Raw genomic sequence first — 102441 nt, forward strand, 5'->3', positions numbered from 1 at the left:
CATCAGCCATCAGCCATCAGCCATCAGCCATCAGCCATCAGCCATCAGCCATCAGCCATCAGCCATCAGCCATCAGCCATCAGCCATCAGCCATCAGCCATCAGACATCAGCCATCAGCCATCAGCCATCAGACATCAGCCATCAGCCATCAGCCATCAGCCATCAGACATCAGACATCAGCCATCAGCCATCAGACATCAGACATCAGACATCAGCCATCAGACATCAGACATCAGCCATCAGACATCAGACATCAGCCATCAGACATCAGCCATCAGCCATCAGACATCAGACATCAGCCATCAGCCATCAGACATCAGCCATCAGCCATCAGACATCTATATACAAACAAACACCTACCGGCCAAAAGCGCTATCCAATACATGAAACGCATCCCTGGTAACATCGGGAGGAAAATCGTGTCCGGCATCCGGGAAGCGGGTATATAAGGCATTGGACGCGTGGTACAGGTTGTATACTTCAAGTATATTTTTTAAGCCGGCCCTTACCCCGGCGATACTGAAGTTGGCGTCTTTTAAAGGGGAATTGGTAAAGAAGATCCGGGGCGCAATAGTGGCAATAACGCCATCAAAGTCAAAAGGGATCCGTTCTGCATTGAGCTGAAATTTTTCCCTTAGCAGCGGCATATAGCGCTTTTGTGCCCAGGGCCCCAGTTTTCCTCCATACTGTTTTTCCATTGCAGGGCCCAAATCATAATAGGGAAATAACGTCCACCCACAACTTGCAATCACCACTTTTATCCTTTGATCAAAGGCGCCCAGGAAAATGGCATTATGACCGCCCAGCGAATGCCCGATAACGGCAATTTTTTCCGGGTCAACAAGGGGAAGCGACTGCAAATAATCCACACACCGGATATGATCGAAAATCCCTTTCATAGTACCCGACCGGTACCGGTCGCCATCAAAATCATAGTTTGACAGTCCTCCAAAATCCGGGTAATCCGGGGCCAGTACCACATAGCCCCGTTCTGCCAGTTTTTTTGCATAGTCGCGGTTAGCCAGCGCGCTTTGTCCGGCCACTGATAGTTTTCCCAGCATATCCGTTCCATGTAATGCAATAATGGCGGGGATCTTTTTACCATTCGCCTGTCTGTTGGGTACATATAACAAAGCCGGCAGCTCCTCTCCTTTTTCAACCGTAAACTTTATCGTATACCGGGTATAAGCGGCATTGGCGCTGCTGTCTAAAAAACGAACATCGAACGGCGGATGTTTTTTAAACGGGGCAAGGGGCCCATGGCCTCCTGCATCTGTTTCAGGATGCTATTTCTTTTTTTATTCCACTGGTTTACGGTTGTTACCGGCTTTCCGCGGTACACTAAAAGCGCTTCGCGACCGCTGTTTTTTTTGCTAACGAAACAGGCGCCGGTTAAGAGCAGTACAAGGATTGCCGGAATAAGCCTGCGATAAAAAAAGATTTGCATTTTATTCATTTTAAAAATTACATTTTTCAGCCTACTTTCGTTTGCGTTTAAGAAAACGATTCAGATGAAAAAAATATCCCTGTTCATGCTCCTGGCTTTTACAATAACAACCGGCAGGGCCCAGGAGCATCGCCCCATCACCATTGTTACTTTTGGAAATTCAACCACCGCTCCAAGGAAGGGTGTGGAAAAAGTATATGCGGTACGGCTTCATGAAAAGCTGGACAGTATGGGCATTGCCAACAAGATCATCAACTCGGGTGTACCCAGCAGCCACAGCGGATCTATTAAGGACAACAGCTTTGCAAAAGTCATTCATGCCATGGACCGCTTTGATACGGCGGTTTTAAAACATCATCCCGATTGGGTTACCATCAACTTTGGTCTTAATGATGCTTACCAGGATAAAGGCCGTGGTACCCCCTCCCGTATCCCGCTCAAACAATACAAGAAAAATATCACCTATTTTATACGCCGGATTAAACAACAAGGCGGGCAGGTGATATTACTAACCCCTAACCCCCTGGGCAGCCGGTATGAACAATACCGCTATGATCGTGTCAAAGAATACGCCAATGCCATTCGAAAAATCGCCAAACGAAAACATCTCCGTCTGGTAGACTCCTGGCAATTGTTTTACAATTATACCAATACCCTTCAGCAGCCGCTTGATGTTTTATTTACGGACGGTATTCATCCCAATGACGAAGGCCACCGCTTAATTGCAGCAGCACTGGCTCAGATCATTGAAGCGGCTGTACCACGAAAGGAATAAAGGATCGCTCATTTTTAAAGATACCCTGGAACTGGTTAGCGCCATTCGTTTCTTTGTTTTTTTATCGCTTCGCAATCTCCGCTGCGTGTTTCTGTATTTTACGCATTGCGTCTGCAATCTGCTCCATATCGTTTTTTGTTCCGAGCAGCATATTCTGAAACAGCCATACCGATTGCTGAGCCGTTAACAGGTCATTTTGAGGGCACTGGTTCCGCTCCAGCCAATGCTGCATCGTCTTTTCGCCATAGATCTTCAGGTAGTGTTTGTTGGTTGCTAAAGCGGTTACATAATCGCTTTTATTCATCTGCCCGTATCCGGCCGAGTTGGGCACACCTTCGGCGCTCAGCGCCTTCAGAAACTGCTCGCGGCTTAAACCGGCAAAATGATTTTTATCATACCGGAACATATATAAATGATAGGCGCTCCGGGTGGTGCCGGGATACAATTTTGCAGGGGTAATGCCGGGGATTTTTTTCAACAGCCCGGAGAGGTACTGCGCATTTTCCCAGCGGCGATTGCTTTGTTCCACTACCCGTGTCATTTGCGACAACAATAAACTTCCCTGAAACTCTGTTAACCGGAGATTGGTACCCCTGGTACCCACACCTGTAGAAAAAGAAGTGGATCGCCCGCCCTGTCCCTGGTTGTGGAAGGTGTAGCAGTTTTTGATAAAAGCTTCATCATTGGTTGTAACGGCGCCGCCTTCGGCGCAATTCAGGTTTTTGGACGACTGAAAACTGAAGGCGCCGGCCAAACCGTAATTGCCTACTTTAACCCCCTTCCATTCTGCCAGATGCGCCTGACAGGCATCTTCAACAAGCGGTATATGATGTTGTTTTGCCAGGGTTGTAAAGGCATCAAGATCTACCGGCGACCCGCCGATATGCACCGGCATAATGACCTTTGTTTGCGGTGTAATTGCAGCCTTTGTTTTTGCTGCGTCCATCTGAAACGATTCAATGTCTGTATCTACCAGTATGGGCAGCGCATAGTTTAATACCACCACGTTATAAGTAGCCACAAAAGTGTATACGGGTATTGCCACCTCATCGCCCGGGCCTATATCAAGCGCGCCCAGAATGGTAGTAAGGGCGCTGGTACCGCTGGAAACGCCAAGGCTGTGTTTTACTCCAAACAGTTTGCTGTATTCTGTTTCAAATGCAGCCACCGTATTCCCATCAAGCCGCCCCCACTTTTTAGTTTGCAGTACCTCCGTCAGCCCTTTTTCTTCAATAGTGTTTTCAACCGGCCAGGACGGAAAGCTACCGGTATGTGCTTTAGGTCCGCCAAGGATGGCGGGCTTGGCATCGGCCCTGCGGGCGGATGCAATATGCGGGGCTCCTATGGCCAGGCCTGTGCCAACGATTGTTACATTGCTGATAAACTTCCTGCGGTTGAAAGTGCTGCTCATAAATAACTTTTTTTAGGTTCGATAAAAAATAGCGGATCCGGCATGCAAATATATATCCCGGGCTTTTTAAGTTACAATGTATAACTAAATAAATGAGAGCCGCTGATAAAATAAATCTGGTTTTTTAGAAAACAGCCGCCGGCGCGGATTGCCTGGGGCGTTTTGGACAACAAACGGATCTCTGAGGTTTGGGGATCTACTTTGGTAATTGCATTTTCAAAAAGGATGTAAAGATCATCTCCTTCACCGTTGATAAACACACGGGGCGACTGTTCGCCAACCGTGTTTCCATACAGCTTGCGGACATCTTTTTGAAAAATAACTTTTTTTGTTTGCGGGTCAAACAGGAAAAAGATGCTCCTGTCTGCAATCCCGTACACTTTTCCATCCTTGCGGGTGGTCAGATCCGTATAGGACTTTGCACCGGCGATAACCGGCTCCTTCCACATTAGTTTCTTTGAAACCGGGTCAATGATATACAACAGGGCCAGCCGGGCCTTTTGCTCGCCGCCGGTTCCCGGGGATACTGTGGTGCCGCCCAGCACCTTGCCGCCGGCTATATTGGTAAGGCTCATGGTAGATTGATCCTTTTCAATATCGTTATCCGTTAACAATACGTGCTTGTTTGTAGTAATATCATAGAATAAAAGACCGCCGCCGGTATAGCCGTATTCGGGCGTACCGCCTAAAATAACCGTTTTGCCATCCGGATGCACCAATACGCGGTGCGGGCGATGTATAACGGGAGTGCATTTAAACAACACCCGGGGGTTATTGTCTTTTGCCATTGCGCTTCCTTCTTTAAAAGGCTTTTTGGTATCCCACATAACCAACACCCCTCCGGGGTAAGATCCAAAGAAAACGTAGGAACCGCTTGTTGTTAAGGCGTTGTATTGCCCAAACGCGGGCCTGGTGCTCCATTTATCGGCTGCGGCTGTATAATTAAACTGCCGCATGGGAAAGGAGCTTCCCCCTATCAAAGACTGTTGGTCGGGCGATGTGCCAACGCCCATTACCCAGGACCCTTCGGAAGGATAGTCAAAATTTACTGTATTTTTTTTGCCGTGAGCGTCCTCCGTAATCAATACTTTATCAATCAGGTTTAAACTGGTTACTTTACTTCCATCCGGGAATGACAAATGCCGTAAAGCCTGTGACCCTGTAATAATTGGCTTTTCATTGGGCCGGTGGCCGGTGCCAATTGGCTTTATGCGGCCCTCATACATTTCATACCAGGCGCCGTTTGTATCCGCCAGCGCCTGGCCATATACTTTTCCATTCTTATCCGGGTACAAATAAGCTGTTCCCCGTTTCCGTTCTGCGGGCTGTAAGAGTTTATTTACCTGCCGGGATTCCGGGTTAAAGGCAATCAGCTGACTGTTGGTATTACCGAGAGCAAAATAAACCCAGCCCTGGTCATCGGTAGCCATGTATCGCTGATATTGCTGCCAGTTTTCCTTATTAAGATAGCCATAATCTGTAAAAGCGCCCGTTGCGGGATCAAAGCATACCACTCCGCTGTTGGGATAGGTTACCGCCCATATTTTTCCCTTATCGTCTTCTGTCATTCCCATGGCCATCTGCGGGGCCGTTTTATGATGAAAGGTAAATGCCCGCTTTCCAAGATCAAACTCTACAAAATTGCTGTTGAAAAGCGTATAAAATTTCCCCCGTGAGGAAAAAACAGAAGCATAAGGACAATCGCCCCCGGGGTTAAACGGCATGGGAAATACTTCGCTCTTACCCGTTGCGGCATCCACCAATGATAAAGCATATCCGCCCCTTACATCAAAAAGCCAGGACAGCACTACATTGCGGCCCTTTTCATCAACGACAGCCACTGTTCCGCGGGTGGTGCTATAGGCAGAAGCCGGGCCATGGTCTGCAAACGCGGTATTTGCATATACCTGCTCCTTTTTTTGCTGCTGCGGCTGCGCCTTCAAAAAAACAGGCATCAAAAAAGCCATGCTTATCAGAAAAACTCCAGTTTTAATCATTCGTGTTTCCGGTTAAAAATTGTAAAATTAAAGACCGCAAATATTGCCGTATATCATTCAATTTAAAAAAAATCAGTTTACAATCCAGTACTTGCCGGCGGCATCAAAATTGTTATATACATACAGATCGCCGTTTGACTCCAGGCCATATAACCTTGTGCCGGCGCACATAATTTTTGTAAAGCGGTTCCAGCCCAAACCCATCCGTATTTTGGAGCCAAGGACTGCCGATGCAGCTACCGGGAACGTCCACAGGTTTCCTGCAGCATCAATACCTATCAGGGTTTGAAAATTAAACAAGGCATAGGAGTTGTAGGCAAAGCCGGAGCCTGCTGTTGCCGACTGAGGCGTAAGCCATGTTCCGGCAGGCAATGCAAACCAGGCTTTTACATCCCCGGCATCTGTAATAGCATAAAAGAAGCCCCGCGCGCCAATATGTTTGGAAGTAGTAAACCCTGTACCAAGCGTGGAAGCGAGTACATTTTTTAAAACACCGTCTGCAATGGTATACATATACAGACTATTATTGTTTTGAACACCAATAAACCGGTCGCCCTCATAAAAGAAAAAATCGCGAAGAGTGGTTCGGGATGCCAGCGCGGGATAGCGCATTTTTTCTGTCAGCTCTCCGTTGGCCGAAGCTTCATATACCACCAGGTCGCCGGCAGCGTTCCACTCGCACAGGTCATCATTCATCGGGAAATACTTACTGGTAGCGTTTCCCTTCAATGCAATCTTCATGCCCCGGTCGGTTACCACATCAGGTGCTTTAAAGGTCTGGTATTCGTTGCGCACCGTGTCAATACCCTGGGGGGGGAAGAATACCGTGCGAAACTGAAATGATCCCCCGGCAGGAAAATCGGTTAACTGTACCGCCGTATCATTTACACTCCTGTTGGTATTTATCACTCTTGTTTCGTTATTTTTTGTGATATAGCTGATCTGAGAATAAGCCACACTGTCGCCCGGCGTTGTTTTTGACAAAGTAAGATTGTAGCTTGACTGCAGGTAATCATAATCGAATGAGGTCACATTGCGCGCCCGCAACCGGTCTGCAAAACTCTCACCCCATACCGTTACCGTTGCAGAAGAAAACAACGAGGTTTCTCCCTTATCATTGGTGTTCCGAAACTCTATGAGCATCGTTCCTTCGGGCAGATCTTCCAATACCACAGAGTCCAGCTGTGTGCCAAGCCCGGTGCGGTTAAACGACCGTACAATCGAATCCCGGCGCAGGTTCCAATATACGATCGTCTTTGATATTTTGGGATCGGCATTCATTAGCCATACAAGCTTCACCTTTCCAAAACCGGGGTACGATTTAACAGAATCCACCCTTCCCAGGTAAACCGCTTCTTCCTTATTGGCAAAATTGCTTTGAATGTCATTCATTTTATCGCATGATGACAGCAGCGCCACCAAAAAGAGCGGCAGGCAGAGTGCTGTGTAAAATAAGATACTGATCTTTTTCATTCTTAATATTTTTATACTACGTTTTCGGCGGCGCCTAATTTTGCGGCACGGTATTGTCTCCGTAAAAAGTAATTTCACCCATTGAAAAATAGTTATTGGACGGCGGTGGCATCAAATTGGACACCTGGCGAACAAACAAACGAACATACCGCACCGGTTTGGCATCAATCGGCATTTCATATTCTGTTCCGTTTGCAGAAATATTTGAGATAGCCTGCGCATCGGGCGGCACCATCAGGTCATACCGGGGTATGGCATGCCAACCCAGGTATTGCCAGTCGTCTTTAAAGGTCCTTGCCGGAAGCACCGTAGTAGGATCAACAAACCAGGGTGTTGTGCTGAGGGCCGCCCAGCGCACACTGGATGAATCCAGCCAATATGGCCGGTCTGATAAACGGGCAAAATCAATCTTATCGGTACCCCAGGCCTCAAACTGCTGAATATTTACCTGGCCATAGGGACTGTTAATATGATATCCATGAATAATGATCCGGCTCAGTTTTACCACCTGTTTCAGATCAATGGTAATAGACAGGCCGCTGCTGCCGTTGGCGGTTAGCCAGCCATGACCCGATGTATTCACAATATTATCCCACAATGTGTTGGTGGTACGTCCAGACAGGTTGGTAATATTATCATAGGGAATATTTGCCCTGTAATCGGCATAAGGCTTCGGCACCATCGTTTCAAAAAACGGCGTTGTTGAATAAAAAACCGTGTCGGAAACATTCCCCCATTTATCTTCAAAAGTAACGGCAACATTGGTGGGTTCGGACTCAAACCCCCTGAAAGAACGCTTATCATCAGGGGCGGTGGTAAAATACATTTCCTTTGTAGTGAACACTTTTTTGATCTCATCCGGCACCATCATGCGAACTCCGAGCTGTGTGCTGGCCTGGTTTTTCCAATTGGCAACAATGCCTCCAAACCCCGGTTGCAAATGCAGCGATTCTTCTGCAAGCGACACCAGGCCCTCCAGGGGTTCAAATTCGATCTCCACCGGGGCCGACCGCTGCTCTTCCTTATTTACCTTGTAAATCGTTGCTTTTACTTTTGTTTTTTCAGGCAGGTTGAACCCCTCAATGGTGAGGGTGTTTTTATATACCGATGATTTTTCCACAAACGTTTTTCCATTGCGTTCATACTCGGCCATCACGTACAGGAGGTTTCCGTCATCAGGTACTTTATATGAAATAACGGCCCCTCCGTTGATGGGGGTTATGGTTTCCACTTCTACAGGACCGGAGTTCCAGGTCCCCGTAACTTTCTCTTCTTCTTTTTTGCAGGAAAAGAGAAAAACAGAAAGTATCATTACAATTATGAAACTATATTTTTTCATTAGAAAGTTATTACGATTCATTAATGAGCCATTTTCTTATTGCCATCCATAGGTTTGCACCAGGTTGATATTGGCACGTATATCCGATTGCGCAATGGGATACAGGTAGTCCCTGAAGCTAACGGTACGGGGCGCCCCATACACCCAGGGCACATAATACTGATCGGGAGTGGTTCCTGTGGTTGTCCATAAAGTGGGCGGCAGGCTCCAATACTGCAATGCTGTCTTCCAGCGGCGGATATCCCAGAACCGCTGTCCCTCAAATGCCAGTTCAATCAACCGTTCTCTTTGGATGATCTTCCGCATTTCGTTCTTATTTGTGGGTGCAGCAGGATTATACGCTGCAGCCTGCCAGGATTCCACAACTCCTTTTAAGCCGGCATTGGCCCTTACTTTATCAATCCAGTTGTACACTTCCCCATCCGGGGCGCCTTTTACTTCATTCAGCGCTTCGCTGTACAACAGGTACAGATCAGACAGGCGGAGCAGCGGAAACTGGTAAGGATAGGGCGAATAAGGGTTACCGGAAACGCCCTTGCTGCTGGAACTTTCAAATGCGATGATCTTTTTGGGCACATAGCCATTGAGGCCTGTTTCTCCGGACCGTTGCCGGAGGTATACTCCAAATGAAGCGCCTCCATTATCCGTGGTGGTTTCGTTTTCAAAATATCCCCTGTCAAAACCAAGGTCGGCATAAAAGCGGGGTTCTCTGAAGAAATGCATGGAAGCCGTAATTTCTCCCGTGGGGATATAGGTGGTATGATGATCGCTGGCCGTTGCGCGCCGCGGTTTATACCGGTTGGCATAATCAAAAAACTTATCATCTTCGATCGGCACCCCATTGTTCGAATAAAACAATTCTGCCATGTGCCAGGAGGCCGCGTAGTATTGCGCCTGGTAAGACTGATCCTGTGAATACATTTGCGGATACAACAGTTTCAGCATATTTCCAAGAGAGTTTAAACCAAGTCTTGCTGCATTGCCTTTTAAATCGGCAAACTGCTCCTGGGTAGACCAGATCACGCCCGGGTTACGCTCCAGGCTTTCGGTGATTGCTTTCCGGATCGTCATCAATTGCACCATGCTGTCATTCATAGCATAGGTTTTGGCTCCGCCGGCAAGTTTGTTAAACTCATAGAGACGGTAACCGTTGTTTTCAGCGGCATCAATGGCTTCCTTAATTGCAGTAGCCGCTCTTTCCCATTTTTTAGGATCGTAGGTAGCAGCAATCAGTTGCTTGCCCCTGTTATCCTGCCAGCCGGCATAATCAGAATTTCCGTTAAACAGGGGGCTGGCGGCGGTTGCCAGTAGTTTCGCTTTTATGCCCAGGGCAATTACCTGGGAGATCCTTCCCTGCTCCGTAGCCGGATCCGGCAATACCGGTGGCAGCCCGGGCAGGGCTTCATCAATGAGCCCGGCAATATAATCCACACACTCATCCACCGGCTCGCGGTACACGCGGGTTTGTTCCGGTGTGGCAGAAATAGGAAGATTTTCTTTCACCAGTACAATCGGACCATAAAGCTCCAGCAAAAAGAAATGATAATAGGCTTTCAGAAACTTTACTTCCGATATCCACCGGGTGCGCTCTTCCTCGGTAATATCCCTTGGTGTATGCGCATTTTCCAGAAAAATATTACAATCGCGCAGGGCTTTATACATGCTTTTAACGGCGCTTTTTCTGCTATCCTCGTAGCCCGACCAGTAATCCTGGTAAGGTGTATTTGTGTTTTGCAGACCCTGTGAAATCCGGCCGGCCAGCGAATTCCCTGCGCGGGTTTCTCCTTTGTAGTCAAATTCATCTCTACTGGTAAAGTAAGCAGGATAATATAGCGGATCGGTAGGATCGGGCAGCCAGGAATAACAGGTTCTCAAAAATTTTTCCATTACCGACCGGTTCGAAAACGCATGCTCCAGGGTGGGCGTATCATTGGGTACCACATCCAGGAATTTACGGCACCCCGCGGTTCCCAGCAGCGTTAAAGATAACACCAGGATGAGGGACCAGCTTTTTGCCCGAAAATAAACCCTTTTACAAGCGTTCACTTGTTCTTTTTCGACTTTAGCCGTACCGCCAACCGCAATAAATAATTTATATATAACAGATATCATTTTGTATGATTTTAATTAGCAGTAATTAAAAAGTAACGTTCAGACCAAAATTGACCACCCGCTGTACCGGGTATTTTAAGCCATCGCCCGCCATCTCCGGGTCCCACATTTTGAATTTAGACCATACCCAAAGGTTGGTACCGCTGACATACAAACGGAGGCGCTCAATATGGGCCCGTTGCGTTAGCCGTTCCGGCAGGGAGTAACCAAACTCACCCGACTTCAGCCGTAAAAACGATCCGTCGCGAAGCCAGTACGTGTTAAGATTACTCTTACTTGGCTGACCATTGTTTTCGATGAGGTATTCAGACAGCCGCGGCCAAAACGCATGCAGGTCCCGGTTGTTCTCCGACCAGTGATCATCGGCAATGTACTGCAGCAAGGCCCTTTGCCCGTTATTAACAAATGGGGTGATCTTTTCCGGATCAATGAAAAAGGAAGAGCGCCCCGACCCCTGGAAGAAGAGGGAGAAATCGAATGAATGATACACTGCGGTGAATCCGCCGCCATAAATGATTTCAGGAACTGTTGGGTAACCAATGGGCACCCTGTCATTGTCATCTATCTGGCCGTTTCCATCAATATCCTTGTACTTAATATCACCGGCACCATACTTACCAAACAACTGGGTTGGCGAATTTGCCACGTCTGCATCATCGATAAACAGCCGTTCTGCTATTAACCCTACCGGCTGCGAAAGCTTCAGGCCCACATGGGATCTCCAGGGAACATCGCTATAGTCGGGCTCTTCATATTTTTTATACTTGCTGGAGGCATAGGTAAAGGTTCCGTTTACCTGCAATGAAAAATCTTTTCTAAAAGTTTTATCATATTTTATCTCTGTTTCAAATCCTTTTCCCTGGGCTACCCCCACATTGGTCCAGGGAATGGTGCGTAAGCCCATGGTAGAGGGTATATCCGCCCGTTTTTGCAGAATGTTTTCCCGTGTTTCGGCAAAGAAATCGGTGATCATCGTAAAGTTTCTAAACAGGCCCAGCTCCAGTCTTATATTGGACTTCTTGGCAATTTCCCAGGTAATCAGGTCATTTCCGTACCGTTTAATTTCGATACCCGACCGGTAATCCCGGTTGTATCCAAACCAGTAACCCGAGCCGCTCATATCTACCTGCGGCAGGTAAAAAAAGCGGTCTATTACATTGCTGATCAGATCATCGCCGCTGGTGTTGGTACCACCTATCTGGTCATTACCCACTTTACCATAGGTACCGCTGATCTTTAATGTACTGATCACATTTTTCAGCGGCTCCATAAATTTTTCGTTACTCACCATCCACCCCGCTCCTACCGATGGAAAGAAGCCCATGCGATTCCTGAGAGCAAACCGTTCGCTTCCGTTATAGCCAAAATTAAATTCGGCAAAATAACGCGAATCGTATCCGTAGGCCAGTCTGCCTGCCGAGGAAATATTCCGCTGGGGCAGTGAGGCCTGCAACTGCTGCAAATCATCCAGCTGGGTGCCATTGCTAAGAACCCGGGGGGCTACCTGGCTGGCGGACCGGATCGTTTCCACGAGGGTTACATTGAGGTCATGCACGTCATTAAAAGTGCGGTTGTAACCCAAACGAACTTCTCCATATTGGATGGCGCCCACCGTCCGGTTACCCGGCGAATAGCCCAGGTACTCCGTTCCCCTGTCGGGGTTCAGCGCCACTAACTGGTAAGATCCGTCTAATGTTGTAGCCGGCAGGTAATAAAAAGGCGCATAACTCCTGGATTGCTGGTAAAGTGCCTTCCGTGTTACATTATAAATACCCCGTGCTGTTAATCCTTTTAAGCTACCGCTGAATTTATGCTCCATTTCCAATTGCAGCAGCATCATGGAGGATTTTTGTTCCGTAAAACTGCTGGCAAGATCCGCCACGGGATTCATCAGGTTCATTTCCATATTATTTCCGAAAAGAACGTGTTTGGAAAATTCATTGGCGGAATCGGGGGGATAGTAGGGTAAAAAACTTACCGGCGAAGCATTACGGGCGGCCTGAAACACTGCTGAACCACCAGTTGCAGGGCCGCTCAGATCATCAAACGAACCGTAAGCTCTTATTACAGCTGTAGTAGCGGGGGTAAACTTGATAGTTACGTTGGAACGCAATTGAAAACGGTCGATATTGATATTGTTTTTTACCATGTTTTCGGGGCTTTCTTTTATGATCCCCTGATCGTTCTGGTAATTAGCTGCCAGGTAATAGAGCACTGTTTGTCCGCCTCCTGTTATATTCAGGTTGGCGCGCCGGTTTACGGCTCTGTTTTTTATCAGGTAGTCGTACCAGTTTACCGAGGGATACAAAACAGGATTGGATCCCAGCTCTGTTTCCCGGATTTTTGACAAAGTATACGGCAATTCCACCAACGCATCCCGGGTCCTCACCGCTTCATTGTGCAGCTTCATATAGGTAATGGGGTCGGCCAGTTTCACCAGTTCCGAATTATAGGAATTTGATTGCTCCACTCTTACGTTGAACCCCAGCTTATCTACCTTACCTTCTTTGGTGGTTACCAGGATGACCCCGTTGGCCCCCCGGGCGCCATAGAGCGCGGCAGCATTGGCATCTTTCATAATAGAGAACGAAGCAATATCATCCACGTTGATCCGCGCCAGATCGTTCGGCTCCATTTCAATACCATCAATAAGGATAAGGGGATTTTTTTTGCCCGAAGAGCTGAAAGAAGTAATACCACGAATAAAGAACTCTGCATTGTCGAGCCCCGGTTCACCCGATCGCTGATAGGCGATTACCCCTGCCAGTCTTCCCGCAAAGGCTGTTGTAAGATTGCTGGAAGGTACTCTTAAGGTGGATGGGGTAACCGTGGTAATGGCGCTTACCACACTTTCCTTTTTTTGTTTACCGTAAGCCACCACTACAACGTCATCTTCACTTTTTGAAGAAGCGGCCAACGGAATTTCCATTTCTTTTGTTTTTGAAAAAGAAACCGGTACTTCCTTTTCCGCATACCCCACGGAGGTAATGATGAGCACTACATTGTTCGTAGGAAGGTTCAGCGAAAACTTACCCGCCATATCGGTATTGGTACCCGTTGTGGTTCCTTTAATCATCACACTGGCACCAATAATGCCCACGCCTATTTCATCTACCACCCTCCCCTTAAACGCTCTATCCTCCTGGGCAAACCCGGTTCCCGGCTTCAGCACCAGTAAAAAAAGCAAGGCATACAATAATATCCTTCCGTAATTTTTATATTCTTTCATTTTACTTTTAATTATTTTGTCCTCTAATCCCCCGGGGACACCCAACAACCCGTGGCCCGGTTTTACAGAAAAAAATTGCGCAAAAGAACATTCACGTCTTATGCACCTGACCTTCGTAAAAGCCGGCCATCAATAAAATAAAAAAAATGACCTCAAGGGAGCACGTTACAACTCCTGAGTATTTCAGCAAGCAATTGGCAATCGTCATTTTTGCAGTTTTTTAGCGGTTTTACAACCGATATTATGCGCAAGATAATCGCAAACACGAATAAAAACAATTTTTTTTGCGGATTTTTTGCGGATTTGAAAAATATTTTTACGCAAACACCCGAAGTTCCGGCCTTTTAGCGACCGCAAATACGCACAATAAACCGCTATTTAATTGGATTTAACCGCAAGACGTTTAAATACCTCAACTTTATCAAGGCGTTACATTCATAATCACTTTTTTTACCACGGAAGCATTATCCTCAATGGTGTTATTGGCCGCAACAAAAACCGCTTCATACCTGCCGGGATTTTTATAAGTATAGCTATAGGTAGCGGGCATAGCACTATAAACAGATGTTCGAACGGGAACAGACCAATCTTTTCCCAATTCAACAACACCTAAGCTGATGGGCGCCGAAACGGCCCAGTTTTCGCTGTAAGGGTCATTGTAAGGACTGTTGGGGTCGTAAGGCACATATACCGGCAAAACCGCACCCGGGTTATATTGCGGGCTTTTGGGATCATAGATCGGGTTCCTGGGATCAAATACCGGATTGGCCGGATCATAGATCGGATCTGCCGGGTTTTTATATACCGGACCATACAAAGTTACCCGCGTATTGGTAATGGTAGACCGGGCTTTTGCATTGACGGGGTTTTCATCCACGATCCTGAACCCGGCCAATGCCTGGTTGGCGATGGTAACGGCCGTAGTATCTATTTTAGCATCGATACTCTTCAACAGGAAATTTTCGACCAGCCACTGCCGGGCATAACCATTGGCTACCTGTGGCCGGTTGATATAGCGCAAAGCAAAGTAAACGGGCTTGCCGGCAACTACATATTTTGAAAGATCAACGGTACGTGTAGCCACCATTGTTGCCGAAGCGGCCAGAATAAAGCTATCCGTTATATTTACCCAGGTAGCTGCTTTTACAGCCGCAAAGTCGTTGTAGTTCCCGTTAAAGTCTGTAGAAAGCAGAATGGAAAACTGGCGGACCTGCGTGCCCGCCGGGCTGCCAGCCGCCACTCCGTTGGAGAAGGCAAGCGTAAGGCCTTTGCCGGCCACATCAATACTTCTGCCATCTTTATAATTATAATCCTTATAAACCTCTCCGGGATAAAAAGCCAGCGTGGCCGCTTTTCCCGTAAATTTAAAAACAGCGGGCGTACCGGCTTTCACCGTAAGCTCAGTGGTAGTCACGTCAAAGTCGGGAGCTACCACTTCTGCCGGTTTTTTTTGACAGGACAGCAGGAATATTCCTGCGGCGGGTATCAGGGTTCTGATTTTCATAATTATTTCTTTTGTGAACCAGGAATCAATTACCATCCGGGATTCTGCGTCATTTTTAAATTATTGATCATTTCTTTATCCGGTATCGGCATCAGCACATCGCGGGCCGATGCCCGCGTAAATGAAAGTACAAACCCGGCGCCCGGCGAATCCTGCTGTGCCTGGTTTCCCATATCCTGGTTTACTTTCAGAAAAATTCCCCAACGAAGCAGGTCGGCCTTCCGGCAACCTTCCATATTAAATTCACGCATGCGCTCATCCTGGATAAATGACAGGAAAGCCTCTTTAGAAGCCCGTGCCGCAGGCGGAACATCACCATCGGTTGGCTTGTAAACCAATGCTGTGGCGGAAGCTCCGGAGCCGCCGCCACCGGAAACGGTTATGGAAGGAACATTGGAATAACTGCCTTCACGGAAGAAACGTACACCCGAAGAATCGCGGTTCAGGTTAATAGCCACCACAGCTCCTCCCTGGATAACAGCCGTTGCCGCGGCACTGCTTCCATCACCAGCCGAAATGGATACTGCCGGCGCGCTGGTATAGCCGCTGCCTCCATTGGTAACGGCGATGGATTTAACACCGGCAGACCAGGCCCGGCGTCTGACCAGGTTTACGGCCGCAATAGCATCGGCCGTAGGCGCCCCGTTTATGGCATTGTCTGCCTCGGCAAACATCAGCAGGATATCCGAATAACGTATCAATGGCATATTGGTGGCCGATACTACCGATGTTCCCCTTGGTATGGCTTCATACTCGCGCCGCCATTTGGCAGGGTACAGGTACCATTTGTCCCGCTCGGTAGCCGGTAAACCATTCAGCAGCTTTAGTCCGTTTACCGGAGAGTTTACATAGCTAAAATGGGCAATGCTCCACCATTTTCGAAGATCGCCGTCTTCAAACGAATTGTAAAACTTTGCCGTAATTGTCATATAAGCGGCGGCATTGCCCGTAGCGGAGCCCAGGGTTGAGGGAGGCCCGTTAATATAGCCGATATTTGTCCACTCGGCAAAGGCCAGTGTAGCAGGGTCTGCATTATTGCCATAAAACTCTGCTTCCCACAGATTTTCTTTGATATCATATTTATCCTGCGCCTGTGTAATAAAAATATTGGAATAGCTGGGGTTGAGGCTATGCCCGGCGCCCGCATCGTCCATCACTTTTTTTGCCCACATCTTTGCATCCTGGTACTTTGCCAGGTCTTTCAGCGGTTCACCAGCCATGGTAAGGCAAACCCGGGCCAGCATGCCGCGTACCGCAGATTTATTGACGGCGCCCGGATATCCAAGTTCTTTAATACTGCGCACCAGCGGCTCGGCGGCCGTCATATCCGCCAGTATCTGCGCATATACATCCTTTGCCGATGCCCTGGCTATCGATACTTCCGATGGAGATTTGATAGCCGTTAATTTAAGCGGCACCCCACCCCAGTACTGCACCAGGGTAAAATAATAATATCCTCTCAGGAACAACACTTCTCCCCTTATCCGATCTCTGGTGGCCTGGGGTATGGCTGTGCTCCTGTCCAGGTTCTCCATAAGCACATTGGCCCGGTTAATACCATCCCACAAGGTGCTCCACAGCCCTGTCATAAACGGATCTGATGCGGAGTAATTAAAGTTAAAAGGCCCGTTTAAGGTAAGCCGGTTCATATAGGCAATGTCCGCATCCCAGTCCAGTAAATAGTTGGCATAGCTGCCCCAAAACCCGCCGTTGCCCACGGTATTGTATACCCCGGATAATGCAAAATTCAACTGTTGCTCCGTTTGATAATAGTTAGCGGTGTTAAGGAAGTCGGTTGGAGCCGGCTTCAGAAATTTTTTACAGGAACCCAGGTTCACTGCAGCAAGCAATAATACCGGCAGATAAAATAGTTGTTTCATCGTATTAAAATAAGGTGGTTAAAAAGTGGCTTTCAAACCAAATACAATCGTGCGCACATTGGGGTATGCCGAAAAATCGTAGCCGGGCATGAGTACATTATCTGCTACGGATACTTCGGGATCCAACCCGGAATATTGGGTCCAGGTAAACAGGTTCTGAGCAGAAAGATCCACCGAAAGATTTCTCAGCCAGGCCTTCCTGATCAGCCTGGAAGGAACCGCATAGGAAAGGGACAATGTTTTCAGCCTCAGATACGACCCATCCTCAATGTTCTTTGACGAAAAATAGCCTATAAACCCCTGCCCCCGCGTACGGTAATTTTCATCGGTGGGGTTCTCCGGCGACCAGCGGTTGGCATAGGTGGCGTATTGGTTAATATTGGCAAACCCGTTGCTATTGCCTTCCAGCAAGAGCCGGTTAGCATTGTAAATATTGTTGCCCTGCGACCATTGAAAAAATACGTTCAGCGAAAAGCCTTTATAATTAAAATTGTTGTTGAATCCGCCAATATGAACGGGCTGCCCCCGGCCAATAATAGTCATATCGGCTGCATTAACGGTTCCATCGCCATTCAGATCGCGGAGCTTTATATCGCCCGGCTGCACGGCGTTGCGTGCCGTACCATTGGCGGCAACATCCGGTTTAAGAATATATACACCCGGGGCCGGGTTATTAAAATCCTGATATTGGTAATTGCCATCCCAGATATAACCGATCATCATCCCTACCGGCTTGCCCAGCTCGGAAAGATACAGCGGTTGTCCAAACTGGGAAAGATAGACAGGTACCCTGCTCAACGCCGACTGGCCATAGGCCAGCGATAAAATTTTGTTCTTATTAAAACTGATATTGAAACTACTGGTCCAGTTAAAATCCGTTGTTTTTATATTGGTTGTATTCAGCGTAAACTCCCAGCCGGTATTGCGCAGGCTGCCGATATTTACCTGGGCCGATCCAAAGCCCGAGCTCTGGGGCAGGTCCGTGCTCACCAGCAGGTTGGAGGCCGTACGCCGGTACCAGTCCACCTCCAGTCCCACCCGGTTATCCAGCAGCCCGATTTCGTAACCAATATCCATTTGTTCCGTTTTTTCCCAACGGAGCAGTGGATTACCAAGCGTAGACAAATAGGCCGCGGGTATGGGCGCCTGGTTGTTAAAAGAATATCCCTGCCCCGTATTGTTGAGCGAAAGCTTGGCATAGGCATCAAAATCGCCTACGCGATTATTTCCGTTTTGGCCATAGCTTGCCCTCAGTTTAGCGTTTGTAATAAACGGGAAGGCCTGGCTAAAGAACTTCTCCCGGCTCATATTCCACGCAATAGCGCCCCCTGGAAAATAGCCCCAGGGCTGCAAAAATTTGGAAGATCCATCGGCCCTGAAGTTTACCGTAAGCAGGTATTTTGACCGGAAGTTATAATCGATCCTTGCGGCATAGGATATCATGGTGTTGCGGGTATTATAAATGACAGGGGCTGTAAAACTGCCTCCCGAAGATTCATCAAGCCCATCCATGCGTTTTACTTCATTGGGGAGCTGCGTGCCGGTAAAGGAGGAGTACATGGTTTTATATTGGTTTACTCCAAACAGCAGCATGCCGTTTATAAAGTGATCCTTCCCTATTGTGGTTTTATAATTCAACGTGTTCTCATTAAAAAAACTATTGGAATTATTGTAGCTCATGCTTCCCCATACGCCATTTTTGTTAGACGGATTGAGCGGGCTTCCCTGCGATGTTTTGGAGTTATAGAACTGCTCATTACGTACATTGGACTGCATAAATCCGGCGGCAGCTTTCAAAATAAGATCGGGGGTAATGGCAAAGCTTATAAAGGCATCCGACTGCAGCTGGTTACGTATTGTATGCTGGTATTGATTTTGCAGATCCGTAACCGGGTTGATCCGGAAATCGCTGGTATTAACGGCTTGCTGATCCGCATCTTCATTCAGCAGATCCTCCCCTTCAATAGCCGATACAGGGCGGTACATCCATGCCCGGATCAATGCAGAAGACGTGGCGTTACCTCCCCCATAAATAGAACGTATCTGCTGTCCGTAAACATCGGTTTGCGTAACAGCCATATTAGCACCCGCCTTAAATTTTGCTGAAATGGTCTGGTCTAAAGAGAGCCGTCCGGTATAGCGATCCATCCCCGTGTTAACAATGACTCCTTTTTGATTAAATACGGAACCGGACACTGCGTATTTTGTTTGCTCTGAACCTCCGCGAATGCCCAGGTTATAGTTTTGATACGCCCCGGTGTTTAATACCTCATTTTGCCAGTTGATTCCCTGTACATTCTTGTAATCGTCCAGCGTTTTTCCCAGTGCCGTATAAGCCGGTGTATTAAAGGAGTTGGGGTTCAGTTCCATCTGGTATTTTACGAATTCATAGGGGCTCATTACCGGGATCAGCGGCGGTTTTAACTGGTAGCCCATAGTACCGCCAAGGGTCACTTCCGGCTTTCCCTGTTTGCCCCTCCGCGTTTGGATGAGCACTACACCGTTTGCCCCCCGTGAGCCATAAATGGAGGTAGATGAGGCATCTTTAAGAATAGAAACGGAAGCGATATCATCCATATTCAGCGTATTGGGATCCAGGTCCTCTATTGGAAAACCGTCTACCACATACAGGGGCGTTGTGCTTTGGGTAAGCGAGCCGGCTCCCCGGATCATTATATTCATTCCTCCGCCGGGTTGCCCGTCCGTACTGTTTACCTGCACGCCCGCTACCCTTCCGGCCAGGGCCTGGGCAAAAGAGGGCACGGGCGCCTTTTTCATGTCTTCTACATTGACCGTTCCTACCGAGCCCGTAAGATCCAGCTTACGTACCGATCCATAACCGATTACCACAACCTCGTTCAGGGAAGCATTAACAGATGTAAGCTGCACATCAATTTTTGACCGGCCGGCTATGGCAACAACAACCGGCTCAAAACCCACATGCGAAAAACGCAGGGAGTCTGCAGCACCGCTGCCACTCAATTGATAGAGGCCCTCCGTATTTGTAACGGTTGTCATTGCCTGTTGGCCGGTTGTCTGAACGGTAACCCCCTGCAATGGCCGGTTGTCTGTTTTAGCGCGCACTACACCACTAACCTGCACTTGTGCGGTGCATACACCCGGTATCCAGATACCGGTACAGAAAAGCAGTTTAAAAAGGGAAATACGCATAAATAGATGTTTTTAAAATTTGAAAGCGCACTTTGTGTTTCCTGATGTTATCCGGGGAGCTGCAATGAAAAAATCCGCATGATGCCGTTTTGCATGGTTTTAGCGGTTTAGAGTATATATTACACGCAATATAACGGCAAAAAACGGGTAAAACAATTTTTATTTGCGTTTTATTTGCGGTATTTTTAATTTTTATACGCAAAAAAACCTAAAGTTTTTATTTTTGATGCGGAATCAATTCATTATATATAAATGATATTTATATGAACAGGAAATCAACCAGGAGGACTTTTATTAAAACAACCGGCCTTGCGGGATTGTACGCAACATGGGGCTCCGGCTTTGCACCGCTTTTTAATTCCCAAAAAAACGGGCGCAGGGTGGGCATTATTGGCCTGGATACCTCCCACTCCTCTGAATTTATCAAATCATTAAATAAAGCCCGGCAAACCACCATGTATAACGGGTATTATGTATCGGTTGCCTATCCCTATGGCAGTAAAAAAATTGAAAGCAGTTACAGCCGCATCGGTCAGTATACCAAAGATGCAAAAGAAAACGGGGTTGCCATTGCCGGCTCTATTGACGAGCTGCTGAAAAATTGCGATGTGGTGATGCTGGAAACCAATGATGGCGCCCTGCACCTGGAGCAGGCGGTAAAAGTTTTTAAAAGCGGTAAAAAAGTATTTATCGATAAACCCGTTGCCGCTAACATGAAGGATGTAATCAGCATCTATCAGCAGGCCCAAAAATACCATACGCCTATGTTTTCAGCTTCTTCGCTGCGCTATGTGGAAAAAGCCCAGCAGGTACGGAGCAATGCCTTTGGAAAAGTGCTTGGGGCCAGTACTTTTAGCCCGGCTAAAACCGAACCTACGCATACCGACCTGTTTTGGTATGGTATACATGGTGTAGAACTGCTGTACACCGTAATGGGCACCGGCTGTATCCGTGTAAGTCAGACCTCCACGGCAGATACCGATGTTGTGGTAGGTACCTGGGATGATGGAAGGATCGGCGTTTTTCGTGGTACCCGCAACGGCAAGCACGATTACGGGGGCATTGTGCATGCAGAAAAAGCAACGGTATTTATGGATCAGTATGATGGCTATAACCCGATGTTAAAAGAAATCATCCGGTTCTTTGAAACCGGCACGCCGCCGGTGAGCGCTGCAGAAACACTTGAGATTTACGCGTTTATGGACGCCGCGGCAAAAAGCAGAAAAAACAACGGGCAACCGGTGGCATTGCAAAAGCCTGCATGGTAGCATGCATTATGGGAGTACCCCCAGGGGGATGAGCGCAACGATCTTTTATCTGCTACCGGTCAGGATGTATTTTTCCAATATATAATATATATTTACAATCAAATCAAACCCTTTCCAGAGTAAATTGTTAACATGAAACACGGCTTTCACTAAATCATCACTATGCGTAAAGACGAACGGCAAAAATTTATTTTAAAGGAAATCAATCTGCACAACAAAGTCCTGTGCGCAGACCTGAGTTTGCAGCTAAAAGTATCAGACGACACCATCCGGCGGGATATTACTGAACTGGCCGAAACAGGGAAGGTGGTAAAAGTGCATGGGGGCGCCGTTGGTCCTTCATTTATATCCCCTTTCAGCGGACAAAATGAAGTTTACGCCCTGGAATCCAAAAAAATCATCGCGGAAAAAGCATTAAGGCTTATAAAAAACAACTCGACCGTACTTACCGAAGGGGGTACCACCATACTGGAACTGGCCAAAATGATTCCCAAAAGCATGAAGGCCACGTTCTTTACCATCAGCCCCCAGATAGCTATTACACTTTCTGAGTTTGATAATATCGAAGTGATCACCATCGGCGGAAGGTTGCTGAAAAATGCCAACCTTCATGTTGGATCCGGTATGATCAACCAGCTTTCAGAAATAAAGGCAGACCTGTGTTTGCTGGGAGCCAATGCCTTTTCTGTTGAAGAAGGCTTAACCGATCTTGACTGGGAAGTGGTGCAGGCCAAAAAAGCCCTGATACGCTCTGCTAAAAAAGTGGTGGTGGTTACTATTTCTGAAAAATTAAATACCGTTCAAACCATAAAAATCTGCGACGTAAACCAGGTCAATTACCTGATTACCGAATTAGAGCCCGGCGACCCCAGCCTGATCAAATACCAGGATACCAACCTGCGGTTATTATGATCAATCAAATCTTAACTCGTGCAAACCTCCGGGCCCGTGCTGCGTGGCGGTTTAATCGCTAAGCACGCAAGGAAAAATCATTAAATAGGGTCTGCTGTTTAAGTAAGATCAGGACCATAATTTTCTTGCTTGCAGCTTTTGCTCCCGCCTTGCGCATGCGTGTCAGGTTAAGAACAGGTCTGTTACCATGAAATACAGTACGGGTAAGCCTTTCAGACCCAAAAGATCGCATCTTTTAATGCCAAACAGGCGCAGCGCGCCGTTGACCCTTATAACTATGAGCATCTAAAACTTCCCTTAGCCGCAGCGCGGCGGTAATTTCCTGTGCACCGCTTGTACAAACCGCAATGATTACCGGTGCGCTGCACCTTTATTACCCGTATTGTCGTTTACTAACAGGATCAGCGCTGCGCTGCAGCTTTCAGTGACAAAAGTTAACTTGCCACCCACGCACTTTGCGGAATAAAAGTCTGTGTTCCGATGCATTCTATCGTATGTTACAGGCTCCCCATCGTAGTCTTTATTCGTGATAACCGTTCAATCTAAAGAAATGTGTCCACACGATAGGAGCGATCGGGATTGTTTCGGCATCTAAAGATGATGGTTCGTCAATAGATGCTGAAATATGGAATAGATCCCGGGTCAAGCCCGGGATGACATCTTTGGACCCGGGAGAACGACATCCTGCTGTAAAGCGACTTTTGAGACAGCCCCAAGTTAATGGCGATATGATTATACAAAGTATCTATGTAACGGGAACGGATCAGACAATAAAATCTTAGCGAACATAGCGGAACCCTTGCGACCCCTGCGGTAAAAGCCATTTATGCCCCTATGTTTGCCACTGAAGCCCTGAAACACTGATGGTTTTTGGGAACAGTTTCGTCCGGCAAAAAAACCTCTACAAAGCGGCATATCAAAAATCGGTGCTTTCCTGTATTTGTGGCAAATAGTGAAATAAACACTTATACTGTACCCTTCTTAATAGCTGCGGCGTTCTTTTGAATTTTTTGAATGGCCGAAACAATCATATCCATCGCCTCTTTGTTGGCAAGCAGTACATTTTGCGGCAGCCAAACAGCCTCATGGCAAAGCGTTTCATTTTTAGGGCATTGGTTGTTTTCCTTAAACCGCTCGTAACTCAGCTCGGATGCCGCATACATCTTTTTGTAATTTTTTGTTTCAAAGGTATTGCCCAGGTTCTTGATATCATTTAACGGCATATACCCGCCGGAGCAGGGAATGCCTTCGGCCTGCAAGGCTTTTAGAAATTGGGCCCTGGGGAGGTTGGCAAAGAAGCGTTGATCATACTTAAAGGGGAATAAGTGGTACGCCGCCTGGGTAACGCCGGGGGTTAAAGTGTGCGGCGTAATGCCTTTTATGGTTTTCATTTGTTGCACCAAATAGCGGGCATTCTCGTTTCTGGTGGCTGTTTGCGGCAAAAGCCGCTCCATCTGTACCATTCCAATAGCAGCCTGGTACTCCGTTAACCGCAACTTGCTGCCCGGGCGTGCAGAAGCCGTGCCATAGGGCAATCCCAGGTTATGATAAGAAACACAGCGATCCATAAAAGCCTCGTCATCGCTTACAATGGCCCCGCCCTCACCAATGGGCAGGTTTTTGGAGTTCTGAAAACTAAAACATCCGGCATGGCCAAAAGTACCTACTTTTTTATGATCGATCTCCGCCAGCCAGGCCTGGCAGGCATCTTCAATAACCACCAGGTTATGCTCTTTTGAAATCTGCATAATGGCGCCCATATCTGCGGGCAATCCACAGATATGCACCGGTAAAATAGCCCGGGTGCGGCTGGTGATTTTTTTCTTTATCGCTTCCGGATCAATGAGGAAGGTATCAGGATTTACATCGGCAAATACCGGCATGGCGCCGGCATTGAGTATGGCGGTAAGGGTAGCAATAAAGGTATAGGGCGGCAAAATGACTTCATCCCCGCCACCAATATCGGATTGAGCTACCGCCGTAATTAATGCGTTGGTGCCGTTAACGGTTGCCAGCGCCCGTTTTGCACCAATCAGCGCGGCCCATTTCTTTTCAAACAGCGTTACTTTTTCAGCGCGCGACCATACCCCGCTGCGTAATGCCTCGAGCACCAACGGCTCGTCCGTTTCCCGGTTCCAGATGGGCCATTTAGGCCAGGGAGCGCCAACCAGGGGCCTTCCGCCCAACACTGCGGGTTTTCCGGTTGCATTTAAAACAACAGGCAGTACGGCATCAAAGCTCAGTGTGGCACCCAGCCCAATCACTGCCGATTTCTTAATAAAATTCCTGCGCCCTTTATTATTGTTCATAATCATTTCGGTATTAAAATATTATTTCTTCCTAAACATACTTTCATAGTGTTGCGTACCCATAAATATGCCCCCGCTCCGGCGATAAAAATCATCATCCAGCTCAAACACGCCTTGCTTTACCTGTTGCCAGGGGGCGTGCTGCACCGCATTGTACGTTTTCATTAGTTCCCAGTTCTTATAATTCATGTCGCCATTGGTTTCCATCATCGGCATCCCGATTCCCGGAAACGGATGCAGGCGGGCGGCCAGGTTCTTATGCCAGTCGAGCAACAGGGGGTTTACTGTCAGATCCGCGCAAATACAGGCTGCATGATGCTCATAAGCCACTTTTGCAATTTTAAAGCTTATGCTTAAGGTTTTAGCAATTCCTTTTAGCACGATGGCCTTATATCCCTGCTGAATTCTTTTAACCGCATCGGCTTCCGTATGTACGCTTTCATCGGCGCCTATAATCACGCCCAAATCACTCACATCGTCATTGCTGGATTCCCAAAACGGCTCTTCTATGAGCTTTATCTGCTCAAATGCGCCTATTTTTTTTGCGTGATCCAGGTACTTTAACAGGCTTTCCTTTTTCTGGTAACGGCCATTTGAGTCCAGTGTATAAATCAACCGTCCGTCTTTTGTCTGGGGCGTTCTTAAATCTTTAAGCGTCCGGTGCACCAGGGTAAGCCGGTCGATATCCGACTGCAGCATTTGTTCCTGGTTGCCAGGCATCCCGGTCTTTATTTTGAAAACAAAATAGCCTTCCTCCGCTGCCTTTAAAAGATCCGTTACCGGCATACCATAAGGCACCTGGTACATAACGGCGATCCTGGAGTTATGCGTACTTAGCGGCTTCCGGTAAACCGGGGGAATCATTGTATCAAAATCAGCGCATTTGTTTTCGGATGCATATACCAGCCATGCGGCATTATCAACGCTTACCAATGCATTATAAATAAAGTTAAGGTTCACGTTATTGCTTCCGGTAACAGAAATGGCATACCGGGCCACCTCGGGTAAAATAGTTGTTAAAAGATCAACGGGCGTATCAAAAGGCGTTTGTTTTGCCAGCTGTAAGGCCTTCTCCGACAAGGCATACATCAATGCATTGCCGGCGCTTTCCGAGTGGCCGGCAAAAACATCCGGATCGCCATAGAGTACGCTCTGCGTGGCAAGTCCTACCTGGGGTTTGCCGGTTGCTGTTTGCATCAATGATACGGCCTGCCACAGCTCCGTCAAATAACCGCCCTTAAATCCAAAGGGCCGCACCAGGGGCTGCCTTTCAAAATCAGAAGCAATATGGTCTATTTTTATTTTCATATTTTTCGATGGAGCAGCCAGTCCCGCCAGGGGGGCTATCATTGGCAATAATGACATTGAAACCGTATTTTTTATAAACGATCTTCTTTTCATTGTTCCCCTTTATTAAAAGCTATCCCCTATCATTCTGCAAAAATGCTTTTACAAAATCATCGTCAATCAATTCCGGGTAAGCCCGGGTAACCCGGGTTATTTCATCAGCCTGCCCCGCCGATAAAACTTCATCGGGATTTAAACACCAGATGCCCTTTAGCAGGCCCTGCCTGCGCAGCACTTCATGTATACCGGGAATGCAGCCGTGAAAATGATTGGCGGGGTCAAAAATGGCAGCGTTCATATCCGTAACCGATATATTCTTTGAAAGCCATTCGCCCGCGGTTTCATTGTTTCCGGCCTTATATGCTTTAACAGCGTTCAGTAATGCAGCAGCAGCATGCGTCCATACCGCCCAATGGCCCAATAAGCCCCCGCGGAAATCCTTCTGCACCTGCTTCCCGTTTATTTCAAAATGATAGGTCGTCAGCAGGTCGGCAATAATATTATCATCATTCCCGGTATACAGGGCTATTTCCGCTGCCCGTTCGGAGTGACAAACACCCCTTACGGCATCCAGCGTCTGGTAACGGTTAAAAGCCGCAATTTTGATAGCGTGTACATTGGGTATATCGGCAAACTTTTTCCAAAACGCAAAGCTCAGTACCCGCCCGCCCACCGCAGGTTGCAAATAAAAACCAAATACAGGGATCACATCGGCAACCGCCTTTGTACGTTCGATCAGCTCCTCTTCGGTCAGGTCATTTAAACCGCCCATACTCAACAATCCCAGATGATACCCGTATTTTTTAGCCAGCAGGGCTTCTTTAACCGCCTGGTCTGCGGGTCCGCAGATGCCGGCAATTCTCACAAAATCCTTGTTGCCGCTTTTATCAATTTCATCAGCGGTAGTTTGCAATACGGTTTCTAACAAATTGATATGGGGATCTCTTATTTCAAATTGAGTGGAGTGCACCGCTATCGCTATTCCGCCGGCGCCGCTGGCCAGGTAATAACGGGTTAACCGGCGTTGGGTAGCCTCGTCAAACCTTCTTTCGGCAGTAAGCGCCAAGGGATGCGCAGGAATGGCGATTCCTTCCTGCAAAATTTGTTTTATAGTTACTGGTAAGCTCATAACGGGTATGCATTAAAATTGACCTTGTCGTTCCTGAAAATGCGTGGGCTTGTTTATTTGCTGCCCATCCAGGCGCACCCAGTCGGCCACTAAACGGATCATTTTTTTTAAGCCAACGCGCGGGTATCCAAAAAGCCGGTGCGCCTCGGATGCGTTGCTCAGCAGGGCCGTATTCTGCACCTGCCCGGTAAAAACAGGCGCTTTATCAAACAAGGTTCCAAACTGCGTTGCCAGCCAGGTTAAACTGATGGTTTCCGGGCCGGTAACATTTAAAATTTTTGCCGGTGCGCTGCAATGCAAAAAGCTCCTTAAGGCAATTTCATTGGCATCGCCCTGCCAGATCACATTAACAGCACCTGTGGATATATCAATCGGCTTTTCTTTATACACCGATTTTGCTACTTCCAGTAAAACCCCGTAGCGCAGATCAATGGCATAATTGAGCCGGTAAATCAGTACCGGGGTTCCATGCAGGTTAGAAAAATACTGGAAGATGCGCTCACGTCCTAAACAGGACTGACCATACTCCCCTACCGGATCCGGTTTTGTTTCTTCTGAAAAGCCGCCCTGATCCAGGGTTGAAAAAGGATAAACATTGCCGGTTGAAAAAGCAACGATCCTTGAATTTCTATATTTTTCCGCAACACGCCCGGGCAAATAGGCATTCATGGCCCAGGTAAATGGCTCATTTCCTTTTGTGCCAAATTTCGTTCCTGCCAGGTACATTACATTTTTAACGTCCGGAAGCGCCTGCAGCTGTTCTTCATCCAGCAGGTCGGCCGCAATCACTTCCACGCCCAGGTCCTCCAGTTCCTTGCGGGCAGCCTCATCACTAAACCGTGAAACGGCGATGAGCCGCTTTGATATCCCGGCCTGCTGCAGCGCCCTGCTGGCCAGCTTTATCATACCCGGGCCCATTTTTCCGCCGGCGCCCAAAAAAATAATATCGCCGGTCAGCGCCCGCAGGTCATCCAGTAAAGCGGCCGATGGCTGATACAATTCCTCTTCAATCAATTGCAATTCATTCATATACTTATTTAAAAAATAATTCTTTAATATTAACAACTGCCAGCGTCAGCAGCAGCAGCAGCCCAATGCCGGCAATAATTTTTGTGAGCGGTGTATTTACGTAGCCTCCCATTATTTTTCGATCATTGGAAATGCTGTACATTGCAATACCGATAAAGGGTACCACCAATATGGTAACACTTTGTGCCAGCACAATCAGCTCCAACGGTGCTTTATCAAACTGCAATGCCACAAAGGCGCCAATAATCATTACCAGCGCAATCAATACCCGCACAACATTGGAGCTCAGCTGCCCTTTATAACCCAGTGCATCACCCAACAGTGTGCCTCCCACAGATGCATTACCGATCAGTGAAGAAAAGGACGCGCCAAACAAACCTACCAGAAAAAGATGCGCGGCGTAATCGCCAAACAATGGCGCCAGTGTCTTAGACATATCGGTAGCATTGGTAACCACTACTCCTGCGGGATGTAAAACGGAAGCCGCACAGATCAGCACAATACTGGCCATAATACCCAGGATCAAAATACCCGGCAGACTATCGGAGGGTTTTTGCCGCAAATGGGGCGACAATCGCCGCCGCTCCTGAACCATGTAGGACTGGTACAGCGCACCAACGATGGAAAAGGCCGATGCAAACAAAGCGATCACCAACCCTAAAGAGCCTTCGGGCAAAGCCGGCGCCAATCCCTTCATCATACTGCCGGCCGATGGTTTTGCTAAAAAAAAGGTCACAATAAAAGAACCGAGCATGATCACAATTAAAAGGATCATAATTTTTTCCAGGATTTTATAAAACCCTTTAAAAAATAACAAGGTAATGCCCAGTGCATTCGCCAACAAGACCCATACTTTGGAGCTGATACCCGTTGTTTCTGCCAATGAGATGCCCACCCCGGTTGAATTGCCCGCCTGAAAAGAGGCCGTTACAAAAAAAACCCCGATACCCACCAGTACGGCAACGGGCTTACCCCAGCGTTCTTTTATGAGGGACAAAAAAGACTGATCCGTGGCCAATGCAATCCGGGAGGCCATTCTTGTAAATACCGCCATAAAAAATATAGCCGTTACAACAGCCCAAAGCAGGTCGTAACCATAGCTGGCCCCCAATTTTGAGGTAATGGTCATTTTACTGGGCCCAAAAACCAATGCAGCTGTAATGATTCCCGGTCCCAGCACCTGCAGCAACCGGGCAAATTTTCCACTCTTATCTTTATCAATCGCTCCCATGATGAATAGCTTTGCAATCCTTTTAAATATTGAACGGGCTTAAGCTTACCCCGGGTTCTCCAAATGAGCACCCGTTCTTACAGAAAACCGACCTGGGAGTACTAAACGGACCACCAGCATCCAAAAAAATTTAAGTAAGCACGTTCTTTGAGCAACGAATATAAAAACAATTTGACATTATGAGTATTTTTTGCGTATTTTTATTTTAAAAAACCGCAAGCAAAACGCAAATTGACAATAAATGGCTTTTTGCCGGTCCGTGAAGACTTTTGGCCGGTTCGTGAAGACACGAACCGGGGCGGGCATATAAACAAAAAATATTTAATCCAGAACGGGTATGAACAAATTATTTCCGGTTATCTTTTTAGCTTTCCTTACAGCAAATGCGCAATCACAAACGAGCCGGTTTACGGATGTGATCCCCTATCCCGCTTCTGTAACAGCCCGGCAGGGCAGCTTTTCTGTAAAAAGCAATACCGTTCTTATTTATGATTCCGAAGAAACAAAACGCATTGCGGGGCTTTATGCGGAATTTCTGAAACAGACAAAAGGACTTCATCTGCCGCTCAAAAAAGGCAGTCCGTCTCATAACCGCAATGCCGTTATATTTAATAGCCAATCAGCGCCGTCAGAAGGTTATGAAATGAAGATCGACCCCGAAAATATTGTGCTGAAGGGGAATGGCGCGGGAATGTTTTATGCCCTGCAAAGCCTGATACAGCTATCAAAATTTACCGATGCGGGTACGCCCGGTATTCCCGCAGGAACCATCAGCGATAAACCACGGTTCGGCTACAGGGGCATGCATATAGACGTGGCCCTGCACATGTTCCCCTTTGAGTTTTTAAAGAAGTTTATTGACCTGATGGCGCAATACAAGCTCAATACCTTTCACTGGCATTTAACGGAAGACCAGGGCTGGCGCCTTGAAATAAAAAAATACCCCGGGCTTACCCAGGCCGGTGCCTGGCGCGCTCAAACCCTGCTGGGCAGTGCGCAGGATGAGCCGATGGGCTACGACAGCATTCCCCATGGCGGATTTTACAGCCAGCAACAGGTAAAAGAACTGATCCGGTACGCAGCCGACCGGTACATTACCATTATTCCCGAAATTGAGATGCCGGGGCATTGCATATCGGCGCTGGCAGCCTACCCCGAGCTGGCCTGCGGCGATCATCCCGGCCCGTTTAAAACCATCGAAAGCTGGGGTATTTATGAAGATGTATTCTGCGCCGGCAAGGAATCAACCTTTACCTTTCTGGAAAATGTACTAACCGAAGTAATGGAGCTGTTTCCCTCCAAATACATCCACATTGGCGGCGATGAAGTGCCTAAAACCCGCTGGAAGACCTGTAAATACTGCCAGCAACGTATTAAAGATAATCACCTTAAAGATGAGCATGAGCTGCAAAGCTATTTTATACAGCGCATTGAGAAATTTGTAAACGCGAAGGGCCGCACCATTATTGGCTGGGATGAGATCCTGGAAGGCGGCCTGGCCCCCAATGCCATCGTAATGAGCTGGCGGGGTGAAAAAGGCGGCATTGCAGCAGCACAACAAAATCACCAGGTAATCATGGCGCCCAATGATTATATCTATTTTGACCACTACCAGGCTAAGCCGGAACAGGAGCCGCTGGGGTTTCCGGGTCTTAACCCGCTTAGCAAAGTATACAATTATAACCCTGCCTCTGATGCACTAACAGCCCAACAAAAAAACTACGTGATGGGCGCCGAAGCCTGCGTATGGACGGAGTATATGCCTACTCCGGCAAAAGTGGAATACATGATCCTGCCCAGGATGCTGGCATTTGCAGAAGCCTGCTGGACCCCCATCGCTCAAAAGCAATACAAACCATTTCTGGAAGACCGGCTCCCGCTGCATTTATGGGCGATCGATAAAAAAAACGATACCCACTTCTTTGTGCCCATGGCCATTGGAGCAGAAGACGACCGGGTATTTCAGGGAAAAAGCTTTTCGGTAAGTTTAAAACCCACCGTAAAAGGAGCCCGGATATTTTATACACTGGATAATATGCCCCCCAGGGAAACGGACTACCTGTATGAAAAACCCATTGTTATTAAAGTTCCGGATGGCGAAAAAAGGATACTAAAAACGATTGTGATCACCCCATCCGGCAGGCGCAGTGCCATCAGTAAAACCACGTACATCAATACCCGTCCTTCACCGCTGACAACATATTAAGTTTTATTTGATGAAAAAATCAAAAAATAAACCGAAACATAATATTTGCGTATATTCGCAATTAAAGAACGCACAAAAACCGCACAATTAACCTTACAAAACGATTTTTCATGCAGAATAGAATCACGGAACAACCATCCAGCCACAGGGATCTCGAAAAGAAATCAATTGGGGAACTAACGGAATTAATCAATACAGAGGACAAGACTGTGGCCCCCGCTATTGAAAAAGAGCTTCCCCGCATAAACGCATTAATAGAAATTATTGTGGAAAAAATAAAAGATGGGGGAAGACTATTTTATGTAGGCGCCGGCAGCAGCGGCCGCTTATCGGTTTTAGATGTTATTGAGCTGCCTACAACCTATGGTGTGAGCCCGGACCTCTTCCAGGTGATCCTGGCAGGGGGAGTAGACCGGCTTGTAGAAGCCCGCGAAGAAATGGAAGACGACAAAAATGAAGCCTGGGAAAGGCTTCAGGAAAAGCATATTAATCAAAAAGACATTGTTGTGGGCATATCCGCCAGCGGTACAACCCCCTTTGTTTTGGCAGCGCTTACAAAATGCCGGGCAGAAGGTATTGATACCGGGTGTATTGTAAGTAACCCCGACAGCCCTATTGCCGCCCAGGCCCTTTATCCCATTGAAGTGATCACCGGGCCTGAATTTATAACCGGCAGTACCCGTATGAAATGTGCCACCGCGCACAAAATGATTTTTGACATGATCAGCACTACTACCATGGTGCGGCTGGACCGTATTGTTGACAACCAGATGGTAAACGTAAAACTGATCAACCATAAGATTACCGACAGGGCGGTAAAGATGCTGATGCGGCTGGGTGCCATCAACGATTATGAAGAAGCAAGGGAAATATTGTTCCGGAACGGAAACGTGCAGAATGCACTGAAATCATTAAATTCAAAAAATTATCGCGCATAAAACTTTAACGATGGCATTGGGTGAGCAACAATCGATCAAAAAATCATTGATTATTATCGGCCTTTTATTTTCGGTATTTGGTTTTGTAACCTGGCTGAGCTCCGTATTGATCCCCTATTTAAAACTGGCCTGTGAGCTGAATAATTCACAGGCATACCTTGTAGCTTTTGCACTGTATATTTCCTATTTTGTAATGGCGCTTCCCGGGGGATGGATCCTGAAAAAAACCGGGTTTAAAAAAGGAATATCATTGGGGTTAATGGTTATGGCATTGGGTTCCCTGCTTTTTATCCCTGCGGCATTATCCCGCACCTACCCCCTGTTTTTAACCGGCTTATTTGTTCAGGGCGCGGGGCTTTCTGTTTTACAAACGGCGTCTAACCCCTATGTAACCATACTGGGTCCCCGAAACACAGCAGCCAAACGGATCAGCATCATGGGTATATGCAATGGCGTTGCCGGTATTATTGCACCGATTATTTTGGGCTCGGTTATCTTAAATGACACCGATGCTATCAGTCAGAATATCGGAAAACTGGATCCCGTTGCAAAGGCAGTAGCGCTGAACGAATTGGCGCACCGCGTGGTATTACCTTATATTATAATGGCTATAGTACTGGTTATACTGGCGCTACTGGTTCAATATTCCGGTCTCCCGGAGGTTGAGGAAGAGGAGGAAGCAGCGGAAGACACGGCCCCCGCAGCCAATAAAAATTCTATTTTTCAATTTCCGCATCTCATTATCGGAGCATTTACACTATTTCTTTACGTAGGTGTTGAAGTAATTTCCGGCAATACCATTATCGATTACGGTTCTTACCAGGGCATTCCTATGGTAACCGCAAAATTTTTTACCAGCATGACCTTAACGGCCATGCTCATCGGGTACCTGATTGGCATCATCGCAATGCCCAAATTCCTGTCGCAGGAGAAAGCGCTGCAATATTCGGCACTGACAGGCATCGTTTTTTTGCTCTGCGCCTTGTTTACCACAGGTTACCTCTCGGTATTATTTATTGCATTGCTGGGGCTTGCCAATGCACTTATGTGGCCCGCAATCTGGCCGCTGGCTATTTCAAACCTGGGCCGGTTTACCAAACTCGGTTCCTCTATACTTATTATGAGCATCTGCGGTGGCGCCCTGCTACCACTGGCTTATGGCCATTTTGCAGATGTATCTAACCCGCAAAAGGCTTACTGGATTGTAGCGCCCTGTTATTTAATGATTCTTTATTATTCCCTCCGGGGTTATAAAATACGAACACAATAATTTTGAAAACAACTTGCCATGAATAAAAAGAAATACTCCCGCAGAAAATTTATTTCTGTATTGTCTGCCAGTTCAGCAGCACTTACCCTGCCAACGGTTGTACCGGCGGGTCCGTATATCAAAAGCAGCACCGCAAAGCTGGCTGTCGGCGGCGGAGCGCCCGTAAGAACAAAGCCCTGGCCGCAGTGGCCGGCCATGATTGTTGATGAGCAGATGCTCAACAATATTACCGCTACCACCAAAAGCGGCAACTGGAGCCGGATCAATAACCCGGTTAACGGCACCGTGGCTACTTTTGAAAAAAAATATGCGGCCCTTACAGGGGCAAAATATTGCGTAGGCACGGGCTCCGGAACGCAGGCTCTGGGCGTTTGCGTAGATGCATTAAATATACAGCCTGGGGATGAGGTGATTACCTCCTCTTACACTGATTTTGGCACCATTTCCTCCATACTGGCTGCCAGGGCGCTCCCGATATTTGCCGACCTGGACTATCCCAGCTACCAGATTGATGCGGCGGCCATTGCCCAAAAAATCACCCCCAACACAAAAGCGATCATGCCGGTACATATCATGGGTTCTGCCTGTAATATGGATGCAATCATGGCCGTGGCCAACAAGCACCATATCCCCGTGATTGAAGATGCCTGCCAGGCAAATTTTGCTAAATACAAAGGCCGCCAATTGGGAACTATTGGCCAGCTGGGCTGTTTTAGCTTCCAGGGCAGCAAACAAATAGCCGCCGGCGAAGGCGGCGCTGTTATAGGTAATGATGATGCCTTGATGGATAAAGTATATACCATCCAAAACCACGGCACCAACAGGAAGGGGCAGAACACTACCATTGGCCAAAAATTGCGGATGAATGAATTTGAAGGCAGCATCATCCTGTCGCAGCTGGACAAGGCCGTTGAACGTTTTGAAAAACGGAATGAAAATGCCAACTACCTAAGCAGCAAAATAAAAAATATTCCCGGCCTCACCCCGCAGCTCCAGTATGAAGGCACCAACAGCTCTGGTTACTATCTGTACGCTTTTACATACGATAAAAAGCATTTCAATAATGTGGAGCGCCAGGTGTTCCTGAAGGCATTGAATGCAGAAGGGGTGCCCGCCGGAGGTTATATAAAAGGCATGCAGCACGATTTATGGGCAACCAATATTTTAGAGCTGAGCGGCTATAAAAAAAGTTATACCAACCAGCAGATAAAACTTTTTAAAGACAGCCTTGAATTGCCTTCCTGCGACCGGGTGACAGAAACGGTTGTAGTGATCAGCGCAGGCGCTATTTTGCTGGGCACCAAAGCAGACATGGACGATATTATTCATGCACTGGAAAAAGTATACGCCAACAGGAACAGTCTGGCCTGATCCGTTTAACCCCTACAATTATTATGGCAAAGGAAAAATCATCCAGGAGAAATTTTATAAAACAATCATCTGTATTAAGCGCCGGCCTTTTCACGATGGCTTCTGTAAAAGGTGCGGCATGGCAGCACGCCTTTAAGGCGGAAACGGCAGAAAGGATTATCGACATACATCAGCATACGAACTATGCAGACCGGAGTGATGCGGCACTTCTGGCCCACCAGAAGACCATGGGCGTTAGCTATACCGTACTGCTTCCCTCCGGCCATCCGATGAGCATGGGCTCTACACATTATGGCGTTTCAAACGGCCTGCAGGCAAAAGCAACACCCAATGAAGCCTGTTACCAGCTGGCCCAAAAGTATAAGGGATCCTATTTCTTCGGCGCTAATGAAGTACCCGATGCACCTGGAGCCATCAAAGAGATTGAAAAATATCTGAAACTGGGCGCCTGCGTGATAGGCGAGCTGAAATTCAATATTGATTGCGATTCAAAAGAAATGCAGGCCATTTACAAATTAGCGCAGGACTACAATGTGCCGGTGCTGATTCACTTCCAGTATAAAATGTACAACTGGGGATTTGAACGCCTGCACAACATGCTCCGCAAATACAAAAAAGTAAACTTTATCGGTCATGCACAAACCTGGTGGGCCCATATTGATAAAAACTACAGCAATCAGAATACCCTTTACCCTACCGGAAAAGTTACCCCCGGCGGGTTAACGGATCTGCTCCTTACCCGGTACGACAATGTTTATGGCGATCTTTCCGCCGGATCGGGCCTGGCAGCGCTTAAACGCGATGAAGATTTTACAAGATCTTTTTTAAAACGCCACCAGGATAAACTGATCTACGGCAGCGACTGCTCCGACAGTGAAGGAACGGGAGGCGCCTGCACCGGCTGGCAAGACATAGAAGTTATCAAAAAATTTTCACCTGATAAAACCGCAACGCAAAAGATGTTTTTTGACAATGCCAACCGGGTATTCCGGTTAAAATTATAAACGGACCGGACTTGAATATAAATGACGCTCTATCAAAAAATATTATACGGTTGCATCGTTATACTTTCTGCAGTTCTTTCTTCTTACACCCCAATAAATGATCCCCGCAAAAGTATAGACAAAGGCATTCACCCCGGGGATGATACCGGATGGATGGCCGGAACTGCACGATGCATCATTACCCCTGTTACGGATGTATGGCTTGCCGGTTTTGGCGTAAAGCGTCCTGCCGAAGGCAAATTGCACGATATATGGGTGAAAGTACTGGCACTGAAAACAAAGGCGGGCAAACGCGCCGTTATGGTGACCACTGACCACCAGGGTATGTCGCGGGTCATATATGAAAGCCTGTACAAAAAAATACAACAGCAGTTTCAGCTCAGCCGCTCGGAGTTCATGCTCACCTTTTCACACAATCATTCGGGGCCGCGTCTCCGCTGCGACCTGGAGGATTATTACCCGGCAGATGATCAGCAACAAAAACTGGTGGATGAATATTCAGACCGGATGGAAGAACAGATCATCGGCGCAGTAGATGAAGCGTTAAAAAATCTGCAGCCTGTCCGGATCTATAAGGGAGAAGGGCAATGCACATTTGCCGTTAACCGGCGCGACAATGCTGAAGCAACCGTTCCGGCCATGCTGGCCGAGGGAAAACAGCTTAAAGGTGCAACAGATCATTATGTGCCTGTTTTATCTGTAAAGGATACCAGCGGCAAACTCATGGCGATCCTGTTTGGTTATGCCTGCCACCCCACTACCCTGTATGGCAATCTGTGGTCGGGCGATTACCCGGGCTTTGCACAGATCAATATTGAGCAACATTATCCCGGTGTTACCGCACTGTTTTTTAATACCTGTGGCGGCGACCAGAACCCCCTGCCCCGCGGCACCGTTGCATTGTGCGAAAAATATGGAAAAATGCTGTCGGATGCCGTAACAACTGTGATCGGCGGGCCGATGCAGCCGGTTTCATCCAAACTGCAAACAGCATTTCAATTTGTGACCCTCGATTATGAAACTAGGGTAACAGAAGAAAAACTGCGCCCTATCACCACCGGAACCAATGCTATTCATGCCCGGTGGGGCCGGCGTATGCTGCAACTGATCGACAAAGGGATCCGGTTTCCCGCGGCTTATCCTTATTACCCGGTACAGGCCTGGCAGCTGGGCAAGGAATTATTATTTATTGCAACAGGAGGTGAAACCGTAGTTGATTACTCGCTCCGTTTTAAACGGACATTTGGAGCAGGTGCCACCTGGGTTTTCGGGTATACCAATACCATGGTTGCCTATATTCCTTCGAGGCGGGTTTGGGAAGAAGGCGGATATGAAGGAGGCCCCCATCTGGATGAATATGGCCACCCTGCCTGGAGGTGGGCAGGAAACGTGGAAGACCGCATTAGCAAAGGAGTGCACCAGGTCGTAAAACAGGTACGCAAATGAAAAAAGACGTTGGATACGACCCGGCAAAACGATTAATTCCCGGCGCAGTCCCGCGGACACAGGACCATAGCTGGCTACCCTTCTGAAAGATCAGAACAGAAAAATGTGATACAACGAAACCCGTTAAAAATTGAAATTACTGACTAAAAAAGCTTTTATACAATGATGCCCAATTTATTCAACAACATCCACATGAGGTCTGCATTTATCATTTCATTAACCCCTAAACGCGCTCCGGTACTCTGTATCGCGCTTGCATGGGCAGGCATGTTGATGCCGGGAGCGGCTGCTTTTTCCCAGTTGAAAACCAGCGGCCAGGTAAACATCGAAGCAGGTGCTGCCAGTGCCGACATCACGCCCCGGTTTCCCATTCGTATGGCCGGGTATGCGGCACGGCTCAGCACAGATGCAGACAGTGTGCTTCAACCAATCGCCGCCAAGGCGCTTGCACTGGGTAGTGATGAGCAGCACCCCACCGTAATGATCACCGTAGACCTGGTAGGTATTCCCTGGCGCATTACAAAAAATGTTACCGACTTTTTATCTAAAGAAAAGGGAATTGATCCCGCACAAGTTGCCATTTACGCCTCCCACACACACGGTGGGCCGGAAGTAGGCAACCTGATCAATATCCTGCAATACAGGAACGGGCATTTTACCGACTCCCTCCTGGCACTGAAGCAGCTCATCGAAATTACACGGTACACCGAACAGCTTACACAGAAACTGAAAGATCTGGCGGTAGCCGCATTGAACAACCGCAAACCCTCCCTTGTATCATGGGGACAGGGGCAGGCGCAGTTTGCAAACAACCGGCGCACAAAAGACGGACCTGTAGACCTGGCATTGCCCATCCTGAAAATAACAGATCTCAATGGTGCATTAAAAACCGTTTTCCTGAACTATGCCTGCCACGGCACCACGATGGGTGGTGAGGAGCACAAAATTCATGGCGACTGGATTGCCGAGGCGCACCGCCTAATAGAAGCAAGACATCCCGGAACAACCGCACTGATCGCTTTGGGCTGCGCCGGCGATGCCAACCCAGCGCCGCGCGGAAGCTGGGAAAATGTTCAGCAGCACGGTAAAGAAATTGCTGATAATGTAGACAAGCTGTTGACCGCGCAACTGCAGCCGATCAATACACCGCCCTCCGGCAGCATGAAATGGATCAAATTGCCTTTTTCCAAGGTACCCACAGCAACAGAGTTGATGGAATGGACAAAAGATGAAACAGTGAAAGGATATTATGCCCGCCTTGCTCTTGAAAGGTTGGAACGGGGCGAAGCCATTCCATCTGCAGTTGACTACCCTTTTCAGGTGTGGGACTTTGATCATAAAATGGCAATGGTAAACCTTGCAGGCGAAGTAGTGGTTGATTATTCGCTGAGGCTTAAAGATCTTTATGGTGCAGAGCGGCTTTGGGTAAATGCATACTCCAACGATGTGCCCTCCTATATTGCTTCACGCCGTGTTATTGGTGAAGGCGGTTATGAACCGGAAAGCAGTATGTACTGGTACAATAAGCCGTCCCCTTTTGTACCCGAGGTGGAAGATATCATCGTAAATGCCGTGGGCGGATTAATGCCTGCTTCATTCAAAGACAAGCGCCCCTCTGGTAACCACCAGGAGCTGGTTCAAAAAGAAGCAGACGGGTCCTATCGCTTATCATCATGGCTGGCCGGCACCGAAGGCAACCGCATTAAATATATGCCGGAGTGGAAAGCTTTTGGCTGGTTTGATGCAAAAGACAAAGCCATCTGGAACGTGGACATAGCAAAAGCAGGAAGATACGACGTTTATCTTGACTGGTCCGTTTCCGACGCCAATGCAGGAAAATCATTTGAAGTAGCAGCAGGTAATAAAAAAATAAAAAGCAAGGCCGACAAAACAGGATCATGGTTTACCTATCGCACAAAAAAAGCAGGATCGATACAGCTTCCGCAGGGTAAAACAACCATCGAATTGAAATCGGGTAATGCAACAGAGCAAGGATCCATGTTTGACCTGAGGGAACTAAGACTGGTGCCCGCAAAATAAACAGCACTTATGGCATGAAGAAAATATGCTTCCATATAATGTTCCTCCTGGTTACCGGCAGCCCGGTTCTTTTTGCACAGCATGAAGAGCCGGGCTGGGTGCTGGAACAGCCACATGCCGGCTGGAAACCAAGAGATTCACAAGGGGAGCTGGTATTTAAAAATAAACTTTGGATTCTGGGTGGCTGGTTCAATTCAAATGAAGCCCCACCACGCGACGTATGGAGCAGCACAGATGGCAGGAACTGGCAGCTGGTCACAAAACAGGCACCATGGATACACAGCGATCTTGCCATGTCCGTGGTCTTTAAAAATAAAATGTGGCTGATGGGTGGCTGGTACAATGGCCGTTTGCCCGGTCATTCAGCTGGCAACCAGGTATGGTCGTCAAAAGATGGTGCACAATGGACGCTCGAAACCAAGGATGCCGAATGGTCTCCAAGAGTAGCAGCAGCAATAGTCGTTTTCAAAGGGAAGCTCTGGCTGATGGGAGGAATAGAAAACTATTATTTTGGAGATGATAAGAGTTTAAAAAACGATGTATGGTGCAGCACCGATGGGAAAAACTGGAAACAGGCAACGGCAGCGGCTGGATGGCCGCAACGGGCCTATCACCAGGCAGCGGTATTAAACGGAAAAATATATCTTTTTGGCGGGGGCAACTATGTTCCCGGGTATTTTGCGCTCAATGACGTATGGAGCTCTGAAGACGGCGTGCACTGGACAAAAGTTTGCGCCGCCGCCCCCTGGCATGAGCGTATCTGGTTTTCAAGCGTAGTGTACCGCAACCGGATCTGGGTCCTGGGAGGCTGGTCCGGCAACCCGTATAAGAACTGGCAGGATGCATGGTATTCTGAAGACGGAAAAGAATGGAAACAATATGCGGCACAACCGGTGTGGAAGGAACGTCATGAGCCTTCTGCCTTTGTGTTTAAGGATAAAATATGGATCGCAGGTGGAATGACGCCGCCATTGATCAATGATGTATGGTCGTTGCAATTGCCGGCGGGCTGGTAGCGTTTTTGTTGCTTATTCCCCTTTCAAAACCGGAGAAAAGCTACGCTGGGCTGGTGTCGGTCTATATGAAGAAAAATGTAAAAATGAATAAATTAATAACTCCCATTGTTGCGTTCATGCTTTCATTTGCATTTGCTCTGCCGGCTTTATCGCAGCAGGAAACCGTCTTTTCAAAAAACGGGGCCATTCATAACCAGGTTATACAGGCCTGGAACAGCCATTTTCGCAATTATTATGCAAATGAAATTCAGAAGCGGCTGTTTGGGGAGGGCGATGTTTATGTTTTGTACGATGTACAGATTGGGGGGCTGCAGGCTTTTGTTGAGATGACGCGAAGGTGTAAAGACCTCCGGCAGACGGCAGAAATCGCAGACCTTCTGACTCCCGTTTTCTCGGCATTAAAACCGGTACCCGGAAGTAATAATAGCAGCGGCTGGATCTGTTCCGGCGGGAATATTTGTACCGCCTATGGTTTTTTAGGCACGGAGGTTCCGCTTTGCAGTGTACAGTTCCTGGGCCTTACAGGGGCATTGGCTACCAGCATCACCGAAAACATTCCCGCTCGCCAACAAACAACGGCATTGAAAACCTTTGTAACAACCACTTTCAACACCATGGCCATCCAGCTCGATCGCTGGTTAACCGATGGTTATTTTGCATCGGTCAATAAACGGCTCCTGGTAACAGCAGCCCCCGTAAAAGATAAAAATTCCGGCTACTATTTTACCGACAAGGATCTTTGGCACCTGACCGTGCTTTCGGATCTGGCGGAGCTGCATCAATCGGGACTGCAACCGGCAAGCCCAGATGGGAAAAAGGCCTTTGAATCATTGCGGCATAAAAAAGACAACATAAAAAAGATATTTGATTTGTTTGTAGCCCGCAGTTTTCTTACCCCATCGGCAAATGGTGCAAGAGCGGAAATAGACAAAGGGTTTTGGAAATATCATTTTGACAATCGCTATGCCGGGTATGCGGACACCCTGAGCCCTGTGGGCTGGGAAAAAGATACAAGCGGGACATGGACAATGAAAACCCTGGTGCCATGGCAGGAGGCATATCTTGCAACGGATGCGGGGTGGGACATCAGTCATGCCCGAAGGCTCGTTCCCGCTTTTGAAACCTTTACCCGGAACCGGGAAAACATAAAGAAGGTATGGGGCGCATCTTTTGATCCGGCAACGCTTTGTGCCGCCTATGCCAACCAGATTGTTGAAAAACTATGGAACGGAAATATCCATTACCCTTTATTCTCTAATTTATGGAGCGGGGACAACGGCTGGTACCGTGTAGCCTATGCCAGCCAAACCGGAAGGCAATTTGCGGGCTACCCTCCTTATGGCCTGACCTCATCAATACCTGATGGCGGCTATGTGGTTTGGGGCGGCCTTCATCCAACGCTAAATAATATTTTTAGAACTATTTTCAACTTATCGCAAACGGATGAGGCCCGGGCGGCATCGTTCATAAAACAATACTATCCGGGCCTGGCCGGCAGCCGCTCTGATCCTACTTTAAAAAAATCCATTACCCGTTTTTGCTTCTTATCGGATCTTGTGGGACTGCCTTTGGCAAATACAGGCAAACGGGATATGCAAATTAAAAGGAAATGAATCGTAGAAAATTTGTAACAGGAACGGCCACTTCAGGCGCAGGCCTGCTGTTAGGGGGCCTGCTAACGGGGTTCAGCCATAAGGATGCACCCGTTTCCGGCACAGGTAACCTTCCCGCAAAACGAAACTTTATGCAGGAAGTGCTGAAATACCGGAAGATCGATGCTCACGCGCACGCAGATGACAACCAGTACAAACCGGCCGTGAACCTCGATTTTGCAGACCGGCTCGGTATCGACAAGCTGATGATCTCAAATTTCATCCGCCCCTTCACCGCAGGAACGCCCGATGATTTCCGGTCAAAAAATGATTTTATTATTAAATGTATGAAGGAGCATCCGGGCCGGTTTATTGGCACGGTAGCGTTAAACCCCGCATTTCAGAAAGAAGCCCTCCGGGAAATTGACCGTTGCCGGGATGCCGGCATGACGGGACTGGGAGAGCTTTACAACCAGGTAAAGATTGATGATCCGCTCTATTACCCGATCATTGAAAAATGCATTGATCTCAACTGGAACATTATGATGCATTCGCCGGTGGGGCACTCACGGGTAAAATTATACCAGAGTGAACCAAAGAATATTTCATTGCCGGAAGACTTTGCCAGCATTGCAAAAAGATACCCGGAAGCCCTGTTCCAGTTTGCGCATATCGGGGGCGGTATCGACTGGGAATATGCCTGCAAGGTGTTGAAGGATGCGCCCAATGTATTTATTGAAGTATCCGGCAGCAACAATGCCGCCGGCATGATCGATTTTGCACTGCACTATGTGGGAGAAGACCGGCTGGTATTTGGTTGCGACTATAGTTTTTACCAGGGTGTGGGGCAGCTGTTTTCTGCAAACCTTACAGACACACAACGGAAAAAGATCTTTTTTGAAAATATTGCAAAACGGTTGAAAAAAGCAGGTCTCCATGTTAATTGACAGCAACGCATATATTGGCCACTGGCCCTTCCTGAAATTAGAAAATAATACACCGGAAACGCTCCTTCGAAGGATGAAGGAATTTGGTACCGATGTTTCTGTGATCAGCAATCTTAACGGCATTTTTTATAAGAACACGCAGCATGCCAACGAGGAATTGTTTGATGCCCTCCGGGGCAAAAGCAGCTACCGCAGCCGGTTGATCCCCTTTGCCGTCATTAACCCTTTATACGGCGGCTGGCGCGATGATTTTAAGATCTGCACTACCCGGATGGGGATGAAAGGCCTGCGGCTCTATCCCCAATATCACGGATATGATATAGCGGCGGAGCCCTGCGTGGAACTGGTAAAAATGTGTCGCGACAACGGTTTGCCCGTTGCCTTTTGCCTGAGGATGGTAGACAGCCGCACCAGCTCATGGATGGATCTTGACAAAGAGTGGACGTTGAAAAATATAGTGCCCATTGTAAAAGCCGTTCCGGATGCAAGATACCTGATCGTAAATGCAGCCAACAGCCTTGCCCTGAATGAGGAGGAAATGCAGCTTTTCAGAAAGGCCGATCTGCTGATCGACTCATCCGGAAGAAGCATGACCTACTGGAGCGAATTGTTTCAACTATTTGGAACCAACAAATTTTGCTTTGGTACCCACGCCCCCCTGCTCGATTATTTTTCCGGTTTACTACGCATTGAATCACTGAGGGAAAATGAAGCTGATGAAAAAACAAAAGAGCTGTTGCGGTCAGGCAATATAAAAAAGTGGTTCGGATTGTAAAAACCATTAAGGCGTTAAGAATAGTTTAGTGGTAGCGATTCTTAATGAATCTTAACTTCTTAATGGTTTTAAGCGCATTTATAGCTGATACGCATATTTTCACTATTGAAATTTAAACAATAATCATCCTGATAACAACTCAAGAATATGAACCGAAGAAAATTTGTAGCCGGGGGATCAGCAGGTATGGCAGCCTTGCTGATGGGACGCGCCTTAACCGGAAGATCAGCCACGGGGAGGCAGCAGGCAGCGGAGGCCGCCGTTGACACCGCAGTTCAGCGATACGATCTGATGAAGGACGTAATGCGATACCGGAAAATAGATACCCACGCACATATTTACTGGACAAGCGACAGCCCCGAAACGCAGCTCGATTACGGGCGGCGGCTTGGCATTGAAAAGCAGGTAATCTCCAGGTACCTGGATGTAATGCCCGGAACGCCCGATCAGTTCCGGGAGTTTAATGACCTTACGATAAAGGCCATTAAAAAATACCCGGGTCAGCTGCTGGGCGGCTTCGTGCTCAACCCCATCTACAAACAGGAATCGTTAGACGAAATAAAAAGATGTACCGATGCGGGGATGATCGGACCGGGAGAACTTTATTACCAGGTAAAGATCAATGACCCTAAATATTTTCCTATCATCGAAAAACTGATCGACCTGAAGATGATCATTCATTCGCATGCAGAATGCCAGCTGGGTGTAGGCGGGTATCGGATGAAATACAATGGCTATAAACAGCCCAACACTTCCATACCGGAAGACTTTGTGGATATCGCCCGGCGTTATCCGGAGGGGATGTTTCAGTATGCCCATATTGGCATGGGGGGCGATTGGGAATATGAGTGCAAACTGTTCAGAGACTATCCCAACATCTATGTAGATACATCCGGAAGCAATAATGCCGAAAACATGATCGACTTTGCGGTGGAGCATCTTGGCGAAGACCGGTTATTTTTTGCATCGGACAACTCCTACTACCAGGGTGTGGGAAAAATACTGGCGGCAGACCTGACCGACCGCCAGAAACAGAAAATATTTTTTGATAATTACAATAATCTTTTAAAAAAGGGAGGTAGAGGTGTTGATTGATATAAATGCATACGTGGGGCATTGGCCTTTCATGCAACTGAAGTATAACAATTGTGCAGCGCTTGTTGAACGGATGAACAAATTTGGGGTAGATACCTCCGTAATCAGCAACCTGAATGGTATTTTTTATAAGAACACCCAATCTGCCAACCAGGAACTGCATGCTGAATTGAAGGCGCTGGGGCCGCGCGGGAAGCGGTTTATTCCCTTTGCGGTTATCAATCCAACCTATGCAGGGTGGCAGCACGACCTGGAAGCATGCGTAAAAAAATTCGGGATGAAGGGAATACGGGTGTATCCCAAATACCACGACTACGCCATTAGCGACCCGGCACTTATTGAGCTGGTAAAAAGAGCAAGGGACCTGGATTTGCCCGTGGCGTTTAATTATAAAATGGTCGACAGCCGCCAGCGCTCCTGGATGGATATCGACTATGTAGCCTATACCCCAAAACCGGAGTGGACTTTAAAAAATATTTTCCCCATTATCAAAGAAGTTCCGGATGCCAAATACATGATCCTGAATGTAACCAACAGTATGCAGCTGGATGCAGCCGATGCCGCCCTGTTTAGAAAAGCACAGGTATTGATGGATACTTCCGGAAGATCGATCAACGAACTGGGAACGCTTTTGAAAACGGAGGGCACCAGCCGTTTTGCTTTTGGTACGCATGCGCCTATATTGGATTACCTCACCGGTATGCTGCGGATCGAATCTTTAAGGCCAACCGAGGCTGATGCCACCGTAAAGGAACGGTTGCGATCGGGAAATGCAAAAAAATTCCTGGGATTGTAGGAATGCGGTTCGTGATGATACAAACCGCATTCTATCCGCCTCCGGTTCGTGTCCTCACGAACCAGCCAAAAAAGACCAGCCAAAAAACCGGCCAACAGATTGCGCATCGACAAAACTAAAAAAATTACAATGGTAAAAAAAGGACCCCTGCTCGTCATTGCGGTATTGCTCCTCTCCCAAACATTTACTGCCCATGCCACGCGCATTTTTGGAGGGCAGTATTCGGAAGCACGCATCAACAACCTCCGGAACAATTGTCGTAAATACGACTGGGCAAGGCAGCAGTTGACGGACGCCGTTGAAAAAGCCGGGCCCTGGCTGGCCAAAACCGATGCAGCGTTGTGGGCCATGGTTCCGGGCCAGGATCTGCCAAGGACGATTGATGTGGGGTACGATAAATTTGCCAGCGGTCCAAAGTTTACCGGCTGTATCGTTTGTGGCGACAAAATTCTTCCCTACGGCAACTATCCTTACAATCCTGATTTTGAGAAAAAGCCCTGGAAACTGACCTGCCCTGCCTGTGGGTCCGTTTTTCCTACCAATGATTTTGGTAAATATTACCAAAGCGCACTGGACGAGCACGGGCTGTTTGATCCTGCCAGGGGAGATACCAGTTTATTGTTTAACACGGATCATTCGGACCCCAAAGACCCGCTGCACAAATTTGGGGTCGACAACGGTTTCGGCTATGTTCATAACGGCCGGGCATATAAGTATATTGGATATTACAGCTGGAAATACTGGCGCTATATTAATAGCGGGTTAACGGCGCTTGCAGATGCCTTTCTTTTCACCGGAGATCAGCGTTATGCGCATAAAGCCGCTATTTTATTAGACCGGATCGCAGATGTGTACCCATCGATGGACTGGCAGGCTTATGCCCGCCGGGGATGGTACCATTCTGATGGATCAACCGGCAAGGGCAAAATAGAAGGATCTATATGGGAAACCGGGGTGGTACAAGGCTATGCGGATGCCTATGATAAAATCCTGAGCGGCACGCAAAATGATCCTGCATTGTATACATTTCTAAAACATCAATATGAGCAATACCGGCTAAAGCCCAAGGGCACCCGGGATCTGTTTGTAGCTCATGTAGATGAAGGCATTCTGAAAACTGCGGTAGAGGCGGTGTTTAACCAACGGATCCGCGGCAACCAGGGCATGTATCAGCATACCGTAGCCCTGTGTGCCCTTGCACTGGATACGGAGCCTTTTACCACAAAATGGCTCGACTGGCTGTTTGCCCCCGATGGCGGAGCCATTCCCGAATTAATGATCAACCGTTTTGACAGGGATGGCAGTTCAGACGAAGGGGCGCCGGGATATGCAACGATCTGGGGCGGGCATATTTCACCGCTGGCCGCGCTGTTGCTGTCCTACCCTGCCTATACGAATCATAATATTTTCAGGGATTTTCCTCAATTTAGGAACGTGTATACCGTAGCCTACCGCATGGCCGTGTTGGGTAAAGCCATCCCAAATATCGGGGACGCCGGATCAACAGGCCTGGTAGGTACGCCCAATGTCAATCCACAGTTTATGGCCGAAGGTTATCAATATACCCGGGATCCGGAAATTGCTGTAGCTGCCTACCGGGCCAATGGCTATTCTGCAAAAGGACTGGGGCTCGATATTTTTTCTGAAAACCCGGAGGCTATCAATAAGGAGATCCAAAAACTGGGAGCGGCCGCGGGGCCAAGGCCCACGGGCGGATACCAGATGAGCGGATTTGGACTGGCCGTACTGGAATCGGGCAAGGGATCATCAGCCATCGCCCTGGCAAACAACTATGGCCGCACCATTCACCATGCACATGCCGATATGCTTAATTTTGATCTGTTTGCATTTGGGCATTGGCTTACACCGGACCTTGGCTATCCTGAATTTGCCACTAATATACCCAGCGTTACGGAATGGACCCGCAGCACCATCTCGCATAACCTCGTATTGGTAAACGAACAGCCGCAAAAAGGAGTTTGGGGTGGTCATACCCGCCTGTTTAAGCAGCTCAACGGGTTTGGAGCATTTGAATTGGATGGAAGGGCCGCCTATCCCGGCCTGAAGGCATACAGCCGTACCATGTTCCTGGTGGGCGGTTCGGGCAATGGAACTATCGATAGTAACGCCTATGTGGTAGACATCTTCAGGGTAAAAGGGGGCCACGATCATGTTTTCAGTTTTCACGGTCCCCCCGGCACTGCCAGCTCCGATGGGCTTGAGCTGCTGCGCCAGGAAAAGGGCAGTTATGCGGGTGAAGCTATTTCCAGGGGCACAAAGGCCGCCGGCTTTCCCTATGGTTATTCCTTTCTTTATAATGTAAAAAAAGACCTGAATCCGCCCGCCCGCTTCATGGTAGACTGGGCGGCGGAAGAGGGCTACCGGGGAATAACCGGCAGCAACAATATTCATATACGCATGCATGCGCTGAGCCCCTCGGATGATGTGGCAGTAGCCGATGGCGATCCCCCTCAAAACAAGCCGGGCAATCCTAAAAAGCTAAGCTACCTGCTGATGCACCGGAAGGGAACAGACCTTAACAGCAACTTCGTTTCTGTTCTGGAACCATATCGCAATCAGCCTTTTATAAAATCCGTAGAACGCCTGGATAACAGCAATGATGAAACCATTGTCCTCCGGGTTGAAAAAGTTAACGGCACTATCGATTACATCCTTTACAATCCTTCATCAAAAAATGAGGTTACACTTCCCAATGGCATTACAATGAAGGGCTCTATCGGCTATATAGAAGAAAAGAATCACAAGGCAACCCGGGCAGTACTGATAAACGGCACTTCGCTCCGGTATAAAACGCTCAATCTCCGGTCCGCAGGTGTTATTGAAGGAAGGGTTGTAAAAATGTACAGGGGCTCCGGCGCCGAGGCATGGATACTGGTCGACTCAAAAGCGCCATTGGATCAAAGCATTGTTGGAGAACAAATCATTATAGAAACAAAGGGCGCCCGGGATGCCAGTTACCCGGTACGGGCCGTTAAAAAAGAGGGAACATTAACCCGGGTATACGTTGGCCCCGGAACGTTTGTAAGCAATGTGAAAAATAAAGGCAGCGCGCAACAGCTGAGTTACGACTTTGAAGAGGGGGCATCCTTCCAGATTACAACACATAATGCCTGGCCGGCACGCAACTAAACATCGCCTCCATAAATCGCATGCACGTCAAACTAAGAAATATGTTCCCGGCGCTATAGGCGCATCGTGTTTATGGTACCATGTAAAATGAAAAAGGAGTATTCGTTTTGGAAATGGAGTTTGTGAGTTTTGACGGGTGCGTTCCAAATTGTCGCGCTCCCATAAACGTAATGTCACCCAAGATGTCATCCCGGGCTTGACCCGGGATCTACTCTCGTTTCAGGGTCTATTGAACGACAATATACATAGATGCTGAAATAAATTGCCAATGACAGATCTTAATGTATTGACAATGAATCATACTTTAGTCATGCCAAACAATGTCTTGCTGAACTTGTTTCAGCTCCTATCCGGCATCTATGCAAGATTAAAGCAGAGCCTGAAACAAGTTCAGGATGACCATAAGCATGCTATGTCATGACTATATTGATTTTGCAACGCAAAAAAAATCAGCATGACAGGTTGTTTTGGAAACTGGATCTTCAAACCTTATCTTGTGCATCTAATTTTGCAACGATGTTCTTACTGGTTTTTAATATTATTTTCTGCATCGCTTTTATCGGTTTTGCCTGGGTAAACTTAAACGACAGCGATGCCTGGCTTTGGGTAAGCATCTATGGCATTCCGGCGGTGCTTTGCGGCCTTGCCGTGTTTGGCTATTATTTTCCGGTGGCCTGCCTGGTAGTTGCCGCACTTTGTTTTGGTTACTCCATCAGCATTTTCTTTGCAAAAGACGGCGTAAAGGACTGGATACAAAAATATAATGCTCCGAGCCTGGTTGAATCGATGAAGGCCAACAAACCTTATATTGAAAAAGCAAGAGAGTTTTTTGGCTTGTTAATTGTTGTGGCAGTAGTGCTCGTAAACTATTTTGTAACACGTTAACCACACTGTAATGTTTGCTTATAATATTGCCTTGCTGCGCACCACCTTATCGGAGTTTTTACAAAAACAAAGCAGCGCCGAAAGCTTTACCTGGCTGATTGGCCAACAGGTAACACCGCAAAACATCAACCGGGACTTTTCCCTGGCAGGCCGAAAATTTTCCCGGCAAAAACCGGTGGGCGACCCGGAGCAATTCATTTACCTCACCGGCAACTTTCCCCAAACCAATTGGCATAGCTGGAACATAACCGATATGGCCCGTTTATACCAATTGCTGCAGCTGGAGGTACCCGACCAGCAAGCTTATATTGATATAGTAGAAAAATTGTTTCTTCAGGCCGATCTTGGAGAGCTCACTGTTTTGTACAAAGCGCTCCCCTTTTATGCTTATGCAGAAGCCTTCATTACGCGTTGCACGGAAGGTATCCGGAGCAATATCGGCCCGGTGCTGGAAGCGATCATGCTGGAAAACAATTACCCCGCTGAATACTTACCGGAAGCAGCGTGGAACCAGATGATCCTGAAGGCCATTTTTACCGGCAAAGACCTGTTGTTCATATACGGCCTGCAACGAAGAAAGAATACCGCATTAGCCACTTCCATCCTTGGCTATGCAGAAGAAAGGCTGGCAGCCCGGCGGGATATAGACCCCGAAATATGGAGCTTAACAACTCCGTTCTTTCCGGAAGAAACGGAAATTCTAACATCAAAATTCTTACAACAAAACAGCTGATATGTGCTGCGGAAATAATGAAATTGAAAAACGGGCAGCGCTCCCGGACACTGTTGATACAGCGTTGATAAAGGATATGTGCTTTTTTGATCCCCATGTGCATATGACTTCGCGCACCACAGACGATTATCAGGCAATGGCCGATAACGGCATTGTGGCGCTGATTGAGCCCTCTTTCTGGCTGGGACAACCCCGTACAGCTGTAGGCACTTTTAAGGATTATTACAGTGCGCTGCTGGGCTGGGAGCGTTTCCGGTCGGGCCAATTTGGCATTAAGCATTATTGTACCATCGGGCTTAACTCCCGGGAGGCCAATAATGAAGCACTGGCAGAAGCCGTAATGGAACTATTACCTCATTTCATTTACAAAGAAGGCGTTGTTGGTATTGGAGAAATCGGCTTCGATGACCAAACGGCACTGGAGGAAAAATATTACCGGCTGCAACTGGAGCTGGCAAAAGAAGCGGCCCTGCCGGTACAGGTACATACCCCTCACCGCGATAAAAAAAAGGGCACACAGCGGAGCATGGATATTGCACTGGAACACCAGCTGGATCCGTCAATGGTTATTATTGACCATAATAATGAAGAAACGGTAGAAGAGGTATTGAACCGCGGTTTTTGGGCCGCCTTCACGATTTACCCGTTTACCAAAATGGGGAATGAACGGATGGTTGAAATTGTAGAACGATATGGTTCCGAACGCATCATGATCAATTCGGCCGCAGATTGGGGCATCAGCGACCCCCTGGCCGTTCCAAAAACGGCGATGCTGATGAAGAAAAAAGGCATTGATGATGCCCTGATAAAAGCCGTTACTTATAGCAATGCCATTGTTGCATTTGGTCAAAGCGGGCAAATAGACGTAACCGATTTTACAAACGGCATCACCGTTAACCAATCCGAAAAATTTGAAAACAATTCTGTTTTGAGGGGTGGGCAGCAGCCGCGTATCGATAAAAGCTCCATCATTATTAAATAAGGTGCGCAAACTATTCTATTATATCACGCTTTGCAGACCCGCCAATGTGATCACCGCTATGGCCGATGTGCTGGCGGGTGCCAGCATCGCCTTATTTTACAGCAACGGGGATGCACCCGCCGAATTTTATACCAATGGTATCTTCCTGCTGGTAGCAACTGCAGCGCTCTATGCGGGAGGAATTGTGTTCAATGATATTTTTGACCTGGAAACCGATCGTATTGAACGGCCCGAACGTGTAATTCCAAGTGGCACTATCTCCAAACAGGCAGCGCTCATTTTCGGAACGGTCTTATTGATGATCGCCTTAGCCAGCAGCGCGATGGCTGGCGGCACCAGTTTTTTTATTGCCTGCGGCATTGCATGCGCTGCACTGTTATACAACTACAAAAGTAAGCATCACGCTATTGCAGGGCCCCTCAATATGGGTGTTTGCCGGGGCCTAAACCTGTTATTGGGCCTTTCGCTGGTGCCCGGCCTTCTAAAACCAAACGCCTGGTTAGCCATTGTACCCCTGGTTTATATTTTTGCAGTAACCACCATTAGCCGGGATGAAGTACATGGCGGCAAAAAGAAAAACCTGGCCGTTGCATTTATTTTATACCTGATCGTTTTTATAACACTATGCATTATAACCGGCTATACAAAAGTATATATGGGGCTGGGGCTTTTGTTGCCTTTTTTTATAAGCATTATGCGTCCCTTATATAAAGCCTGGCAAAACCCCCTCCCAAAAAACATTATCAAAGCAGTAAAAGCCGGCGTACTAAGTATTCTTTTCCTGGATGCTACCTGGGCAGCCATCCACAATCAGTTTCTTATTTGTGCCCTCATTATTTGCCTGCTGCCGCTCTCAATCTTATTAGGAAAATACTTTGCTGTTACATAACTTTATGTATGATTATTGAACAACGATTTACTATCAGCTACCAGTACAATATCCATTTCATTACCGAGGTTTTTGATGCACACAATACAACATTCCGGGATGTTTTACTCAATAATTCCAGCCCGGAGTTTTCTCCCTCCCTGCTATTTGTAATCGATAGCAATGCGGGTATCCGGCATCCGCAGCTGCAGCCGGATATCAAAAATTACCTGGAGAAAAACACCTCCGGGAATCTTCCAGTACATTTTCTGGTAATACCGGGTGGTGAAAAAGCCAAAGAAAATAATAGCGCTTACCAGGCCATACTCAATGCCATCAACCGTTTCAATATTGACCGCCACTCTTTTGTTATTGCCATCGGAGGCGGCGCCGTTTGCGATGTAGCGGGGTTTGCCGCAACGGTAGCGCACCGGGGCATCAGGCTGATCCGCATTCCTACCACTACCCTGGCCCAAAATGACGCCGCCATCGGAGTAAAAAACGGTATTAATGCTTTTGGCAAAAAAAACTTTTTAGGCACATTCTCCACACCTGTAGCCGTTATCAATGACGGGGCATTTTTGAAAACACTTTCATCAAGAATCTGGATCTCGGGCCTTTCCGAAGCCATCAAAGTAGCGCTCATCAAAGATGCGCGGTTCTTTGAACGGATAGAACAGTTGGCGCCTGCTTTAGCTGAACGAAGCGAAGCTGCCATGCAGGAAACCATTATCGACTGCGCACAACTGCATTTGCAGCATATAGCCAATGGCGACCCGTTTGAAAGCGGTTCCTCAAGGCCCCTGGACTTTGGACATTGGAGCGCCCATAAATTAGAGCGCATGTCCGATTATAAATTATTACACGGAGAGGCTGTGGCCATAGGCATTGCGCTGGATTGTACTTACGCGCATCTGATGGGTTACCTGGACGCAGCCGCGCTTAACAGGATCCTCGACCTTTTATCCGGTTTGGGCCTCCCCATAGCCCATCCCCTGCTGAATGATACGGAAACCTTGTTATGCGGGCTCGACGAATTCAAAGCCCACCTGGGAGGTATATTAACCATTCCCTTATTAAGGGCCATTGGCAGCGCCTTCAATGTTACGGCTATCGATGCGCCTGCCATGCGTTGCGCTGCAAAGAAACTGGCAACCGTTTCACAACCTACCTCTTTAGCATAAATAGCATGATAACCCATTACGGCCACCTTACTTATTGCAGCAATATTCATTCCGGGGAGGAATGGGCTGCCCATTTTAGCCAACTGCAGCAATATTTTCCCGAGGTTAAAAAAAAATGCAGCCCCCACGCTGCAATGGGCCTGGGCCTGCGGCTTTCAGCAACTGCCGCCCAAACACTTGCAAAAAAAAAAGAACTCGACCAATTTAAAAACTGGTTGAACGGGCAGAACGCCTACGTTTTTACAATCAATGGATTCCCGTATGGGGGCTTTCATAAAACCATAGTAAAAGATCAGGTACACGCACCGGACTGGACCACGGCAAAACGTGTGGGGTATACCAAACGGCTGGCCAATATACTGGCAGCATTGTTGCCGGCAGCCATGGAGGGGAGCATCTCCACATCTCCGCTCAGCTACCGCTACTGGCACAAAACGGAGGACGCAACCAACCGCGCCATTCATAAAGCCACCTCCAATCTTGTTTCCGTTGTGGAGTATTTAATAACGCTGGATAAAAAATACGGGAAAACCATTTTTATCGCTATTGAGCCTGAGCCAGACGGAATCTTAACCGATACCGGTTCTTTTATCAATTGGTATACCCGGGTATTAATGCAAAGGGGAGCGGCGCAATTAAGCAAGAAGCTGGATATTCCGGTATCAAAAGCGCGTAAGCTGCTTAAAAAATACATCCGGCTGTGCTACGATGTATGCCATGCCGCGGTCAATTATGAAGATCATACCGCCAATTGCGCTTTACTGCAAAAATCCGGAATCGGTATCGGAAAAATACAGATCAGCGCCGCATTGAAGGCAGGCTTTACTTCAAAGAAAGATCATAATAAATTGGTGGTAGCAGCCGTTAAAAACTTCCTGGAGCCTACCTATCTGCACCAGGTTATCAGCCGTAATAAACAAGATGAAAAGGCATTGTACCCCGATCTGCCGGAAGCGCTGAAACACAGCAAGGACCCGCATACCAGGGAATGGCGCATACATTACCATGTGCCTGTTTTTACAAAAAAAATAATCCCGCTGTCCACTACCCAGGAAGACATTGTTGCCCTTTTGAATATTCATAAACAATCGCCGCTTACCCGGCACCTCGAAATTGAAACCTATACCTGGGAGGTGCTTCCCAAAGCCCTAAAAAAAGACATGGCAGCATCCATTACCCGGGAAATGAAATGGGTGCTCCAGCAACTGAACAAATAATTATGCAAAAGACCGTTGTCATCAATATTGTAGGTTTATCAAAATCCATCCTTCACCTGCTGCCGTTTGTAAACAGCTATGCCGCGCAGCACCAGCTAAACCTGATAGCGCCCATGGCGCCGGCGGTAACTACGGCAGTACAATCTACCTACCTTACCGGCAAGTGGCCGTCCGAAACCGGCATTGTAGGCAACGGCTGGTACGACCATACTGACGCCGAAATAAAATTCTGGAAACAATCCAACCACCTGGTGCAGTCAAAAAAGATTTGGGAAGCGGCAAAAGAAGCCGATGCCTCCTTTACCGCCAGTAATATGTTTTGGTGGTACAATATGTATGCGGCTGTTGATTACAGCGCCACACCGCGCCCCAATTATCTTGCAGACGGAAGAAAAATACCGGATTGCTATACGCACCCGGCATCATTGAGGGACATCCTGCAACAGGAGCTGGGTCAGTTTCCGCTCTTCCAGTTTTGGGGGCCAGGCGCTAATATCAGATCATCACAATGGATTGCAGATGCTTCTATAAAAACCGACCAGCTCTATAACCCCACATTAACGCTGATTTACCTGCCACACCTGGACTATTGCTTACAAAAATTTGGCAACGATGAAACTCTCATAAAAAAAGACTGCCTCGAAATTGATAAAGTAGTAACGCAATTAATACAATACTACGAAAAACAGAATGCTCAACTCATTCTGCTTTCAGAATATGGCATTGTACCCGTACATAACCCGATCCATGTAAACAGAGCCCTTCGCAAAAAAGGATATATCGCCATAAGAGAAGAGCGGGGGCTGGAGCTGCTGGATGCCGGCGCGTCTGAAGCCTTTGCCGTGGCAGATCACCAGGTTGCTCATATTTATATCAAAGACAAAGACCGGGTTGCCGAAATAAAGGCCTTGTTTGAAAACAACAAAGGGATTGCCGCAGTGTTGGATAAAGCGGCCCAGGCCCAGTACCATCTGCATCACGAGCGCTCCGGCGACCTGGTTTTAATAGCGGACAATAACAGCTGGTTTACTTATTATTTTTGGGAGGATGACCAGCGGGCACCGGATTATGCGCGCTGTGTGGATATACATAAAAAACCCGGTTACGACCCGGTAGAAATGTTTATGACCTCGAAATTACGAGCCGCCCGTAAACTGCTCCAAAAGAAACTCGGCATGCGTTATGTTATGGATGTAATTCCTTTGGATGCATCGTTGGTCAAAGGTTCGCACGGGAGCCCCTTTGTTGCCGATGATTACAAACCGCTATTGATTACAAAAAACGCTACCGGGTTGCGGGAAACAGCGCCTACAGATATCTATAATATTATCTGGCAGCATTTGTTTTCTTAGAAGCTACTAAAAAACAGAGCCTGAAAAACCTTTAAGGAGTTAAGAGCTATTAAGCCGTCATCATTCTTAATGAACCTTCACTTCTCAATGATTTACGATATATGCCATAAAACCCGGATCCGGAAAAGTTGTGAACGCCGGGCATTTTAAAACCTATCTTACGGCATCAGGCCTGCTTGGCCGCCCAGTAAGGACAATATCCATCCGGGGAGATGGGGCCGCGTAACAGCTGGCAGCCGCCGTATTTTTTATCGCCTTCCGGTTTCAGATACAGTGCACAATTCTCGCAGCGGTTATCTTCCATGGGCGATTTTTCCACATAACCCAGGCTTTTTCTTTTATCAAAATCTTCCTGGGTCATTTGTGAACTGTCGATAATAGCCGTGCCCGGGGCCTCGGGGGCCGCCGCAGGCTTATCTGCCTTTGCCGGCGTTGCAGGCTCCTTAGCGGCAGGTTCATTACCTCCGCAGGACTGCAACAACGCAGCGCCAAAAACGGTTGTCGTTGCAGAAAGAAATATCCCCTTCAAAAATCTACGTCTGTCTTGCATAAAACTCTTATTTTAATTGATAGCTGCACAAATGGGAGTCGCTTATAAAATATATCTTATTATCGTGCCAGGCTCCGCCGGCTTCAATAGCCACGGGCGACATAGCCGCTGTTTCCAGTTTAAAAGATGCTTTGTTTACTTTTAAAATACCCTTCCGGCAAATCAGATAGCAGTTGCCCGTAGCAGGATCTTCTACAAACACCCGCGGCGATTGCACCGTTACTACAGGCCCAAAGGCGTCCGGTATGGCTTCTTTATAAATGATACGGCGTTTGGAGGGATCAAAAACAAAAAACAGTTTGCTATCCGCAATGCCATAAACAAGCGAACCCGCCCTATACAGGTCGCTATAGGTTTGCGTGCCTGGCAACACATTTTGGCGCCAGATGGGTTTCAGGTTTTTTGCATCAAAGAGATAGAGTGTGGCTTCCGTTGCTTTCTTTAACCCGCCCGTTCCGGGGGCCGTAGTAGTGCCGCAAAGCACCTGGTTTTTATCCAGGGCCGCCATGCTCATGGTAGACTGATCGGGAATCAGCATGCTGTCGCTCAAATTTTGTATACGCCCCCCTTTATAATTATAAATCAACATGCCGCCGCCGGTGTACCCATACTCCGGGGTACCGGTTAATAATACTTTCCCTAATTGGTCCAGTACCAGTACCCGGTGCGGCCGGTGTACGTGCTGCTTATCCTGGCCCAATACAACGGGGTTAGCCGTTTTGGGATCCTCGCTCACTTTTTGGTCCGCATTATACCGCACCAGGGCGCCATAGGGGTATGCCGCAAAATAAACATCATTTTTAAATACTGCTGAAGCATTATACTGCCCATGCGCGTTGTAATTTTTAAACGTATTGGCAGCCGGATCAAATTCAAAGAACCGCATGGGGAATGTGGTACCCCCAATTAATTTTCCTTTTGATGTTACGTCTACCGCCATTACCAGGCTCCCCTCACTGGTATAGGTAAATTTCACTTTCTTTTCCCCCGCCGGGCGCTTAATTACCAACTCCCGCAGGCGAAAGTCAATACTTTGTATAACCGATCCATCCGGAAATTTTTTATAAAACAGGGTTTGCGCGCCGGTAATGGATGGCTTTTCATCAATCACTTTAAATGCATCACCGGTAAATGTTGCCGCACCATTATACAATACGATCATCTTTCCGGCTTCGTCTTTTGAGGCGGTGCCATATACCCTACCGTCTAAAGCCCGGTACAATACCGGCCATCCCTTCAGCCGTTTGTCTCCGCTTAGCAACCTGCGGGTTTCCCGGGTTTTGGCGTTAACGGCAATGATCTGTGTTTCGGTAGACCCAATACCCACATATACCCAGCCCTGCGCATCTGTTGCAATAGCCCGCGGGTATTGCATCCAGGCTTCTTTATTTATAAATCCATAGTCGGCCAGTTGCCGGGTTTCAGGATCATAGGAAACCAACCCGCAATTGGGATAGGTGGCCGCCCATATTACCCCTTTATCATCTTCGGTAAAAGCCATTGCTGTAAGATCGGGCCCTTTTTTCGAAAAGGTAAATTCATTTCTTACCGGATCAAATTCCGCAAAATTGCGGTTGAAGTAACCATAAAATTTATTGCCGGAAGACAAAATGGAGGCATAGGGCGCATCACCCGGGGAAAACGGAAGATCAACCTGACGGGTGGTACCCGAAGCTGCATCTATAGACAACAACCCATAGCCGCCCCTGTGGTCAAACAGCCAGGCCAAAACAACATTCTTTCCCCCCGGGCCGGTAGTAGCCACCACCCCCCTGTCGCTGCTTTCGGGGCAGGCAACACCGTAGTCATAAAAGCCCTTCCCCAAATCCTGAGCACAGGAGCAATAACTGCCCGCAAGGCTTACAATAAAAAAACAAACAAACCGGATACCTCCGTACATTTTTAATCTATTTTTTCTCATCTTTTATCTTCACATATTTGGCAACGGTATCCGCAATATCTTTTGCCGGACTGGCTTTTAGTTTTTCAATTTGAGCCAGTGTTGCGGGGCTGATCTTTATTTTGCCGGTGCTGTACACTTTACCCAGCCCTTTTATGATGGCATATTTCCATGCCGGATTACCGGTCAGGGCCGCTGCATCCATCTGCTTCAGCAATGTAGCTACTTCTGCAGGATTATTACGGGCAGCAATAATGCTTGCATAGTCCTCTACCAGGGCTCCCTTATTGGCAACAAATTCATTGAAAAATGTTTTGCGGTCAATCAGCGATTTAAAAAATCCTGTTGAACTGCCTTCGGTACTGCTCAATATGGCTGTTTTATACCATGCATTACTTCCTCCGTATTTTTCAGCAACCTGTAATAAAACATCTTTGGCCAACGGTTTATTTTTTGCGTTCCCAATACTTAACACAGCCTGCAGGGACACTCTTGTAGCAGGATCGTTAACTGCGATCTTCCCGATTTCAGCAGCCAGTTCGGGATAACGCTCGGCCAATACCAGCCCGTGTTCCCGTACCCCGGGAGTTGCATCAGCCAGGGCAATTTTTACGGCAGCTGCGTCCAATGCCTGTAATCCATCCAGGGTATAAATAGCGTGCAATCTTTCTAAAGGATTAGTGGTCGTTTTTACAATTTGCTTCAGCGTGTCAGTAACGGTTTTATCCTGTTTTGCAATAATTAGCCGCTGCGCCTGCAAACGGTACCATTGATTACCGTTGCCCAGATAAGGTAACAGCTGGGCAGCGGTCATCACCGATAATTTGGCATAGTCTGTAATTGCTTTTTTCCCTTTTGGAACAATGCGGTAAATCCTTCCCATATCGCTTCCACGCATAAAATCCATGTCCGTCTTCAGACTGTCGGGGATTGATACCGGCGTTTCGATATGCTGCCGGTAATAATCAATAACGTACAAATACCCATCGGGGCCAACAGTAAAGCCAACCGGCCGGAACCAGGCATCAGTAGTAGCCAGAAATTCCCGGTCATTTTCACTTGCCGCGCGTTTTGCTGTGTATACTGCGCTTTGCAGATCAAGGTTAAGTATATCACGGTGCACCAGGCTGCCGGCCACATCACCGGTGAACACATTTCCGTAAAACTCTTTGGGAAAAGCGTCTGCATCATACACCGTTCCACCCGAGGAACCGGTAAAATGATCCCTTGCATATTCAATTTGCTTGGAGCCCTGTTTTTTAAAGTTTACGTTGCGCGCATCGGTCCGTGCCTGGCGCCAATAGGGCGTTTCGGTCCTTTGATACATAATAGGATCGTGATCAGAGATATTAACAATAGCCCTTGGATTTTTTAAATACTCAATGCGGTGGGTGTATCTCCAGGGAATAACGGACTCCTGGATATGTATCGAATTTTCTGTGAAGAACCGGTGCCCCCAATCATTAATAGCCTGGCCAAACTGGCCGGGGCCCGTTTCCTGTTCAAACTTTTTTTGATCAGGCCGGAACCGGAAATCGGCGCCCTGCATATTTAAGGGTGATACATTGGGCTCATCAGGAGCGCTCACTTCTCCCGCCTGTCCGCGGTTATTGGCATAGATCCAGTTATCTACCGAATACCGCAGGCTGGTGATCTGTGCTTCCGAATTGGCTTTGTAAAAACCGGTATATAATACTTCTTTTATATCGGCCTTATAATCATTATTTGTATCCTTCAGAAACAGGATTTGCGGGGCGGCTGTTACAATCAGTCCGCCGTTCCAGGGCAGTATACTGGTTGCTTCAGAAAGTTTATCGGCAAAGACAATCGATGAATCGATGCGACCGTCTTTATTCAAATCCAGTAGCGCCCTGATATTTCCTTTTTCCTCACCAGGTTTGGGCGCATAGGGATAATCCGGCATGCCCACGGCGTAAGCCACCCCATTTTCGTCAAAAGCCAGGTCTACCGGGTCGGTAATATAGGGTTCCGCCGCAAATACCTGTATTTCAAAATTGGGATCCAGTTCAAACTTTTTCAAGGCCTCCTCTGTAGTAAGCGGTTCGGCGTACCGCGATTTGGCGCCCTGTTTGCCATCATTGTTTTTACAGGAAAAAAACACCAGCAAACAAAGCGAGCAGGCTACTGGCAACAGACTAAACTTTCTTTTCATAAAACACTAAATTGAATATGATTTTTTTTGAACAATTGGAAGGAGCTGTGGCAGCTTCTGTTTAAGTATTAAATAAGATTTTTGTGGTGATATTTGCAATCATTTTATTTTAGTTTTCTTACAACTAAAAACGATACGCAATATAGATTCAAAACATAGAAAAAACAATTATTTTGCGGATTTTTTGCGGATTTTTATTTTATTTTACGCAAACAAACCGATTTAATGCCGGCCTGAAGCCTGTAAAATATTGAAGTAAAATTTTAAATTCCAATTATTTAGAAAGGAAACCTGGAATATCTTTAAAAAACAAGATTTTGCGGTTTTCAATCAATTCCGCTCTTAAAAACAAATAACAACGATGATCCTTATTGCAGATGGCGGCGCCACCCGGACTTCCTGGAGTTTTATCAATGACGAGTCGGTATTTAATTTTGAAACCGAGGGATACCACCCTTTTTTTGTAGACGCCCGGTATATTGAGCAGTCTCTACAAAAAGCGTTACCAGACATACTGGCTTCCTGCTGCGATCAAATAAGGGAGGTTTGTTTTTACAGCGCGGGGGCGGGTTATTCAGCGGAGGCGGATATGGTTTTAAAAAATGGAATCGCTTCGGTGTTTCCGCATGCCGGCGTTTCTCTTGCAACGGATCTCCTGGCTGCATCCCGGGCCCTACTGCAAAAAGATGCGGGCTTTGCCGCCATCCTGGGTACCGGCAGCAACAGCGGGCTGTATAATGGAAAGGAGATCACCCATAATATTGAATCCGGCGGTTTTTTATTGGGTGATGAAGGAAGCGGAGCCTATCTCGGCAAAATGATTATTGCGGGCTATATCCGGGGGGAAATGTCTGGTGAACTAAAGCAGGCTTTTGAAGACCGGTACCAGCTAACGCCGGAGCAGCTCATTAATGAAGTATATACCACTAAAACACCCAACCGGTACTGTGCCCGGTTTGCTGCATTTGCCGGTGCGCATATTCAGAACACTTATTGCCGGGAACTGGTCATAGTCAACTTTGATGACTTTTTCAAAAAGATCATTGTCCATTACCCCAATTACCAGCACTATTCCATTAATGCTGTGGGATCTGTTGCCTATTACCTGAAGGATATTTTTGAGGAGGTGGCGGCCCGCCATGGGATGACGGTGGGCAATCTGTTCCCCTCCGCTATTGACGGGCTTACCCGTTATCACCAGGCCCGGCATTAATCCAGGTCCCATTTTCCCAAACGCATGGCCCCGGACCAGGCATAACAAACTTACCTTTTCAGTTCCGGCAGGAGCAAAAAGACCTTAAATACTGGCGTGGTTACTACTTTCTCAACGCAGTTAAAGTAAGCTGCTCTCCGGCCTTTGTACTCAAATAGTACGTATACCCTGCGGACGGGGCAAAAGTCCCTCCTTTCTGCCGGGAGTGATCCAGGAAGCCGGTAGTCCGGATGGGCTCCATCATCGGATTTTTTGCAGCATCCTTTAAAAGCCTGCCGCCTTTTATCCGGAGCGCTACCGGGCTTTTGATGGGCAGGATACCGCCTTTCTTTGCAATGATCCGGGCGCTCGTTAGCCGATGCCCGGCCCAATTAATATCCACTTCAAAATCCCCCCGCGCTTTTATCCCCTTTATGGCGCCCTGCGCCCATTTATCAGGCAATGCAGGCAACAGGTGCAGGTAGCTGTCGTGCGACTGTAATAGCATTTCGGTGATCCCTGCCGTAGCACCAAAGTTCCCGTCTATCTGAAAAGGCGGGCAGGCATCAAACAGGTTAGCATAACACCCGGACCCCCCAAAAGCCGGGTCATCTTCTTTAACCAGGTGAATGAGTTTTGATAAGATACTCAATGCCCGGTTGCCATCGTATAAGCGGGCCCAAAGATTTACCTTCCACCCCATAGACCAGCCGGTAGCCTGATCGCCACGGCGTTCCAGCACCCGCTTTACCGCGCCGGTCAGTACCGGGCTGCTGTTGGGAGTGATCTGGTTGCCGGGGTGAAAGGGATATAAATGCGACAGGTGACGGTGATGTACATCCTGCTCTTTAAAATCCCATTGCCACTCCTGTAGTTGCCCCAAAGAGCCCAACTGGTAGGGCAGCAGTTTTTCCAGTTTTGCTTCAATCTCCGTTTTTAAATCATCGTCAACGCCCAGTGCTTTTTGAGCTTCCAGAAAACGCGAAAAACTTTCCCTGATAATGGCCATATCCATGGTGGGACCCGGACTAAGGGTGGAGTTTTGCCCATTGCCATACACAAATGCATTTTCCGGCGAATGCCCTACCGGTGTTACCAGGTAACCGTCTTTATTAAGAATGAGCCAATCTTTATAAAACTGTACCGCCCCCCTTAGCAGCGGATAGATCTCTGTTTTTAAGAATGTTTTATCGCCGGTAAACAGGTAGTGCTCCCATAAATGACTGGTAAGCCAGCCTGCTTCCATGGGCCAGAAAGAACAAGCACAGATATCAATGGGATCGCCCTTTCGCCAGATGCTCATGTTATGGTTTCCCATCCATCCCTGGTTGCCATAGATCCGAAGGGCTGCTTCTTTACCATTTACGGCTAATTCCTTTACGGCGTTAAAAAGCGGCTCATGACATTCGGAAAGGTTGGTGACCTCCGCCGGCCAATAGTTCATCTCCAGGTTGATATTGGTGGTATAGGCGCTGGCCCAGGGCGGTATTACCTTATCATTCCAGATGCCCTGCAGGTTTAAGGGTTGTCCGCCGTTCCGGGATCCGGCAATCATCAGGTATCTTCCATACTGAAAAAAAAGGGTTACCAGGTCTTCATCACCGCCTTTTGCATAATTCATGATCCGCTGATCCGTTGGCAGCAGGGCCTGTCCGGTCTTTGTATTTAAAGTAAAATGCACCCTGTCAAACAATTTCCGGTAATCTGCTATATGCCGTCCCAATAATGCGTTGTAACTCAACTTACGGAGTTTTGTCATCTGCGCACGGGTGCGTTCTGCAGCCAGCTGCGGGAATAAAGCAGGGCTGGTTTGAAAATCCTTAAAGCTGGTAGCCGCGGTTATATACAATACCAGGTCCTGCACCCCTTTTACAACAATCCGTCCTTCCTTAATCACCACTTCACCCCCGGTATGGGTAAAGCGGATCCTGTTTTGAAAATACATTCCCAGGCCATCCGCCTCATCGGCATAGAGCACTGTTTTGGCAAACGGCTTCCTTGAGCCATCCATATTAAAGAGTTCGGGGTATTTTCGCTGATCGCCTGCAGCTTCTACCTGCGCCAGGCTCCTTCTTAATACAAAGCCCGGGGCACGGCCATTCAAAAGGTATTCATTCCCTTCCGTGGACAGTTGCATTACGGGTATGTGCGGAGTAGTGAGCCGGATACTGCCATTGATCTTTCCCGGTCCCTGCGCACTCATTCTGAACACCAGCACCCGGTCCGGATTGGATGCAAACACCTGGCGCTTATATCTTGTTTTACCTGCCGCATACTCCACGCCGGCAACCGCATTGCCGATATCGAGATAGCGTCTGAAGTCTTTAATAGCACCGTTGTAATCAAAATCCAGGAGCAGATCGCTCATTGGCTGGTAACACTCCAATGCCCGGCCCAGCCATTGTTTCGTAATAAGCCCCTGCGCCTCCGAATACCGGCCGGCATTCATCAGCTCCATTACTTCATTGTAATGTTCACGTATGGAGGGCACTTTATAGTTGGTTGCAGGGTCGCCGGAGTACAGCGTATTTTCATTAAGCTGGATCCTTTCCCTGACGGGATCTCCAAAGATCATGGCCCCCATAAACCCATTACCCACCGGCAGGGCCTCCGTCCAGGTTTGGGCGGGCTTGCTGTAGTAAAGTTGCTGCCTGTTGTTTTGGGAGAACGTTGGGTTTCCACAAAGAAGCAGCAGAGCTATCGCCAAAAATCTCATTGTTAATTTCTGTTTTCTATTTGTGTTCATTTTACAGCGCATTCGGGATAAAGATAACGACCCCTCCGGCAACCGCGGTGCGCTGTATTTCTTCTGTTCGTTGCCTTAAGCTCCTTCAAAATTGAATCCGCGGCTGATCCTTAAAAGTTGAAGGCTACCTGTACCCTGCTATCTCAATACCAGCTCCACCACATAGTCCGTTTCATCCGGTTGCTTCTCCAGCAATAACAAAACGCCCTCCTTCTGCTGAACAAATTTTACGGGTTTTTTATCGATGAATACTTTTGCAGACCGGATCTTCTTTCCCGTTAGGGGAAGCAGTAATTCCTTACCCTGCAGATCAAGAATATGCACAAACAGGCGGTCTTTTTTTTGTGTGGTAACTCCCCATTTTTGCGCAGCTACCAGCCCTCCTCTTGTACCATAAATCGTTTCTCCATATTGCTGTAACCATTTACCCATGGCTCCAAAGCGCTGTACGGCAATCTCCGGCAATGTTCCGTCCGGGCGTGGGCCTACATTCATTAAGAGGTTGGCATTGTTTCCCGCTGCTTTTACCAGGTATTGGATCAGCGTTTTTTCTGATTTATAATTATTATCGGTAATCTTATACCCCCAGGAGGTATTCATCGTTTCACAGGTTTCCAGCGGCAGCGCTGAAACTTCCACGCCATGGGAAAAACCCGCTTTGTTCTGTCCCGGCAGATCCCGCTCAAAGGCTTGTGCATCCTCACCCTCCAGCGCTGCCCAGTGATGGTTGTTGATCACAAGACAACCGGGCTGCAATGAATGGATCAGTGTATAGATCTCATCAAATTTCCAGTTAAACGCCTTTCCTTTATCCCAGGCGCCATCGAACCAGATAGCACCGATCTCCCCATAATTGGTCAGCAACTCTCTCAGTTGCTTTAACATAAACTGGTGATAGGTGTTGTAATCCGGCTGTCCCTCCCCCGTCCATTTTGCAGCAAGCCCTCCTCCCTTGGGATTGTAATCAGGACGCCCCCAGTCCAGCAGGGAGTAATAGAAATGCAGCTTCATACCCTGCTTATGACAGGCATCCGCCAGCTCTTTTAATACATCGCGCTTAAACGGTGTGGCATCCACAATATTATAGTTCGAACTTTTGGTACCAAACATGGAGAACCCATCGTGGTGACGTGATGTAATACAGATATATTTTGCACCGCCCGCCTTTAGTGCAGCCACCCATGCTTCCGCATCAAACTTTGATGGGTTAAAGCCTGCAGCCAGTTTGCTGTATTCTTCATAGGGGATCTTTTTTTGCAACATGGCCCATTCGCCGTCGGCCAGCATACTGTAAATACCCCAGTGAATAAACACCCCCAGTTTATTATCCTGGAACTGTTGCCGGTAGGCCAGGTTTTCTTTTGAGGGAACATAGTTGCGTTGTGCATCTGTGATCAACGCCGTTGTTAAAAACATTAAAATCAAAATACTCCGGTTCATAAATACTTATTATAATTAGCAAATACTGTTCAACAAATACGCAGCGCTCTTTTATCAGATCTCCGGGATCTCATAGGCTGCTGCTTCCGATAGTAAGGGACTGGCCATCGCCTCCAAACGAAGTCTTATTTTACCGGTGCTGCAGGGTGCAAAACGCACTATTTTTTTATAGCCGATCGTTGAACCACGAGCAGCCTGTTTCCATTGCCCATCCGCCAAATACTCGACCGTAAAACCAGAAATGCGTTGTCCCAGTGCGATATACTCCTGCAAAACCAGGCAATTGATCGTTTTTGTGCCGTTCAGTTCAAACTCAACAATGGCGCCCTGCGTTCCGTCCTTAGCAGCCCAGTAGGTTTCGGGATTATTATCGGTCAGCCTTCCCGGCTTGTAGGCCCGCCCCCTGGTATCACTTGCCCATGCCTTGCAACCCCGCAACAGGTTTTTTGAAAAGGCCCGATCCAGATAATTTCTAAACTCCATCAGGCGCAGGGAATCCGTTGTATGGATCTTCCCGGTACGATCGGGCGGTATATTCAGGTTTAATGAAGTTCCATTACCCACGGAATGAAAATAAATATCCATGAGTTGAGACAGTGATTTTACCTTACTGTCTTCTGCCGGGTGAAAGAACCATCCCGGGCGGATGGAAACATCGGTTTCTGCCGGCATCCAGTATTGACCATTGCGGGTACCGGTTTCACCCAGCCAATACTGGCAGGTTCCGGCATAGGCCTTTGTAAATCCTTTAGCCGGCAATGGCGTATAGGTTGCCCAGCAGGAATCTTTGGCATGCCCATGCTCATTGCCTACCCAACGGATATCCGGTCCTGCATCGCTGAACATAATGGCATTGGGCTGCAGCCGGCGTACCAGTTTAAAAGTTTCTTCCCAATCGTAGTAATGGGAACGGTCGATGAATCTTTTTTCCTTTGCACCGCCGTAATACCCATCGCCCCCATTGGCGCCATCGAGCCATACCTCAAAAATAGCTCCATATTGGGTCAGCAATTCCTTAAGCTGGTTGCGGTAATAGGTAATGTATTGCGTGGTGCCATAATCTGCATGATTGCGGTCCCAGGGCGAAAGGTAAACACCAAACTTTATCCCATACTTTTTGCAGGCTCTGGACAGCTCCCGCACTACATCTCCTTTGCCATTTTTCCAGGATGAGTTCTTCACCGAATGGTTTGTATAGGCTGAAGGCCACAGGCAAAAACCATCATGGTGTTTGGCGGTAATGATCGCTCCTTTAAAACCGGCTTTGGCTAATGTGCCGATGATCTGATCTGCATCAAAATCTGTCGGATTGAACACATCTTCCTTTTCATCCCCATATCCCCACTCTTTGCCGGTGAAGGTATTTACCGTAAAATGCAGGAAGGCGTAGGTTTCCATTTTGTGCCATTCCAGCTGGCGCTTACCTGGCAGCGCTCCATAAGGCGCCGGGGGCATCACCTTCGGGGAGCAACCGATTGCCAGTATTGAAATTATCAGCACCGGTACAACAGGATCAATCCATTTTTTCATATCGCATACGTTTTATAAATATGCAGCCTCCGGGAATCATTTTTTGCCACTGAGGCAAAGCAATTTTATTTTACCACCGGAGTGCCGTATTGATTCCCTACTTTATTTTTTTTATTTTTACCACCCCGCAAGCTACTTTGTTTTAGCCAGGCTTCCCCAATGGCAAGGAAGTATTTATCATCCTATTTTACCCATTTATCACACTTTTTCATGCACACCAACACTATACGGTTCCCTGCTCCATCAACGAAAGACTCTTTGAGGATATCCTTTTATTTTAAAGAACAAAATTTATAGGAAACAACCCGAAATCAATAATTAAACCTGTTTCATGGTATTGTCTGTTGTCATCATCCCGGCCCATTAAAGTGCCGGAAATCATTTGCATAAAAAAACGCGGAGATAGCAAACACCCCGCGTTTCATATAGTATCTGATATAAAATTCTTAGTTCCGCTGCACTTCTTCCTCTCCTGTTTAAGGCAATACGTAAGACTGAGCAACGGCAGTTAACGTATCGATAGATCCTGCCGGTAAAAAAGCAGTTGCCACTTGTATGCTGGTTCCTGATTGAAGCCCCTGCAGTGTAGTTTGGGTAGTTGCATTTTCCACGCGAACGGTTTGTTCCGCTCCATCTAACTGGTATTTTATCGTTGTATAAACAATGGCAGCGCTTGCCACTGCATTCCAGTTTACCAGCATATTTCCACTGGTCTGTTTGGCAATGGACGCTATCGTCCGGTTTCTCAGATTTCCAACGTAAGTATCTCCATATACCGACACGGAAACCTGCCGGGGCAATGAGCGAAGCCCGGTAGCGTCCTTTGTCAGGAATTCGAATATATAATCGCCTTCGCTTAAATTTTCCAGGGTGTATTCCATCGCCATGCGTTCGTTTTGCGGGCGCGTAATATTTATGATGGCAGAATCTTCCCTTTTGTTCCAGTAAATGAGCGTTTGCGTAATGCGGGGATCTGCTTTTACCTCCCAGGTAAATTTGGCCTTGTTATATCCCGGCGCTACTTTAAGGGAGTCAACCACTCCCAGGTAAACGCCCTCCGGCCGGTCGTAGAACGGATCGCTTACATCGTACATACTTTTATGACAGGAGGTACCAACGCATGCAATGATCAGCATCGCCATCAAACTCCCCCACAGCTTGCCTGATGACCGTTCCTTTGAAAATAAATTCCTATATAGCTTCATGATCGTATTATATTTTTTATTTGTTTGCAGAATCATCTCCAAATATGGAAAGCTCTGCAAAGTGAATTGCCGCTGTCTTTTGCCAGGTTTCCTTAACCACAAACCGGAGGTAACGCATTTTGCCAGCGCCCGGTTTAAACAGAAACTCGAAACCCGCCGCTTCCGCAGCCTTGTCTTCATTGGTAATGCCGGGCCCGCCGGAAGGCTTCACTTCCTCAAAATCGCCCAACTGTGTCCATTCATTTTTCCAGGCATCTGTTTTCCAGTAGTCATCCGTGCGGCTATGGCTGAGTGTATTGCTGCCCCACACTTCAAAAAACCGGGGATTGTGCTGAGCGTAGGAGTAATCCAGACGGTTCCAAAGCACCATCCGGCTTAGTAATGCACTTACACCCAAATCGATGGTAAAGGTTTCGGGCATCACAAATCCCGCCGTTGGTTGGGTATGCCAGATTACGCTGGTGCTGCCGTCCCATACATTAGAAAGCGGCCGGTTATTGTGGCTGGTGTTGTTATCACCGGCGAGGTAGCCATCGGTAAATTTTTTCTTATCCAGCTGTTTTTCAAACAGGGGCGATGCTGCCTCCACCAGGGTATCGGTTGTATGCCCAAAGCGGTCCAGGATGCGCACGCCAAACTGGCGGCGGGTGGTATCAAACCCTCTCATAGCACGCACATCTTCATCCTTGCTGGAAAAAGAAAGTCCCTCTTCCTCCCATTCTCCCTGGTTGTTAACGGCATAGAGAAAGAAACCCAGAAGCTCTTTGGTTTCATTGCTCCAGTTCACGAGCACGCCGCTAAAGTCGGGTGTTATCTTAATGGTTTTAAACACTGTTTTCAGTGCCGGTTCCAGGGGCACAAAGGTTCCGGAATAGGCCGGCGATTTATTTTCGCTGTGGTCTACCAGGTAAAGCGAATAATCAACCGGAGCTACTGTTCCAAGCCCTTCTACGTTAACCGAATTTTGATATACGGAAGACCGGGTTACTTTTTTTACACCGTTGTCGCCGGTATACTCGCAAAGCACGTAGGAAATATCCGTTTCATTGGGGAGCTGGTAGCTGATAATGGCCCCGCCGGGTGTGGCCGTTGCTTCGGCACTTGTTATAGCCGGCGGAGGATTGCTATCGGTGCGTGGCTGGCCAATCTCCTCGCGTTTACATGCCGTTACCAAAACAGCAAGGAGGGCAAATGCTGTAATGCGCGTCAGGATGCCCCTGTTCCAAAAATGTATATTGTACATAATCACTTGTTTCATGTTTATAATCATTTTACCATCCGGGGTTCTGTACCAGGTTGGAGTTCCGGATAACGGATACCTGGTATAAGGGCCACAGATAATCCTTGTAAGTATAGTTGCGACTGTTAAAATAGGTGGTTACCTCATAATAGTCCTGGTCATTTAATCCCTGGAAGTTCCATCCCTGCACGGGCTGGTTGAGGTATTTCTGTGCGTCTTTCCAGCGCCTCAGGTCAAAGGCCCGCTGCCCTTCAAAGGCCAGTTCAATCATGCGTTCCCGCTTAATGATCTCCCGCATTCCTTCTTTGGTGGTGGGCTTGGTAGGCAGTGATGAATAGCGTCTCCAGGACTCTTCCACCCCTTTGAGGCCGGCACGGGTACGGATGCTATCTACCCACTGATACACTTCCTGATCCGGTGCATCCTTTACTTCATTGAGCGCTTCCGCGTACAGCAGGTAAAGATCTGCCAGCCGGATCACCGGTATGGTATAATTATACGGGCTTAAGCCGGTACCGGTAATCGAAGACCGGAAGCTCACCAGTTTTTTTATAAAGTAGCCCGTAGGAATATGGTTTGCGCTATAGACAACGCCCTGCGGTTCCCCGCTCCGGTTTTTAATAGTGGCCGTGGTTACTCCCAATAACGCCTGCACATCATAAAGCCCGCGGTCAAATGCCAGGTTGGCGTAAAATCTTGGTTCCCTGAAATAGTTCAGTTTTGCCGTGGTTTCATTGCTGGCAATAAAATACTTATGGGTTTTGTCCGTGTTCTTTTGCCTACTATACCGGTCTGCATAGTTCCAGGAAGGGTCTTCATCGATGGGCACCCCATTATTGGTATAGAATTGCTCAGCAACTTTCAGGGTCGCGCACAATTCCTGACTTCCCGCTACCTGGCTGGGGTAAAAATTGGGTGTGCAATAGTTTTGAAAACTGTTGGCAGATGTGGTGGGCGCAAAAATAATTTCGGGGTTCAGGGTAGCCCGCTCCGTTGCCGCCCCTCTTATGGTGAAATTTAATTGCAGGGTGTCCGCGATGTTGATTAACCCGTTTTTATAACGATAGAGTGCATTACCCAACAAATGCGCCATGTCCATTGCTTCCTTTATAGCGGTCGCTGCGCGCACCCATTTGTTACGATCTGCTGTTGCCGGAAAAAGCTTTGTGCCGCGGTTGTCGGTAACCTGCGTATAGTCGGGGTTCCCGTTCAGCAGCGGGCTGGCCGTCCATACCAATACCTTTGCTTTAAGCGCGGCCGCGGCCACTTTGGTAGGCCGGCCCATTTCATTGATGGGGTCTTCAATCATCTCCGGCAAACCTTCTTTGGCCTCATCCAAAAGGTTTACAATATAATCGGTCACCTTATCCACCGGCTCACGGTACACCCTCGCTTCAGCGGGGTCTACTTCCATCGACAAGTTCTTATCTACGATGGGAATGGGCCCATAAAGCTGAAACAGGTAATAATGCAGGTAGGCTTTTACAAATTTTACTTCTGCAATCCAGCGCGACCGTTCATAATCGGTAATGTCCAGTACCTTGCCGATATTTTCTAAAAAGATATTGCAATCCCGGATGCCGACCCAGATGTTCTTACCATCGCGGCGCCCATCCCAGTAATTCCAAAGCGGGTCGGTCATGTTCTGGCCACCTCTGGCAATCTGGGATCCGCTTCTTCCATGAATACCGCTGTTATCCATATCCCACCAGATTTCATCAGAGCCCACATTGCCCGGATAGGTAAAGGGGTCATTCTGATTGGGCATCATATTAAAACAGGAAAAAAGAAATTTTTCCGCATTGGCCCGGTTGCTGAACGCATTGTCCAGTGTGGCCACGCCGTCCGGAACCACATCCAGATATTTTTTGCAGCCAAAACTGCCAAGGCTCAGCAATACCAATAGTATTATCCTGTATTTATTCATTATTATTTGCATCATGTCAGATTTCATCGTTAAAGTTCAAGATTGATTCCCAGGTTCACTACACGCTGAACGGGGTAGTTAAAGGCATTACCGGCCTGCTCGGGATCCCATAGCTTAAAGTTCCGGATCTGGAATAAGTTATTCCCCGAAGCATAGATGCGGGCGCCTCTAAAACCGATCCTTTTTAAGAGCGATTGGGACATGGTATACCCGATCTCGGCCGTTTTCATACGCAGGAAGGCGCCGTTACGCATCCACCAGGTGCTGGAAACCGTGTTATTGTCGATATTGGTAGTGGACAGCCGGGGCCAGAAGGCAAATATATCCCGGGTATCTTCGGACCAATAGCTGTCTGCAATAGCCTGCAGCACGGCCCGGTTTTGTACACCGGCAATATCCTGATCGGATCCAAAAGGCGCCACAGCGGAAGGATCGATCCAGAAGGACGATAGCGCAGAGCCCTGGAAGAAACAGTTGAAATCAAATTTTTTGTAGCCGATGGAAAGACCAAACCCATAGATGATCTCCGGCGTGGTAGGATACCCAATAGGCACCTGGTCATTTTCATCAACCCGCCCGTCATTATTGATATCCTTGTATTTGATATCGCCGGCTTTATACTCGCCAAAGGTTTGCAGGGGGGAGTTGGCCACTTCTTCATCATCTAAAAAGTAGCGTTCGGCGATATAGCCCCAGCGCTGTGAAATTTTTTGTCCCTTATGAAACCGCCAGGGTGTGGCGGCGTAATCGGGCTCTTCATACAGTTCAAACTTGCTGGAAGCATAGGTAAAGTTTCCGCGCACAACGGCCCAAAAATCCTGCGAAAAATTCTGAGTATAGTCTAAAGAGATATCAACGCCCCTTCCGTTTGCCTTGCCAATATTGGCTTTGGGGCTAGCCTGCAGACCCATGGTAGTGGGAATATCGGCGCGCAGCTGCAGGATCTTGCTTCTTTTTTCTACAAAATAATCGGCCTGGATATTGATATTGCGGAGCAGGCTCAGTTCCACGCCATAGTTGCTTTTCTGACTTACCTCCCAGGTAATTAAGGGATCCGAATAACGGGAGATGGAGATCCCCGGCCTGTTATACCCAAAGTTTTCCCCAAATGAAAAACCCCTGCCGCTATTGTTCATATTGACATTGGAAAGATAGTAGAAGCGGTCTTTAATATCACCGATGGCATCGTTACCCACCAGGCCATAAGTGGCTTTGAGCTTTAATTTGGAAACGATATCTTTCATCGATTCCCAGAATTCCTCATTGGATATCACCCAGCCCGCACCAACGGAGGGGAAGAAACCCCAGCGCTCTTCCTTAGAAAACCGTTCAGAACCATTGTACCCGAAATTGGCCTCTACAAAATACCGGTTGTCATAGCCATAAGTAAGCCTTCCGGCCAGGCCTGCGTTTCGCTGCGGCAGCGAGCTTTGCAGATCATCATAGGAACCGTTTTTATTTTCGCGCACATTGAACAACAACATACCGGAAACCGAATGGTCGCCAAAGCGGTTGTCATAATTCAGCGCAGTTTCAAAATACACCGAATTATTCATGGTCCTGGGTGAAGGCACATAATCCAGGTAATCGGTACCCGTATTCGGATTGAGCGGCATCAGCCGGTAATCATTTCTCCCCGCACCTATTTCTGCTACCGGAGCCAATGCATAGGTGAACGGTATGTACTGGCGTCTTACTTCCAGGTCTGCAAACCGGTTAATATTGTACATGGCCCTTGCCGACAGCCCCTTGGTAATAAAATTGAGGTTCTGGTTCAATCCAAACTGGATGTACATCGATGAGCGGTCATCCGTCCGGTATCCCTTTACCATGTCCGCATAGGGGTTCAGGTAGTTTCCGGCCGCTGTATTTCCAAAGAGGATATGTTTGGTATAAATATTTGCAGAGTCGGGCTCATAAAAGGGCAGAAAGTATACCGGGTTGGCCAGTACGGCCTTATTGTACAAACCGGTACCACCATCCAGCGGCCCCTGGTAATTATCAAAGGTACCACTTAGCCTTACGATGGCTTCGGTTGTCTTTGTAAGGTTTACATTTACGTTGGACCTTAAAGAATACCGGTTGATCTGGATATTATTATTAAAGTTCTGCCGTTTATCCATCTTAATGATCCCGTTATCCCGTGTGTAGGCTGCGGCAATATAGTAACGGGCCACTTTTCCACCCCCACTTACGTTGAGGTTATAGCGCTGGTTATAGGTAACCTTATCCAGCAGCATCTTCTGCCAGTCAATAGCAGGGTATCTTACAGGATTCGCTCCCTGTTCGGTAAAATAGATCTTACTTTCATCATAGGGAAGACGGGTACCCGTTGTCCGGGTGCGTAGGGCCTCGTTCTGCATTTTCATAAAGGTAACAGGATCTGCAAAACGCACGTTCTCCGTGGGAGAAGAGGAAGAAGTTTCTGCTCTGAATTTTACCTGGGCCTGGCCCTGCTTTCCTTCCTTGGTGGTAACCAGGATAACGCCATTGGCGCCTCTTGCACCATACAGCGCCGTTGCATTGGCGTCTTTCATCACCGAAAAGCTGGCAATATCATCCACCGTTAACCGGGAAAGATCGCCGGTTTCCATCTCTACCCCATCAATCAGGATAAGCGGGTTAGCCTTACCTGTACCAAAGGTAGTTACACCGCGCACAAAAAACTGGGCGTCATCGGCTCCGGGTTCCCCGCTGCGCTGATAGGCGATTACCCCGGCAATACGACCCGCCAGGGCCGTGGTCAGGTTGCTCGAAGGTACCCGTAAGGTTGAGGGATCAACCGTTGTTACGGATCCCACCACGGCTTCTTTACGCTGCTTTTGTCCGAAGGCTGTGATCACTACCTCATCCATTTTTTGCTTTTCCAGGTCTTCCTCCAGTACGATCACAGTATTCCGGTCGGTACCCGCTGCCAGTGTTTTGCTTTTGTATCCAACAGCCGTAACCACCAATGAGTCCTGTTCGGAATCTACTTCGATCATGAATTTTCCATCATTATCCGTAGAAGCACCCCGCTGTGTACCCTTAATGGAAACGGAAGCGCCCACAACCGGAACGCTCTGCACATTAATCACCTTTCCGTTCAGTACCCATGAGAGAGCCTGCTGCTGTCTTGCGGGCCGGAAGATGGTGATCATCCGGTTCCCGGTTTTCCTGTAACTAAGATCTGTGCCCTGCAATAGTTCCGCCAATGCCTGGTCTACCGTTACATCTTTTACAGTTGTACGAACGCGGAGACCCGTCAATAGCTCGTTCTTATAAAAAAAGCTATAGCTGGTCTGCCGTTCAATATTTTTAAGGGCCTGCTCAACCGGTATATTCCGTAAGTTCAGACTTACTTTTTCCTGTCCGCTGCTTGTAGCTGCAATACACTGAAATCCCGTTACCAGGATCATTAGAATGGAAAGCTTCATCAAAAGGAATAACTTAATAAAGGTTCGATGCCTCGGTTTTACCAAAGCATGAATGATTAATTTCATATTTTTGCAATGATTTAATGTGATAATGTCGCTTGGGGAAGCGGTTTTTATTGCTGCAAATTTTGCGGGGAATGCTACGAACATTTCCCGCTTTTTTTAACTCTTCATGTACATACTTTTTTGTTTTTTATTTTATGGCGAAATCGTTACAATTTTGTTGCGGATGGTATAATGAAATGCCCCGGTTAATTTGAGAGACTCCAGCACCTGCTCCAGGCTGGCCCCCTCCCCAACGGCCCCACTATACTCCACTAATTTCAGTTGTTCACCGGTGATCTGAACATCTACGTTGAACCACCGCGACAATTCCCTGGCCACTTCATCCAATCGCTGTTTATCAAAAACCAACCGGTTATTAACCCACTGCGTTTCTGCCGGGCCAGAGCTGTCTTCAACCGGCTTTATCTTTTTTACAGCGTACAGGATCGTTGTTTCCTTTCCAGCCACTCCTTTATCCAGTACGGTTCCTGAATTGTTTATGGAGATCTTTTCAAATGGCTCCAACAAAAACTTTCGGGCGGGATCCTTCCGCATGCTAACCTCCACCGATCCCCGGATAAGGGTTGTTTCAGTGCTCCGGTCATTCCCATACGCTTTTACATTAAAGATGGTACCCAGTACTTTTACATCAATAGTAGCCGTATGAATAATAAACGGCCGGTTCTTGTCCTTCACCACATCAAAGTATGCTTCACCCGTCAGCACAATCTCCCTGTCTGCCTTTCCAAAATCTTCGTCATACGACACTTTGCTGTCTGCATTCAACCATACCTGTGTACCATCCGGAAGCAGGATATAGGATTTTGACCCCTTCCTGGTAGCCACCACATTTTGTTTTGGCAGCTCTTTTCCCTGTGTGTACAAAAGATATCCGCCTAATCCCACCAGGAGCAACAGGCTGGCCGCTACAGCTATCAGCCGGTACAGGTTTATCCTTTTTCCTGCCGGCACATCCTGTTTCTCTAACTCCCTGTGCAAGCGCTGCAGCAAAGCTTCGATTTCAGGTTCGGAATACGAATCCCCGTATTCAAGTGGTTCCCGGAATACATCATCTACCAATAATACCAGAACCTCATCTCCGGGACTTTGCGCCAACAGCGCTCTCAGTTCCTTTAGCTCGGGCAACGATAGCGCTCCTGACTTTTTCTTTGTCAATAATTCGATCAATCTGCTCCCAGCCATTCACATAGATGTTATTCTACTATAGAAGACAGTTTTTTCGCCTGATCCCCCCAAAGCGCTCCCAATTATTTTTGCATTTTTTTTTGCGCGTAGTACCTGTTGTATTCGGGCAGCGATTCTTCCAGCAACTCCACGATCCGTTTCATGGCGATTGTCATCTGGTTTTCAACCGTTTTTACCGAAAGATCCAGTAAGGTTGCCACATCCTGGTATTTCAGCCCCTCTTCTTTGATCAGCCGGAATATGAGGCGGCAACGGGGCGGCAGCTCATTAATAACCCTGGCTATCTTTTGAAGGTTCTCCCGGGCAATCATACTGCATTCGGGTGTTTTAAACGACAGGGCGGCCGTCTCCCCCAGGTCCTCAAAACCTGAGACCTTCCGGCTCTTGATATGGTTCAACGCCTGATGCCTGGTGGCAATATAAATGTAATGGGAAAAATTCCGTATTGCCGTAAGGGTTTTCCGGTTTTCCCAGATCTTCACAAAAACATCACCCACAACTTCCTCCGACTGCTGCCGGTCGTTGATCACCGAATTGGCAAACGATACCAGGCCCGGCAGGTAATGCCGGAAAAGCCGATCGAAAGCGGAAAGATCATTTTGTTCCGAAATTGCAATCGTAAGGGTCTTAATTTTCTCTACAGTCATCACTACACGCTATTGGCTTGCTTTTAACTTTGATCCTCTATATCGTTATAATATCCCTTTTATCCAAAGATCCGGAAACGGTTTACTGCTCTGAACACCACGGGAATCCTGACGAAGATCAATGATTTTTCAATATGCTCCGCAACAATCAACGATAACGATTTCTTTCATTTTTCAGACTCAACTGCATTGCAAAAAAACCTGCAAAAAATTGACCATTACTGATGTTATTTTTGCCACTGAGCCGCAGAAACACTGAATCATTGTACTTCCCTGCTTCAGTTACATTTGTAGAGGAACCAAATGATGGTATTTAGCCAGAGTCCCGCCGATTGCAAACCTTGCGAAAACCCTTGCGCGCTTTGCGGTTAAACGGCCACAGGCACTAAGATGTCAAGAAACGTAGAAAATCTGTGCTTTTGTGGCGGCCGGTGATCTATTTCACGCAAAGACGCAACGGAGCAACGACGCGGAAGGCAATTGCCACGAAGGCTCAAAGACACGAAGATGCACGAAGAACGAATGGTGCCTCTTTGTGTTTCTTTGAGCCTTTGGGTCTTAGTGGCGCTATTGCACCAACACGGTTGTTTGCCCGGTTGTTAATCCATCCGCCGCTGCTTTTATTTTCAATATTCCCTTCGCTCCTTTTTTTGCCTTTACAATAACCAGGGCCATCCCGTTATAAGCACTTTTCTCCGGGCTCTGGAAAGATTCAAAGCTGGTAGCATCGCCGTTGTCAGTGGCCACGATCTCGCCCGGGCCTTCCACCGTAAACCGGATCTTCGGATGTGTACGCGGTACCATCCGGCCTTTTTTATCTTCCACCTTAACGGTGATAAAGGCGAGCTCATCGCCGTTGTTTTTAATTTTCTTTGTATTGCTGCTTAAATCCAGTTTTGCCGCTTCCCCGGTTGTGGTAACCACATCTGTAGCCCACTGTTTTCCCTGCCTGTATGCAATAACCTTTAGCTCACCGGGTGTATATACCACCTGATCCCAAACCAGCCGGAAGTCTTTACCCGCCTGTTTCTTTTTGCGGCCCAGGCTCTTCCCGTTCAAAAACAATTCAGCTTCATCGCCCGAGGTATATACGTGTACCGGTACAATAGAATCGATCCGTTCTGACCAGTTCCAGTGCGGCAGGATATGCGCCATGGGCAGGTTGGGCCTCCAGTGCGATTGATACAGATAGAAGCGATCCTTTGGAAAACCCGCCAGGTCAATGATACCGAAATAGCTGCTGCGGGAAGGTGGTTTGCTCTTTTGCAACTCCGCCAACGCCTTTTCCAGTTCTGCCCGTTTGGATGGATCGTTGCGAAAATTCAGCAGGTTGGTTTCATCGGAACCATAAGGTGTTGGTTCTCCCAGATAGTCGAAGCCGGTCCACACAAACTCGCCCAGCAGGTTTGGATATTTTGCATTGGTTGCAAATTGTACATCGGGTGTACAACCCCATCCCGGGTGATCCAGATCGTAGGAAGTGATCTGCCAGCTTTGACGGTTGGTTCCAAAAAAATATTCTCCACGGGAGCTTACGCAGCTGGAAGTTTCGCTGCCTAAGGTCGGCATATTTGCGTACCGCGGGTCGGCATCCCATTTGGCCTGTTGCCCAAAAAAATAATTCACTCCCATCAGGTCCAGTCCCTGAACGGCGCCTGAAGCTCTTCCTCCGTCCGGATCGTTATATCCGTTAGACACGGGACGTGTGGGATCTTCCCGGCGCATAATATCGGCCAGTTCTTTTGTCATGGCCACATCCCGCTGATCCATTACTTCGTTTCCGATACTCCAGATAAATACCGAGGGGTGATTCCTGTCGCGATGCACCAATGCTACCAGGTCTTTTTCATGCCATTCGTCATAAAGTTTATTATAATCGTTTTTCTTTTTCCCGTGCTTCCAGGCATCAAAGGCTTCATCCCAAACCAGGAAGCCCATTTCATCGGCCAATGCCAGCAGTTCAGGAGCCGGTGGATTGTGGGAGGTACGGATGGCGTTCACCCCCATCTCCTTTAACAATACCAGCTGCCGTTTTAATGCGCTCGTATTCATGGCAGCACCCAACGCACCCAGGTCGTGGTGATTGCATACACCCTGGATCTCCACCCTTTTCCCATTTAGCAGGAATCCATTCCTTGCTGTAAACTCCAGGGTTCTGAGGCCAAAGGTACTGTAGTAGGTATCTGTTTTCTTTCCATTTACCAATACCGTTGTTACGGCAAAATAGCGGTTCGGCGTTTCAATGCTCCAGATACGGGGATTGCGGACAGTGGCCGCAATATCAATTTTGGCATCATCCCCTTCTGCCAGGTCAACCTGTTTATTTTGAACGGAAGCTACTTTCTTTTTAAGTGTATTCCCCGCTCCTGCTTCATAAATATCGGTCTGCAGTGTTGCTCTTGCAGCCCGTCCGCTCTGGTTTGAGAGGGTCACCGTCATTTTTATTTCAGCAGCTGCTGCCGTAACTTTTGGTGTGGTAATATAGGTACCCCAATGCTTCACATGCACCGGTTCTGTTTTTACCAGCCACACATGGCGATAAATACCGGCTCCCGGATACCAGCGGGAATCCCATTTTTCGGTATTCAGTTTTACTGCCAGCACGTTCTCCTTCCCAAAAAGGATATAGGGCGACAGGTCCATACGGAAGGAAGTATACCCATAAGGCCAGGTACCTATATATTGCCCGTTGAGCCAGATTTCTGCATAGGCCATGGCGCCGTCAAAATCAATGAATATTTTTTTGCCGGCATCTGCTGCCGGAATTTTAAAATGCTTGCGATACCAGCCAATCCCTTTCCAGGGCAGTTTGCCGGTTTCGCCGGCCAGCTCTATACGGAAGGGGCCGGTAATAGCCCAGTCGTGCGGCAGCGAAAGCCGTTGCCAATCTCCATCGTTGAACCCGATTGTTTCTGCCTGCTGCGGCTCCTCCATCCGGGTGCCATCGGGCTGCAGGCCATATCTTTTAAATAACCAGCCCTCATCAAAGGACGTTGTTCCCGCACTGCCGAGGCGGGTAAAGGAAGATTGTTGGTTCGTGGAGACACGAACCAAGGCTGCGGAAGATTGCGCATGGGCACTATTGCTGCATAGAATGATGGCCAGTAAGCCTAAAATAAATCGCATTCCTTATTATGTTGTTTTGTTATAAAATACTTTTTTATGTTCTGCCATGTTTTACTTTTTTAACGCAAGGGGCGCAATGAATCCGCAATGGGGATCTTTTTCAACATCCTTGCGGATGCCTGGCGCTCTTTGCGGTTAAAACTTAAACGCAAAATTTGTACTCTTTTTTAGCGCAAGTGGCGCAACGGATACGCAATGTCCGCAATAGGCAAACCTGCCCCCAAAGCAGCATTCTCTTCCCTGCTCATTATAAAGTCCGGATCGCATCATCTGAGAGTTCTACATTAAATACTTTCAGATCACGGATCAGGGCTTTGGCGGCGTTCTTTTTGTCGCCAATAAATTGCAGAGGGAAGAAAAGCGTTTGCACTTTGGCGGTTTGTTTACCGTTAGGATAGGTTCTCTTTGCCCCTTCCAGCTTTTCCTTCAGCACCCCGTTTACATAAAGTGCGGTACCCTTGTTGTTACCTTTGATGGTGAGGTTCGTCCATTCATTTGCCGGCACTGTATAGTCAAAATTGTAATGATACCCTTCCCGCGAAAAGCCCAGCTTGCCGCTGCCCTGCTGGTTCAGGGTCACTTCAGCATCCTTTGAGCCAAACAATACGGAATTGGGTGCGTTGCCCGGTTCGGGCTTTATAGCAAAGCTAACCGTATAGCCGTAACCAATACCCGGGAACGGTGTTGTAACAAAGCTTTCTCCGCCTTTCAGCTGAAGGGCCTTTTCTTTTTTGCTGACCGGCGCATTGGCTGATGCTGTCTTTTTCCCGAAGCCGAAGCTCCCCCCGGCATTCATTGCCAGTACCAGCGAATCCTTTGCCCGGATGCGGCCCAGCATATTGAGTCCCGGGCCTTCGCCAACCTGTTTGGCCCGGCTGGCAAAATCGGTGTATTCCATCGGCTTTACGCTTCCGCCCCACATTTTCTGCGATAGTACCTGCATAGCCGGAAATACCCGGTGATGCACATCCTTTTCCGTAATTCCATTGCCCACATGATCGTTCCACACGGCAAAGGAGCCTCCTCTTAACAAAGGGTAATTTTCGTCAAAGGTTTCCTTGCCTATCCGGTTGGGGGTCCATTCCTCATAGAGTCTTTTTACATTCAGGTAATCATAGTAATAGCCAGCTGCCGGCACAATATAGAGCCAGCCATCCGGTGTGCTGATCCCTTTATATCCTAATGCAAACATATCCTTTGGCTCTGCATAACCATTATACCAGAGGTTCATGGTAACACCTTCTACTTTTACAGGCGTGTCTCCTTTTGCATGGGTAAGGGCGCCCCACATCCGTACTTTTTTTCCAAAGCCCTCTACAAAGCGAATATAGTGGTCGGTAAACTTCCTGAATTTTTCTGCGTCCTTTTTGGCATATTCATCCGTGCCAATATGCACTTCCTTACCAATAAAAACCGGGTTGGGTCCCTGAAGGTATTCCCTGAACACGTTATCGATAACCTCATAGGTAAGCGGGTTATCCAGGTCCAGGTGGTCCATACCGTATTGTTTGCTGCCCACACCCGGAACGGCTTTGCTAAACGCGAGCGAATGCGCCGGCACATCAATCTCCGGAATGATGTTAACCCCATACTGCTGTGCCATTTTCTGCAAATCGATAAATTCCTTTTTTGTGTAGCTGCCATCTTTTGCCGTCAGCCCCGGATACCGGTCGTTCTGCAAACGGAAGGCGGAATAAGTGCTATCCCAGTTATCGCCAAAGAACTGTTTAAATCCGTTATCATTTAGGTGGATATGAAAGTCGTTCATCTTATAATAAGACATGAATTTTACGTAGTGCTTCAAAAAATCGAGACTGAAGAATTTACGGCCTACATCCAATACAAATCCACGCACTTCATTCCGGGGATAATCGGTTGCCGTTCCTTTTGGCAATCGCTTTTGCTGGTCTAATAACTGGAGCACGGTGCGTGTAGCCCAGATAGCCCCCTGTACATCCTTTGCTTTGATCGTGATGCGATCATCTATTTGCAGGCTATAGCCCTCCGCCGGCAAATTGTTTGTGGCCGCATCCAGGCTCAGGAAAACCGCTCCTTTTTGATTCTGACCTGTTTTTACGGGGGAGGATACCCCGGTCATTATGGCTATATCGTCTGCCAATAATCGGGCCACGGGCAGCAATTCTTTACTATAACGCGGATCTACTACCAGGTTTGTTTTTGGTTTCCATTCAAAAGAGCCGCTGCTCCCCTGCCACTGCTGCAATGCGGGGATCACAAAGGGAGCGGGGTTGGTTTGCGCCGGGGCTGCAAACCCTGCAAAACATAACATCAGGAGGATAGCTCCTTTCATTTTTCTTACTACGTTCATTATCGATTCATTTTTTATTAGAACTTGCTTATCAATTTACAGACAACAGGCCCCGGAGCCCGGGTACTTAGCTGATCCTCAAAAACCATTAAGGAGTGAAGGGCCATTAAGGAATCATCGCTCTTAATGAACCTTCGTTGCTTGATGCCGCCTGAATGATCAACCGGGCATTTTTTTAATGGGTTTAAGCTTCTTAATACCTCTCGGTTTCTTTTCCCTTTGTGATACCACTCTCATTAAACCCATCCACCCTGAAATAATAGGGCACGCCCTTATTTAACCCGGGTAAGTCCAGACGGCTTTTACCATATACCATTGCCGAGTGAAACAACTTGCCCGCCTCCGTACCAAAATAAACCACATAGCCCGTTGCTTTTGCCGCAGGCGTCCATTCCAGCTGCGCTCTCCTGCTATCGGGCGGGTCCCGGGTTACTTTAACGGCGGCAACGGCAGCGGGCTTTGCCCCTGTTCCTTTTCCAAACACACGGAACCCCGACAAGGAGAACTTTCCCGCAGGCAGGGCCCGGTTCGTGATCCGCAAAAACCGGGTTTTAACGGGCCGGGGTAAAACAATATAATCATTCGCCCGATCCAGCTTGTTATCCGATTTATCGATCAACGGCTTCCAGCTCTTACCATCGGCGGAGCCTTCGATCACAAACTGGTACGGTGTATATGCCATCCCGGCTTTGAGCCGGGCATCCTGATCGGCAAAATTGACCTGCACAGCATTGACGGTGCTCTGCTGCAGCAGATCTACCTGCAGCCATTCGCCCGCATTGCCCGTTTGCGCGCTCCACCAATCGCGTATTTCCTCGTTCACCGCCTGCTCCGGAGCGTGCCCCGGTAAAGCAGAGGAGGCCTGCACCGGTTTGTTATAAGAAAGCAGCATCCAGCCGGTAAACAGACTTTCCTTTTCAAAATTCATTTTCCGCTGCGGCATCCGGGAAGGATAATCGCCAAATGCCGTGTTGCAATGCAGCTGGCCGTCCTTATCAAAAAACGCAGGGAACAGGCCGACCCTTCTTTCAAACATATGCCGCACAGAGATGGTCATGGTGGCCACATGCCAGTAGTTGCCATATTTATCCCGGAACGTATTGCCATGACCTGCCCCATTTATAAACCCACCGGGCTTATAAGAAAACGGGCTATTGGGCATATAGGTAAATGGCCCCAACGGCTGATCCGATACATACACCCCATCCCCATACACTTTAAACTCGGTGCCGGGGGCCGCATACTGCAGGTAGTATTTACCATTGTATTTATTCATCCAGGCGCCTTCATTCCATCCCCTTTTATTGCCATTATGCTGTTCGCCGGGCTCTTCCCACCCATATTCATTAAAATGATGGCTGATCAATACCTGTGGAGTGCCGATAGTATCGAACCTTCGCCCCGGGTCCAGCTCTATACCCATGATCGGGTTTACATTGGAGCAGCCATAATAAAAGTAAACACGGCCATCATCGTCTTTAAACAATGCCGGGTCCGTAACGCCCAGCGGAAATCGCTTCCGGTATACCTGCCAGTTATCCTGAAGCGGGTCCGTACTAAAATAGATGTTCCGCGCCCCCTGCGATGCCATAAAAAAAACGGTATCATGGATGGTTGCAACCGCAGGCGCATAGTCCTCCGTGGGTAAGGTTTTGGAGGGCCGGAATACCCAGTTTAGCAGATCGCTGCTATGCCAGTAACCACCCGACTTGGAGGCATAAAGAAAATAGTTGCCCCGGTACAAATGGATCACCGGATCAGCAGCCTCCCGGTAACCCAGCCCATCGTAGCTAAAGCGATAGTTAAGGTTGAGCGGGTTGCACCATGTGTTGGCTTGCTGCCCCCATGCAGCTATACTGAGGAGACAATTCAACACCAATATGATTCCTTTTATCATCCGATTTCTGATTTTTGATTTCCCATTCCCCATTCGCTACCGAGAGGTTGCCGCTATGAGGCTGACGCCTATTCACCATCCCCTATTCAATGTCGTTTCCTTGAGGTTTTTTATCGCCTGCCCTACGCATATATTTCAACACAACTCTTAGTAAAATTGCAGGATCTAACCTGAAACTTTAAACCTGAAACCCGCTCTTAAGGAAACGGTATTGATTCACTATTTCCTATTCACTATTGCCTATTGCCTACTCCACCATGATCTCATCACAGAAAAGCCAGGCGGCCTGTCCTTCGCCCGGGTGCCCTTTGGGGCATTGCCCCAGGTTTTTGGCGGTAACCCTTACATAACGAAAACTGCGCTGACCGAACTTTGCTGTAAAATCTTTTGTCTGTGCCGCTTTGTCGGCCACCGGAACCGTGTTCATTACTTTGGCAACTTCGGAAAATTGTTTTCCATCATCAGATACCTCAAACTGCACCCACTGCGGAAAAAAGATCCATTGTCCGTAATGCTGCAAACAACCCAGGGTAATGGTGCCGGCTGTTACCGGCTGCCCCAGGTCGATGGTAGCCACCATATCACTACCATTGAATGCATGCCACTGTTTCCCCGCATCTGTTGTACCCCGGATGCCATCCACCAGCGTAGAAGGGCCGTTGGCGGGGTAATATTTACTGTAAGGCGTTGCATACTGCAAGGGGCGCCCGGTTGCTTTATTCAATGTAAAAGCCTGGTGCGCAGGCCGCCCTCTTACCATACTATTGTTTATGGCCAGGGCCGCTTTTACCGTCATCGCACCTTTTACTTCAAAAGGCTTTTCATAACGCTGGCTGCCGGTGCCGGGGTCGGTGCCATCTGTTGTATAATAGATCGTTCCGTCTTCGTTTTCGGTTTCGAGGCTTACCAGCAGTTTACCATCAACCACCTGTGGTTTAATATCTACTTTAAAATTGCCTTTGGAATAATGCAATCCCCTCTGCTCATACCCAACCAGGTGTGGCTGCAGCCGCCGGTTAAAATCCTTCCAGTTGCGGGTGTTCTTTGGGCTCCACAATACTTCGGAAAGCGCCGGCATCCGCGGCAGGATCATATACAACACGTGCTCGTAACTGGAGATCTGTTCCGTCCACAAATTAGCCTGTGCACCCAATACATGCTTAGCCTGTGCGCTGTTCAACTCCGCCGGAATGGGTTCATAATTATACACCCGCTTCAGGGTATTAAAACCACCGAAGGCCAATGGTTCCGTTTCGGGGTCGCCCTGGTAGTAGTCAAAGTAAAGCGGACCGGTGGGGCTCATAACCACATCATGATCCATTTGGGCCGCCTTAATACCACCGGATTCTCCACGCCAGCTCATTACGGTTGCTTCGGGCGCCAGGCCGCCTTCAAGGATCTCATCCCACCCTATTAGTTTCCGGCCATTGGCTATCAGGAACTTTTCCATGCGGCGTATAAAATAACTTTGCAGCTCTTCCTCATTTTTCAAACCCTCCGTTTTCATCCGGCGCTGGCAGCGTTCGCATTGTTTCCAGCTGGTCTTATCCACCTCATCTCCCCCTACATGAATATACCGGGAGGGGAACAATGCCATCACTTCTTTTAAAACATCCTGCAGAAATGCAAAAGCACTGTCATTACCCGCACAATAGTTGGGATGCACATCCTTACCGTAAAAATCTCCCGTTTCGGCAAAGGAATGTTTGTGCGGTACACAGGAATATTCCGGGTAAGCCGCCATGGCTGCTTCTGAATGACCCGGCATTTCAATTTCGGGCACAACGGTAATTTGTCTTGCCGCTGCATAGGCCACAATTTCCTTTATTTGTTCCTGGGTGTAATAACCGCCATAGGTAGCTTTATTCCTGTCGGCATTAAACCGAACCTGGGACCAATCCCAGGGCTTCCCCCAGTCGTCCACCCGCCAGGCCGCCAGCCCCGTAAGCTTCGGATATTTTTTTATTTCGATCCTCCAGCCCGCGCCATCTGCCAGATGCCAATGAAACCGGTTCATTTTATACATAGCCAGCAGATCGATAAACTCCTTTACCAGCTCCGGTGAAAAAAAATGGCGGCTTACATCCAGCATCATCCCCCGCCATTTGAACCGGGGGTAATCACTGATCTCCATACAGGGGATCCGGATGAACTGGTTGGTGCGCACAGCCGGGAGCGTTTGCAATAAGGACTGCGCCGCATAAAACAAACCTGCCGGCTTATTGGCGCGGACCGCAATGCGGGTGGGTGTTACGGATAAAGTATAACCTTCTTCACCAACCCCTTCTGTTGGGCCCATACTGAAATGAATAATTTTTCCCGTGGCAGTTGCTTTTACCGGAAGCGTATAACCACTTACCTGTTTGACCGCACCGGTAAAATAGCTGATGATACCGGCCGCTTCCCTGCCGGCCACTGAAGCCTGTACCTGTACATTCTTATCCAGCAGGAAAACGCCCTCCTTTAAATCCAGCTTTACCGGCTGTGGAATGATGTGCACCGATGGCTGTGCATTTAAAAAAAATGTCAAAAACAAAAGCCCTGTCAATAATCCGGATCGCATATTTTCTTATTTAAAAATTCATGTTCAATCAATAGCTCAGTATACTTCGTCCTTGCTCAGTATACTTCGTCCTTGCTCAGTATACTTCGGCTGTGCTCAGTATGCTTCGTCATAGCTCAGTGTACTTCGTCCTTGCTCAGTATTTCCCTCCTTCTAACCTGACCACCGCCGTATACCCCCTTCCGGCGGAAGACGGAATGGTCAGCCGCAACGCTTCATCATCCTGCCGGAATGCTATCTTTTTATTGGCTCCCAACAAAATGGCCTTTTTTATTTTGCCCGGGTGCTGCGCCGATCGTAAGCCCAGCGAAGGGAGTACCAGCTCACCGGCAGCCGGGTTCAGCACAAACACATACAGGTTCTTTCCTTTTATGGTAAAGCGTACTTCGTTGGGCGAATAAGCCGGGCTTGCAATTGTCCGTTCGTTAAAATCATCGGAAGATCCTTGCTTCTTGTAGGCTTCTTCATCGGTGATGCTTACATCTTTAGTACGCACGATCCCTTTAAAATTATCGCCGTACACGCTCCAGGGTGCTGAAGCATAAATAGCTTCCTTATTGCGGTTCATCCACCAGCCGATGGTATCCAATATCATTTTATGATCCGGCGGTATGGTACCATCAGCGAGGAGCTCCACATTCAGCAACAGGTTGCCGTTCTTACTGATCATGTCGGTAAATGACTCAATAACGGTCCTTGCATTGTGCCGGGAGGGAATCTCCTTCTTATAGAACCAATGCGTAAAGGTCATGGTCCCCTGCCACGGGTAGGGCAATATTTCAGAAGCACCACCCCGCTCAATATCTTTCAGTACCATCGGCTCATTACTAATCTTTCCGGCTACCACAACCGAGAGGTTGCCGTGTTTCTGCAAATGGCTGTTCAAAAAGACCCTGCTGGCTTCTTTACCATATTTTCCATAAGGGAAACCATAACCATCGAACCAAAGCATATCCACATCATATTTTGTTGCCAGTTCTATATGCCGGTCAAGCCAGTTCTTCTTTACGCTTTCTTCCCACTCTTTTGTCCTTTTTTCGGGCGGCAGGCCATACAAATCCGCCGGATCCAGCCCCTCCCACCATTTGCCGATACCATCGGCCTTTGTTAAATTACCATCATACTTTACGCCCTTTTTGGGTCCGGAAATGTCGCTGCCAAAAGCCGGCAACCACCAACCCATAAAGCGGTCATCATGCGAGCTAACCCCAAAGGGAATCTTATACTTTGCCGCTGATTTACGGAACAAACCAATGATATCCTTTTTGGGGCCTACGTTGACCGAGTTCCAGGCATGATGGGTTGAATTAAAATTATCGAAATGATCGTGATGATTGGCCAGCGCTACAAAATACTTTGCCCCAATACTCTTGAAATAACGCAGAAGCGCATCCGTATCCAGGTGCTCCGCCTTCCATTGATGGATGACGTCTTTAAAACCCACTTCAGATGGATGTCCGAAATGGCGCAGATGATAGGGATAGGCATTGGCGCCAAAGGTTTGTCCGCCCACGTCCTGCATGTACATATGACGCGCATACCATCCGCCGCCGCTGTCCGGCAATGTTTGTGCCCCCCAGTGTACCCAGATACCCAGCTTTGCTTCCGTAAACCATTTTGGGAACTGGTACTGTTTGCCCAGCTGTTCCCAGCTTTGATCTTTTGTAGTCTGTGCGTGAGCTATATGTAGGCCCGCAAAAAACAGGGCAATCCCAAAAACAAACAATTTCTTAAACATGATACTTATTTTTTTGCCGAGGCGGACATCACCTCTTTTATACTTCCATTAATCCTTAGCTTAACCGGCTGGGGCTTTTCAGAAGCGATCCTGTAGGCGGTTACCTTTCCGTTCTTCCAGCTGCAGTCCACGGTAAATCCGCCACGGGCCTTTAATCCCTTAAAGGAACCGGAAGTCTTCCAGGCCGCCGGGATGGCCGGCAGCAGGTTGATGATACCGGCGTGACTTTGCAATAACATCTCCGGTATGGCGCCACTGATACCCAGGTTGCCATCGATCTGAAAAGGAGGATGAGTGGTAAACAGATTGGGCAACATATTGTAGGTAAACAGCCCGCGGATCATCATGCCGGCTTTTTCTCCTTGGCCCAGGCGCGCCCACATGGCACAGCGCCAGGGCCAGGACCAGGACCGGCGGCTATCGCCTACAGTAGACTCCACGGTAAAAGGTTTATTGATATTTTTTCCATAGTTACCGCTGCGGCTGCGCAAAGAAATGATTGCTGCCTTTGCCAGTTCCGGTGTCTGGGTTGGGTTAATCTGCCGGCCGGGATATACCGCAAACAAATGCGAGGTATGGCGGTGCTGGTCATCCGGATCATCGCGGTCTGCCTGCCACTCCTGCAACTGTCCCCATTTTCCAATTTTATTGGGCGCCAGCTGGCGTTGCATATCGGCCACTTTTTGCTGGTAGTCTGCATCTATGTCTAATGCTTTGGCCGCATCCAGGTAGTTCTGAAACAGGTCCCATACCAATTGCTGATCGTGCATTACCCCATCCTCGCGCGGGCCGTGTTCGGGCGACCAGCCATTGGGTACTACCAGCGTGCCATCCGGTAATTTCTTTAACCGGTCTTCCCAATAATTACAGATCTCTTTCAATATGGGGTAAGCCGTTGTTTTAAGATACTCCGGATCCCTGGTGAAGGCCCAATGTTCGTATACATGCTGTGCATACCAGGCACTGGCCGGTATATTCCACTCCCATCCATTGCCTCCAAAAATACTCTGACTGGTACGGGCCGTCCACCCCCGTGTATGCTGACCAAAGGCCTTGCGGGTGGCTATCCGGCAGGGCTCCGCCTGTGCTACGATGTAATCGATCAGCGGCTGATTGCATTCTGAAAGGTTGGCCGGCTCTGCCAGCCAGTAATTCATCTGGATGTTAATATTATTATGATAATCGCTGGCCCAGGGTGGATTATTGCTATTGTTCCACAGTCCCTGCAGGTTTGCGGGCAATCCACCGGGGCGCGAGCTGCTGATGAGCAGATACCGGCCATACTGAAACAGAGTTTCTTCCAGATCGGGGTCCTGTCCTCCGGCTGCATACCGGGTACGCCGGGTATCTGTAGGCAGACTGCCCAGGGCGGCAGGCGTGGTTCCAATATCGATACGCGCAGCAGCAGCCAGCCTTGTAAAATCTTTTATATGCGCGGCCCGCAGCTGTGCATAGCTCTTGCCCAGCGCCGCAGACAATTCCTTTTCTATTACCGGCAACGGATCTGCGCCGCGCCAGCCGGCATTATAGTCGGGCTTATAATTGGTACGGGCATCCAGGTACAAGGTCAGGGTATTGCAACCGGTAAATACCAGTTGATCATCCTTTGCCGTTACGGTGCCCCCATCATTAACCACCCTTACCTGAGCGGCATATTTGAGCTGGTTGGCCATGGTAGCAGCTAATTGCAGCCGGCTTTCAACAGCCTCCGGCTTTGCACCCTGGGCTGACCAAAGACTGATGCGTCCTGATAATGTCCCCTTCTTACCAGCAGTATACCGAAACACCATAACCTGGTCCGGGTAGCTGGCAAAAGCTTCACGTTGGTAGGAAACTCCGGCGCTCTTAAATGTATTGTTGTGCATTCCTGTGACCAGGTCCAGGCTCCGCCGGTAATCCGTGTAACCAGCCCCCCGGTCAAAGGCCAGGCGAATTTCTCCAAAATTGCGGTAGGCTCCAAAACCATGATCACCTGTATTATAGGCTCCGTCCCAGTTATTATCACCGCTCCAGAGGCTTTGTTCATTAAACTGGATGGTGTCATTTGTTACCCCTCCCATCATCATGGCGCCCATGCGCCCATTGCCGATGGGCAACCGTTCCGCATCCCATTTAGCGGCCGGTTGGGCATACCATAAAACAATGGGGGTTTTGTCCTGCGCCGGGGCAGCAGCGGCCGCTAAAAGTATCAGAAACGCACCCAGTAATCTTTTTTTCATTCGTAAACTTTTATTTTTTGATGGTCGAATGTAACCTCTGATGATTATCCCGAAAACTATCAGGATTATTCTCCTGCGTGATAAAAGTAAAATTTTTAATCATGTCGGTTTCATGCCCAATATTACTACTTTTTATAAATGGAAAGGGTTTCTCCTTTTGAAGTAGGTATCATGATCTGCGCTCCCGAGCGCCGGGAGCCGGACTTTTTATTGCTCCGGATCATCAGCTCTTTACCAGGCCAGGGGTTTTGCAGGTTCACTGGCCGCCCCTGTTCGCTATGTACTTTTATGTATTGCACTTCCCCATCTTTAATAGCTGATGAAACAAGAAAAGCTCCTTCGCTCCGGATATTCGTAAACGCGGCATTCCTGCTTCGGGGCCATACGGCAAACACGCGCAATACGCCCTGGTTTCCCATGCAAAGCATTTCATTGATGGTATTGGGTACCGTGCTGCAGTTTTCTATACCGTGCGGATTGTTTAGCTGAAAACCGTTGGGATATGTATGCAGACTGTAAGCCCGGAGCTCTTTCAGAATGGTATCGGCGTTATAGCCTACCCGCACAGCTGCGGGGAAAAAACTGTTGGAACCGTTAAAGTCTTTCCAACGCCGCATGGCATCGATCGTGTTATGCGCCACCTTTAGCAGACGGGCATCGCTGTTGAGCCCGATAGCGCCGGCGGGATAAATATGCTGGATGCCCAGGGTATTATCGCTCCACCAGGCGGTACCTTTTTCGCTATACCGGAAAACTGTTTTACCCTCCCGTTCCTGCGTAGTGTACCCTGCCAGGCTATCAGCCTTTCCCTGCCAGCTGCTGCGCAACGCCTGATCTACCCCCAGAACGGTACTCATATCAATAGCTGTTTTGAGTACCATGGGCACCAGTCCCAGTGAAAGGATCGGGTTGAGGGTGCCGATGGTTCCTTCATGAATAGCATCGTTTTCGATGATATAGCGGCCACCTTCTTTCTTCAGATATTTGTCCCAAAACTGAGCTACTGCTTTTATATAGGGATATACCCTGCGGGTAAATGTTTTGTCGTAGGTCCTGTAAAACTGCATGCTCAAATTAACAGCACCATAAGCCGCATTGCTTTTTTGTCCAAAAAACAACCCTTCGTCCTCCGCCTCTCCGCTTTTAATATAGCCGGAGCGGTATTTCTCCATGAGCGTATTCTTACGGGTTGTTTCAATACCCAGGGGCCCGATTCCCACCGGGTACAGTATTCCCTGGCTAATGCCTGTAATTTTTTGGGAATAATAGCGACCGCGTTTCATAAAATCGAGCAGTGGCGCCTCATAAGGCAGGGCCTGCTCCAGCCGGTTGGCCCCATACAGCGCATAAAAGGGGGCGCTGTAATTATAATTCAGATGATAATCGCCGTTCCACGCAGGGATCTCGTTGGTAACCCAGCTGCCAAAGATGCCGGGAGGAAACCGGGGATCGCGGCTGCAGGCCGCCATATTATAGAGTGAGCGATAGTATTGATGTTCCGTTACCGAATCGCCGATATTGACAAAACTCTTGTTCCAATAATCACTCCACCAGGCCCGGTGTTGGGCTGTTTCCTTTTTAAAAGCAGCGATCGTAAATCCATGTACCTTCTGCAGCACGGAAGAAAGCGGTTCCTTACTTTTAAAATTACCCGAAAAAGCGCAGACCAGGTATGCAGTTTGTCCGGGCAATAGGGAAAGCGTTTGTTTGTCCTGCCCAATCAGCTTACAAGCTGCTGTGGCTTTTGTGGGCTGATCCACGTCTTTTACAAACCCCCTTTCGATCCAGGCGGCACCGGTTTTATCGGTTCCACTTTGCGTTACATCTTCAAATTTATTTTCCAGGGGCGGGTTTACATGAAACTGGTCTTTACCCGGCAGCTCCAGTGCAAAATTGCCATCCAATGCCGTAGTACCTGTATTGGTAACCGTGATCAGCAACAGATCGCCGGTGGCAGAAAGGAGCGACTGCAGCTGCACGGCTGTTGCTTCTTTTGTAAATGAAGACTGTGTTGTTGCCGTATACAGATCCTGCTCCACGTGGTAGATTGCACCTTTTAAAGCAGAAAAGTTGATACCAAGCCTTCCCAACACGGCAGGATAGGATTCATTAAAGCCCGACTTAAGCCTCCAGAAATCATTGCGGGCCAAATAATAATACTGTGCTTCCGGCGGCCCTGCCATTGCTGCAGCTGTATAACCATTGCCCAGCAACGGGGCATCCACAGCTACAGTGCCAGGTGTCTTAACCGGCGGTGCATTAAAAACATTGTGGTAACGGTTTACAATTTCCTTTGCCGGATTGTTCTGCGCAGTTATGGTTACCGGGATCCCCAAAAGAATGGTACAAATTATTCTTAAAGGCAGGCTTCTGATCGTTATTTTCTGTTTGCGGGTCATTGGTTGGGGAGTGAGGTTTTTTTTTAGTGAGATGTTGATGGTGAAATGCTTTTGGTGAAATGTTTTTTGGTGAAATGTTTTTTGGTGAGATGTTTTTTAGTGAGATGTTGATAGTGAGATGTTGGGGTGAATAGGCAATGGTGAAAAGTGAATGGTGAAAATTTCTTACCAAATCCATATTCCGATTTCTTCGCATTCTCACATTTCTGCATTGCCATATTTTTTACATTTTTACATTCTCACATCTCCATATTTCCACATTCTCACATTTTCAAATTTTCAAATTAGAAAGTGCTCACTTTTCCGTTTTGAGCTACCCGTACTATTATTTCCGCTCCTGATTTTATTGTCACCCTGGGCCAGCCCACAAAGGCGGTATACGACAATGGCTTTACGGCCTGCCTGCTGTTCTCAGTAAAAACGGATACCGACGCATCATAACTGGTGTTGTTTTTAACGGCCAGCTTTATTCCCTCCTTACCGGAGCTTACGATCCGGGCCTCTACATGATCAAATACCCTGATCATTTTTTTATCTGTCCGGAGGTAGATCCCCGGCAGCTCAATGGCCATCAATGCCCCGTTGGTTTCCGTCCAGGAATTTCTTGTATTGATATAATTGCCAATGCTGCCCCTTCCTTCTGCATCGCTGGGCTGGATACGCTCCATACTGCTGCCCACGAGATTATTGGTAGTGCTGTGATCCGGCGGAATGTTCACCGCCTCCGCCTGGGCATGCTGTATATCGCGGATCAGGTCTGCATACAGGGGGTTACCCGTAGCCCTGAACAGTTTGAACAGGTAATCGCCCGATGCCGTACAGATGCCGGGGGCCGCATGTTTGTTCTGGATACTGGCCCATACAGCGCCGGCCATTTTACTGCCCAGTTTACCGATCTGACTATTGGCCGGAAAAACCGGGTCATAAGAGATCGTCCATGAAGCGCATAATGCCGCCTGCACTTCTGCTTTCTTTAGCCAGCTTTTGTCGCCGGTATAGTGATAGAGGGCCATGAGGGATTCCAGGAACCCAAAGGCCGATTCGGAATTGGCGTCCATTGAAATATCGCCGCAATCGCCGCCGGTGAGTCCCTGCTCTACCACATCCCGCTGGTAGTAATATTCAGCAGATTCTTTAGCTACCTGCAGCCATTCTTTATTTTTAAAATATTCCGATGCAAGGGCCAGCCCGGCAGGTACAATGGCCCCGGCGGTGGAATTATAAACGGCGATCTTCCCGGTGGCTGGTGCAATGTACTGTCCAAATTGTCCATCCTGTTTCCAGGTACGGGTAAATGCCGCTGCCAGTTTTTTGGCTGCCGTTTCCCATTCCGGTTTGATCGCTGCCTGGTACCCCTGTGCTTTCAGCAGCATCAGGTGTTTTAGCAGCCATAACAATGCGTCCGCGTTCTTGCGTACCATGGCCTGCACTTCCGGAAAAGCCGGGTTCATTTTTTCCGGCCGGATCTTTCCTTCAGCTGTAATACCTCCATAAAAATAGCCGCTCTTCCCCTGCAGTTTCGTTACTACAAAATCCAGTTCCTGCGCTACCCGCGCCCGCTCTTTTGCATTATTCAATGCCAGCATGGGGTAGGTATTCATCATGCCGCTTACCCATCCCAGCTGAAAGTCTTTACTGTTCTCCGGAAGATAATAGCTACCCACCGGAAACTCCCGGAAATTATTGCTGGTGATGGTAGTAGCAAGCCCGGTATAGTAACTCATCGGCAGCCAGTTGCGCGGCTGGTTGGGACCAGAGATATCCTTCCGGTGTTTCATAAACCCGGTCAGCAGGTCCGGGATGCTGGTCGCCGGCATTATATAGATCCGGAAGTGCAGGACCAGCTGGTCGCCGGCTTTCCAATCGGGGGCTTTATCCCCGCTGGGATGAAAGTCGCCAAATCCCGGAGCCTGTCGGCGCATAGCCGGCGCCGTAATGGAAAAGCGGCATTGATCGCCCGCTGCATTTTCTGCAATCGTGAGCCCATGATTGCCATACACCGAACGCTGATCTGTTAGTACCATAAACCCTTTTTGTTTTGCAGGTGCATAATAACAAAGCGCCGGCGTTGCAGCATTGCCGGTTTGCAATTCAACCAGCGAAGCCTTTCCGGGCTCTACCGATAAGCGCGGGTTATTGGAAATGGTCAGGGGCACTTTAGGATTGTAATACATTTCCTTTGGATAATCAGGGTTATAACCGTTGCCGATAGAGGGGTACCGGTTACCATTATACACAATGGCCGGCACCAGTACATAGTTGTTCCTGCTCCAGCTGCTGAAATCAAAATCCACATTTACCGCTGTTGCTTTTGATACACCTTTGGTTAGTGCAAAGACAGCCGTTACATCCAACGCACCCGGGGTTTCTTTAACCGGCTGCACTTTTAACTGTACCTGCCATCCACCCGGCAGTGCGGGCCGCTGCTGTGTGGCAATGTGTTCCTCTGTAAGTGTCGTACCCTCATACTTCCGGATACTTACCTGCAGGTGGCCGTTTAAAGGTTTTAACCATTGATCCACTGCACTAAAGGACTGCGCAGCTGTGGTTTGAAGAAACAAAGACCCAAGGATCGTCAACAAAAAAGATAAACTGTAAAAGCTACGATTCATGTTTGAAAGATGTTGTTATGTAAAATATTTCTCAGCTTCGCCCGAATATGACGTGGTCAAAAAAAATAAATAGCGAAGATTATGTTTCATATAATAGTATTATTTAACTCGTTGTGCGAGGCGTGACGCCTCGTATATCGGTAGCGATTTCCCGCTTTGCTCATTATTCTGTCAGAGATTTCCCGGCTTCACTTCGTTACGCTTAGAGATTTCCCACTTTGCTCATTATTCTGCCAGAGATTTCCCGGCTTCACTTCGTTACGCTTAGAGATTTCCCACTTTGCTCATTATTCTGTCAGAGATTTCTCGGCTTCACTTCGTTACGCTTAGAGATTTCCCACTTTGCTCATTATTCTGTCAGAGATTTCTCGACTTCACTTCGTTACGCTTAGAGATTTCCCACTTTGCTCATTATTCTGCCAGAGATTTCTCGACTTCACTTCGTTACGCTTAGAGATTTCCCACTTTGCTCATTATTCTGTCAGAGATTTCTCGACTTCACTTCGTTACGCTCGAAATGGCGACCGTTTTCTGCACAAAAGCCGGCGTACCGGCCAGTGCGTGCACCGGCTGCCCCCCTCCTACACTGATCGTAAGATTTCCGGAGGGTATATAACTTTTACCTTCTTCACTAACCAGTTCCAGGTCTTCCGGATTCAACAGAAATTTCACTTCCTTTGTTGCTCCTTTTTTCAGCACCACCCGCTGAAATCCCTTCAGCGCTCTTAGAGGCGCCCTGCCTTTGATGCCGGCATAAGACAGGTACAACTGCACCACTTCCTCCCCATCCCGGTTGCCGGTATTGGTTACGGATACGGATACGGGCAATGATTTGTTCTTTATAATTTTTGCAGGCAGGTTTAAGCCGGCATATTTGAAGTGAGTATAGCTGAGTCCCCAGCCAAAGGGATATAATACCTCTTTAGTATAGTACCGGTAGGTCCTGTTGACCATGGCATATTCCTTAAAATCCGGAAGCGAAGCATCGTCTTTATAAAAGGTAACCGGCAGCCGGCCGGAAGGGTTATAGTCGCCAAACAAAACATCGGCGACCGCCGTACCAGCACTCTGCCCGCCATACCAGGCATTCAATATAGCCGGAAGTTCTTTTTGCTCCCAGGGTATCGCGATAGCGCTGCCGGTAAGCATTACAAAGACTACGGGTTTTCCGGTTGCCTTTAACTGTTTTAATAGCTCTGTCTGCACTTCCGGCAATAGGATGGAAGTGCGGTCGCCGCCATTGAAGCCTTTTGCATTTACCCACATCTGCTCGCCTTCCAGCTCCGGCGAAATGCCGCCTGCATAAATGATCACATCCGCTTCCGCGGCCTGCCTGGCTATTGCCTGCATATCGGCCTTTCTGTCACTTCCTTTCTGCAGGCGCATAAAAGCGCCATCTTCATTCTGGCGGTATTCTAAAACCAGGTTATAGGTTTTGCCTTTCCGGACCTTCCATTTCAGGTTTCGTATCCCCAGGTTTCCCTTCCAGGAGTTGGCCACCAGGCTGTCATTCATAAACAGGCGGTAGCCATCATCGCCCTCCAGCTGAAACAAGAGCGTGGTATCAGCAGTTGCGGTAAAGCTGCTGCGGTAGCGGGCCGAGTAGTGATCGGCATTCACACCTGCCGCCGGCGCCTGTCCCTGGCTGAAAAAGCGATCCACCGCGGCAACCCTGCCGGTATGAACCACTGCACCTTCCAGGTTTTCATTGTTAAAGTACTGCACCTCAAAACCCGGCCGGCCTCCGTAGTGAAAGAACCCGTCTTCCACATCCGGCGTAAAGAGGATATCTGAAGTATACCCCACACCAGGCTGCCAGATCACTTCTGCGTCCGGGCCCAGCTTTTCCTTTATACCTTCAAGAACGGAAACGATTCGCGTGGGAAACCCGTTATAGTTGCCCAGCAAGGCAATGCGGTTATCTGCATTGGGTCCAATAACTGCTACCCGTTTTAGTTTTTTACTGAGCGGCAGCACTCCGGTATTTTTTAGCAATACGATCGATTCGCGCGCCATTTTTAACGACATTGCCTTGTGCCCCGGCGCTTCGAGGGTACTCATCGGCAATTGTCCATAGGGCACTTTATCTGCGGGGTCAAACATCCCCAGCCGGTAGCGAATGGTAAATAACCGTTTTACAGAAACATCAATTTGCTTTTCAGCAATCAACCCGGTCTTTACCGCATCCACCAACGACCGGTATACATTGTTACCACATTCCACATCGGTACCATGCATTACCGCATCGGCCGAAGCGTCTGAATTTGTTTTATGTGTTTTGTGCCTTTTAACAAAGTCATCAATGCCACCACAGTCACTGGTAACATAACCGGTAAACTTCCATTGGTTGCGAAGGATATCGCTCATCAGCAGATCACTGCCACAGCAGGGCTGTTTGTATACGGCGTTGTAAGCACACATTACCCCGGCTACTTTCGCGTTTACCACCAGTTCCCTAAAGGCCGGCAGGTAGGTATCCCAAAGATCGTAGGGCGTTGGGTTAAAATTATCCGTGTGCCGCGATTCTTCCGGGCCGCTATGCACGGCATAATGCTTGGCGCAGGCCGCCGCCAGCAGGTATTTGGGATCATTGCCCTGCAGGCCCCGTACAAATGCAGCGCCCAGTTTACCGGTCAGATAGGGATCCTCACCGTAGGTTTCCTGTCCACGTCCCCAGCGGGGATCCCGGAAGATGTTGATATTGGGCGTCCAGTACGTTAATCCTTTATAGCGGTCGCCGGTCTTCCCTTCCGTAACGGCAAGATGATTGATGGCCCGGCCTTCCAACGCAGAATAATAGGCCATCTGCTTTAAGGCTGCGGTATCCCAGGTGGCCGCCATACCAATGGCCTGTGGATAGACCGTTGTTTTGTACGGCGTACGTGCCACACCATGTAAGATCTCATTCCACCACTCATAGGCGGGGATCCCCAGGCGCTGAACAGCAGGAGCTGCATTCAACATCTGCGCTACTTTTTCCTCCAGTGTCAGCCGGCCTACCAGGTCATTTACCCGCTGCTCCATGGGAAGGGAGGCGTTCCACATGGGAAACTGTTTGTATTCCTGGGCATCTGCGGCTCCGGCAGCAAGGAGCGTTACAAGCAGGAATGTTATTTTTTTGAGTCGCATTTTTTGTTTTTATTTAAATGGTTTGTGAGGACACAAACCATTACCAAACCATCGCCTCCCGTTCATCAGTATAACAGCGATGCCAATACCGCCAATAATACCAATGCCCGTCCCGCCGCTTTTCCTGTTTTCGGCTTACTCCCGCCTGCAGACATTACAAGAAAAGGCTGAGGCCTGCGGTCGGCCCGTGGTTTGGGCAAACATATTAATATCTGCCTGGTCTTCTTTTGAGTGGCGGCTGTGCTTCCTGCCTTTGTCATTTTTACTGATTCATTTATTGTGCCCAATGCTACCGGTCATTGTCCGGAACAATCCGGGAACATTCCTGTACTTTGTATACCTGCAATCCCGTCCGGCTTAAGAAAAATTTCTGCAATCGCAAAATATCGTTTCATTTTCACTCAATTGGACAATCCCAGCTCAAGCTTTTTGTCATACTGAGCGGGGACCAAATTACATGGCACTGTTACAAACGGTAAAATTATCTTATTCCCGATCATCAGGAATACACTGAATTGATAAAGACTGATGCTTTTTTACCCTTACTTCAGCTGCCGGATCCAGATCGCCTGGCCTCCGGAAGGCAGCAGGGCCGCATCCAGCGTGGCAGATGCATCAACAGGTATCCTCTTTACAGACATTTTGGTACGCACCGGTGAGGCAGGATCATCATAATAAATGGAGGCTGTATATTTCTTGCCGGGTGTAAGGAAGCTACAGTGAATTTTAATATCCCTGCGCTCATTATTGGTAATGCTTCCAACAAACCAATCGTTTTTGCTTTTGCGGGCAATGGTTACATACTGCCCAATGGCGCCATCCAATACTTTTGTATCGTCCCAAACGGTAGGCACCCGGTCAAAAAATTCCAGTTCGGGTTCGTTCTGCGAGTCTTCCGGCCTGTCGTACCAGTACATGAACTGCAACGGGCTGTAATACACCACAGACAATGCCATCTGGTGGCCCGAGGTCGTTTTCAATACCCTTGCGTTTTGTGTTTCGGCCAGCTTCTGTTTCAACTCCGGCCGGTGATAATAACAGATGGTATAATCAGCCGCCCCCGCCAGGAACCGGGTAAAAGGCAGCACTGTATTATGTGTGGCATCCGGCATTTCCTCATTGCCCCTGACGCCTTCCTGCGTAAGCAGGTTGGGATAGGTGCGGCTAAAGCCGGTGGGCCGGTATTCATCATGAATATCTACCATCAGGTGATACTGCGCGCATTTCTTTACCGCATCATGCAGCCATTGGGTCCATTTAAAAGAACCCACATTTACAAAACCAAACTTGATACCGGCTACGCCCCATTGCTGGTATAAGGGCAACAATATATCCAGCTGCTTTGCCAGGGCAATCTGGTTCACATACAGGAAAACCCCGATTCCTCTTTGCCGGGCATACCGGATCACTTCCTGCATATCCAGGTCATTGACCGGGTTCCGTTTAGGATCGACACTTACCCGGCTTGCATCAGCAGCCGCATCATATTCATGTCCGTACCATCCGGCATCGAAATGGATGTATTGCAGGTGCCGTTTTACGGCAAAATCTACCAGGGTCTTTGCTCCTCCGGTGGAGAGTGTTATTTCCCGCATGACCTTGCCGGGTTTGATCCAGCCCGTATTTTTTATGGCGCAGGGAGGGTTCAGGTTTAGCAGCAGATCATTATTTGCCAGAAGCTCTGTGGGTTTTTGGGCTATCATGATCACCCGCCAGGGTGTGGCAAAGGGCGTTGGCAATACCACCTGGTCAAACATGGAGCAGGCAATCGTATTGGGCTTTGCCGAACTCAATGAAAATTTTGTACGACAATAGTTAACCACTTCTGCCTCAGCCAGTGCGGCATACAGACCATTTTGCAATTGAACTGTCAGGGGACGTTCAGCCTGTCCCGGCCATTTATCCAGAGACAGTAAGCGGTAAGTTCCCTGTGCATGATCGGTAAACCAAACCCGGGTATTTTCCGGAAGGCTGAATTCCGTAAGATCTTTGCGGATACTGATCGTTGCCGGTCCCGTACCAGTTTCCGGAAAACTGTAACGAAATGCAAGGCCCTCATTGTAGGCGCGTACTTCCAGCTGCATGGTTTGCGAAGAGCCATTTTTTTTTCTAAAACTAAACAGCTTTGCCTGGTAGCGGTCGCGCACTTTGCTGCGCTCCCCGTAAACAGGCGCCCACCAGTTGTCCTTCGAAAATGACCGGACAGCATTGCAGGTAAGATCTTTTTGCCAGTTCTCTATTCCCAGGGCCGAACGCTGAACCACTTCTTTTCCCTGATAGGAGACGGTGTAGCCGATATTCCCATCTTCATTAAAAAGGCTGAATACTGTTTTGCCATCCGGCGATTTTAATACGGTACCCGTTTGCGCAAAGGTTGCTGCTGTAGTAAGCAACAGGAAAAAAGAAAAGAAAATTTTATTTCGCATACTATTATTTTTTGCCACTGAGGCACTGAAACACTGAATACTTTTGTTTTGTCACAAAGAGCTGTTTTAACCCCAGGGGACGCCAGGGTTACGCTAAGTTCGCCAAAGCCATTTCCTTATTTCTTTTTGCGAGCGTTGCGAATTCCTTGCGCACATTGCGGTTAAGCGTGAGGCACTGAAACACTGAATACTTTTGTTTTGCCACAAAGAACTGTTTTAGCCCCAGGGGACGCCAGGGTTACGCTAAGTTCGCCAAGCTATTTCCTTATTTCTTTTTGCGAGCGTTGCGAATGCCTTGCGCACATTGCGGTTAAACGTGAGGCACTGAAACACTGAATACTTTTGTTTTGCCACA

Annotated in this window: 65 protein-coding genes; 27 read left to right on the forward strand and 38 right to left on the reverse strand. The window is 48.1% G+C overall.

The window, feature by feature from the left end; translation table 11 throughout:
• Positions 1-388: hypothetical protein (locus tag GGU45_RS00455; protein WP_435220995.1), on the forward strand; the 388-nt coding region annotated here is incomplete at its 5' end.
• Here the strand turns inward: GGU45_RS00455 and GGU45_RS00460 are convergent.
• Positions 358-1134: an alpha/beta hydrolase gene (locus tag GGU45_RS00460; protein ID WP_492226440.1), complete on the reverse strand. Its 777-nt coding sequence runs from the start codon at positions 1132-1134 to the stop codon at positions 358-360. The genes GGU45_RS00455 and GGU45_RS00460 overlap by 31 nt on opposite strands.
• A 74-nt stretch (positions 1135-1208) precedes the next feature.
• A complete protein-coding gene (locus tag GGU45_RS00465) occupies positions 1209-1448 on the reverse strand; it encodes a hypothetical protein (protein WP_435220997.1) in 240 nt (79 codons plus the stop codon).
• Positions 1449-1512: 64 nt separating this feature from the next.
• Between GGU45_RS00465 and GGU45_RS00470 the strand changes: the two genes are divergently transcribed.
• Positions 1513-2223: an SGNH/GDSL hydrolase family protein gene (locus GGU45_RS00470; RefSeq protein ID WP_435220999.1), complete on the forward strand. Its 711-nt coding sequence runs from the start codon at positions 1513-1515 to the stop codon at positions 2221-2223.
• A gap of 61 nt (positions 2224-2284) precedes the next feature.
• Here GGU45_RS00470 and GGU45_RS00475 read toward each other — a convergent pair whose 3' ends face one another.
• From GGU45_RS00475 to GGU45_RS00515, 9 genes are all read right to left on the reverse strand, one after another.
• Positions 2285-3634, reverse strand: a complete 1350-nt coding sequence (locus GGU45_RS00475) for a DegT/DnrJ/EryC1/StrS family aminotransferase (protein WP_435221001.1) — start codon at positions 3632-3634, stop codon at positions 2285-2287.
• 71 nt (positions 3635-3705) lie between these two features.
• Complete coding sequence (locus tag GGU45_RS00480; protein ID WP_435221003.1) at positions 3706-5631, reverse strand: Vgb family protein; 1926 nt, start codon at positions 5629-5631, stop codon at positions 3706-3708.
• Between the two features lie 72 nt (positions 5632-5703).
• Complete coding sequence (locus GGU45_RS00485) at positions 5704-7104, reverse strand: DUF4998 domain-containing protein (protein ID WP_435221005.1); 1401 nt, start codon at positions 7102-7104, stop codon at positions 5704-5706.
• 34 nt (positions 7105-7138) lie between these two features.
• Entirely contained in the window at positions 7139-8443 is a 1305-nt protein-coding gene (locus tag GGU45_RS00490; protein ID WP_435221007.1) for a DUF5126 domain-containing protein, read from the reverse strand.
• A 36-nt stretch (positions 8444-8479) separates the two neighbouring features.
• Positions 8480-10555 (reverse strand): RagB/SusD family nutrient uptake outer membrane protein, encoded by a 2076-nt coding sequence (locus tag GGU45_RS00495; protein WP_435221009.1) that lies wholly within the window; start codon positions 10553-10555, stop codon positions 8480-8482.
• A 25-nt stretch (positions 10556-10580) separates the two neighbouring features.
• The gene (locus tag GGU45_RS00500; protein ID WP_435221011.1) at positions 10581-13784 is read right to left on the reverse strand and encodes a SusC/RagA family TonB-linked outer membrane protein; all 3204 of its coding nucleotides are present in this window, start codon (positions 13782-13784) and stop codon (positions 10581-10583) included.
• Between the two features lie 421 nt (positions 13785-14205).
• On the reverse strand, positions 14206-15288 hold the full coding sequence (locus tag GGU45_RS00505) for a DUF5017 domain-containing protein (protein WP_435221013.1): 1083 nt from the start codon (positions 15286-15288) through the stop codon (positions 14206-14208).
• A gap of 29 nt (positions 15289-15317) precedes the next feature.
• Entirely contained in the window at positions 15318-17168 is a 1851-nt protein-coding gene (locus GGU45_RS00510) for a RagB/SusD family nutrient uptake outer membrane protein (RefSeq protein WP_435221014.1), read from the reverse strand.
• An 18-nt stretch (positions 17169-17186) separates the two neighbouring features.
• Complete coding sequence (locus GGU45_RS00515) at positions 17187-20339, reverse strand: SusC/RagA family TonB-linked outer membrane protein (protein ID WP_435221016.1); 3153 nt, start codon at positions 20337-20339, stop codon at positions 17187-17189.
• A gap of 263 nt (positions 20340-20602) precedes the next feature.
• Between GGU45_RS00515 and GGU45_RS00520 the strand changes: the two genes are divergently transcribed.
• On the forward strand, positions 20603-21607 hold the full coding sequence (locus tag GGU45_RS00520; protein ID WP_435221018.1) for a Gfo/Idh/MocA family protein: 1005 nt from the start codon (positions 20603-20605) through the stop codon (positions 21605-21607).
• Between the two features lie 162 nt (positions 21608-21769).
• Entirely contained in the window at positions 21770-22519 is a 750-nt protein-coding gene (locus GGU45_RS00525) for a DeoR/GlpR family DNA-binding transcription regulator (RefSeq protein ID WP_435221020.1), read from the forward strand.
• Between the two features lie 965 nt (positions 22520-23484).
• Here the strand turns inward: GGU45_RS00525 and GGU45_RS00530 are convergent.
• The 5 genes from GGU45_RS00530 to GGU45_RS00550 are packed head-to-tail and all read right to left on the reverse strand — an operon-like array spanning position 23485 to position 29564.
• Positions 23485-24828, reverse strand: coding sequence for a DegT/DnrJ/EryC1/StrS family aminotransferase (locus GGU45_RS00530; RefSeq protein WP_435221022.1), 1344 nt, complete (start codon positions 24826-24828; stop codon positions 23485-23487).
• Positions 24829-24849: 21 nt separating this feature from the next.
• Positions 24850-26193, reverse strand: a complete 1344-nt coding sequence (locus GGU45_RS00535; RefSeq protein WP_435221024.1) for an L-alanine-DL-glutamate epimerase — start codon at positions 26191-26193, stop codon at positions 24850-24852.
• A gap of 55 nt (positions 26194-26248) precedes the next feature.
• The gene (locus GGU45_RS00540) at positions 26249-27304 is read right to left on the reverse strand and encodes a dihydrodipicolinate synthase family protein (RefSeq protein ID WP_435221026.1); all 1056 of its coding nucleotides are present in this window, start codon (positions 27302-27304) and stop codon (positions 26249-26251) included.
• A 12-nt stretch (positions 27305-27316) separates the two neighbouring features.
• Positions 27317-28333: an NAD-dependent epimerase/dehydratase family protein gene (locus GGU45_RS00545; protein ID WP_435221028.1), complete on the reverse strand. Its 1017-nt coding sequence runs from the start codon at positions 28331-28333 to the stop codon at positions 27317-27319.
• Positions 28334-28337: 4 nt separating this feature from the next.
• A complete protein-coding gene (locus tag GGU45_RS00550; RefSeq protein ID WP_435221030.1) occupies positions 28338-29564 on the reverse strand; it encodes an Nramp family divalent metal transporter in 1227 nt (408 codons plus the stop codon).
• A 337-nt stretch (positions 29565-29901) separates the two neighbouring features.
• Between GGU45_RS00550 and GGU45_RS00555 the strand changes: the two genes are divergently transcribed.
• The 21 genes from GGU45_RS00555 (at position 29902) to GGU45_RS00655 (ending at position 56431) form a co-directional block, all read left to right on the forward strand.
• Entirely contained in the window at positions 29902-31770 is a 1869-nt protein-coding gene (locus GGU45_RS00555) for a beta-N-acetylhexosaminidase (RefSeq protein WP_435221032.1), read from the forward strand.
• Between the two features lie 110 nt (positions 31771-31880).
• The gene (locus GGU45_RS00560; protein WP_435221034.1) at positions 31881-32708 is read left to right on the forward strand and encodes an N-acetylmuramic acid 6-phosphate etherase; all 828 of its coding nucleotides are present in this window, start codon (positions 31881-31883) and stop codon (positions 32706-32708) included.
• A gap of 10 nt (positions 32709-32718) precedes the next feature.
• Positions 32719-33978 carry a sugar MFS transporter gene (locus tag GGU45_RS00565; RefSeq protein WP_435221036.1) on the forward strand — a complete coding sequence of 420 codons (1260 nt, stop codon included), beginning with the start codon at positions 32719-32721 and terminating at the stop codon, positions 33976-33978.
• A gap of 18 nt (positions 33979-33996) precedes the next feature.
• The gene (locus tag GGU45_RS00570; RefSeq protein ID WP_435221038.1) at positions 33997-35349 is read left to right on the forward strand and encodes a DegT/DnrJ/EryC1/StrS family aminotransferase; all 1353 of its coding nucleotides are present in this window, start codon (positions 33997-33999) and stop codon (positions 35347-35349) included.
• Positions 35350-35372: 23 nt separating this feature from the next.
• Positions 35373-36353, forward strand: a complete 981-nt coding sequence (locus tag GGU45_RS00575) for an amidohydrolase family protein (protein ID WP_435221040.1) — start codon at positions 35373-35375, stop codon at positions 36351-36353.
• A gap of 21 nt (positions 36354-36374) precedes the next feature.
• A complete protein-coding gene (locus GGU45_RS00580; RefSeq protein WP_435221042.1) occupies positions 36375-37799 on the forward strand; it encodes a neutral/alkaline non-lysosomal ceramidase N-terminal domain-containing protein in 1425 nt (474 codons plus the stop codon).
• A gap of 192 nt (positions 37800-37991) precedes the next feature.
• Positions 37992-39839, forward strand: a complete 1848-nt coding sequence (locus GGU45_RS00585; protein WP_435221044.1) for a neutral/alkaline non-lysosomal ceramidase N-terminal domain-containing protein — start codon at positions 37992-37994, stop codon at positions 39837-39839.
• Positions 39840-39853: 14 nt separating this feature from the next.
• Positions 39854-40855, forward strand: coding sequence for a Kelch repeat-containing protein (locus tag GGU45_RS00590; protein WP_435221046.1), 1002 nt, complete (start codon positions 39854-39856; stop codon positions 40853-40855).
• A gap of 83 nt (positions 40856-40938) precedes the next feature.
• On the forward strand, positions 40939-42468 hold the full coding sequence (locus GGU45_RS00595) for a hypothetical protein (protein ID WP_435221048.1): 1530 nt from the start codon (positions 40939-40941) through the stop codon (positions 42466-42468).
• Positions 42465-43394, forward strand: a complete 930-nt coding sequence (locus GGU45_RS00600; protein ID WP_435221050.1) for an amidohydrolase family protein — start codon at positions 42465-42467, stop codon at positions 43392-43394. The genes GGU45_RS00595 and GGU45_RS00600 overlap by 4 nt, the downstream gene beginning before the upstream one ends.
• Positions 43384-44169, forward strand: a complete 786-nt coding sequence (locus GGU45_RS00605; protein WP_435221052.1) for an amidohydrolase family protein — start codon at positions 43384-43386, stop codon at positions 44167-44169. The genes GGU45_RS00600 and GGU45_RS00605 overlap by 11 nt, the downstream gene beginning before the upstream one ends.
• Before the next feature lie 147 nt (positions 44170-44316).
• Positions 44317-45264: an amidohydrolase family protein gene (locus GGU45_RS00610; protein WP_435221054.1), complete on the forward strand. Its 948-nt coding sequence runs from the start codon at positions 44317-44319 to the stop codon at positions 45262-45264.
• A complete protein-coding gene (locus GGU45_RS00615; protein ID WP_435221056.1) occupies positions 45254-46060 on the forward strand; it encodes an amidohydrolase family protein in 807 nt (268 codons plus the stop codon). The genes GGU45_RS00610 and GGU45_RS00615 overlap by 11 nt, the downstream gene beginning before the upstream one ends.
• A gap of 129 nt (positions 46061-46189) precedes the next feature.
• On the forward strand, positions 46190-49210 hold the full coding sequence (locus tag GGU45_RS00620; protein WP_435221058.1) for a heparinase II/III domain-containing protein: 3021 nt from the start codon (positions 46190-46192) through the stop codon (positions 49208-49210).
• Between the two features lie 516 nt (positions 49211-49726).
• Positions 49727-50095: a transmembrane 220 family protein gene (locus GGU45_RS00625; RefSeq protein ID WP_435221060.1), complete on the forward strand. Its 369-nt coding sequence runs from the start codon at positions 49727-49729 to the stop codon at positions 50093-50095.
• Between the two features lie 10 nt (positions 50096-50105).
• The gene (locus tag GGU45_RS00630; protein ID WP_435221062.1) at positions 50106-50828 is read left to right on the forward strand and encodes an EboA domain-containing protein; all 723 of its coding nucleotides are present in this window, start codon (positions 50106-50108) and stop codon (positions 50826-50828) included.
• A gap of 1 nt (position 50829) precedes the next feature.
• Positions 50830-51810: a TatD family hydrolase gene (locus GGU45_RS00635; protein ID WP_435221064.1), complete on the forward strand. Its 981-nt coding sequence runs from the start codon at positions 50830-50832 to the stop codon at positions 51808-51810.
• Between the two features lies 1 nt (position 51811).
• Positions 51812-52699, forward strand: coding sequence for a UbiA-like protein EboC (eboC, locus tag GGU45_RS00640; protein WP_435221066.1), 888 nt, complete (start codon positions 51812-51814; stop codon positions 52697-52699).
• An 8-nt stretch (positions 52700-52707) separates the two neighbouring features.
• Entirely contained in the window at positions 52708-53862 is a 1155-nt protein-coding gene (locus GGU45_RS00645) for a 3-dehydroquinate synthase (RefSeq protein ID WP_435221068.1), read from the forward strand.
• A gap of 5 nt (positions 53863-53867) precedes the next feature.
• Positions 53868-55079, forward strand: a complete 1212-nt coding sequence (gene eboE, locus GGU45_RS00650; protein WP_435221070.1) for a metabolite traffic protein EboE — start codon at positions 53868-53870, stop codon at positions 55077-55079.
• Between the two features lie 2 nt (positions 55080-55081).
• Positions 55082-56431 (forward strand): alkaline phosphatase family protein, encoded by a 1350-nt coding sequence (locus GGU45_RS00655; protein ID WP_435221072.1) that lies wholly within the window; start codon positions 55082-55084, stop codon positions 56429-56431.
• Positions 56432-56597: 166 nt separating this feature from the next.
• Here the strand turns inward: GGU45_RS00655 and GGU45_RS00660 are convergent, their stop codons facing one another.
• Genes GGU45_RS00660 through GGU45_RS00670 form a run of 3 tightly spaced genes read right to left on the reverse strand, consistent with a single transcriptional unit; the run spans position 56598 to position 61054 of the window.
• A complete protein-coding gene (locus GGU45_RS00660) occupies positions 56598-56981 on the reverse strand; it encodes a high-potential iron-sulfur protein (RefSeq protein WP_435221074.1) in 384 nt (127 codons plus the stop codon).
• A gap of 7 nt (positions 56982-56988) precedes the next feature.
• Positions 56989-58902, reverse strand: a complete 1914-nt coding sequence (locus GGU45_RS00665) for a ligand-binding sensor domain-containing protein (protein WP_435221076.1) — start codon at positions 58900-58902, stop codon at positions 56989-56991.
• Positions 58889-61054 carry a PVC-type heme-binding CxxCH protein gene (locus GGU45_RS00670; protein ID WP_435221078.1) on the reverse strand — a complete coding sequence of 722 codons (2166 nt, stop codon included), beginning with the start codon at positions 61052-61054 and terminating at the stop codon, positions 58889-58891. Before GGU45_RS00670 ends, GGU45_RS00665 begins: the two co-directional genes overlap by 14 nt.
• Before the next feature lie 361 nt (positions 61055-61415).
• On the opposite strand from GGU45_RS00670, the gene GGU45_RS00675 reads away from it, so the two are divergent.
• Entirely contained in the window at positions 61416-62267 is an 852-nt protein-coding gene (locus GGU45_RS00675; RefSeq protein WP_435221080.1) for an N-acetylglucosamine kinase, read from the forward strand.
• 103 nt (positions 62268-62370) lie between these two features.
• Here GGU45_RS00675 and GGU45_RS00680 read toward each other — a convergent pair whose 3' ends face one another.
• The 18 genes from GGU45_RS00680 to GGU45_RS00765 form a co-directional block, all read right to left on the reverse strand.
• Positions 62371-64962, reverse strand: coding sequence for a glycoside hydrolase family 95 protein (locus tag GGU45_RS00680; RefSeq protein ID WP_435221082.1), 2592 nt, complete (start codon positions 64960-64962; stop codon positions 62371-62373).
• A 168-nt stretch (positions 64963-65130) separates the two neighbouring features.
• Positions 65131-66432, reverse strand: a complete 1302-nt coding sequence (locus GGU45_RS00685) for an alpha-L-fucosidase (RefSeq protein WP_435221083.1) — start codon at positions 66430-66432, stop codon at positions 65131-65133.
• 54 nt (positions 66433-66486) lie between these two features.
• A complete protein-coding gene (locus GGU45_RS00690; RefSeq protein ID WP_435221085.1) occupies positions 66487-67962 on the reverse strand; it encodes an alpha-L-fucosidase in 1476 nt (491 codons plus the stop codon).
• A gap of 476 nt (positions 67963-68438) precedes the next feature.
• The gene (locus GGU45_RS00695) at positions 68439-69167 is read right to left on the reverse strand and encodes a DUF4998 domain-containing protein (RefSeq protein ID WP_435221087.1); all 729 of its coding nucleotides are present in this window, start codon (positions 69165-69167) and stop codon (positions 68439-68441) included.
• 16 nt (positions 69168-69183) lie between these two features.
• Positions 69184-70425, reverse strand: coding sequence for a DUF5000 domain-containing lipoprotein (locus GGU45_RS00700; protein ID WP_435221089.1), 1242 nt, complete (start codon positions 70423-70425; stop codon positions 69184-69186).
• A 13-nt stretch (positions 70426-70438) separates the two neighbouring features.
• Positions 70439-72334: a RagB/SusD family nutrient uptake outer membrane protein gene (locus tag GGU45_RS00705; protein WP_435221091.1), complete on the reverse strand. Its 1896-nt coding sequence runs from the start codon at positions 72332-72334 to the stop codon at positions 70439-70441.
• Positions 72335-72363: 29 nt separating this feature from the next.
• On the reverse strand, positions 72364-75750 hold the full coding sequence (locus tag GGU45_RS00710) for a SusC/RagA family TonB-linked outer membrane protein (protein WP_435221093.1): 3387 nt from the start codon (positions 75748-75750) through the stop codon (positions 72364-72366).
• 198 nt (positions 75751-75948) lie between these two features.
• The gene (locus tag GGU45_RS00715) at positions 75949-76998 is read right to left on the reverse strand and encodes a FecR family protein (RefSeq protein ID WP_435221094.1); all 1050 of its coding nucleotides are present in this window, start codon (positions 76996-76998) and stop codon (positions 75949-75951) included.
• Between the two features lie 65 nt (positions 76999-77063).
• Positions 77064-77648 (reverse strand): RNA polymerase sigma-70 factor, encoded by a 585-nt coding sequence (locus tag GGU45_RS00720; protein WP_435221096.1) that lies wholly within the window; start codon positions 77646-77648, stop codon positions 77064-77066.
• Between the two features lie 567 nt (positions 77649-78215).
• Positions 78216-80774 (reverse strand): beta-galactosidase GalB, encoded by a 2559-nt coding sequence (galB, locus tag GGU45_RS00725; protein WP_435221098.1) that lies wholly within the window; start codon positions 80772-80774, stop codon positions 78216-78218.
• A 247-nt stretch (positions 80775-81021) separates the two neighbouring features.
• On the reverse strand, positions 81022-83103 hold the full coding sequence (locus tag GGU45_RS00730; protein WP_435221100.1) for a family 20 glycosylhydrolase: 2082 nt from the start codon (positions 83101-83103) through the stop codon (positions 81022-81024).
• Positions 83104-83296: 193 nt separating this feature from the next.
• On the reverse strand, positions 83297-85000 hold the full coding sequence (locus GGU45_RS00735) for a family 43 glycosylhydrolase (RefSeq protein WP_435221102.1): 1704 nt from the start codon (positions 84998-85000) through the stop codon (positions 83297-83299).
• A gap of 247 nt (positions 85001-85247) precedes the next feature.
• Entirely contained in the window at positions 85248-87563 is a 2316-nt protein-coding gene (locus GGU45_RS00740) for a glycoside hydrolase family 20 protein (RefSeq protein ID WP_435221104.1), read from the reverse strand.
• A gap of 136 nt (positions 87564-87699) precedes the next feature.
• Positions 87700-89301, reverse strand: a complete 1602-nt coding sequence (locus GGU45_RS00745; RefSeq protein WP_435221106.1) for an alpha-L-fucosidase — start codon at positions 89299-89301, stop codon at positions 87700-87702.
• 5 nt (positions 89302-89306) lie between these two features.
• Positions 89307-91520, reverse strand: coding sequence for a glycoside hydrolase family 95 protein (locus GGU45_RS00750; RefSeq protein ID WP_435221108.1), 2214 nt, complete (start codon positions 91518-91520; stop codon positions 89307-89309).
• Positions 91521-91645: 125 nt separating this feature from the next.
• The gene (locus GGU45_RS00755; protein ID WP_435221111.1) at positions 91646-93919 is read right to left on the reverse strand and encodes a glycosyl hydrolase family 95 catalytic domain-containing protein; all 2274 of its coding nucleotides are present in this window, start codon (positions 93917-93919) and stop codon (positions 91646-91648) included.
• A 284-nt stretch (positions 93920-94203) separates the two neighbouring features.
• The gene (locus GGU45_RS00760; RefSeq protein WP_435221112.1) at positions 94204-96531 is read right to left on the reverse strand and encodes a hypothetical protein; all 2328 of its coding nucleotides are present in this window, start codon (positions 96529-96531) and stop codon (positions 94204-94206) included.
• 498 nt (positions 96532-97029) lie between these two features.
• The gene (locus tag GGU45_RS00765; protein WP_435221114.1) at positions 97030-99660 is read right to left on the reverse strand and encodes a glycoside hydrolase family 3 C-terminal domain-containing protein; all 2631 of its coding nucleotides are present in this window, start codon (positions 99658-99660) and stop codon (positions 97030-97032) included.
• A gap of 24 nt (positions 99661-99684) precedes the next feature.
• On the opposite strand from GGU45_RS00765, the gene GGU45_RS00770 reads away from it, so the two are divergent.
• Entirely contained in the window at positions 99685-99831 is a 147-nt protein-coding gene (locus GGU45_RS00770) for a hypothetical protein (protein WP_435221116.1), read from the forward strand.
• Between the two features lie 371 nt (positions 99832-100202).
• Here the strand turns inward: GGU45_RS00770 and GGU45_RS00775 are convergent, their stop codons facing one another.
• Positions 100203-102086: a glycoside hydrolase family 97 protein gene (locus tag GGU45_RS00775; RefSeq protein ID WP_435221118.1), complete on the reverse strand. Its 1884-nt coding sequence runs from the start codon at positions 102084-102086 to the stop codon at positions 100203-100205.
• Positions 102087-102441 lie beyond the last annotated feature (355 nt).

It is taken from the genome of Niabella hirudinis, assembly GCF_051201075.1.
GTDB lineage: Bacteria > Bacteroidota > Bacteroidia > Chitinophagales > Chitinophagaceae > Niabella > Niabella hirudinis.

Coding starts and splice junctions, on each gene's coding strand:
- GGU45_RS00465 (WP_435220997.1), bottom strand. CDS start 1,448: ATGCAAATCTTTTTTTATCGCAGGCTTATTCCGGCAATCCTTGTACTG.
- GGU45_RS00470 (WP_435220999.1), top strand. CDS start 1,513: ATGAAAAAAATATCCCTGTTCATGCTCCTGGCTTTTACAATAACAACC.
- GGU45_RS00475 (WP_435221001.1), bottom strand. CDS start 3,634: ATGAGCAGCACTTTCAACCGCAGGAAGTTTATCAGCAATGTAACAATC.
- GGU45_RS00480 (WP_435221003.1), bottom strand. CDS start 5,631: ATGATTAAAACTGGAGTTTTTCTGATAAGCATGGCTTTTTTGATGCCT.
- GGU45_RS00485 (WP_435221005.1), bottom strand. CDS start 7,104: ATGAAAAAGATCAGTATCTTATTTTACACAGCACTCTGCCTGCCGCTC.
- GGU45_RS00490 (WP_435221007.1), bottom strand. CDS start 8,443: ATGAAAAAATATAGTTTCATAATTGTAATGATACTTTCTGTTTTTCTC.
- GGU45_RS00495 (WP_435221009.1), bottom strand. CDS start 10,555: ATGATATCTGTTATATATAAATTATTTATTGCGGTTGGCGGTACGGCT.
- GGU45_RS00500 (WP_435221011.1), bottom strand. CDS start 13,784: ATGAAAGAATATAAAAATTACGGAAGGATATTATTGTATGCCTTGCTT.
- GGU45_RS00505 (WP_435221013.1), bottom strand. CDS start 15,288: ATGAAAATCAGAACCCTGATACCCGCCGCAGGAATATTCCTGCTGTCC.
- GGU45_RS00510 (WP_435221014.1), bottom strand. CDS start 17,168: ATGAAACAACTATTTTATCTGCCGGTATTATTGCTTGCTGCAGTGAAC.
- GGU45_RS00515 (WP_435221016.1), bottom strand. CDS start 20,339: ATGCGTATTTCCCTTTTTAAACTGCTTTTCTGTACCGGTATCTGGATA.
- GGU45_RS00520 (WP_435221018.1), top strand. CDS start 20,603: ATGAACAGGAAATCAACCAGGAGGACTTTTATTAAAACAACCGGCCTT.
- GGU45_RS00525 (WP_435221020.1), top strand. CDS start 21,770: ATGCGTAAAGACGAACGGCAAAAATTTATTTTAAAGGAAATCAATCTG.
- GGU45_RS00530 (WP_435221022.1), bottom strand. CDS start 24,828: ATGAACAATAATAAAGGGCGCAGGAATTTTATTAAGAAATCGGCAGTG.
- GGU45_RS00535 (WP_435221024.1), bottom strand. CDS start 26,193: ATGTCATTATTGCCAATGATAGCCCCCCTGGCGGGACTGGCTGCTCCA.
- GGU45_RS00540 (WP_435221026.1), bottom strand. CDS start 27,304: ATGAGCTTACCAGTAACTATAAAACAAATTTTGCAGGAAGGAATCGCC.
- GGU45_RS00545 (WP_435221028.1), bottom strand. CDS start 28,333: ATGAATGAATTGCAATTGATTGAAGAGGAATTGTATCAGCCATCGGCC.
- GGU45_RS00550 (WP_435221030.1), bottom strand. CDS start 29,564: ATGGGAGCGATTGATAAAGATAAGAGTGGAAAATTTGCCCGGTTGCTG.
- GGU45_RS00555 (WP_435221032.1), top strand. CDS start 29,902: ATGAACAAATTATTTCCGGTTATCTTTTTAGCTTTCCTTACAGCAAAT.
- GGU45_RS00560 (WP_435221034.1), top strand. CDS start 31,881: ATGCAGAATAGAATCACGGAACAACCATCCAGCCACAGGGATCTCGAA.
- GGU45_RS00565 (WP_435221036.1), top strand. CDS start 32,719: ATGGCATTGGGTGAGCAACAATCGATCAAAAAATCATTGATTATTATC.
- GGU45_RS00570 (WP_435221038.1), top strand. CDS start 33,997: ATGAATAAAAAGAAATACTCCCGCAGAAAATTTATTTCTGTATTGTCT.
- GGU45_RS00575 (WP_435221040.1), top strand. CDS start 35,373: ATGGCAAAGGAAAAATCATCCAGGAGAAATTTTATAAAACAATCATCT.
- GGU45_RS00580 (WP_435221042.1), top strand. CDS start 36,375: ATGACGCTCTATCAAAAAATATTATACGGTTGCATCGTTATACTTTCT.
- GGU45_RS00585 (WP_435221044.1), top strand. CDS start 37,992: ATGAGGTCTGCATTTATCATTTCATTAACCCCTAAACGCGCTCCGGTA.
- GGU45_RS00590 (WP_435221046.1), top strand. CDS start 39,854: ATGAAGAAAATATGCTTCCATATAATGTTCCTCCTGGTTACCGGCAGC.
- GGU45_RS00595 (WP_435221048.1), top strand. CDS start 40,939: ATGAATAAATTAATAACTCCCATTGTTGCGTTCATGCTTTCATTTGCA.
- GGU45_RS00600 (WP_435221050.1), top strand. CDS start 42,465: ATGAATCGTAGAAAATTTGTAACAGGAACGGCCACTTCAGGCGCAGGC.
- GGU45_RS00605 (WP_435221052.1), top strand. CDS start 43,384: ATGTTAATTGACAGCAACGCATATATTGGCCACTGGCCCTTCCTGAAA.
- GGU45_RS00610 (WP_435221054.1), top strand. CDS start 44,317: ATGAACCGAAGAAAATTTGTAGCCGGGGGATCAGCAGGTATGGCAGCC.
- GGU45_RS00620 (WP_435221058.1), top strand. CDS start 46,190: ATGGTAAAAAAAGGACCCCTGCTCGTCATTGCGGTATTGCTCCTCTCC.
- GGU45_RS00625 (WP_435221060.1), top strand. CDS start 49,727: ATGTTCTTACTGGTTTTTAATATTATTTTCTGCATCGCTTTTATCGGT.
- GGU45_RS00630 (WP_435221062.1), top strand. CDS start 50,106: ATGTTTGCTTATAATATTGCCTTGCTGCGCACCACCTTATCGGAGTTT.
- GGU45_RS00635 (WP_435221064.1), top strand. CDS start 50,830: ATGTGCTGCGGAAATAATGAAATTGAAAAACGGGCAGCGCTCCCGGAC.
- GGU45_RS00645 (WP_435221068.1), top strand. CDS start 52,708: ATGATTATTGAACAACGATTTACTATCAGCTACCAGTACAATATCCAT.
- eboE (WP_435221070.1), top strand. CDS start 53,868: ATGATAACCCATTACGGCCACCTTACTTATTGCAGCAATATTCATTCC.
- GGU45_RS00655 (WP_435221072.1), top strand. CDS start 55,082: ATGCAAAAGACCGTTGTCATCAATATTGTAGGTTTATCAAAATCCATC.
- GGU45_RS00660 (WP_435221074.1), bottom strand. CDS start 56,981: ATGCAAGACAGACGTAGATTTTTGAAGGGGATATTTCTTTCTGCAACG.
- GGU45_RS00665 (WP_435221076.1), bottom strand. CDS start 58,902: ATGAGAAAAAATAGATTAAAAATGTACGGAGGTATCCGGTTTGTTTGT.
- GGU45_RS00670 (WP_435221078.1), bottom strand. CDS start 61,054: ATGAAAAGAAAGTTTAGTCTGTTGCCAGTAGCCTGCTCGCTTTGTTTG.
- GGU45_RS00675 (WP_435221080.1), top strand. CDS start 61,416: ATGATCCTTATTGCAGATGGCGGCGCCACCCGGACTTCCTGGAGTTTT.
- GGU45_RS00680 (WP_435221082.1), bottom strand. CDS start 64,962: ATGAGATTTTTGGCGATAGCTCTGCTGCTTCTTTGTGGAAACCCAACG.
- GGU45_RS00685 (WP_435221083.1), bottom strand. CDS start 66,432: ATGAACCGGAGTATTTTGATTTTAATGTTTTTAACAACGGCGTTGATC.
- GGU45_RS00690 (WP_435221085.1), bottom strand. CDS start 67,962: ATGAAAAAATGGATTGATCCTGTTGTACCGGTGCTGATAATTTCAATA.
- GGU45_RS00695 (WP_435221087.1), bottom strand. CDS start 69,167: ATGAAGCTATATAGGAATTTATTTTCAAAGGAACGGTCATCAGGCAAG.
- GGU45_RS00700 (WP_435221089.1), bottom strand. CDS start 70,425: ATGAAACAAGTGATTATGTACAATATACATTTTTGGAACAGGGGCATC.
- GGU45_RS00705 (WP_435221091.1), bottom strand. CDS start 72,334: ATGAATAAATACAGGATAATACTATTGGTATTGCTGAGCCTTGGCAGT.
- GGU45_RS00710 (WP_435221093.1), bottom strand. CDS start 75,750: ATGAAGCTTTCCATTCTAATGATCCTGGTAACGGGATTTCAGTGTATT.
- GGU45_RS00715 (WP_435221094.1), bottom strand. CDS start 76,998: ATGGCTGGGAGCAGATTGATCGAATTATTGACAAAGAAAAAGTCAGGA.
- GGU45_RS00720 (WP_435221096.1), bottom strand. CDS start 77,648: ATGACTGTAGAGAAAATTAAGACCCTTACGATTGCAATTTCGGAACAA.
- galB (WP_435221098.1), bottom strand. CDS start 80,774: ATGCGATTTATTTTAGGCTTACTGGCCATCATTCTATGCAGCAATAGT.
- GGU45_RS00730 (WP_435221100.1), bottom strand. CDS start 83,103: ATGAACGTAGTAAGAAAAATGAAAGGAGCTATCCTCCTGATGTTATGT.
- GGU45_RS00735 (WP_435221102.1), bottom strand. CDS start 85,000: ATGATAAAAGGAATCATATTGGTGTTGAATTGTCTCCTCAGTATAGCT.
- GGU45_RS00740 (WP_435221104.1), bottom strand. CDS start 87,563: ATGCGATCCGGATTATTGACAGGGCTTTTGTTTTTGACATTTTTTTTA.
- GGU45_RS00745 (WP_435221106.1), bottom strand. CDS start 89,301: ATGTTTAAGAAATTGTTTGTTTTTGGGATTGCCCTGTTTTTTGCGGGC.
- GGU45_RS00750 (WP_435221108.1), bottom strand. CDS start 91,520: ATGAAAAAAAGATTACTGGGTGCGTTTCTGATACTTTTAGCGGCCGCT.
- GGU45_RS00755 (WP_435221111.1), bottom strand. CDS start 93,919: ATGACCCGCAAACAGAAAATAACGATCAGAAGCCTGCCTTTAAGAATA.
- GGU45_RS00760 (WP_435221112.1), bottom strand. CDS start 96,531: ATGAATCGTAGCTTTTACAGTTTATCTTTTTTGTTGACGATCCTTGGG.
- GGU45_RS00765 (WP_435221114.1), bottom strand. CDS start 99,660: ATGCGACTCAAAAAAATAACATTCCTGCTTGTAACGCTCCTTGCTGCC.
- GGU45_RS00775 (WP_435221118.1), bottom strand. CDS start 102,086: ATGCGAAATAAAATTTTCTTTTCTTTTTTCCTGTTGCTTACTACAGCA.